This is a genomic window from Nonomuraea sp. NPDC050153, from assembly GCF_044460125.1.
Taxonomy (GTDB): Bacteria; Actinomycetota; Actinomycetes; order Streptosporangiales; family Streptosporangiaceae; genus Nonomuraea.
In genome coordinates this window covers 56,117-168,845 of sequence record NZ_JBITJQ010000005.1, presented here as the reverse complement: position 1 = coordinate 168,845, position 112,729 = coordinate 56,117, and the positions used below count along the sequence as shown (strand labels likewise).

104 protein-coding genes and 1 riboswitch (2 of these 105 cut by a window edge) are annotated in these 112,729 nt (G+C 72.4%); of the genes, 51 read left to right on the top strand and 53 right to left on the bottom strand.

Features of this window, described 5'->3' with window-relative positions; all coding sequences use genetic code 11:
• A protein-coding gene (locus ACIBQ1_RS15705; protein ID WP_397277950.1) for a serine/threonine protein kinase crosses the window boundary here: on the top strand, window positions 1–1,252 show its final stretch. It extends 1,283 nt beyond the left edge of the window; 1,252 of the gene's 2,535 nt are visible here — the last part of the coding sequence; the start codon falls outside the window, past its left edge; its stop codon occupies window positions 1,250–1,252.
• Here the strand turns inward: ACIBQ1_RS15705 and ACIBQ1_RS15700 are convergent.
• The 4 genes from ACIBQ1_RS15700 to ACIBQ1_RS15685 form a co-directional block, all read right to left on the bottom strand.
• Window positions 1,231–2,175, bottom strand: coding sequence for a pirin family protein (locus tag ACIBQ1_RS15700; RefSeq protein WP_397277948.1), 945 nt, complete (start codon window positions 2,173–2,175; stop codon window positions 1,231–1,233). The two genes, ACIBQ1_RS15705 and ACIBQ1_RS15700, sit on opposite strands and share 22 nt — an antisense overlap.
• Window positions 2,176–2,209: 34 nt before the next feature.
• Window positions 2,210–3,331 (bottom strand): MBL fold metallo-hydrolase, encoded by a 1,122-nt coding sequence (locus ACIBQ1_RS15695; RefSeq protein WP_397277947.1) that lies wholly within the window; start codon window positions 3,329–3,331, stop codon window positions 2,210–2,212.
• Window positions 3,332–3,590: 259 nt separating this feature from the next.
• Entirely contained in the window at window positions 3,591–4,286 is a 696-nt protein-coding gene (locus ACIBQ1_RS15690) for a DUF3152 domain-containing protein (protein ID WP_397277945.1), read from the bottom strand.
• A gap of 99 nt (window positions 4,287–4,385) precedes the next feature.
• Complete coding sequence (locus ACIBQ1_RS15685; protein WP_397277943.1) at window positions 4,386–5,615, bottom strand: NAD(P)/FAD-dependent oxidoreductase; 1,230 nt, start codon at window positions 5,613–5,615, stop codon at window positions 4,386–4,388.
• A gap of 254 nt (window positions 5,616–5,869) precedes the next feature.
• Here ACIBQ1_RS15685 and ACIBQ1_RS15680 point away from each other — a divergent pair, with 254 nt between their 5' ends.
• The 5 genes from ACIBQ1_RS15680 (at window position 5,870) to ACIBQ1_RS15660 (ending at window position 12,483) form a co-directional block, all read left to right on the top strand.
• The gene (locus ACIBQ1_RS15680; RefSeq protein ID WP_397277941.1) at window positions 5,870–6,691 is read left to right on the top strand and encodes a hypothetical protein; all 822 of its coding nucleotides are present in this window, start codon (window positions 5,870–5,872) and stop codon (window positions 6,689–6,691) included.
• Window positions 6,692–7,218: 527 nt separating this feature from the next.
• Window positions 7,219–8,217, top strand: a complete 999-nt coding sequence (locus ACIBQ1_RS15675) for a LacI family DNA-binding transcriptional regulator (RefSeq protein WP_397277940.1) — start codon at window positions 7,219–7,221, stop codon at window positions 8,215–8,217.
• Window positions 8,218–8,379: 162 nt separating this feature from the next.
• On the top strand, window positions 8,380–9,099 hold the full coding sequence (locus tag ACIBQ1_RS15670; RefSeq protein WP_397277938.1) for a TetR/AcrR family transcriptional regulator: 720 nt from the start codon (window positions 8,380–8,382) through the stop codon (window positions 9,097–9,099).
• A complete protein-coding gene (locus tag ACIBQ1_RS15665; protein WP_397277936.1) occupies window positions 9,096–11,618 on the top strand; it encodes a PEP/pyruvate-binding domain-containing protein in 2,523 nt (840 codons plus the stop codon). Before ACIBQ1_RS15670 ends, ACIBQ1_RS15665 begins: the two co-directional genes overlap by 4 nt.
• A 25-nt stretch (window positions 11,619–11,643) precedes the next feature.
• On the top strand, window positions 11,644–12,483 hold the full coding sequence (locus ACIBQ1_RS15660; protein WP_397277934.1) for an alpha/beta hydrolase: 840 nt from the start codon (window positions 11,644–11,646) through the stop codon (window positions 12,481–12,483).
• On the opposite strand, the gene ACIBQ1_RS15655 is transcribed toward ACIBQ1_RS15660, so the two are convergent.
• The 3 genes from ACIBQ1_RS15655 to ACIBQ1_RS15645 form a co-directional block, all read right to left on the bottom strand.
• Window positions 12,459–12,890: a type II toxin-antitoxin system PemK/MazF family toxin gene (locus ACIBQ1_RS15655; RefSeq protein ID WP_397277932.1), complete on the bottom strand. Its 432-nt coding sequence runs from the start codon at window positions 12,888–12,890 to the stop codon at window positions 12,459–12,461. The genes ACIBQ1_RS15660 and ACIBQ1_RS15655 overlap by 25 nt on opposite strands.
• Window positions 12,878–13,261: a glycosyltransferase gene (locus tag ACIBQ1_RS15650; RefSeq protein ID WP_397277930.1), complete on the bottom strand. Its 384-nt coding sequence runs from the start codon at window positions 13,259–13,261 to the stop codon at window positions 12,878–12,880. The genes ACIBQ1_RS15655 and ACIBQ1_RS15650 overlap by 13 nt, the downstream gene beginning before the upstream one ends.
• Window positions 13,262–13,447: 186 nt before the next feature.
• Window positions 13,448–14,524 carry an epoxide hydrolase family protein gene (locus ACIBQ1_RS15645; RefSeq protein WP_397277928.1) on the bottom strand — a complete coding sequence of 359 codons (1,077 nt, stop codon included), beginning with the start codon at window positions 14,522–14,524 and terminating at the stop codon, window positions 13,448–13,450.
• Between the two features lie 51 nt (window positions 14,525–14,575).
• Between ACIBQ1_RS15645 and ACIBQ1_RS15640 the strand changes: the two genes are divergently transcribed.
• The 3 genes from ACIBQ1_RS15640 (at window position 14,576) to ACIBQ1_RS15630 (ending at window position 16,716) form a co-directional block, all read left to right on the top strand.
• Window positions 14,576–15,520, top strand: a complete 945-nt coding sequence (locus ACIBQ1_RS15640) for a helix-turn-helix transcriptional regulator (RefSeq protein ID WP_397277926.1) — start codon at window positions 14,576–14,578, stop codon at window positions 15,518–15,520.
• A gap of 4 nt (window positions 15,521–15,524) precedes the next feature.
• On the top strand, window positions 15,525–16,298 hold the full coding sequence (locus tag ACIBQ1_RS15635; RefSeq protein WP_397277924.1) for an acyl-CoA thioesterase domain-containing protein: 774 nt from the start codon (window positions 15,525–15,527) through the stop codon (window positions 16,296–16,298).
• A gap of 67 nt (window positions 16,299–16,365) precedes the next feature.
• Window positions 16,366–16,716, top strand: coding sequence for a hypothetical protein (locus ACIBQ1_RS15630; RefSeq protein ID WP_397277922.1), 351 nt, complete (start codon window positions 16,366–16,368; stop codon window positions 16,714–16,716).
• On the opposite strand, the gene gndA is transcribed toward ACIBQ1_RS15630, so the two are convergent.
• Both gndA and ACIBQ1_RS15620 read right to left on the bottom strand, forming a co-directional pair.
• Window positions 16,644–18,068 carry an NADP-dependent phosphogluconate dehydrogenase gene (gene gndA, locus ACIBQ1_RS15625; RefSeq protein ID WP_397277920.1) on the bottom strand — a complete coding sequence of 475 codons (1,425 nt, stop codon included), beginning with the start codon at window positions 18,066–18,068 and terminating at the stop codon, window positions 16,644–16,646. The genes ACIBQ1_RS15630 and gndA overlap by 73 nt on opposite strands.
• A gap of 63 nt (window positions 18,069–18,131) precedes the next feature.
• Window positions 18,132–18,824, bottom strand: a complete 693-nt coding sequence (locus ACIBQ1_RS15620) for an HAD family hydrolase (RefSeq protein ID WP_397277918.1) — start codon at window positions 18,822–18,824, stop codon at window positions 18,132–18,134.
• A 73-nt stretch (window positions 18,825–18,897) separates the two neighbouring features.
• Between ACIBQ1_RS15620 and ACIBQ1_RS15615 the strand changes: the two genes are divergently transcribed.
• Together ACIBQ1_RS15615 and ACIBQ1_RS15610 are read left to right on the top strand one after the other, a co-directional pair.
• Window positions 18,898–19,932, top strand: coding sequence for an aldo/keto reductase (locus ACIBQ1_RS15615; protein WP_397277916.1), 1,035 nt, complete (start codon window positions 18,898–18,900; stop codon window positions 19,930–19,932).
• An 82-nt stretch (window positions 19,933–20,014) separates the two neighbouring features.
• Window positions 20,015–22,498, top strand: a complete 2,484-nt coding sequence (locus tag ACIBQ1_RS15610; protein ID WP_397277914.1) for an ATP-dependent Clp protease ATP-binding subunit — start codon at window positions 20,015–20,017, stop codon at window positions 22,496–22,498.
• A 42-nt stretch (window positions 22,499–22,540) separates the two neighbouring features.
• Here the strand turns inward: ACIBQ1_RS15610 and ptsP are convergent, their stop codons facing one another.
• The 8 genes from ptsP to ACIBQ1_RS15570 are packed head-to-tail and all read right to left on the bottom strand — an operon-like array spanning window position 22,541 to window position 29,077.
• A complete protein-coding gene (ptsP, locus tag ACIBQ1_RS15605; RefSeq protein ID WP_397277912.1) occupies window positions 22,541–24,166 on the bottom strand; it encodes a phosphoenolpyruvate--protein phosphotransferase in 1,626 nt (541 codons plus the stop codon).
• The gene (locus tag ACIBQ1_RS15600; protein ID WP_397277909.1) at window positions 24,159–24,440 is read right to left on the bottom strand and encodes an HPr family phosphocarrier protein; all 282 of its coding nucleotides are present in this window, start codon (window positions 24,438–24,440) and stop codon (window positions 24,159–24,161) included. The genes ptsP and ACIBQ1_RS15600 overlap by 8 nt, the downstream gene beginning before the upstream one ends.
• A 10-nt stretch (window positions 24,441–24,450) precedes the next feature.
• Window positions 24,451–25,455 (bottom strand): zinc-dependent dehydrogenase, encoded by a 1,005-nt coding sequence (locus ACIBQ1_RS15595; RefSeq protein WP_397277907.1) that lies wholly within the window; start codon window positions 25,453–25,455, stop codon window positions 24,451–24,453.
• Complete coding sequence (locus ACIBQ1_RS15590) at window positions 25,452–25,880, bottom strand: PTS sugar transporter subunit IIA (RefSeq protein WP_397277906.1); 429 nt, start codon at window positions 25,878–25,880, stop codon at window positions 25,452–25,454. Before ACIBQ1_RS15590 ends, ACIBQ1_RS15595 begins: the two co-directional genes overlap by 4 nt.
• Window positions 25,873–26,181 carry a PTS lactose transporter subunit IIB gene (locus ACIBQ1_RS15585; protein WP_397277904.1) on the bottom strand — a complete coding sequence of 103 codons (309 nt, stop codon included), beginning with the start codon at window positions 26,179–26,181 and terminating at the stop codon, window positions 25,873–25,875. The genes ACIBQ1_RS15590 and ACIBQ1_RS15585 overlap by 8 nt, the downstream gene beginning before the upstream one ends.
• Before the next feature lie 3 nt (window positions 26,182–26,184).
• The gene (gene mtlA / locus ACIBQ1_RS15580) at window positions 26,185–27,330 is read right to left on the bottom strand and encodes a mannitol-specific PTS transporter subunit IIC (protein WP_397277903.1); all 1,146 of its coding nucleotides are present in this window, start codon (window positions 27,328–27,330) and stop codon (window positions 26,185–26,187) included.
• Between the two features lie 32 nt (window positions 27,331–27,362).
• Window positions 27,363–28,319 (bottom strand): 1-phosphofructokinase, encoded by a 957-nt coding sequence (gene pfkB / locus ACIBQ1_RS15575; RefSeq protein ID WP_397277901.1) that lies wholly within the window; start codon window positions 28,317–28,319, stop codon window positions 27,363–27,365.
• Window positions 28,316–29,077, bottom strand: a complete 762-nt coding sequence (locus tag ACIBQ1_RS15570) for a DeoR/GlpR family DNA-binding transcription regulator (RefSeq protein WP_397277899.1) — start codon at window positions 29,075–29,077, stop codon at window positions 28,316–28,318. The genes pfkB and ACIBQ1_RS15570 overlap by 4 nt, the downstream gene beginning before the upstream one ends.
• 88 nt (window positions 29,078–29,165) lie before the next feature.
• Between ACIBQ1_RS15570 and ACIBQ1_RS15565 the strand changes: the two genes are divergently transcribed.
• A complete protein-coding gene (locus tag ACIBQ1_RS15565; RefSeq protein WP_397277897.1) occupies window positions 29,166–30,020 on the top strand; it encodes a hypothetical protein in 855 nt (284 codons plus the stop codon).
• 50 nt (window positions 30,021–30,070) lie between these two features.
• The gene (locus ACIBQ1_RS15560; protein WP_397277896.1) at window positions 30,071–30,958 is read left to right on the top strand and encodes an aminoglycoside phosphotransferase family protein; all 888 of its coding nucleotides are present in this window, start codon (window positions 30,071–30,073) and stop codon (window positions 30,956–30,958) included.
• A gap of 98 nt (window positions 30,959–31,056) precedes the next feature.
• Here ACIBQ1_RS15560 and ACIBQ1_RS15555 read toward each other — a convergent pair whose 3' ends face one another.
• The 5 genes from ACIBQ1_RS15555 to def form a co-directional block, all read right to left on the bottom strand.
• Window positions 31,057–31,404, bottom strand: a complete 348-nt coding sequence (locus tag ACIBQ1_RS15555; RefSeq protein ID WP_364241605.1) for an MmcQ/YjbR family DNA-binding protein — start codon at window positions 31,402–31,404, stop codon at window positions 31,057–31,059.
• A gap of 10 nt (window positions 31,405–31,414) precedes the next feature.
• Window positions 31,415–31,831 (bottom strand): CBS domain-containing protein, encoded by a 417-nt coding sequence (locus ACIBQ1_RS15550; protein ID WP_397277894.1) that lies wholly within the window; start codon window positions 31,829–31,831, stop codon window positions 31,415–31,417.
• A 120-nt stretch (window positions 31,832–31,951) separates the two neighbouring features.
• Window positions 31,952–33,373 carry a pyridoxal phosphate-dependent decarboxylase family protein gene (locus ACIBQ1_RS15545; RefSeq protein WP_397277892.1) on the bottom strand — a complete coding sequence of 474 codons (1,422 nt, stop codon included), beginning with the start codon at window positions 33,371–33,373 and terminating at the stop codon, window positions 31,952–31,954.
• On the bottom strand, window positions 33,366–33,986 hold the full coding sequence (locus tag ACIBQ1_RS15540; protein ID WP_397277890.1) for a helix-turn-helix domain-containing protein: 621 nt from the start codon (window positions 33,984–33,986) through the stop codon (window positions 33,366–33,368). The genes ACIBQ1_RS15545 and ACIBQ1_RS15540 overlap by 8 nt, the downstream gene beginning before the upstream one ends.
• A 7-nt stretch (window positions 33,987–33,993) precedes the next feature.
• On the bottom strand, window positions 33,994–34,533 hold the full coding sequence (gene def / locus ACIBQ1_RS15535) for a peptide deformylase (protein ID WP_397277888.1): 540 nt from the start codon (window positions 34,531–34,533) through the stop codon (window positions 33,994–33,996).
• 147 nt (window positions 34,534–34,680) lie between these two features.
• On the opposite strand from def, the gene ACIBQ1_RS15530 reads away from it, so the two are divergent.
• Window positions 34,681–35,475: a class I SAM-dependent methyltransferase gene (locus ACIBQ1_RS15530; RefSeq protein WP_397277886.1), complete on the top strand. Its 795-nt coding sequence runs from the start codon at window positions 34,681–34,683 to the stop codon at window positions 35,473–35,475.
• A 60-nt stretch (window positions 35,476–35,535) separates the two neighbouring features.
• On the opposite strand, the gene ACIBQ1_RS15525 is transcribed toward ACIBQ1_RS15530, so the two are convergent.
• Window positions 35,536–36,051, bottom strand: a complete 516-nt coding sequence (locus ACIBQ1_RS15525; RefSeq protein WP_397277885.1) for a hypothetical protein — start codon at window positions 36,049–36,051, stop codon at window positions 35,536–35,538.
• Between the two features lie 79 nt (window positions 36,052–36,130).
• Window positions 36,131–37,060, bottom strand: a complete 930-nt coding sequence (locus ACIBQ1_RS15520) for a hypothetical protein (RefSeq protein WP_397277883.1) — start codon at window positions 37,058–37,060, stop codon at window positions 36,131–36,133.
• Window positions 37,061–37,190: 130 nt separating this feature from the next.
• Between ACIBQ1_RS15520 and ACIBQ1_RS15515 the strand changes: the two genes are divergently transcribed.
• Window positions 37,191–38,126, top strand: a complete 936-nt coding sequence (locus tag ACIBQ1_RS15515; protein ID WP_397277881.1) for a GNAT family N-acetyltransferase — start codon at window positions 37,191–37,193, stop codon at window positions 38,124–38,126.
• 173 nt (window positions 38,127–38,299) lie between these two features.
• Here the strand turns inward: ACIBQ1_RS15515 and ACIBQ1_RS15510 are convergent, their stop codons facing one another.
• On the bottom strand, window positions 38,300–39,043 hold the full coding sequence (locus ACIBQ1_RS15510; protein ID WP_397277879.1) for a DNA polymerase beta superfamily protein: 744 nt from the start codon (window positions 39,041–39,043) through the stop codon (window positions 38,300–38,302).
• Window positions 39,040–39,678, bottom strand: coding sequence for a DNA polymerase beta superfamily protein (locus ACIBQ1_RS15505; protein ID WP_397277878.1), 639 nt, complete (start codon window positions 39,676–39,678; stop codon window positions 39,040–39,042). Before ACIBQ1_RS15505 ends, ACIBQ1_RS15510 begins: the two co-directional genes overlap by 4 nt.
• Before the next feature lie 45 nt (window positions 39,679–39,723).
• Here ACIBQ1_RS15505 and ACIBQ1_RS15500 point away from each other — a divergent pair, with 45 nt between their 5' ends.
• On the top strand, window positions 39,724–41,589 hold the full coding sequence (locus ACIBQ1_RS15500; protein WP_397277876.1) for a propionyl-CoA synthetase: 1,866 nt from the start codon (window positions 39,724–39,726) through the stop codon (window positions 41,587–41,589).
• Between the two features lie 74 nt (window positions 41,590–41,663).
• Window positions 41,664–44,489, top strand: coding sequence for an NACHT domain-containing protein (locus ACIBQ1_RS15495; RefSeq protein ID WP_397277874.1), 2,826 nt, complete (start codon window positions 41,664–41,666; stop codon window positions 44,487–44,489).
• Between the two features lie 42 nt (window positions 44,490–44,531).
• On the opposite strand, the gene ACIBQ1_RS15490 is transcribed toward ACIBQ1_RS15495, so the two are convergent.
• The gene (locus tag ACIBQ1_RS15490) at window positions 44,532–45,698 is read right to left on the bottom strand and encodes a sensor histidine kinase (protein ID WP_397277873.1); all 1,167 of its coding nucleotides are present in this window, start codon (window positions 45,696–45,698) and stop codon (window positions 44,532–44,534) included.
• Entirely contained in the window at window positions 45,695–46,351 is a 657-nt protein-coding gene (locus tag ACIBQ1_RS15485; RefSeq protein WP_397277871.1) for a response regulator transcription factor, read from the bottom strand. The genes ACIBQ1_RS15490 and ACIBQ1_RS15485 overlap by 4 nt, the downstream gene beginning before the upstream one ends.
• A 154-nt stretch (window positions 46,352–46,505) precedes the next feature.
• Between ACIBQ1_RS15485 and ACIBQ1_RS15480 the strand changes: the two genes are divergently transcribed.
• The 4 genes from ACIBQ1_RS15480 to ACIBQ1_RS15465 all read left to right on the top strand — a co-directional run bounded on the left by ACIBQ1_RS15480 (window position 46,506) and on the right by ACIBQ1_RS15465 (window position 50,849).
• On the top strand, window positions 46,506–47,921 hold the full coding sequence (locus ACIBQ1_RS15480; protein WP_397277869.1) for a hypothetical protein: 1,416 nt from the start codon (window positions 46,506–46,508) through the stop codon (window positions 47,919–47,921).
• Window positions 47,922–48,120: 199 nt separating this feature from the next.
• Window positions 48,121–49,008 carry a hypothetical protein gene (locus ACIBQ1_RS15475; RefSeq protein ID WP_397277867.1) on the top strand — a complete coding sequence of 296 codons (888 nt, stop codon included), beginning with the start codon at window positions 48,121–48,123 and terminating at the stop codon, window positions 49,006–49,008.
• A 23-nt stretch (window positions 49,009–49,031) separates the two neighbouring features.
• Window positions 49,032–49,940, top strand: coding sequence for a hypothetical protein (locus ACIBQ1_RS15470; protein ID WP_397277865.1), 909 nt, complete (start codon window positions 49,032–49,034; stop codon window positions 49,938–49,940).
• Window positions 49,941–49,961: 21 nt separating this feature from the next.
• The gene (locus tag ACIBQ1_RS15465) at window positions 49,962–50,849 is read left to right on the top strand and encodes a hypothetical protein (RefSeq protein ID WP_397277864.1); all 888 of its coding nucleotides are present in this window, start codon (window positions 49,962–49,964) and stop codon (window positions 50,847–50,849) included.
• A 4-nt stretch (window positions 50,850–50,853) separates the two neighbouring features.
• Here ACIBQ1_RS15465 and ACIBQ1_RS15460 read toward each other — a convergent pair whose 3' ends face one another.
• The 3 genes from ACIBQ1_RS15460 to ACIBQ1_RS15450 all read right to left on the bottom strand — a co-directional run bounded on the left by ACIBQ1_RS15460 (window position 50,854) and on the right by ACIBQ1_RS15450 (window position 55,760).
• The gene (locus ACIBQ1_RS15460; protein WP_397277862.1) at window positions 50,854–53,595 is read right to left on the bottom strand and encodes a SpoIIE family protein phosphatase; all 2,742 of its coding nucleotides are present in this window, start codon (window positions 53,593–53,595) and stop codon (window positions 50,854–50,856) included.
• 214 nt (window positions 53,596–53,809) lie between these two features.
• Window positions 53,810–54,940, bottom strand: a complete 1,131-nt coding sequence (locus ACIBQ1_RS15455; RefSeq protein WP_397277860.1) for a UDP-N-acetylglucosamine--N-acetylmuramyl-(pentapeptide) pyrophosphoryl-undecaprenol N-acetylglucosamine transferase — start codon at window positions 54,938–54,940, stop codon at window positions 53,810–53,812.
• A 4-nt stretch (window positions 54,941–54,944) separates the two neighbouring features.
• Window positions 54,945–55,760, bottom strand: coding sequence for a formylglycine-generating enzyme family protein (locus tag ACIBQ1_RS15450; protein ID WP_397278432.1), 816 nt, complete (start codon window positions 55,758–55,760; stop codon window positions 54,945–54,947).
• A 145-nt stretch (window positions 55,761–55,905) separates the two neighbouring features.
• On the opposite strand from ACIBQ1_RS15450, the gene ACIBQ1_RS15445 reads away from it, so the two are divergent.
• Together ACIBQ1_RS15445 and ACIBQ1_RS15440 are read left to right on the top strand one after the other, a co-directional pair.
• Window positions 55,906–57,114: a cytochrome P450 gene (locus ACIBQ1_RS15445; protein WP_397277858.1), complete on the top strand. Its 1,209-nt coding sequence runs from the start codon at window positions 55,906–55,908 to the stop codon at window positions 57,112–57,114.
• Between the two features lie 15 nt (window positions 57,115–57,129).
• Window positions 57,130–58,095, top strand: a complete 966-nt coding sequence (locus ACIBQ1_RS15440) for a Ppx/GppA family phosphatase (protein ID WP_397277856.1) — start codon at window positions 57,130–57,132, stop codon at window positions 58,093–58,095.
• A 119-nt stretch (window positions 58,096–58,214) separates the two neighbouring features.
• Here ACIBQ1_RS15440 and ACIBQ1_RS15435 read toward each other — a convergent pair whose 3' ends face one another.
• Entirely contained in the window at window positions 58,215–58,646 is a 432-nt protein-coding gene (locus tag ACIBQ1_RS15435; RefSeq protein ID WP_397277854.1) for an ATP-binding protein, read from the bottom strand.
• A gap of 90 nt (window positions 58,647–58,736) precedes the next feature.
• A complete protein-coding gene (locus ACIBQ1_RS15430) occupies window positions 58,737–59,282 on the bottom strand; it encodes a TetR/AcrR family transcriptional regulator (protein WP_397277852.1) in 546 nt (181 codons plus the stop codon).
• 103 nt (window positions 59,283–59,385) lie between these two features.
• Between ACIBQ1_RS15430 and ACIBQ1_RS15425 the strand changes: the two genes are divergently transcribed.
• Complete coding sequence (locus ACIBQ1_RS15425) at window positions 59,386–60,957, top strand: MDR family MFS transporter (protein ID WP_397277850.1); 1,572 nt, start codon at window positions 59,386–59,388, stop codon at window positions 60,955–60,957.
• Window positions 60,958–61,035: 78 nt separating this feature from the next.
• A complete protein-coding gene (locus ACIBQ1_RS15420) occupies window positions 61,036–61,980 on the top strand; it encodes a GNAT family N-acetyltransferase (RefSeq protein ID WP_397277849.1) in 945 nt (314 codons plus the stop codon).
• A gap of 51 nt (window positions 61,981–62,031) precedes the next feature.
• Here ACIBQ1_RS15420 and ACIBQ1_RS15415 read toward each other — a convergent pair whose 3' ends face one another.
• From ACIBQ1_RS15415 to ACIBQ1_RS15400, 4 genes are read right to left on the bottom strand one after another with little or no spacing between them, the layout of a single operon-like run.
• Entirely contained in the window at window positions 62,032–63,309 is a 1,278-nt protein-coding gene (locus tag ACIBQ1_RS15415) for an AAA family ATPase (RefSeq protein WP_397277847.1), read from the bottom strand.
• The gene (locus ACIBQ1_RS15410; RefSeq protein ID WP_397278430.1) at window positions 63,306–64,727 is read right to left on the bottom strand and encodes a hypothetical protein; all 1,422 of its coding nucleotides are present in this window, start codon (window positions 64,725–64,727) and stop codon (window positions 63,306–63,308) included. Before ACIBQ1_RS15410 ends, ACIBQ1_RS15415 begins: the two co-directional genes overlap by 4 nt.
• Window positions 64,728–64,729: 2 nt before the next feature.
• Complete coding sequence (locus tag ACIBQ1_RS15405) at window positions 64,730–65,860, bottom strand: hypothetical protein (RefSeq protein WP_397277845.1); 1,131 nt, start codon at window positions 65,858–65,860, stop codon at window positions 64,730–64,732.
• Window positions 65,857–66,627: a hypothetical protein gene (locus ACIBQ1_RS15400; protein ID WP_397277843.1), complete on the bottom strand. Its 771-nt coding sequence runs from the start codon at window positions 66,625–66,627 to the stop codon at window positions 65,857–65,859. Before ACIBQ1_RS15400 ends, ACIBQ1_RS15405 begins: the two co-directional genes overlap by 4 nt.
• Window positions 66,628–66,833: 206 nt before the next feature.
• On the opposite strand from ACIBQ1_RS15400, the gene ACIBQ1_RS15395 reads away from it, so the two are divergent.
• Together ACIBQ1_RS15395 and ACIBQ1_RS15390 are read left to right on the top strand one after the other, a co-directional pair.
• Complete coding sequence (locus tag ACIBQ1_RS15395) at window positions 66,834–67,292, top strand: hypothetical protein (RefSeq protein ID WP_397277841.1); 459 nt, start codon at window positions 66,834–66,836, stop codon at window positions 67,290–67,292.
• 33 nt (window positions 67,293–67,325) lie between these two features.
• The gene (locus tag ACIBQ1_RS15390) at window positions 67,326–67,961 is read left to right on the top strand and encodes a TetR/AcrR family transcriptional regulator (RefSeq protein WP_397277839.1); all 636 of its coding nucleotides are present in this window, start codon (window positions 67,326–67,328) and stop codon (window positions 67,959–67,961) included.
• A 28-nt stretch (window positions 67,962–67,989) separates the two neighbouring features.
• Here ACIBQ1_RS15390 and ACIBQ1_RS15385 read toward each other — a convergent pair whose 3' ends face one another.
• The 3 genes from ACIBQ1_RS15385 to ACIBQ1_RS15375 are packed head-to-tail and all read right to left on the bottom strand — an operon-like array spanning window position 67,990 to window position 70,978.
• The gene (locus ACIBQ1_RS15385; RefSeq protein ID WP_397277837.1) at window positions 67,990–68,955 is read right to left on the bottom strand and encodes a phosphotransferase family protein; all 966 of its coding nucleotides are present in this window, start codon (window positions 68,953–68,955) and stop codon (window positions 67,990–67,992) included.
• Window positions 68,952–70,142: an acyl-CoA dehydrogenase family protein gene (locus ACIBQ1_RS15380; RefSeq protein ID WP_397277835.1), complete on the bottom strand. Its 1,191-nt coding sequence runs from the start codon at window positions 70,140–70,142 to the stop codon at window positions 68,952–68,954. The genes ACIBQ1_RS15385 and ACIBQ1_RS15380 overlap by 4 nt, the downstream gene beginning before the upstream one ends.
• A gap of 41 nt (window positions 70,143–70,183) precedes the next feature.
• Window positions 70,184–70,978 (bottom strand): CPBP family intramembrane glutamic endopeptidase, encoded by a 795-nt coding sequence (locus ACIBQ1_RS15375; protein ID WP_397277834.1) that lies wholly within the window; start codon window positions 70,976–70,978, stop codon window positions 70,184–70,186.
• 61 nt (window positions 70,979–71,039) lie between these two features.
• Between ACIBQ1_RS15375 and ACIBQ1_RS15370 the strand changes: the two genes are divergently transcribed.
• A complete protein-coding gene (locus ACIBQ1_RS15370; RefSeq protein WP_397277832.1) occupies window positions 71,040–71,384 on the top strand; it encodes a DUF6285 domain-containing protein in 345 nt (114 codons plus the stop codon).
• 83 nt (window positions 71,385–71,467) lie between these two features.
• Here the strand turns inward: ACIBQ1_RS15370 and mctP are convergent, their stop codons facing one another.
• The 3 genes from mctP to ACIBQ1_RS15355 all read right to left on the bottom strand — a co-directional run bounded on the left by mctP (window position 71,468) and on the right by ACIBQ1_RS15355 (window position 74,152).
• Window positions 71,468–73,078 (bottom strand): monocarboxylate uptake permease MctP, encoded by a 1,611-nt coding sequence (mctP, locus tag ACIBQ1_RS15365; protein ID WP_397277831.1) that lies wholly within the window; start codon window positions 73,076–73,078, stop codon window positions 71,468–71,470.
• A complete protein-coding gene (locus ACIBQ1_RS15360) occupies window positions 73,075–73,284 on the bottom strand; it encodes a DUF3311 domain-containing protein (protein ID WP_397277829.1) in 210 nt (69 codons plus the stop codon). Before ACIBQ1_RS15360 ends, mctP begins: the two co-directional genes overlap by 4 nt.
• A gap of 319 nt (window positions 73,285–73,603) precedes the next feature.
• Window positions 73,604–74,152, bottom strand: a complete 549-nt coding sequence (locus tag ACIBQ1_RS15355; protein ID WP_397277827.1) for a VOC family protein — start codon at window positions 74,150–74,152, stop codon at window positions 73,604–73,606.
• Window positions 74,153–74,230: 78 nt separating this feature from the next.
• On the opposite strand from ACIBQ1_RS15355, the gene ACIBQ1_RS15350 reads away from it, so the two are divergent.
• Window positions 74,231–75,121: an SDR family oxidoreductase gene (locus tag ACIBQ1_RS15350; RefSeq protein WP_397277825.1), complete on the top strand. Its 891-nt coding sequence runs from the start codon at window positions 74,231–74,233 to the stop codon at window positions 75,119–75,121.
• A 6-nt stretch (window positions 75,122–75,127) separates the two neighbouring features.
• Here the strand turns inward: ACIBQ1_RS15350 and ACIBQ1_RS15345 are convergent, their stop codons facing one another.
• The 7 genes from ACIBQ1_RS15345 to ACIBQ1_RS15315 all read right to left on the bottom strand — a co-directional run bounded on the left by ACIBQ1_RS15345 (window position 75,128) and on the right by ACIBQ1_RS15315 (window position 84,406).
• The gene (locus ACIBQ1_RS15345; protein ID WP_397277823.1) at window positions 75,128–76,072 is read right to left on the bottom strand and encodes a helix-turn-helix transcriptional regulator; all 945 of its coding nucleotides are present in this window, start codon (window positions 76,070–76,072) and stop codon (window positions 75,128–75,130) included.
• Window positions 76,054–77,652, bottom strand: coding sequence for a CocE/NonD family hydrolase (locus ACIBQ1_RS15340; protein ID WP_397277821.1), 1,599 nt, complete (start codon window positions 77,650–77,652; stop codon window positions 76,054–76,056). The genes ACIBQ1_RS15345 and ACIBQ1_RS15340 overlap by 19 nt, the downstream gene beginning before the upstream one ends.
• A 60-nt stretch (window positions 77,653–77,712) precedes the next feature.
• On the bottom strand, window positions 77,713–78,585 hold the full coding sequence (locus ACIBQ1_RS15335; RefSeq protein ID WP_397277819.1) for a DUF4394 domain-containing protein: 873 nt from the start codon (window positions 78,583–78,585) through the stop codon (window positions 77,713–77,715).
• Between the two features lie 105 nt (window positions 78,586–78,690).
• Window positions 78,691–82,185: a S8 family serine peptidase gene (locus ACIBQ1_RS15330; protein WP_397277817.1), complete on the bottom strand. Its 3,495-nt coding sequence runs from the start codon at window positions 82,183–82,185 to the stop codon at window positions 78,691–78,693.
• Window positions 82,186–82,351: 166 nt separating this feature from the next.
• Entirely contained in the window at window positions 82,352–82,966 is a 615-nt protein-coding gene (locus tag ACIBQ1_RS15325; RefSeq protein WP_397277815.1) for a TetR/AcrR family transcriptional regulator, read from the bottom strand.
• Complete coding sequence (locus tag ACIBQ1_RS15320) at window positions 82,963–83,166, bottom strand: hypothetical protein (protein ID WP_397277813.1); 204 nt, start codon at window positions 83,164–83,166, stop codon at window positions 82,963–82,965. Before ACIBQ1_RS15320 ends, ACIBQ1_RS15325 begins: the two co-directional genes overlap by 4 nt.
• Before the next feature lie 49 nt (window positions 83,167–83,215).
• Complete coding sequence (locus tag ACIBQ1_RS15315) at window positions 83,216–84,406, bottom strand: cytochrome P450 (protein ID WP_397277812.1); 1,191 nt, start codon at window positions 84,404–84,406, stop codon at window positions 83,216–83,218.
• Between the two features lie 263 nt (window positions 84,407–84,669).
• Here ACIBQ1_RS15315 and ACIBQ1_RS15310 point away from each other — a divergent pair, with 263 nt between their 5' ends.
• From ACIBQ1_RS15310 to ACIBQ1_RS15290, 5 genes are all read left to right on the top strand, one after another.
• A complete protein-coding gene (locus tag ACIBQ1_RS15310) occupies window positions 84,670–86,808 on the top strand; it encodes an anthranilate synthase component I (protein ID WP_397277810.1) in 2,139 nt (712 codons plus the stop codon).
• 63 nt (window positions 86,809–86,871) lie between these two features.
• Window positions 86,872–88,077, top strand: a complete 1,206-nt coding sequence (locus tag ACIBQ1_RS15305; RefSeq protein ID WP_397277807.1) for an amidohydrolase family protein — start codon at window positions 86,872–86,874, stop codon at window positions 88,075–88,077.
• Window positions 88,078–88,208: 131 nt separating this feature from the next.
• The gene (gene thyX, locus ACIBQ1_RS15300) at window positions 88,209–88,898 is read left to right on the top strand and encodes an FAD-dependent thymidylate synthase (RefSeq protein WP_397277806.1); all 690 of its coding nucleotides are present in this window, start codon (window positions 88,209–88,211) and stop codon (window positions 88,896–88,898) included.
• A gap of 626 nt (window positions 88,899–89,524) precedes the next feature.
• The gene (locus ACIBQ1_RS15295) at window positions 89,525–90,643 is read left to right on the top strand and encodes a globin domain-containing protein (RefSeq protein ID WP_397277804.1); all 1,119 of its coding nucleotides are present in this window, start codon (window positions 89,525–89,527) and stop codon (window positions 90,641–90,643) included.
• 66 nt (window positions 90,644–90,709) lie between these two features.
• Window positions 90,710–92,212: a sialidase family protein gene (locus ACIBQ1_RS15290; RefSeq protein WP_397277803.1), complete on the top strand. Its 1,503-nt coding sequence runs from the start codon at window positions 90,710–90,712 to the stop codon at window positions 92,210–92,212.
• On the opposite strand, the gene ACIBQ1_RS15285 is transcribed toward ACIBQ1_RS15290, so the two are convergent.
• Window positions 92,209–93,015, bottom strand: a complete 807-nt coding sequence (locus ACIBQ1_RS15285) for a helix-turn-helix domain-containing protein (protein ID WP_397277801.1) — start codon at window positions 93,013–93,015, stop codon at window positions 92,209–92,211. The genes ACIBQ1_RS15290 and ACIBQ1_RS15285 overlap by 4 nt on opposite strands.
• A gap of 139 nt (window positions 93,016–93,154) precedes the next feature.
• Here ACIBQ1_RS15285 and ACIBQ1_RS15280 point away from each other — a divergent pair, with 139 nt between their 5' ends.
• The 5 genes from ACIBQ1_RS15280 to ACIBQ1_RS15260 all read left to right on the top strand — a co-directional run bounded on the left by ACIBQ1_RS15280 (window position 93,155) and on the right by ACIBQ1_RS15260 (window position 97,328).
• Entirely contained in the window at window positions 93,155–94,234 is a 1,080-nt protein-coding gene (locus tag ACIBQ1_RS15280) for a WD40/YVTN/BNR-like repeat-containing protein (RefSeq protein ID WP_397277799.1), read from the top strand.
• 3 nt (window positions 94,235–94,237) lie between these two features.
• Complete coding sequence (locus ACIBQ1_RS15275) at window positions 94,238–94,537, top strand: hypothetical protein (RefSeq protein WP_397277797.1); 300 nt, start codon at window positions 94,238–94,240, stop codon at window positions 94,535–94,537.
• 404 nt (window positions 94,538–94,941) lie between these two features.
• On the top strand, window positions 94,942–95,625 hold the full coding sequence (locus tag ACIBQ1_RS15270) for a gamma-glutamyl-gamma-aminobutyrate hydrolase family protein (RefSeq protein ID WP_397277795.1): 684 nt from the start codon (window positions 94,942–94,944) through the stop codon (window positions 95,623–95,625).
• Between the two features lie 9 nt (window positions 95,626–95,634).
• Window positions 95,635–96,552 (top strand): alpha/beta hydrolase, encoded by a 918-nt coding sequence (locus tag ACIBQ1_RS15265; RefSeq protein WP_397277793.1) that lies wholly within the window; start codon window positions 95,635–95,637, stop codon window positions 96,550–96,552.
• Window positions 96,549–97,328, top strand: coding sequence for an enoyl-CoA hydratase/isomerase family protein (locus ACIBQ1_RS15260; protein ID WP_397277791.1), 780 nt, complete (start codon window positions 96,549–96,551; stop codon window positions 97,326–97,328). Before ACIBQ1_RS15265 ends, ACIBQ1_RS15260 begins: the two co-directional genes overlap by 4 nt.
• Window positions 97,329–97,539: 211 nt before the next feature.
• Here ACIBQ1_RS15260 and ACIBQ1_RS15255 read toward each other — a convergent pair whose 3' ends face one another.
• Window positions 97,540–98,130 (bottom strand): class I SAM-dependent methyltransferase, encoded by a 591-nt coding sequence (locus tag ACIBQ1_RS15255; RefSeq protein ID WP_397277790.1) that lies wholly within the window; start codon window positions 98,128–98,130, stop codon window positions 97,540–97,542.
• A 128-nt stretch (window positions 98,131–98,258) separates the two neighbouring features.
• Between ACIBQ1_RS15255 and ACIBQ1_RS15250 the strand changes: the two genes are divergently transcribed.
• From ACIBQ1_RS15250 to ACIBQ1_RS15195, 12 genes are all read left to right on the top strand, one after another.
• Window positions 98,259–99,851 carry a sensor histidine kinase gene (locus ACIBQ1_RS15250; protein ID WP_397277789.1) on the top strand — a complete coding sequence of 531 codons (1,593 nt, stop codon included), beginning with the start codon at window positions 98,259–98,261 and terminating at the stop codon, window positions 99,849–99,851.
• Window positions 99,848–100,522 carry a response regulator gene (locus tag ACIBQ1_RS15245; protein ID WP_397277787.1) on the top strand — a complete coding sequence of 225 codons (675 nt, stop codon included), beginning with the start codon at window positions 99,848–99,850 and terminating at the stop codon, window positions 100,520–100,522. The genes ACIBQ1_RS15250 and ACIBQ1_RS15245 overlap by 4 nt, the downstream gene beginning before the upstream one ends.
• Before the next feature lie 103 nt (window positions 100,523–100,625).
• Entirely contained in the window at window positions 100,626–101,222 is a 597-nt protein-coding gene (locus ACIBQ1_RS15240; RefSeq protein ID WP_397277785.1) for a phosphoribosylanthranilate isomerase, read from the top strand.
• The gene (locus ACIBQ1_RS15235; RefSeq protein ID WP_397277783.1) at window positions 101,212–102,039 is read left to right on the top strand and encodes a GNAT family N-acetyltransferase; all 828 of its coding nucleotides are present in this window, start codon (window positions 101,212–101,214) and stop codon (window positions 102,037–102,039) included. The genes ACIBQ1_RS15240 and ACIBQ1_RS15235 overlap by 11 nt, the downstream gene beginning before the upstream one ends.
• Before the next feature lie 252 nt (window positions 102,040–102,291).
• Complete coding sequence (locus ACIBQ1_RS15230; RefSeq protein ID WP_397277782.1) at window positions 102,292–102,873, top strand: CDP-alcohol phosphatidyltransferase family protein; 582 nt, start codon at window positions 102,292–102,294, stop codon at window positions 102,871–102,873.
• Between the two features lie 4 nt (window positions 102,874–102,877).
• A complete protein-coding gene (locus tag ACIBQ1_RS15225) occupies window positions 102,878–105,382 on the top strand; it encodes a sugar phosphate nucleotidyltransferase (protein ID WP_397277780.1) in 2,505 nt (834 codons plus the stop codon).
• 270 nt (window positions 105,383–105,652) lie between these two features.
• Window positions 105,653–106,165, top strand: a complete 513-nt coding sequence (locus tag ACIBQ1_RS15220) for an FHA domain-containing protein (protein ID WP_397277778.1) — start codon at window positions 105,653–105,655, stop codon at window positions 106,163–106,165.
• 73 nt (window positions 106,166–106,238) lie between these two features.
• Complete coding sequence (locus tag ACIBQ1_RS15215; RefSeq protein ID WP_397277776.1) at window positions 106,239–106,865, top strand: MerR family transcriptional regulator; 627 nt, start codon at window positions 106,239–106,241, stop codon at window positions 106,863–106,865.
• A 132-nt stretch (window positions 106,866–106,997) separates the two neighbouring features.
• Window positions 106,998–107,468 carry a bifunctional nuclease family protein gene (locus ACIBQ1_RS15210; protein WP_090771501.1) on the top strand — a complete coding sequence of 157 codons (471 nt, stop codon included), beginning with the start codon at window positions 106,998–107,000 and terminating at the stop codon, window positions 107,466–107,468.
• A gap of 147 nt (window positions 107,469–107,615) precedes the next feature.
• Window positions 107,616–108,236 carry a MerR family transcriptional regulator gene (locus tag ACIBQ1_RS15205; protein WP_397277774.1) on the top strand — a complete coding sequence of 207 codons (621 nt, stop codon included), beginning with the start codon at window positions 107,616–107,618 and terminating at the stop codon, window positions 108,234–108,236.
• Window positions 108,237–108,356: 120 nt separating this feature from the next.
• A riboswitch (glycine riboswitch) is annotated at window positions 108,357–108,456 on the top strand.
• Window positions 108,457–108,625: 169 nt separating this feature from the next.
• Window positions 108,626–111,451: an aminomethyl-transferring glycine dehydrogenase gene (gcvP, locus tag ACIBQ1_RS15200; protein ID WP_397277772.1), complete on the top strand. Its 2,826-nt coding sequence runs from the start codon at window positions 108,626–108,628 to the stop codon at window positions 111,449–111,451.
• Between the two features lie 157 nt (window positions 111,452–111,608).
• Window positions 111,609–112,406: a tetratricopeptide repeat protein gene (locus ACIBQ1_RS15195; protein ID WP_397277770.1), complete on the top strand. Its 798-nt coding sequence runs from the start codon at window positions 111,609–111,611 to the stop codon at window positions 112,404–112,406.
• Window positions 112,407–112,512: 106 nt separating this feature from the next.
• Here ACIBQ1_RS15195 and ACIBQ1_RS15190 read toward each other — a convergent pair whose 3' ends face one another.
• Window positions 112,513–112,729 carry the 3' portion of a hypothetical protein gene (locus tag ACIBQ1_RS15190; RefSeq protein WP_397277768.1) on the bottom strand. Its footprint extends 137 nt past the window's final position, so only the last 217 of its 354 coding nucleotides appear in the window; its start codon lies off the right edge, out of view; its stop codon occupies window positions 112,513–112,515.

The window sequence follows — 112,729 nt, the reverse complement described above, 5'->3', positions numbered from 1 at the left end:
CTCGTCGTATCCACCCCCGTCGTACCCTCCGCCGCCGCAGGGCCGGTACCGGCCGTTGGGTGGTGAGCAGCCGCCCCCGCCCGGCGGGCGGCCGGGGTTCGAGCCGCCCGTCCCGTTCCAGCAGCCGGGGACGCCGCCCAGGGGCATCCCGTACGGCGGCGGTCCGCCCCCGTCCAACCGGAGGAACTGGTTGATCGGCGGGGCCATCGCGGGCGTGGCGCTGGTGGCGGCCATCGCGATCGTCGTGGTGACCGTCATCAACCTGCCCCCCAAGCCGCAGGCGTTCCCCACACCCGCCACCGCCACCGCCACGGCGTCCCCGAGCCCCACCGCGTCCCCGGTCCCGACCGCGAACCTCACCCCGGTCCGGCTCCCCGACACCGACGCCACCGTCTACGAGAGCCCGGACGATCCGGTCAGGCTGACGACCTACATGGTGAAAGACCCCAAGTCCAAGAACTGGGTGTACCACGCCCGCGACTCCCTCACGGGAGGCTTCACGAAATATCAGGACCAATGGGAGGCCACGCTCTCCCCGGACGGCCGCTACCTCGCCAAGCGCGGCAAGAACTTCGTCGACAACTACGACGCCGTGGAGATCACCGACAAGACGACGGGCGAGCGGTTCTCGGTCAAGACCTCGCGGCAGCCGCTCAGCGCGTACATCCAGGGCTGGTCCCGCGACAGCACCCGCGTGCTGCTCAACGTCGGCAACCCGGTCAAGGACACCTGGCAGTCGACCGGCTTCGCCATCGTGGACGTGACCACCAGGAAGGCCACGGTCGCCTCGCTCAGGGAGAGCTCGCTGAAGAACATCAGGTACGGCTTCGACGACACCGACACCGGCGTGGTCGCCATGTCGATCGGGGCCGGGCAGCAGGCGCTGCGCTTCTTCGACGCCGGCGGCCTGCGCGTCCGCCGCATCCCGAACGTCGGCGCCGGCATCGCCGACGAGCTGTTCTCACCGTCGGGCAGGCTCTTCGTCACCAACTGCCCGGGCCTGGGCAGCGGCAACAACTGCGTGTACGACAGCCGGACCGGCGCCGAGGTGAAGCGGATCGAGACGGCCTGCGGCGGCCTGGCCGCCTGGTTCGACGACGATCACCTGCTCTGCTGGGTACGCCCGGACGCCACCGCCGACAAGCAGCAGATCCAGGTGATCGACTTCACCGGGAAGATGGTGCGCCTGCTGGCCGAGGTCCCGGCCAAGGGCGAGGACCTCGAGGTCGTCTACACGGTCCGGAAGGGCTGACGCACCCGCCCGCGCGGCTTCAGCTGGACGGCGGGCAGGACGGGCGCGGGGAGCGGCGCCCCGTCGAACCCCTCGACGGCGCCGAACCCCTCGCCCTCCATCCAGTCCTTCCGGAAGGCGGCGATCTCGTCGTGGGTGCGGCCGACGAAGTTCCACCACATGACGATCTCCTCGGCGAAGGGCTCGCCGCCGATCAGCAGCACCCGGCCGCGCCCCGACAGCCGCAGCGCGGACCGCCCCGGCGGCAGATAGACCATCGGCCCCGCCTCCAGCTGCTCGACCGCTCCGTCCAGCAGCAGCACGCCGTGCTCGAAACCGGGCGAGAGCGGCACCTCGCACGTGCCGTCCACCGCGATCTGGGCCCCCACCAGCGGGCTGAACGCGGTGGCGGGCGACTCGACCCCGCCGAGCGACCCCATGACGACGATCGCCTCGAAGCCGGGCCCCGAGAGCACGGGCAGCGCCGGATGGTGTTCGAACGCCGGCCCGGTGTGCCGGTGCTCGCCGGGCAGCGCCACCCACAGCTGCACCCCGTGGAGCACCGTCTCCGGCGACTCCTCCGAGTGGGAGATGCCGCGGCCGGCGGTCATCAGGTTCAGCTGGCCGGGGCGGACCTCCTGGAGGGTGCCCAGGCTGTCGCGGTGCAGCACCTCGCCCTCGACCAGCCAGCTCACCGTCTGCAGGCCGGTGTGCGGGTGCGGCGGCACCCGCATCGTCGCGCGCTGGGGCCCGTAGGCGTCCACGAAGCACCACGCGCCGATCATGCGCCGGTGCACGCCCGGCAGCGTCCTGCTCACCAGCATCGCGCGCGGCCCGCCCAGCGGCACCTCGCGCCCCATCAGCACCTCGCCGCCGCCGCCCGCTTCCGGGCCCGCGTCGGCGCCGCAGCGGATCTCCGGCGGGTCAAGCTCCAGGTTGCTCACTCCACGACTGTACGGGGCCGCGGGCGGGCGGGGGTCAGGCGAGGGTCTCCCACCAGCCCTCCACCACCTGGGCGTCGGAGGTGTCCACGGCCTCGCCGGGGCGGGGCACGACGATCTTGACGTCCCGTGCCTTGGACTCGCGCCACAGCCGTTCCACCGGCTCGGACCACGGGTGCAGGGCCAGCGTGAAGGTCGCCCAGTGGACGGGGAGCAGCAGCGAGCCGCCCAGGTCGAGGTGGGCGTTGACGGCCTCCTCGGGGTTCATGTGGATGTCGGGCCAGGCCGGGCTGTAGGCGCCGATCGGCATCAGCGTCAGGTCGAACGGCCCGTGCGCCGACCCGATGCCCCGGTAGCCCTCGAAGTATCCGGAGTCGCCCGCGTAGAAGACCCGCTTGTTCGCCCCGGCCACCACCCAGGACCCCCACAACGTGTCATTACGGGTGAAGGCCCGGCCGGAGAAGTGCCGGGCCGCCGTGGCGACGAAGCTCAGCCCCGCCACCTCGGCCCCCTCCTCCCAGTCGAGCTCGATGATCCGGTACGACGGCACGCCCCACCGCTCCAGGTGCGCCCCGATGCCCAGCGGCACCAGGAACGGTGCCGTCTGCGTCCTGATCAGCGAGCGCACGGTCGCCAGGTCGAGGTGGTCGTAGTGGTCGTGCGAGATCACGACGGCGTCGATCGCCGGCAGCTCGCCCAGCTCGACCGGCACCGGGTGGTGCCGCTTGGGGCCGACGAGCTGCGAGGGGGAGGGCCGCTTGCTCCACACCGGGTCGAACAGCACCCGCCTGCCCTCGATCTCCACCAGCGTGGAGGCGTGGCCGTACCAGATCGCGCGCAGGCCGTCGGCGGGCGCCGGGTCGGTCGGCGGGACGCGCAGCGGGATCGGGCCCGCGGGGCGGCGCTGCTCCTTGTTCTTGGTCAGCTCGCCGAGCAGGCCGGCGGGCGGGGCCGTCATCATGTGGGTCGGCTCGGGCATCGGGTTGAAGAACGTGCCGTCCCTGAACTGCGGCGAGCGCCGCATCCTCGCCGCCCGGTCCGGCCCCGATGTCAGAGGCCGTACGCCCAGCTCGGCGGGGATCTCGCGCAACACCCAGCCCGCGGCCGCCAGGGCCACGCCACCCGCGAGGACCCGCCGTGCCGTCCGTATTCCTGCCATGTGCCACACTCCCCTGGAAATCTATGCATCCGGCTCAACCGAGCGGGATTCCCCGGTGTTCCCGTTCTACGATATATCGCGATAGGTTCAGACCGCATCGATCATTTGGCCGCCGGTGTCGCCGACACTCCCCAGCGCGGCGACGCCCGCCACGTCCCCACCGCGGCGACCCCATCGGCTCGAAGAACCTACCGGTCGCCATCCTCCCGCCGCACGGCAGCCCCTGCCATGAACGGGTGGGGTGTCGCGACATGTGGGTTCACGGTCCGCGGTCCTCGCTCGGTCCGCGGTCGGGGTGGGGCCACGGGTTGGGGCGGCAGCGGTCCAGCGACTTCGACTGCTGGGTCATGACCGGGGCGAGCCGCCCGGGCCCGGGACAGGGCTCGTGGCCGTGCCCCAGGCTGTGCCCGACCTCGTGGCTGATCACATAGGCCCGGTACGCGGCCAGGTCGCCGCGGTACTGCGGGACGCCCTTCGCCCAGCGCAGGGCGTTGATGACCGAGCGGGTGCCGTTCCAGCAGGACAGCTCGCCCCCGGTGCGGAGGGGCCGGCACTGGAGAGTGGTGAGCAAGGGACTGGACAGGGCGACGCGGACCTGCGCCGGGCCGTGGTCGACGCGTTCGAAGCGCGCCCACCCGCGTACGTCGTTGAGCACCCGATGCACGTCGGCGGCGAACACGGCCGGGTCGAACGGCAGGCCGGCCTCCACCTCCACCACGTACCGCACCACCTCCCCTGACCCCGGCCGGGCCGGCGCGCCGCCGGGCACGACCGTGTACCGGCCGGAGGCGGAGTACGGGACCCACACCTCCTCGGCGGGGCGCTTCCTCGGAGCGGGGGGAGGCTGGGGCCGGCTCGGAGAAGGCGAGGGCGTGGGCGTGGGGGAAGGCGCGGGCGGCGCGGAGGCGCAGGAGGTCACCAGCAGGACCAGCATCAAGAGCGCGAGCAGCGGCAACGCGGCCTCCCCACAGCGTCATGGCGGGGAGGAAACCGATGTTACGTGAGTGCCTGTCGTGATGATCCGGCAGGGGCCCGGACGAGGATCTCCATCCGGCTATCCGACGCTGGGCGCGTAGGGCGCGATGTCGATGGGCGGCTCCTCGCCGAGGGCGAGCGCGGCGGCGATCTCGCCGGTGAACGGGCCCGCCGTCAGGCCGTACGCGCTCAGGCCCGTCGCCACCACCACGCGCCCCGTCACCGGCCCGATGAGAGGGGAGCCGGGCGCGTACACGGGGCGCAGGCCCACCCTGGTCTCCGCGACGGTCGCGTTGAACAGCCCGGGCGCCACCCGCAGCCCCGCCGCGATCACCTCGTCCAGCCCGCCCAGCGTGACCCGCGGGGCGAACCCCACGTCCTCCACGGTCGCCCCGATCACGACGCGGGAGTCGGGGAAGCCCAGCAGGTACGGGCCGACCCGCGGCAGCACGATCGGCCACCACGCGGTGTCGACGCCCTCCAGGGTCACGTGCATGATCTGCCCCCGACGCGGGAACACCGGCAGCTCCACGCCCAAGGGCCGGCACACCTCGCCCGTCCAGGCCCCGGCGGCCACGATCACCATGTCGGCGTCGAGCGGCTCGCCCTGACCCGCGAACCGGCGCGCCCCCACGGGCGCGGGCGGCGCGGCCGAGGACACGAGCGGCGCGCCCTGCCGCCAGGACCCGCTCTGATCGGCGGGCTCGGCGGTCTCATCTCGGGCGGGGCTCCACGGCTCGCCCTCGGCGTGCGCCTCGCCGGCCACGGCGTGCACGAACACCTCGCCGCCGGGGGTGAGCCGCGCGGCGCCCGCGCGTACCTCCGCCCCCTGGGCCACGGCGGCGCGCAGGAGCGCGTCGCGGACCGAGCAGCCGTCCACGCGCGCCGCGCCCGGCACCAGGAGGGCGCTCAGATCGTCGGACAGCGGCGGGAACAGCTCGGACGGGGTCGGCACGTCGGTGACGTCGCCCATCTCGGGCGCGCCGGCGTGCCTGCGGCGCAGCAGGGCGCGCACCGGCTCCAGGTCGGCCGGGTCCTCGGCGACCAGCAGCGCGCCCACCTTGGCGTAGCCGATGTCCTCGCCCAGCGCCTCCACCAGCCCCGGGTAGCGGCGGGTGCCCTCACGGGTCAGCCGGTACCAGTCGTCGTCCTCCGGGTGGTCCACCCACGGGCACACGATGCCCGCCCCCGCCTGGGTGGCCTCGCCCGGATAGCCGCCGTCGACCACGGTCACCGCCGCGCCGCGCCCGCTCAGGTAATAAGCCGCGCCCGCTCCGACGATGCCGCTCCCGATCACCACAACACGCATGCGTCCCATGATCCCAGCCCGCCCGACCTCGGCTGATACGGGGATCGCCCCCTTACCTACGGCATACCCCGGCGCGACCCTCTCAGTGCTCGAACAGGGCCCGCTCAGTGCCCGCCCAGTGCCCGCCCACGCCGTCCCCGGCGGGTACTGGCGCGGGGTCCAGGCGGCTATGGTCAGCGCATGGACGTCGCCGTCACGAGGATCGACCTGCCGTGGCCCGCCCGGGTCGCCGCGTCCGACGGGACCACGGTCTGGTGCGCGGCGTCCGGCCGGTTGCGGGTCTACACCGCCCCGGCGAACCGCTGGACGGCGGCGAGTCCGTACGGGTGCCGGAGCTGCGCTCCCTGGCGGCGGTGCCGGGGACCGTGCCGGGCACGGCGGGCGTGCCGGGCACGCTGGCCGAGACCGTGGTCGTGCCCAGGACGTTCGCGGGGCCGCCGCACCTCGGCTCGTTGTCCGAGAGCCCGCTGCGGGGAACGCTGGCGGGGACCGCGGAGGGCCGGGTGCACTGGCTCGACCCCACCGGCGCCCCGCTGGCCGACGAGCCCTTCGACGGCCGCGTGCTCGCGGGCGGCGGCGAGATCTGGGCCGTCGGGTCGGAGCGGGCGCGCCGGCTGACCGGGCCCGGCGACTTCGGCGAGCCGGTGGAGTTACCCGGCCTCGACCGGTGCGCGGTCGAGGGCGAACGTTTGTGGTGGACGTCGAAACGGGACACCTGGCTGCGCGGCGGCCCGAGGGAGGTGGACCTCTGCACCCGTGAGCGCGGCGGCATGACCGTGTGCGCGGGCTCCCTGTGGATCAGCGTGGCGGGCGGCCTGGAGCGGGTGTCGGCCTGGTCGGGGGAGCCGCGCCGGTTCTTACGGGCGCCGGAGGGGCCGGTGCCGTTCCTGGTCTGCGCGAACGGGGTGCTGGCGGGCGGCGGGCGCGACCTGTTCACGCTCGCCCCGGCCGCCGGGGCCGCCGTCCGCGTGACGCGGCCGGGCCTGAAGGCCCGGCTCGGGCTGGTGGTCGCGGCCGGCAAGCACATCTGGGCCTTCCCCGCCGACCGCCCCCAGGCTCTGATCGTGCCGCTGTGAGAACGCCGACGAAATCGGCCCGCGCGGTGCCGGATCCGTGGTCGCAGCGCCTGCTTTCCGTCTGCTCACGCCGCTGTCGTCACCCTCGGCCGGGCGCCGAGGTCCGCGAGGCGGATGGCCAGGGTCCGCCCGAAGTCGCGGCCGGCGGCCGTGATGACGACGCGGTGGTTGTCCCATCTCATGGTGTCGCTCCTGGTTCGTGGATCGGTTGGTGCGGCGCATTGCGGCAGGTGACATCGGGCCCGTGCCGCTCGCCGGCGAGGGGACGGCGATCAGCGGGCCGGCCGGTCGTGGACGCCGACATCGTGCTCTGGCACACCGTCGGCACCACCCGTTTCTGCCGTTCCGAGGACTCCCGATGATGCCCGTGGAGTGCACCGGCTGCACGCTGAGGCCCGCCGGTTTCTTCGACCGCAACCCCGCGGCCGACCTGGCGCCGGCCTCGGACGGAGGTTGTCACACGTAGTGTCGAATCCCTGGTCGAAGGCGTTATGATCAAAGCGACGACACGCCTGCGACGAGGAACGATGTCGAGCATCAAAGAGGTTGCCCAGCTCGCCGGGGTCTCCGTCGGCACGGTGAGCAATGTGCTCAACCGGCCCGACATGGTGGCCCCCGACACCCGGCTGCGGGTGCGGGCCGCGATCGCCCGTCTCGGTTACGTCCGCAACGGCTCGGCCCGGCAGTTGCGGGCCGGACGCAGCCGGACCATCGGCGTGGTCGCGCTCGACCTGTCCAACCCGTTCTTCATCGACGTGCTGCGCGGCGTCGAGACGGCCGCGCAGCGGGCCGAGCTCACCGTGATGGTCTTCAACAGCAACAAGGACGCCGACCGCGAGGCGGGGCTGCTGGAGACGTTCGAGGAGCAGCGCCCGCTGGGCGTCCTGATCACGCCGGTCAACGACAGCGCCGAGGAGGAGCGGCTGAGCCGGCTCATCTCGCGCGGCATCCCGGTGGTGCGCTTCGACAGCTCGGCCCCGCACAGCCACGGCTGCGCGGTCGCGGTCGACGACGTGCTCGGCGGGCGGATGGCGGGTCGCCACCTGCGCGAGCGGGGCCATCGCCACATCGCCTTCGCCGGCGGGCCGTTCACCGTCCGCCAGGTGCGGGAGCGGCACGACGGCCTGACCGCCGTGCTCGCGCCGGACGACCGGCTGACCGTCATCCCCCTGCCCGACCTCACCATCGCCACCGGGCGGCTGGCCGGCGAGGAGATCGCGGGCCTGCCGCCGTCCGAGCGGCCCACCGCGGTCTTCTGCGCCAACGACCTGGTGGCCATCGGGGTGCTGCAGGAGATGACGCAGCGCGGGCTGCGGGTCCCGGCCGACCTGGCCATCCTCGGCTACGACGACATCGACTTCGCGGCGGCGGCGGCCGTGCCGCTGTCGTCCATCCGGCAGCCGCGCGAGCAGTTGGGGCACACGGCGGCCCTGATGCTGCTGGAGGAGGCCAACCGGCCCGCCGGCCACGAGCACCGCCAGGTGATCTTCCAGCCCGACCTGGTCGAACGCGCCTCCACCCGATAACCCCCCGCCGGTCGGAGCCCCCGTGCGCGCGTGATCGGCGCTGCCGCCTGCCCGCCGTCTCCGGGCGCCGTTGGAGTGCGCTCCGGCGGCGCCGTGCCTTTCGCGATCGGCGAGCCATCGTTTGACAAATTCTCAAAAAATGTCAAAGTGACAATCGTGAGCGTGAACGAGCAAGACCGCGAGCAGGCGATCCTGGACGCCGCGGCCGGCCTGCTGATCCGGATCGGCTACAACAAGCTGACGATGGGCGACGTGGCGGAGGCGGTCGCACTCCACCGAGGGCTGGTCTACCTGCACTTCAAGTCCAAGGACGAGCTGGTCGAGGCGGCGCTGCGCCGCGAGGGCGGCCGCTACGCGAGCGCGTGGCGCGAGCAGCTGGAGGCCGACCCGCGCGGCGGCGACGTCGCCAGCGTCTACCGGCTGATGGTGCGCGTGCTGAAGGAGCGTCCCCTGACCGCCGCCATCGCCGCGCGCGATCCGGAGGTCTTCGGCAAGTACCTGCGCAAGCCCGGCAACCTCTTCGAGCGGCTGCCCCGCACCTTCGGCATGCGTGAGTTCCTGGAGGTGATGCGGCAGGCGGGCACCGTGCGCCACGACGTCGACACCCGTGCCGTGGCGTACATCCTCGACGCCCTCACCCCGGCCCTGCGGCGCACGTTCGCGGCCGACAGGGCGGGGTCGCCGGACCCGGATCAGCCGACGTCGGACGAGCTGCTGGAGGCGCTCGCGGACATGCTCGATCGCGCCCTGGCCCCCGCCGGCGGCGCGGACCTCGCGAAGGGCAAGGCGGTGCTGCTCGGCGGCCTGAGACAGGTCCGGGCCGAGCTCGCCACCGAACTGGGCCCAGAAGAAGGCATGAAGGAAGAAGGAGAGCAATCATGACGGACGACGACCCACTTGTCCTGGCTCTGGACGACGAGCGCGCCGATCTGGAGCGGGCCGGGGGCAAGGGCGCCTCGCTGGCCCGCCTGGCCGCGGCCGGGCTGCCCGTGCCGCCGGGCTTCCACGTGACGACGGCCGCCTACCGCCGCTTCGTCGCGGCGCACGGCCTGCAGGAGCGCATCGTCGAACTCGCCGCCGCGGCGTCCCCCGACCGGCCGGAGACCTGCGACGCCGCGGCCGAGAAGATCTCCGCGCTCTTCGCCGGGCAGCCGATGCCGGCGGAGGTGGCCGAGGCCGTCGCCGCCGCGTACCGCGCCGTGGGGGAGAACGACCCGGCGGTGGCCGTACGGTCGTCGGCGACCGCGGAGGACCTGCCCGAGATGTCGTTCGCCGGGCAGCAGGAGACCTATCTCAACATCCACGGCACCCCTGAGGTCCTGGACGCGGTCAAGCGCTGCTGGGCGTCGTTGTGGACGGCCCGCGCCATCGGCTACCGCGCCCGCCAGGGCATCGACTCGGGCGACGTCAGCCTGGCGGTGGTCGTCCAGGAGCTCGTGCCGGCGGACGCGGCCGGCGTGCTGTTCACGGCCGACCCGCTGACCGGCGCCCGCGACCGGGTGATGGTCAACGCGGCCTGGGGGCTCGGCGAAGCGGTCGTCAGCGGCCAGGTCAGCCCCGACACGCTCGTCGTCGCCAAGGCCGGCGGCTCGATCCTGCGCCAGGACGTCAGCGTCAAGGAGGTCATGACCGTCCGCACGGCCGACGGGACCCACGAGCAGCCGGTGCCCGCCGACCTGCGCGAACGGCCGGTGCTCGACAGCGGGCAGGCGGCCGGGCTGGCCCGCCTGGCCGTCGAGATCGAGGAGCTGTACGGGCAGCCGATGGACATCGAGTGGGCCCGCCACGACGGCCGCCTCCACATCCTGCAGGCCCGCCCCATCACCGCGCTGCCCGAGGCCCGCGAGGTGGACTGGGAGCTGCCCGACCCGAAGGGCAAGTACGTGCGGGGCAGCGTCACGGAGCTGCTGCCCGAGCCGCTGTCCCCGCTCTTCGCCACGCTCGGCCTCGACGCCTGGAAGCAGGCCACGCTGGAGCACTACCGGAGCGTCGGGCTGCCGTACTTCGACGAGCCCTTCGCCGTCATCGGCGGATACGCCTACTACAACGTCGCCTACACGGCCGGGATGATGGCCCGGATGATGGTGGCGCAGCCGCTGTTCCTGGCGTCCACCCTGCCCAAGGCTCTGCGGACGGCGCCGGAGCGCTTCCGCGAGGCGCACGCGGATTACGCCGCCGTGGCCGCCCGGTGGCACGCCGCCGACGTGGGGGCCGCGCCGGCGGGCGAGCTGCTGTCAGGGGTACGCGAGATCGTCGAGGCCGCGGCGCACTACTACGGGGCCATCCAGAGCGGCGTGCTGCCGGCCGCGTACATCAGCGAGTCGATGTTCACCGCGGCGTACAAGCTCGTCAAACGGCCGGGCGACCCGCTGCCGGTGGCGTTCCTGCTGGGGTTCGAGCACAAGCCGCTGCGGGCGGAGAAGGCCCTCTACGACCTGGCGTGCTGGGGGCGCGAGCACCCCGGGCAGGACATCTCCGATCGGTTCGCCGCCTATCTGGCCGAGTTCGGCGACACGGTCTATGACCTCGACTTCGCCAAGCCCCTGCCGGCGGAGGACCCGGAGCCGTTGCTGCAGACGCTGCGCTTCTTCCAGACCGGCGAGACGCCCGGCCCGCACGAGCGGCAGCGCGCCGCCGTGGAGGCCCGGGAGCAGGCCGTGCGGCGGCTCCAGGCCCGGCGCGGCCCGCGGGCGGCGTTCGCGCGGCGGATGCTGCGCTGGGCGCAGAAGATCGCCCCGCTGCGTGAGGACGGCCTGGCCGACGTGGGGCTGGGCTGGCCGGCGGCACGCCGCGCGCTGCGCGAGCTCGGCCGCCGCCTCGTCGCAGCCGGGGCGCTGGCCGCCCAGGACGACGTGTTCTGGCTGCGCCTGGACGAGCTGGCGGCGGCCGTGGGCGCGCTGGACTCCGGGCACGGGTCCCCGGCCGACTCGCGCGAAGCCGTGGCCGAACGCCGGGCCGCGTGGCAGGCGCAGAAGGCGGTCGCGCCACCGCACGCGCTCCCGGCCGAGGGCGGCACGAAGGTCCTGGGCATCGACTTCTCCCGCCTGCTGCCCGGGCACCGCAACGACGGCGACTCCGACGTCATCAAGGGCGTGCCCGGCAGCCCGGGGCGGGTGACCGCGCCCGCGCGGATCATCCACGGCCCCGACGAGTTCGACCGGATGCGCCCGGGCGACGTCCTGGTCGCGCGGATCACGACCCCCGCGTGGACCTCGCTGTTCGCGCTCGCCTCCGCCGTGGTCACCGACGTCGGGGGCCCGCTCAGCCACAGCTCCATCGTCGCCCGCGAATACCGCATCCCGGCCGTCCTCGGCACCGGCGCGGCGACCGGGCGCCTGGTCGACGGCCGGCCGGTCGTCGTCGACGGCGACGCCGGAACGGTCACCCCCGTCCACTCCTGATCATCGAACGAGAGCAGGAACCGCCATGGAACTCATCCCCTTGTGGGAGGGCGCCTCGCAGGAGGCGCTGCTCGGCCACGAGACCTTCCTCCCCGAGATCACGACGACCGGGAAACTCCGGCTGATCCGCAACGTCCGAGCTCCTTCGCTGACCGTCCACACCCCGGATCCGTCCGTGGCGACGGGGACCGGCGTGATCCTCTGCCCCGGCGGCAGCTTCGCCACCCTTCCCCACTGGGACGACCCCGAGATCGACGGCATCGTGCGCCGGCTCACCGAGCCGGGCCTGACCGTGTTCCTCCTCAGATACCACCTGATGCCGACGCCGCGCGACGACGGGGAGTTCGTGCGGGCGATCATGAGCGGCACCATGGACCCCATCAAGGCGCATGCCCGCGTGGCCGAGAACGACGCCTTCCTGGCCATGCGCGTCGTCCGGGAGCGGGCCGCGAGCTGGGCTGTCGACCCGTGGCGCGTCGGCATCATGGGATTCTCCGCGGGCGGCCTGCTCACGATCGTCGCCGCGACGGGCTACGACGCGGACACGCGGCCCGACTTCGCCGCGCCGATCTACGGCACCTGCTTCGACCCGTACACCGTGCCGCCGGACGCGCCGCCGCTGTTCGTCTCCTTCGCCGGCGACGATGTGGGCGAGGGGGTCGTGTCGTCCGGCCTCGCGCTGTACACGGCCTGGCACGAGGCCGGCCGCCCGGCCGAGCTGCACGCCTACGCCGAGGGCGGCCACCGGTTCGCCTCGGCTCCGCCCGGCCTGCCGAGCAGCGCGTGGACGGACCGCTTTCTCGACTGGCTCGGTCACGCGGGCTTCCTGGGCCGACGCGGCTACCGGGCGGCGTCCCATCCGTAGGTCTTCATGAGCCGGGCCGCCACCCGTGCGAAGCGGTCGCCGTCGAGCACCGCGCCCTCGCGCCGGATGTCGTCCTCGTCCAGCACGAAGACCCGGTCCAGCCGCACGTACGACACCCGCTCGTCCCGCCCCCAGGCGCCCAGCTCCAGCCAGTCGGGCCCGTCCTCGCCCTTGCTGGACAGCATCACGCCGATGAGCCTGCGCCCGGTCCGGCCCACGACCAGCAGGGGGCGGTCCTTGCCGCGGGACGGGTCCTCCTCGTAGGGGACCCAGGCCCAGACGATCTCCCCAGGGTCGGCCAGGCCGTCGAGGTCGGGGGAGTAGGCCAGGGTGGCGGAGTCGCCGAGGGAATGGATCTCGCGTACCGCGCCCCGGGCCGGCCGGGGGTCCTCACCTAGATCGCGCATTGGGGGAGCCTACGGCGGCGCGCCGCCGAAATCCAGTCAGGCTGTCCGTCCGCGGGGACACCGGCTCGCCTGCCACGACGCCCTGATAGTGGCCGACGAGGTCCTCGCACATCGGGGGCCAGCTCGTCCAGGAGGCGCCGCAGCGTGCCGCGGGCGGTGATGCCCCGGTAGCCGCCGAGGCCGGGGACCACCGGGCCGGGCAGGGTGATGACCCGCCCGGCCGGGGTCCGCTCGTCGCGGGCCGTCGCGCCGGGGACGACCAGGACGGGCTCGTGTCCCGCCGCCGCGTATCCGGCGCCGAGCTCGTGAAGGGCGGTCCGCAGCCCGCCTGACGTGGGAGTGACGAAGTTCGCTAACCGAACGATACGCACGTCTGGATGATGGCCGCAGATCTCTCCTAATCGGCTAATTCACCATGAACCATTCCATAACCTTCGTTGGCTGGCCTTTGGCGGTGTGGCGGGTAGGGATTGATCGTCCCGCAGTTCCACTGAGCCCGGGGTCGTCTCAGAGGCCCCGGAGTCTCAGAGGCCCCGGAGTCTCAGAGGCCCGGGATCTCAGAGGCCCGCGAAGAAGGCCGTGATGTCGGCGGCCAGCAACCCGGGGGCCTCCAGGGCGGCGTAGTGGCCGCCGGACGGGAACTCCGACCAGTGCACCACGTTGTGCGCCCGCTCGGCGTACCGCCGCACCGTGCTGTCCCCGGGGAAGACCGCCACGCCCGTCGGCGTCCTGCCCGGCGCGTCCGGCACCGCCCAGTCACCGCCGCTCTCCCGGTAGATGCGGGTGGACGACCCGGCCGTGCCGGTGAGCCAGAGGATCGTGACGTCGGTGAGGACGTCGTCGGCGGGCACCCCGCCCACGTCCCGCCCCCACGAGGCGAACGCGTCGAGGGTCCAGCCGAGCAGCCCGGCGGGCGAGTCCGCCAGGGCGTACGCGAGCGTCTGCGGCCTGGTGCCCTGGACGGCGGCGTACCCGGAGAACTCCCGCCGCCACCGCTCCACCCCGCGGGCCCGCTCCACCTCGGCCTCGGTCAGGCCCGCCAGGTCGTCGGTGACGAACACGGTGAGCGCGTTCACGTGCACGCCGGCCACGCGTTCCGGGGCCAGCCGCGCCACGGTGGGGGAGACCAGGGCGCCGAAGTCGCCGCCGTGGGCGCCGTACCGCTCGTAGCCGAGCCGCGACATGAGCTCCACCCAGGCGGCGGCCACCCGCCGCACGCCCCAGCCCGGCTCCGTCGCCGGGCCCGAGAATGCGAACCCCGGGATGGACGGGATGACCAGGTGGAAGTCCCGGCTGAGCGGCCCGGCGACGCGCGAGAAGTCCGCGAACGTGCTGGGCCAGCCGTGTGTCAGCAGCAGCGGCAGCGCGTCGCGCCGGGGCGAGCGCACGTGTGCGAAGTGCACGCGCTGCCCGTCGATCACGGTCGTGTACTGCGGGAACGCGTTGAGCCTGGCCTCGTGCGCGCGCCAGGAGTAGCCGTCGAGCCAGTGGCCGGCCAGTTCGCGCACCGCCTCGGGCGGCACCCCGTACGACCAGCCGACCCCGTCGAGGGCGTCGGGCCAGCGGGTGCGCTCCAGCCGCTCGCGCAGGTCGTCGAGCCGGTCCTGGGATATGTCGATGACGAATTCGTCCATGACGGCGACGCTAGGGATCAATGCGGTCAGATTCGGGCCACAATGGTGAGTGTGCTGGACACCTCGGCGAGACTGTTGCGCCTGCTGGCCCTCCTCCAGACCCGGCGCGAGTGGTCCGGGGCCGACCTGGCGGAGCGGCTCGGCATCGCCCCCCGGACCGTGCGCCGCGACGTCGACCGGCTGCGCAGCCTCGGCTACCCGGTCCGTTCGGCGCCCGGGGTCTCCGGCGGCTACCGGCTGGGCGCGGGCGCGGAGCTGCCGCCGCTGCTGCTCGACGACGAGGAGGCCGTGGCGGTCGCGGTCGGCCTGCGCACCGCCGCGAACGGCACCGTGACCGGCATCGAGGAGACCTCCCTGCGCGCCCTGGCCAAGCTCGAACAGGTCCTGCCCGCCCGCCTGCGCCACCGGGTCAACACCCTGCAGCGGCACACCGTGCGCATCAACCGCGAGGGCCCCACCGTGGACGCGGACGTGCTCTCCCGCGTCGCCGCCGCCTGCCGCGACCGCGAACAGCTCCGCTTCGACTACACCGGGCACCGGGGCGAGAGCGCGCTCAGAAGGGCCGAGCCGCACAGCCTCGTCACCAAGGGCAACCGCTGGTACCTGGTCGGCTGGGACGCCGAGCGCGGCGACTGGCGCACGTACCGGGCCGACCGGATGCGCCTGCGGACCCCCAACGGCCCCCGCTTCGCGCCGCGCGAGCCGCCCGAACCCGACGTGGCCGCCTGGGTGCAGCGCCGCCTGGCGCACGAGATGTGGCCGTACGAGAGCCGCTTCCTGCTGCGCGCCCCCGCCGGGCGGATCGAGGGCAGGACGGCGGGCACGGTCGAGCCGGTGGACGAGCACACGTGCCTGCTCACCCTGCGCGGCGACGACCTGCGGCTGATGGCCGTCGTGGTGGCCTTCCTGGACGTGGACTTCGAAGTGCTGGAGCCCCTGGAGCTGAAGGAGCACCTGAGGGCTCTCGGTGAACGGCTGCTCTCCTCTAGAATCTGATTCTGTGTCAGCGTTCTTCACCCAGAAGAAGGGCGAGCTGGTGCCCGCACCGCACGCCCGAGGTCCCTGGTCCCCCGACATGCTCCACGGCCGCCTGCTCGGCGGGCTCGCCGCCCGGGCCATCGAGCGGCGCTACGCCCAGCCGGGGCTGCACTTCGCCCGCCTGACGGTCGACCTGTTCCGCAACAGCCCGATGGTGCCGGTCACGGTGGAGACCTCGCTGGTCAGGGCCGGGCGCAGGATCCTCGTGGCCGACGCGGTGATCACCACCGAGCAGGGGGTGATCGGGCGGGCCGGCGCGGTGCTGCTGCGGCAGGGGGAGCAGCCGGACGGGGAGCAGACGTTCGTCACGCCCCCGTGGGACACGCCCGCGCCCGCCGGGCCGCCGGTGGACGCGCGGGCCACGTGGACCCCGCCGTTCGACCTGTGGCGCGTGACGGAGTGGGCCGCGCCCGGGCCGGGGCGGGTGTGGCTGCGGGAGTCGTACCCGCTGGTGGACGAGGAGCCGCTGACGCCGTTCGTACGCACGGCGCTGGCCGCCGACTTCGCCAGCCCGCTGAGCAACTCGGGGGTGGAGGGGCTGCGCTTCATCAACGCCGACTACACCCTGACGCTCGCCCGGCTGCCGTCCGCGGAGCTGATCGGGGTCGAGGCCACCGGCCACCTCTCCGCCGACGGGGTCGCCACGGGGCAGGTCACCATGCACGACGCGGGTGGGCCGTTCGGGTTCTGCGTGGTCACGGCGATCGCCAACACGGTCGGCATCGGCGGCCGTTAGCGGGCCCGCGCGGTCGAGGAAGATCGGCCGCGGGAGATTGTCGTACCTGTGGCGTAACGTGCTGCGGGTGCGTTCAGCTGTGCGTGTCGCCGCCGGGGACGGCTTCCACCTCGACGCCGTGACCTGCGTCGATGACCATCGCGGGTGGTCGGCGGCGCAGGTGGGCCCCGGGCACCGCCTGGTGCTGGTGCGCCGCGGCCGGTTCCGGCGCATGGCCGACGGGCGGGCCGTCCCGCCGTCCGGCCGGCCGCCGCCCGTCCGCCGCCTGCCCGGCCGTCCGGTGCCGCCGTTCGACGGGCCGGAGCGGGTGCTCCGTCGGCCGTACGGCGGCGGCCGGGACGCGGGTCAGGCCGGGTGCTCGGCGCGGTCGCCGGACCAGTCCGTGTGGAAGGAGCCCTCCTTGTCAACCCGGAGGTAGGTGTGCGCGCCGAAGTAGTCGCGCAGCCCCTGGATCAGCGCGGCCGGGAGGCGGTCGCGGCGCAGGCCGTCGTAGTAGGCCAGCGCCGAGGAGAAGCCGGGCGTGGGCACGCCGATCTGCACCGCCGTCGTCACCACGCGCCGCCACGCCTCCTGCGCCGCGTCCAGGGCGGCCGCGAACGTCGGGTCGGCCAGCAGCGTCGGCAGCGCCGGGTTGGCGTCGTACGCGGCCCGGATCCGGTCCAGGAACTTGGCCCGGATGATGCACCCGCCGCGCCAGATCGTGGCCATGGCCCCCAGTTCGAGGTCCCAGCCGTACTCACGGGAGGCGGCGGCCATCTGGTCGAAGCCCTGCGCGTACGCGACGATCTTGGACGCGTACAGGGCCTGCCGCACGTCCTCCACCAGTTCGCGCCCCCCGACCCCGGACAGGCGGGGCCCCTCCAGGGACGCGGCGGCGGCGCGCTGCTCCGGGTGGCCGGACAGGGCGCGGGCGAAGGTCGCCTCAGCGATGCCCGTCACCGGCACGCCCAGGTCGAGGGCGCTCTGCACGGTCCACCGGCCGGTGCCCTTCTGCTCGGCCTGGTCCACCACGACGTCCACGAACGGCTTGCCCGTCTCGGCGTCCACCTGGTCGAGCACCTCGGCGGTGATCTCGATCAGGTACGAGTCCAGCTCACCCCGGTTCCACTCGCGGAACACCGAGGCCAGCTCGGCCGGGGTCGCGCCCAGGGCCTGGCGCAGCAGGTCGTACGACTCGGCGATGAGCTGCATGTCCGAGTACTCGATGCCGTTGTGAACCATCTTCACGAAATGTCCGGCACCGTCGGGGCCGACGTGGACGCAGCACGGCACCTCGTCCACCTTGGCCGAGATGTCCTGCAGGATCGGGCCGAGCGCCTCCCACGACTCCTTCGAGCCGCCCGGCATGATGCTGGGCCCGAGCAGCGCGCCTTCCTCGCCGCCCGAGATGCCGGTGCCGACGAAGTGCAGGCCGCGCTCGCGCAGCGCCGCCTCGCGCCGCCGGGTGTCGTCGAAGTGGGCGTTGCCGCCGTCGACGATCATGTCGCCCGGCTCCATCAGGTCGGCGAGCTGGTCGATCACCGCGTCGGTGCCCGCCCCCGCCTTCACCATGATGATCGCCCGCCGTGGCCGCTTCAGCGAGGCCACGAAGGCGGCCAGGTCTTCGGACGGGACGAACGTGCCCTCCCCGCCGAACTCCTTGACCAACTGCTGGGTACGCCCAGACGTGCGGTTGTGCACGGCCACCGCGTATCCGTGCCTGGCCAGGTTCCGGGCCAGGTTGCGCCCCATCGTGGCCAGGCCGGTGACGCCGATGTCTGCCAAGTCCATCTCAAGCTCCTTTGTGGGGGATACGCATGATCCAGCTCGGTGGTTCCGAGGGATATTCCAACATCAGTCGGACTGCCGTACGCCGAGCTCATCGAGCCTGTCCAGCATCTCAGCCGGATCGGTGTAGACCCTGAAGGCGCCGGCGCGTTCGAGCTCGTCCCTGCCGTACCCGCCGGACTGCAACCCGATGCCCAGCGCGCCGGCCCGGCGGGCGGCGAGCAGGTCCCAGACGCTGTCGCCCACCACCATGGCATGCGCCGGATCCACCCGGACCAGCGCCGCCCCGGCCAGGAACAGGTCGGGGTCCGGCTTCGCCCTGCGCACCATGTCACGCGTGATCATCGGGGTGTCCTCCGGCAGGCCCAGCATTCCCAGAGCCAGCCGCGCCGTGCGGGCGTACCCGCTGGTGGCGATCGCCCACGGCACGCCGCGCGAGGACAGCTCCGACAGCAGCTCCGCCGCGCCCGGCAGCGGCCGGACGGAGTGGACCTGCTGCTCGTACGCCTCCATGTGCGTGGTCTGCAACCGGTCGATCTGCTCCGGCGTCAGCTTCAGCCCGGTCTCGCGCAGCAGCGCGCTGACGAACAGCCCGCCGCTCATGCCGATGCGGCGGTGGATCCGCCACACCGACAGGTCGATCCCCATGCCGGCCAGCGCCTGCCGCCACGCGATCACGTGCTGGTAGACGCTGTCGATCAGGGTGCCGTCCAGGTCGAAGAGGAACGCGGGCGTCGGGGTCTCCGGAAACTCGCTCATGGGTCCATGACACCATGAGGGAATATGTCGATCATCATCGCGGGTGGACCCTCGTTGGGACAGAGTGATTTCCGTGACTGAATATCGCGTACTTGGACGTACTGGACTTAAGGTCAGCCCGCTCTGCCTGGGGGCGATGATGTTCGGCGGGTGGGGTGAGTCCGACCCCGGCGAGTCCGCCAAGATCATCGACCGGGCGCTCGACGCGGGGATCAACTTCATCGACACCGCCGACGTCTACTCGCAGGGCCAGTCGGAGGAGTTCGTCGGCCAGGCGCTCGCCAAGTCGGGCAAACGCGACGACGTGGTGCTGGCCACCAAGGTCCACGGCGTCATGGGCGAGGGCCCCAACCAGCGGGGCAACTCGCGCCGCTGGATCATCCAGGAGGTCGAGAACAGCCTGCGCCGCCTCGGCACCGACTGGATCGACCTCTACCAGATCCACCGTCCCGACCCCGCCACCGACGTCGAGGAGACCCTCGGCGCGCTCACGGACCTCGTACGGCAGGGCAAGGTCCGCTACATCGGCAGCTCCACCTTCCCCGCGCACCAGATCGTCGAGGCGCAGTGGGCGTCGGAGCGGCGCTCGCTCGAACGGTTCGTGTGCGAGCAGCCGCCGTACTCGCTGCTCGCCCGCGGCATCGAGGCCGACGTGCTGCCCGTGACCGAGAAGTACGGCATGGGCGTCATCGTGTGGAGCCCGCTGGCCGGCGGCTGGCTGAGCGGCCGCTACCGCAAGGGGCAGGGCCAGCCGCAGACGCGCAGGGCGGAGCGGCTGCCCGACCGGTACGACCTGACGAAGGAGGTCAACCAGCGCAAGCTGGACGCCGTCGAGCAGCTCGCCGTGCTGGCGGAGCAGGCGGGCGTCACGCTGATCGAGCTGGCACTGGCCTTCACGATCAGGCACCCGGCGGTGACCTCGGCCATCATCGGCCCGCGCACCCTGGAACATCTGGAGGGCCAGCTCACGGCCACCGAGGTCCGCCTGACGGACGACGTGCTCGACCGGATCGACGAGATCGTCCCGCCCGGCGTCACGCTCAACCCCGCCGACCGGGGCTGGCAGCCGCCGGAGCTGGGTGACGCGAGCCTGCGCCGGCGCCCCTGACCGGACCTCAGGTTTTGCCGATAGCTGGGTATGAGGTCCGGCCTGGGCGGTAGGTGTTCCCCGAGTTGAGGGGGGACATGCGATGTCGTTTTTCGGCGGGGACCCGTTCAGAGGGTTCGAAGAGCTCACGGGCCGGGTTTTCGGCGGCATGGAGTCGTGGCCGCCGACCCGGCCCAGCGTGCAGCGGGTGGACGTGGGCAGGCTGCTGTCCGCCTCGGCTCGGGAGGTCCTGGCGCGGGCCGTGGACGCCGCCGGTCAGCGCGGCGCGCCCGACCTGGACGTTCTCGACATCCTCGACGCCCTGACGGAGGACGACGGCATCCGCAACATGCTGCGCACGGCCGGCGTGGACGTGGGCCGGATGCGTGACCGCATCGACGAGGTGGCCGGGCCGGGCGAGGCCGGCGAGCCGCCCACCACGCTCTCACCGGCCGCCAAGCGGGCCATCCTCGACGCCCAGCGGATCTCGCGCGCCCTGCGGTCGTCGTACATCGGGCCCGAGCACCTGCTGCTCGCGCTCGCCGCGCGCCCCGACTCCGGCGCCGCCCGCATCCTCCAGGACCAGGGCGTCTCCGCGAACGAGTTGCAGGAGGCCATGACGGCCGCCCCGCGCCGGGGCGACGGCGAAATGCGCCGCCAGAGCGACACGCCGACGCTCGACGAGTACGGCAGGGACATCACCGAGGAGGCCAGGCAGGGCAGGCTCGACCCGGTCGTCGGCCGCGAGGAGGAGATCGAGCAGGCCATCGAGGTGCTGTCGCGCCGCACCAAGAACAACCCGTGCCTGATCGGCGAGCCGGGCGTCGGCAAGACCGCGATCGTCGAGGGCATCGCCCAGCGCATCGTGAACAACAGCGTCCCGGACACGCTCAAGGACCGGCGCGTCGTCGGCCTCGACCTGACCGGCATGGTGGCCGGGACGAAGTACCGCGGCGAGTTCGAGGAGCGCATCAAGAAGGTCATCGACGAGGTGCGCGCGCACTCCGACGAGACCATCGTCTTCATCGACGAGGTGCACAACCTGGTCGGCGCGGGCGCCGCCGAGGGCGCCATGGACGCGGCCAACATCCTCAAGCCCGCCCTGTCCCGTGGCGAGTTGCACGTCATCGCCGCCACCACCATCGACGAGTACCGCAAGAACATCGAGAAGGACGCCGCGCTCGAACGCCGCTTCCAGCCCATCCTGGTCTCCGAGCCGTCCGTGGAGGAGACGGTCGAGATCCTGGCCGGGCTGCGGGACGCGTACGAGGCCCACCACCAGGTCCGCATCACCGACGAGGCCCTCGACGCGGCCGCGAACCTGTCCGCCCGCTACATCTCCGACCGGTTCCTGCCCGACAAGGCCATCGACCTCATGGACCAGGCCTCCGCCCGGGTACGGCTGCGCTCGCGCACGCCCGGCGCCGACGTGCGGGAGCTGGAGGAGCGGCTCGACGCGCTGCGCCGCGACAAGGACCAGGCGGTCTCCGCCGAGGACTTCGACCGCGCCAAGGACCTCTCCACGCAGATCGACAAGATCAGGCCGGAGGTCGAACGCGCCCGGCACGGCACGGACAGCGTGCCCCTGGTCGTGGTCGAGGACATCGCCGAGATCGTCTCCCGCCGCACCGGCATCCCGGTCACGCAGCTCACCCAGCAGGAGCGCGAGCGCCTCATGCGGCTGGAGGAGCACCTGCACGAGCGCGTGATCGGCCAGGACGAGGCCGTGACCGCCATCGCGGAGGCCGTACGCCGGGCGCGGGCGGGCCTGAAGGACCCCAACCGCCCGATCGGCAGCTTCCTGTTCCTCGGCCCGACGGGCGTCGGCAAGACGGAGCTGGCCAGGGCGCTCGCCGCGGCGCTGTTCGGCGGCGAGGACCACATGGTCCGCATCGACATGAGCGAGTTCCAGGAGCGGCACACGGTCTCCCGCCTCATCGGCGCGCCGCCCGGATACGTCGGGTACGAGGAGGCCGGCCAGCTCACCGAGGCCGTCCGCCGCCGCCCGCACGGCGTCATCCTGCTGGACGAGGTCGAGAAGGCCCACCCGGACGTCATGAACATCCTGCTGCAGATGCTCGACGACGGCCGCCTCACCGACGGCCAGGGCCGCACGGTGGACTTCACCAACACGATCGTCATCATGACCAGCAACATCGGCGCCCAGCTCATCCTGGACTCGCGGGGCGACGTCAAGGAACTCGAAGACCGGCTCATGGACCTGCTGCGGCACTCGATCCGGCCGGAGCTGCTCAACCGCATCGACGAGACGATCATCTTCAAGCGGCTGGAGAAGGAGCAGCTGCGCCAGATCGTGGAGCTGATGCTGCAGCGCACCCGGCAGCGCCTGCGCGGGCAGGACGTCACGCTGGAGGTCACGGACCCGGCCAAGGACTGGCTGGCGGAACGCGGCTACCAGCCCGAGTTCGGCGCCCGGCCGCTGCGCCGCACGGTGCAGCGGGAGGTGGACAACCGGCTGGCCACGATGCTGCTGACCGGCGAGGTGGAGGAGGGGGGCGGGGTGATGGTGGACGTCGAGGGCGACCGCCTCACGTTCCGCGCCACCGCCCCCCAGCCCACCACCTGACCAACGCGCGCGGCCGGTCGCGCGCGATCGGGCCGGGGACGGTCAGGCGAGGGCCGCCATGGCGCGTTCCCGGCATTCGGCCAGCGTGAGAGCCGCCAGGGCCTCGCGTACGGACGGCACGCACACCGGGGCCATCGACAGGCTCGTCACGCCGAGCCCCACCAGCAGGGGCGCGAGCACCGGGTCACCGGCCGCCTCCCCGCACACCCCGACCGGCTTGCCCGCCTCCCGTCCCGCCTCGGCGCACATGGCGATCAGCTCCAGCAGCGCGGGCTGGCGCGGGTCGAGCAGGTCGGCGAGGGCGGGGTGCTGGCGGTCGGCGGCGAAGGTGTACTGGGCCAGGTCGTTGGTGCCGATGCTGAGGAAGTCCACCTCCCGCAGCAGCCGCCCGGCCCGCAGCGCCGCCGCCGGGACCTCGATCATCGCGCCCACCCTGGCGATGCCCCTGGCGCGGGCGCGCCGCGCGAACCCGCCGGCCTCCGCCGCCGTGGTGACCATGGGCGCCATCACCCACGCCTCGGCGCCCGTCTTGCGGGCCGCCTCGGCGATGGCGTCGAGCTGGGTGTCCAGGACGTCCGGCAGCAGCCGGTCCACGCGCAGGCCGCGCACGCCGAGGGCCGGGTTCGGCTCGCCGGGCAGGCCGAGGAAGGGCAGCGGCTTGTCGGTGCCCGCGTCGAGCGTCCGCACGATCACGTTCTCCGCCTGGGCGAACACCTCGGCGTACGCGGCCACCTGCTCCTCGAACGACGGCGCCGTCGCGCGGTCCAGGAACAGGAACTCCGTCCTGAACAGCCCGACCCCCTCCGCGCCGGGGCGCAGGTCCGCGGCCGAGCCGATGTTGAGCAGCAGCTTCACCGGGTGGCCGTCCGCCGTGCGGCCCGGGCCCCGGCCGGCCGCCAGCCTGGCCCGCTCCGCGCGGTCGGCCTCCCTGATCTCGGCCGCCTCCTCCTCGGTGAGGCCGACGGCCAGCTCGCCGGTGGCGCCGTCGACGCCGACCACGGTGCCGTCGGGGACGTCCATGATCCCCGCGCAGGCCACCACGGCGGGCAGGCCCCTGCCGCGGGCCAGGATCGCGGTGTGGCTCGTCGGCCCGCCCCGCTCGGTCACCAGCGCCAGCACGTCCGGGCCCAGGCCCGCGGTGTCGGCGGGGGAGAGGTCCTCGGCCACCAGCACGTACGGGTGGCCGGGGGAGGGGAGCCCCGGCATGGGCAGGCCCAGCGCGAACGCCACGGCCCGGTGCTTGAGGTCGTCGAGGTCGGCGGCCCGCTCGGCCAGGTATCCGCCGAGCGCGGCCAGCGCGTCCCGGTGTTGCGCGAAGGCCGCGTCCAGGGCGTGGGCGGCGTCCGTGCCCTCCCGGGCGCGGCCTTCGGCATCCTCCAGCAACATCGGGTCGTCGGCGATCATGGCCAGCGCCTCGAGGATGTCCGCCGCCTCCCCTGAGGCGCCGGCGGCTCGCCGGGTGAGGTCGGCGGCGACCGCCGCCAGGGCCCCGGCGACGGCGGACGCCTCGGCGGCGGGGTCGGCGACCGGGCGCGGCGGGGGCAGCGTCGGAGGGGCGGCCATCCGCACGGCCGGCCCCGCCGCACGGCCCTGGCTGACCCCGAGACCGGCCAGCCGCCCACCGGCCCCCGACCACGGACCGCCGCCGGGGGCGGGCCGGTCAGGCATCGAGGGCCTCTTCCGCGTCCAGGTCGCGCGAGAGCAGCGCCACCAGCGAGTCCAGCGCCTCCTCCGCCCCCGGCCCGTCCGCCTCCAGCGTCACCTCCGTGCCGCGCACGGCCCCCAGCGACAGCACGCCGAGCATGCTCTTCGCCGGCACCGCCTTCTCCCCGAGCCGCACCGTCACCGGCACCCCCAGCCGCGCCGCCGCCTGCACGAACAGCTTGGCGGGCCGGGCGTGCAAGCCGCTGGCAGAGGCCACGACGACCGTTCGCTGTGCCATGCCGAACCTCCTAGGGCTCAATGGTGACCTTGATGGCCGCGCCCCGGCTGACGAGGTCGATCCCGTCGAGCACCCGGGGCAGCGGCAGCCGGTGGGTGATGAGGTCGGACACCACCACGTCCCCCGAGGCTACGAGGCGCAGCGCCTCCGCGTTGTGGGCGGGGCTGGAGCCGTTCGCGCCGACGATGGTCAGCTCGCGGTAGTGCACGAGGTTGGAGTCCAGGGTGACGAGCGGGTCGTCCTTGGGCAGGCCGCCGAAGAAGCTGACGCGCCCCTGCCGGGCCGCCATCCGCACCGCCTGCTCCTGTGCCGCGCCCGAGGCCGCCGCCGTGATCACCACGTCGGCGCCCCGCCCGCCGGTCAGCTTGAGCACCTGCTCGACGGGGTCCGCGTCGATCGCCGCGTCCGGGCGTACCAGCTCGGCGGCCATCGCCAGGCGCTGCGGGTTGACGTCCACGAGGAAGACCCGGGCCGCGCCGCGCGCCCGCGCGAGGCGTACGTGCAGGCAGCCGATCGGGCCCGCGCCCATCACCACCACGTCGTCCCCGGCCCCCACGCGCGCCAGCGACTGGCCGTTGAGCACGCAGGCGAGCGGTTCGGCCACCGACGCCTCGGCGAAGCCGACGCCGGGCGGGATGGCGTTGACGCCGTTCACGGCCAGCACCTTGGCCGGGATCACCATGTACTCGGCGAAGCCGCCGTCGTAGTGGTAGCCCATCGACTCCTGGTTCGGGCAGACGGTCAGGCGGCCGCGCAGGCACTCCGGGCACGTGCCGCACGGGATCGCGGCGATCACCTGCACCCGTTCGCCCGTGTCCACGACCTCGCCGGCGATCTCGTGGCCCATCACCCGCGGCGGCCTGATGTGGTGGTGCCCGAACTTGAGGATCTTGGCGTCCGTGCCGCACGTCGAGCAGTTCCGCACGCGGATCTTCAGCTCGCCGGGCCCGGCGACGGGCTCGGGCGCGTCCTCGATCCTGATGTCGCCGGGAGCGTGGAATCTGGCGACTTTCACGCTGTGAGCTCCTTCATGACTTGTGAGATTTCGTTGGCCTCGCGCAGCGTCCTGGCGCGGTCGGGGTCGAGCAGGATCTCGGCCAGCGCCGCCAGCAGCGGCACGTGCCCGTCGTCCTTGGCCGCGATGCCGACGCAGAGCGTGACCTGCTCGCCGTCCCAGTCGATGCCGCCGGGGAAGCGCACCACGCAGATGGCGTCGCGCTGGACGTCCTCCTTGGAGGCGTTCGTCCCGTGGGGGATGGCCACGCCCTCGCCGACGTACGTGGATATCGTCCGCTCCCGTTCGAGCATCGCCTCGATGTACGGCTCCGCGACCGCGCCCACGTCGACCAGCGCCTGCCCGCACCGGCGGATGGCCGCGGCGCGGTCGGGGGCGCTCTCGTGCAGCAGCACGGCCCGCGGGTCGAGCAGGCCGTCACGCATCGACCGTGCCGCCGCTCTTGATGGTGTTCACCAGCCTGGTCACCGCCGGGTCGCCGAGGAAGATCTGGAAGGGCACCAGGACCTTCCCGGGGGCGGCGGCCCTGGCGCGGGCGGCCAGCCCGGCGTGGCACAGGACCACGTCGGCGTCGTCGGGGATGGAGTTGACCGGGGTGTGCTCGACGGTGACGCCGGTGTCCTTGAGCTGCTTGCGCAGCGTGGAGGCGAGCATCACGCTGCTGCCCATCCCCGCGTCGCAGGCCACGATGATCTTGTGGATGTCCTTGCTGTCGATGCCGGCCATGGCTCAGGCCTCCTTGTTGGCAGGTTCGGTGGCAGGTTCGGTGACGGGTTCGGTGGCGGGTTCGGTGACGGTTTCCTGCGGGTCCTCGGACCCGCCCTTCTTCTCGCCCCGGCCGAAGCCGAGCAGGAGCGCGGCGACGGCGAACGAGACGCCCGCGGCCACGAGGATCCCCAGGCTGGAACCGAGCCAGCCGCCCTTCGGGGTGACCGCGATGTAGGCGAAGATGCTGCCGGGCGACGGCGTGGCGACCAGGCCCGCCCCGGTGATCATGAACGTGAACACGCCGGCCGCGCCGCCCGCGATGACCGCGAGGATGAGGCGGGGCTTCATGAGCACGTACGGGAAGTAGATCTCGTGGATGCCGCCGAAGAAGTGGATGATCATGGCGGCGGGGGTGCTCGGGCGCAGCTCGCGCGGGCCGAACAGCAGGTACGCCAGCAGCAGCCCGAGGCCGGGCCCCGGGTTCGACTCCAGCATGAACAGGATCGACTTGCCCGTCTCCGCCGCCTGGGCGACGCCGAGCGGGCCGAGCACGCCGTGGTTGATGGCGTTGTTCAGGAACAGGACCTTGGCCGGCTCGATCAGCACGGAGGCGACGGGGAGCAGGTTGTGGCCGATGAGCCAGCTCACCGCGTTGCCCGCGGCCGTGGTGACCGTCTGGACGATCGGGCCGATGCCGAACATCCCGACCACGGCCATCGCGCCGCCCACGATGCCGGCGGAGAAGTTGTCCACGAGCATCTCGAAGCCGGCCTTGGTCCGCTGCTCCGTGAACTTGTCCACATATTTCAGGATCAAGGCGGTGAGCGGACCGATGATCATGGCGCCGAGGAACATCGGAGAGTCCGTGCCCACCACGACGCCCATCACCGCCACCGCGCCCACGACCGCGCCGCGCTGCCCGTGCACCATCCGGCCGCCGGTGTAGGCGATGAGGACGGGCAGCAGGGTCGAGATGATCGGGCCGACCATCTTCGCGAGCGTCTCGTTGGGCAGCCAGCCGGTCGGGATGAACAGCGCGGTGATCAGGCCCCAGGCGATGAACGCGCCGATGTTCGGCATGATCATGCCGGCCAGATGGCCGCCGATGCGCTGGATGGTGGCCTTGACACCGGTTCCGGTGACCGGGGGAGTGTAACTGTCGGCCATGGACTTGCTCCTTCGGGGGGATGAGCAGTTGATCAGCCGCTGTGCGGGACAAGGGGGGTGGTGAGGGGGCGGGACGGGTCGGGCGGGTGGACGGCGACGGTGATGAGGTCGATGTCGGCGGGGCCGGGCATGCGGCTGCCGGGCAGGCGGACCGCCGCGGCGCCCCAGGCCAGCGCGCGTGCCAGCGCGTCCGGGCCGTGCCCGCCGCCGGCGAGGAAACCGGCCAGCATGGCGTCGCCGGCGCCGACGGAGCTGCGCGGCTCGGTGACGGCGGCCTCGCCGTACCAGATGCCCTGCTCCTCGACGAGGAGCGCGCCGTCGGCGCCCAGGCTGGCCAGCACGCTGCGGGCGCCGGCGGCGCGCAGCTTGCCCGCGGCCTCGACCACGTCGCGCAGGCAGCGGATGGGCATGCCGGTGGCGGCCGACAGCTCCTCGAGGTTCGGCTTGACCAGGGCGGGGGCGGCGCCGAGCGCGCTGGTCAGCGCGGGGCCGCTGGTGTCGATCGCCATGTGGATGCCCGCCCCGGCGAACCTGCGGCACAGCCGGGCGTAGACGTCGGCCGGGACCTCCGGTGGCAGGCTGCCCGAGGCGACCACCCAGTCCGCCTCGTGGGCGGCGTCGAGCACGGCGTCGGCGATCGTGTCGAGCTCCTCGGCCGACAGCGCCGTGCCCGGCTCGTTGATCTTGGTGATGGTGCCGTCGGGCTCGGCCAGCGTGACGTTCGACCTGGTCGGGCCGGCCACCGGGACGGTGACCATGTCGAGCCCCTCGGCCGCGAGGAGCCGTACGAGCTGCCTGCCCTCGTCGCCGCCGAACGGCACCACCGCCCGGCTGGCCACGGCGTTGGCCAGCAGGGCGCGCGAGACGTTCACGCCCTTGCCGCCCGGGTCGAGGTGGGCGGCGGCGGCGCGGATGACGGCGCCCCGGTCGAGCGCGGCGACCTCGATGGTGCGGTCGAGGCTGGGGTTCAGCGTCAGGGTGAGGATCATGCCCTGATCACCTCCGGGCCCGCCGCCGCCAGGTCGGCGGCGAGCGCGACGTCCAGTCCGGTGTCGGTGATCAGCACGTCGATCTCGTCGAGGCCGGCGAACCTGGCCAGGTACGTGTTCGTGAACTTCGTGTGATCGGCCAGCAGCACGCTGCGCTGCGCGGCCTTGACCATGGCCCGCTTGATCGCCGCCTCCGCCGGGTCGGGTGTGGTCAGGCCCCTGGCGGGCGAGCAGCCGTTGGCCGCCATGAAGGCCACGTCCACGTTGAGGTCGGCCAGCGGGCGCAGCGCCCAGTCGTCGACCGTGGCGAGCGTCTTGCCGCGCACCCGGCCGCCCAGCATGATCACGTGCAGGTTGGCGCGGGCGGCCAGGGCGGTGGCCAGCGGCGGCGAGTTCACCACGACGGTGAGCTCGCGGTCGGCGGGCAGCACGTTGACCAGCCGGCCCGTCGTGGTGCCCGCGTCGATGATCACGGAACCGTCCTCGGGCAACTCGGCCAGCGCGGCCTTGGCGATGCGCTCCTTCTCGGCCGTCATCACCTCGTCACGGGTGGCCAGCGCGGGCTCGAACCCCAGGCGCTCGACGGGGATCGCGCCCCCGTGCACCCGGCGCAGCACGCCCGCCCGCTCCAGCGACGTCAGGTCGCGGCGGATCGTCTCGGTGGTCACGTCGAGCTCGGCGGCCAGCGTCACCACGTCGACGCGGCCCGCGGCGCGGGCCCTGCGCAGGATCTCCTGCTGCCGCTCCTCGGCGTACATGATGTTGATTCACCGCCGTTTCGGGTTGGTTTCATCTTTGTTTATACCCGCTTTGTTGGCTGGGTCAAGGCTTGGTAGGTATAGGCGAATGCGAAGGAAGCCCCTGGCCGCCGCAGTGACGGCCGTACCCCTTGTCGTCGGGCTCGCCACGCCCGCTCAGGCCGCTCCGCGGGTGCCCGCGGGCACGACGGCGTCGTGGGTGGTGTTCGACCGGCAGGCGGGCAAGTTCGTGGCCGCGCGCAACGCGCACCGGAAGTTCCGCTCGGCCTCGGTCGTGAAGATCCTCATCGCGATCGACTACCTGGAGCGGCGCAAGAGCGTGCCCGCCGCCGACGCCCGGCTGCTGAAGGTCATGCTGCGCTCCAGCGACGACGACGCGGCCTCGGCGTTCTGGGACCGAGCCGGCAAGGGTCAGATCGTCGTGCGGATGGCGCGCAAGCTCGGCCTGGCCGACACCGCGCCGCCGCCCGCCTCCAAGCCCGGCTTCTGGGGCTACACCTCGCTGAGCGCGTACGACATCGTGCGCACCTACCGCTACCTGCTCGACAGGGCCGAGCCCCGGGTCCGCGACACGATCCTGGGGCACCTGCGGCAGTCCACACCGTGCGGGACCGACGGCTTCGACCAGACGTTCGGCATCCCCGACGCGGTGGCGCGGCCGTGGGCGGTCAAGCAGGGCTGGTCGGGGTTCGGCAACACGCCGCCCACGCGGTGCTCGGACGCCCGGGCGGTCGGGGCGCCCATCTCGTGGATCGCCCAGCGCGCCACCGGCTCGGGCGTGCCCGACTACGGCCGCCCGGTGCTGCACACCACCGGACTCGTGGGCAAGAACGAGCGGTACGTCATGGCGCTGCTGACGGCGCACCCGGCGGGCGGCACGTGGGCCTCCTCCGTCGCCCGCGTCACCAAGCTGACGGGCGACCTCTACCGCGGCCTCTCCTGACGCAGGGCCTGCCGCCCGCGACCGGAAGCCGGCGCATCGCCTGGGCCGCGGTGCCCGCCGAGGTGCGGGCGGCGATCGAGAAGCTGCTCGGGAGCCGGGTGGTCGGCGCGGCCGGCCAGCCGGGCGGCTTCTCCGAGGGCGTGGCCGCCCGGCTGCGCCTGGCCGACGGCGGACGCGCGTTCGTCAAGGCGGTGAGCTCACGCGTGGCGCCCGGGGTGGCGCGGTTCCACCGCCGGGAGATCGAGGTCTCCCGGCGGCTCCCCGGCGACGTCCCGGCGCCGCGGCTGCTCGACGCCTACGACGACGGCACGTGGGTGGCCCTGGTGTTCGAGGACGTCGAGGGCCGGCTGCCGGCCCAGCCGTGGCGGCGGGACGAGCTCGACCGGGTGCTCGCGGCCGCGACCGGGCTGGCGCGCGTGCTGACCCCGTCGCCGATCGACCCGGCCGCTCTGGCCCGGCCGCGGCTCGGCGGGTGGCGCGCGCTGGCGGACGAGGGCGGCGCCGGGCGGCTCGCCTCTGTGTCGCCGTGGGCGGGCGATCATCTCGACGAGCTGGTCACGCTGGAGGAGGCGGCGCCTGCGGCTCTGGCGGGTGAGACGCTGCTGCACGGAGACCTCTACCCGTTCAACATCATGCTCACCCCGGAGCGCGTTCTGGTCATCGACTGGCCGCACGCGTGGGTCGGGGCCGCGCACTGCGACGTGCTCACCCTGCTGTCGAGCGCCTCGCTGAGCGGGGTGGACCCGCAGCCGCCGGCCCAGGAGCATCCGCTGACCCGGGACCTCGGCCCGGAGACGATCAACGCCTTCCTCGCCGCGCACTCCGGCTTCCTGCTGCGGCTGGCGGCGAACGCCGGGCCTGGCGTCGATCGCCGTCTGATCGACATGGCCACCGCGCTCGGCACGGCGTCGCTGCACTGGCTGCGGCAGCGGCTCTGAGGTCGCGCCCGGGGTGCGCGGCGAGCACCGGCAGCAGGTCGCGGCCCTGGCCCGCGCACAGAACGTCTCGTACGCGCAAGGGCGCGGGGCCGGGGTCCCTACCGAGCCTGGGCCTGCTGTTCCAGGCGCACCTTCTTCGGCACGCACATCCGCCACGCCTCCAGGACCAGCTCCCGCATCTCGGCCGGGTCCAGGGCGTCCATGCGCGCCACCACCCAGTTGAAGCGCAGGTCGGACTCCCCGGGCATGAGGAACTTGTCCGGCTCGGCCGCCACCAGCGCCGCGCGTTCCTCCTTCGGGAACCCGAAGCCCATCAGCGTCTCGTCGCGCGAGAACGCCACGTAGACGATCTTGCCCACGCGGAACTTGACCCGGTCCCGGATGAGGTGCTCCGACGAGCGGGGGAGCGTGCGGGCGAACTGCCGTACATCGTCGACTGTGAACACCCGGCAAACGTTACTGGTTGCCCTCCGCGGCCGAAATGTCGGCGAGCGCCGAGTGCGGGTCGCGCTCCAGGGCCAGGTCGCCGAGGCTCACGATGCCGACCGCGCGGCCGTCCTCGAGCACCGGCAGGCGGCGGACGGCGTGCGTGCGCATGATCCGCACCGCCTGGTCGATGGTGGTGTCGGGGTCGATGGCCTCGACGTACGGGCTGCACGCCTCGCGTACCGGCGTCTGCGGGGACTTCTCGGCGGCGACGACGCGCACGGCGATGTCGCGGTCGGTGATGATGCCCTGGATCCGCCCGTTCTCGTTGACGATCACGGCGCCCGTGTCGCGGTCGCGCATCAGCGCGGCCGCGACGGACACCGGCTGGTCGGCCTCGACCGCCGCCGGGTGGGACGTCATGACCTCTGCCACGGTGTCCGCCATGGGAATCCTCCTGCCTGATCGCTCCGGCCGACCCCTACCCGGGCGGAGGCGCGGCTCACCGGCCTTTGCCGGGTCTCTGCGTCCGGCTGGAGCGTCTTGGCCGGGCCCCGCGTCGGAGGGTTAGAGCGTCTTGGCCGCCAGGCGGATCTCCTCCAGCAGGACGGCCAGATCCCGCTCGGTGGTGCCGGGGTGCAGGAAGCAGGCGCGCAGCGCATCGCGGCCGCCCAGCCGGGTGCCGGTGATGAACGCATTCCCGCGCGCCTGCACCGCGCCCGGGATCGCCCGGTTGAGCGCGTCGAGACCATCGGCGTCCGACCTGTCCGGGCGGGGCCGGTGGCGGAAGGCGGTGATCGAGGTGGTGACGGGCGCAAGCAGCTCGAAGTCGTCGGCCTCCCCGACCATGGCGGCGAGCGTGCGGGCCAGCCCGGTCGTGTGGTTGACCAGGCGCTCGACGCCGGAGCGGCCCAGGTGCGACAGCGTGGCCCAGGTCTTCAGCGCGCGGAACGGGCGGGTCTGCTCGGGCCCGTACTCGGAGAACCACCCCAGATCGCCCGCGTTGTCGTCGATCAGGTACGACGGCACCAGGCTGAACGCCGCCCGCGCCGCCGCCGGGTCGCGCAGCAGGGCGCAGCCGCAGCCCACCGGCACGCCGAGCCACTTGTGCGGGTCGAGGGCCAGCGAGTCGGCCCGGTCCAGGCCCGCGTAGTGCGGCGCGGCGCCGTCGGCCAGGACGCCGAGCGCGCCGTACGCGCCGTCCACGTGGAACCAGAGCCCGTGCTCGGCGGCCACGTCGGCGATCTCGTCGAGCGGGTCGATCGCGCCGGAGTTGACGGTGCCCGCGCTGCCCGCCACGCAGAACGGCCGCAGGCCACTCCGCAGGTCCTCCTCGATCATGGTACGGAGCGCGCCCACGTCCATCCGGTAGGCGCCGTCCACCGGGACCACGCGGACCTGGCGCGATCCGAGGCCGAGCAGCTGGGCGGCCTTGTACAGGCAGCTGTGGCCCTCCTCGGTGACGTACATGACCATGGGCGGCCGCCCGGACAGGCCCTCCTCGCGGGCGTCCCAGCCGTCGGCGAGCGCGGCCCGCTGGCGGGCGGTGGCCAGGCAGATCACGGTGGCCATGGAGGCCCCGCTGGTCAGCAGCCCGCCGCCGGGCGGGTGCGGGAACCCGACCAGCTCGGCCAGCCACCGCACCACCGCGCGCTCCAGGTGCGGGCCCGCGTGGTCGCCGCCGGCGCAGCTCGGGTTGAGGGCGGCGGCCAGCGGCTCGACGAGCACGCCCGCGGGGTTGGGCGGGGAGTTCACCCAGCCGAAGAAGCGGGGGTGGCCGTTGCCCATCGGGTACGGCAGCACGCGCGTACGGACGTCGTCGAGCAACTCGTCGAGAGGCCGCCCGCGCTCGGGCAGCTCCTGACCGCTCAGCCAGGCCCGCTCGGCCTCCGGGACGGGCCGCCACACGGGCCGTTCACCGAGACCCGCCAGGTGCCCGGCCGCGATCACCGCCGCCGTGGCCGCGTCGGTGGGGCTGAGGTCAGCCATCGGATGGCTCCTTCCAGGGTTCGTGCTGTCCGGCGCCGCCCAGCTCCATGGCGAGGTAGTAGACACAGTCGGCGGCGCCGTCGTTGGCGAAGGCGTGGCGGCAGTCGCCCGGGTAGTAGGCCGAGTCGCCGGCCGCCAGCTCGTACGGCCTGCCGTTGATCGTCAGCCGCAGGCTGCCGCGCTCGACCGCGAGGTATTCCCGAGACCCCGGCGCGTGCGGCGCGAACTCGCCCGCGTCCACGCCCGGCCCGAGGGTCGTGCGCATGAACTCGAACTCCACGTCCCCCAGCACCGGCGACAGCACGCGGCGCTCCCAGCCGGACGGGTCGCGCAGGACCCGCTGCTCGTCGTGGCGCAGCACCCGCATCGCCGAGTGCGCCGGCTCGTCGAGCAGCCGGGCGATCGACGTGCCGAGCGCCGTGGCCAGCCGGTCGAGCACCAGCACCGTCGGCGTCTTGGCGCCCCGCTCGACCTCCGAGACCATGCTCCGGCTGATGCCGCTCAGCGCGGCCAGCCGCTCGACGGTCAGCCCGCGCGCCCGCCGCTCCGTGCGGATCCGCAGCCCGAGCTCGGCCATCGACAGGCCGCTCGACAGGACCCCTTCGCCTTCCATTCCTCCACTATAGCGGTGATTTGTCCGCGATAGTGGAATGGGCCTCCTGGTAGGCGGCCAGCACCTGCTTGCGGCGCTTGGCCGGGAGGCGGTCGATGTACAGGTAGCCGTCGAGGTGGTCGGTCTCGTGCTGGAGGCAGCGGGCCAGCAGCCCCGTGCCCTCGACCGTGACGGGCTCCCCGGCGGCGTCGAACCCGTGCACGGCGGCGTGGTCGGGGCGGGGCAGCGGCGCGTACTGGCCGGGCACCGACAGGCAGCCCTCGTCGTCCGCGTCGAGGTGGCGCTCGCCCACCCCGGGGAGCTCCAGCGTGGGGTTGACGACGACGCCCTTGTGGTGCTCTCCGTCGGCGTCCGGACAGTCGTAGACGAACACGCGCAGGGCCACGCCGATCTGGTTGGCGGCCAGGCCCACGCCCTCCGCCGCGTACATGCTCGCGAACATGTCCTCCACCAGCGCCGCGAGCGCGTCGTCGAACCGGGTGACCGGCTCGCACGGGTGATGCAGCACCGGGTCACCGACGTGCACGATCGGCCGGACCTCTCCCACGACCAACGCCTCTCTCCGAAAATTCGCGAACGTTCCGCCACGAAGTTTACGGGTTCTTTCGGTCTCACTATTCAAGACGTTTCTTCTTGGATGGTGAGACCAAGGCTAGAGTGATCGATGTCGGAGCGGAACCGAAGGAGTTTGCCGATGAACGCCGTTTACACGCATGGCCACCACGAGTCCGTGCTGCGCTCGCACCGCTGGCGCACCGCCGCGAACTCGGCCGCGTACCTGCTGCCGCACCTCAAGCCGCACATGAAGGTGCTGGACGTGGGCAGCGGCCCCGGCACGATCGCCGCCGACCTGGCGGGCCTGGTCGGCCACCTGACGGCGTCGGAGGTGACCGAGGAGGCGCTCGACCTGGCCAGGGCCGAGATCACCGGCAGGGGGCTGGACAACGTCGACTTCGCCGTCGCGGACGTGCACGCCCTGGACTTCCCCGACGACACGTTCTGCGTGGTCCACGCGCACCAGGTGCTGCAGCACGTCGGCGACCCGGTGCGGGCGCTGCGGGAGATGCGCAGGGTGACCAGGCCGACCGGGTACGTGGCGGCGCGCGACAGCGACTACGCGGCGTTCGCGTGGTATCCGCTGCTGCCGGAGCTGGAGGAGTGGATGGCGCTGTACCAGAAGGTCGCGCGGGCGAACGGCGGCGAGCCGGACGCGGGGCGGCGGCTGCTGTCGTGGGCCCGGGCGGCGGGCTTCACCGACGTGACCGCCACCTCGTCGACGTGGTGCTTCGCCACACCCGAGGACCGGGCCTGGTGGGGCGGGATGTGGGCCGAACGCGTCCTGCAATCGGCGGTGGCCGAGCAGGCACTGTCGACGGGGGCCGCCACGGAGGCCGGGTTGCGGCGAATCTCGGAGGGGTGGCTGAAGTGGGCCGAGGCGGAGGACGGCTGGCTGTCGATCACCCACGGGGAGATCATCTGCCGCGCCTGACGACGCCCGCCGCCGCGGGGGACGCGGGCCGGGCGGCGGGTCACACGGTGGCGGCCGGGGTCACAGGCCCAGGGTGCGGGCGCGTTGCCACTGGGGGTCGCGGTAGAGGACCATGTCCGAGCCGATCATCTCGTCCGGCGCCGACAGCATGGTGATCTCGCCCGCGGCCTGCATTTCCAGCAGCAGGTCGCGCACCCGCGGCCCGACCGGCAGCCGCCCGGCGGGCAGGCCCATCCCGGCCCGCACCGCGTCGGCGGCCTCCGACAGGTGGAACGGCCCGTCGAAGTTCGCCACGATCCCGCGCACGACGGCGATCGTGATGAGGTGCTCGGCCTCGGCGTAGGCGAGCTGCCAGATGACCTGCTCCTTGCGGCCCCCGGTGGCCGCGCACGCCGTGCAGGCGTGCGTCAGGCCGGGCGCCATCTCCTCCTGGCCGGACCCGAGGCAGACCGAGCACAGGCCGTTCTCGGCGGCGTGCAGCTCGGCCGTCATCCGCCCGGCGAGCACGGCGCCGCACTCGCAGGCGAACGCGTCACCCAGGATGCCGGTCTGCGGGGAGATCGCATGCGTCGTCACCGGGCCGACTCTACCGCCGCCCGCCGCGGTGCCGGGCACCCGCGCGCCCGCGCCGCCCCCCGGCAAGGGTCACCCAGGGTCAGCCGCGCATGTCCGCGAGCCCGTGCAGCCGTCGCAGGGCCTTGCGGGCCGCGGCGGCGACGCGCTCGTCGGGGTGGTGCTCGATGAGCACCCGGAGCACCTGCCCCGTCCACGGATGGTCCCCGAACGCCAGGATCGCGATCGTCCCCGCCTGCTCCTCCGCGTCCATCCCCATGGAGATCGACTCGATCACCTCGCCCGCCTCGCCCCCGAACTCCAGCAGCGCCGCCGCCATGTCCACGAACACCCAGGCGATCTCCTCCGGGGCGGTCGCGCGGTCCTCGCGCTCGGTCCTGGTGGCGATCACCGCCCCGAGCCCGGGCTCCTCCAGCAGCCCGGCCAGCGCCCGCTTCCCCTCCTCGCCGAAGTCCGACGACAGCACCTCGACGCCGACCGCCCGGCTGAGCGGGCTCACGGTGGCCAGCACCGAGGCGACCTCGGCCGCCGCCGCGTCCGGGTCGCGGTCCTTGAGCCACCCGGTCAGCTCCTCGCCGCGTTCCGCCTCCGGGTAGGAGCGCAGGCCGTGCAGCAGCGCCGCGGCGTCGGCGTCCGCGAGCGACCCCATGACCGGGACCTCCTGCCCGGTCGTCTCCGCGATGATCAGCCGCGCCGTCCACAGGCCGAGCCAGCCCAGCGTGTACGGCTCCGCCTGGCGTACCAGCCCCAGGCTGGTCAGCTCCTCGGGAACCTCGCCCGGATGCGGCTCGCGCGACAGGAACATCCTGATGAGCTCCAGCAGCAGCCCCTCGTCGGCCGCCAGCCGTTCGCGGGCGTGGTCCGCCCAGAAGGCCAGCACCTCCGCGTCGGAGCCCTCCGGCTTCAGCTCCTCTGCCAGGGGGGCGGCGCGTACGGCCGCCGCGAGCGTGGCGTCCTCGGGCAGCCGGATCGGGGGCTGCAGGGGCAGGGTGTCGTCGTCGTAGGACCTCACGAGCCCATCCTGTCGCGATATTTCGGTTACAGTGCCCTGTGACGCCGAAAAGTCGGAAGAAAGGAGGCGCTGAGATGTTCGGCACTGCTTCGGGCGCTCACCGCGCCCGCTTCTACTTCTCGGAGGAAATGTGCTTTTCCGTCCCGCGGTCGAGGATGATCTAGACCGCCTGCTCGGCTGCGTCGTCGACGAGTCCATCAGCTGGGCGCATCCCGATCGCCTGCTCTCGTTCCTGGAGAGCGGCAACTACCGGTTCGACCGCGTCTGGCTCGCCGTCGCCGACGACGGCGAGATCCTGGCCCGCGCCGTCTGGTGGAGCTTCCCCGGCGGCGACAGGCCCCTCGCGCTCGACTGCGTGTACGTCCATCCCTCGGTGGACGATCGGGTGGGCCTGGCCGCCGAGCTGCTGCGGCGCGCGCACGACGCGTACGGGCGGGCGCCCGAGTACCACGTGTTCGTCGGCAACGGCTGGCGCGACCACCCGAAGGCCGCGGCGGCCGTCGCCTGGCGCCGGGAGGCGGCCGGCCGCGCCGGGCTGACCGAGGAGCTGGAACGGCTCCGGTACGAGTGGACGGCCGGGCCCGTCCCCGAGCCCTCCGACCGGCTCGTCTTCCGCGGCGAGGACGACGACGAGGTGTTCGTGGAGGCGTTCCGCCGGGTGGCCGCCGGGACGCTCGACTTCCACACCCGGCAGGCCCTGCTCACGACGGACCCTCTCGAACAGGCCCGCGGGGACGTCCGCGACTACCGGTCCATGCGGGGCGACCGGTCGTGGTGGCGGCTCGCGTACGACAAGAGCGGCGACCTCGTCGGGATCGCCCTGCCGTCGGCCAACGACGGCGGGCCCGTGGTCGCTTATCTCGGCGTGGTGCCCGAGCACCGGGGCCGCGGCTACGTGGACGACCTGCTCGGCGAGATCACCCGCGTCCACGCCGGGCGCGGGGCCCAGCGGATCCTGGCGGACACGGACTCCGGCAACGTGCCGATGGCCAGGGCGTTCGAACGCGCCGGGTACCACAACTTCGCCATCAGGCTCGTCCTTTCGGCGGATCCCGCGAACACGTGATGCGCGCGGGGCATCGCGAGGGTGCCCGGCGGGTCGTCCGGTGAGGTGTCCCCAGGAGCGCCCGCACGTCCCACCACGCAGCCCGACCCGGCGGCCAGGACCCCGCCCACTACCCGCCCACGACCCCGAGCGCGTCCCGCCTGCCCACCGGCTCCCGGCCCGCCGACGTCACGTCAGGAGCCCCACCCGCGCACCCGCGCCCGCACCACCAGGTCGTGCAGCGCCGCCTCGGCCGTGGCCCGCTCGGGCAGCCCGGAGGAGTCGCGCGCCTCCTCCAGCACCGCCGTCATCCGCGCCACGTCCGCCTCCACCCCGGGCGTGGCGGGCGCGCCCGAGTGCTCGGCCTCCCACTTGGCGGCGACCAGCTCCGGCAGGTACGCGGGCGCGTACGCGTACAGGCGCGTCAGGTCGGCCTCCAGCTCGCCGGTGCGCATGAGGTGCGTCCCGGTGGCCAGCACGCGGAAGGTGTAGAGCAGCGGCTTCAGCTCGCCGCCCTTCTCGAACAGCCCCCACTGCGTCCGCGCGAACCCCAGGTAATGGTGGGCGTGGTGCCGCGTCAGGCAGCCCGGGGCCAGCGCCACCAGCTCCTCGTGTACCGGCGACGAGGCCACGATCAGCGGCGACAGCACCTGCTCCAGCACGTAGCCGTTGCGGCCCAGCAGTAACCGGCAGAACTTGGCCAGGTCGTGCGTGACCAGGTCCACCTCGACGCCGTCGCGCGTCCACATCCGCTCCACCGTCTCGGGCCCGTGCCGCAGCCCGGCCACCTCCGCCACCGGCAGCACGTGGGCGCCCCGCAGGTCCACGTCCGAATCCACCGAGGGGAACCCGTACAGGTGCGCCCCGCTCACCGTCGCGAACACCAGCGGGTACGGCTGCTCGCCGGGGATCTCGCCCAGCCATCCGGGCAGCTTCACAGGTGCTCCTTTCGCACGCCGATCAGGAAGTCCTCCACCCGCTCCCGGTCCGGCCGCTCCGGCAGCGCGCTGCCGGCCGCGGCCACCTGGGCGGCCAGCTCCGCCCGCCAGGCGTCCACCTCCGCCCACGGCACCTCGCCGCGCCGGATCGCCAGCAGCCGCTCCCGGAGCGGCCCCACCTGGACGAGCGGCTCACCGTGGCGGACCAGGTGCAGGCCGCTGAGCAGCAGCCGGATCATGTGCATGGCCTGCTTCCACTTGGGCGCGGCCGGGTCGAGCCGGCGGAACTGAGAGTCGGCGTACCCGACGAACGTCTGCCGGGCCCGTTCCGACAGGAAGGCCCCGCGCAGCTCGCGCAGCCGCCGCCCGGCGGGCGTGATCACCTCCACGATGGGGGACCACAGGCACTCCAGGACGGTGGGGTTCGCCTCCAGGGCGAGGACGCAGAAGCGCTCGACCTCCCACGACAACTGCTCGGGCAGCGGCCCGTCCCGGTGCGTCGCCGGTTTCTCCAGCCGCCAGAACGCGGCCGTCGGCGCCACGAAGACGCCCCGCCGGTCGGTGTCGGAGGCGTCGGTTTCGAGCCCGTACGCCCTCGATCCCACGACGACGGTAAGGATCATGTCATCGGTCACCCGGATATCTTGCGCCATGGGGCCGCGGACTGGTCTGATCGATAAGTGGGCGGTTATGACGAGGCTTACCGGCGCAGCATCCTTCAACCCGACGAGTTCTGGTCCGAGGCGGCCCTCGGGATCGCCTGGGACGTGGCGCCGGCGACTGTGACGGCCGGCGGCCGGTGGTTCCCCGACGGGCGGCTCAACACCTGCTTCAACGCGGTCGACCGGCACGTGGCGGCCGGGCGCGGCGACCAGGCGGCGCTGATCTACGACAGCCCGGTCACCGGGACCGCCCGCACGTTCACCTACGCCGAGCTGCTCGACCAGGTGGCCAGGACGGCGGGCATGCTGCGCGGCCTCGGCGTGACGGCCGGCGACACCGTGGTGATCTACATGCCCATGGTGCCGGAGGCCGTGGTCGCGATGCTGGCCTGCGCGCGGCTCGGGGCGGTGCACTCGGTGGTGTTCGGCGGGTTCGCGGCCAGGGAGCTGGCCGTGCGGATCGACCACGCCCGGCCCAAGGTGGTGCTCTCGGCCTCCTGCGGCATCGAGCCGGCCCGGGTGGTGGCGTACAAACCGCTGCTGGACGCCGCGCTGGAGCAGGCCGGGCATCGGCCTGACAGGTGCGTGATCCTCCAGCGGCCCCAGGCCGTGGCCGAGCTCGTGGAGGGCCGCGACCTCGACTGGGCGCGGGCGGTGCGCGAGGCCGAGCCGGCCGGGTGCGTCAGCGTGGCCGCCACCGACCCGCTCTACATCCTCTACACCTCGGGCACCACCGGCGCGCCCAAGGGCGTGGTCCGCGACAACGGCGGGCACGCGGTCGCGCTGCACTGGAGCATGTCCCACGTGTACGGCGCCGCCCCGGGCGAGGTCTACTGGGCGGCCTCCGACGTGGGCTGGGTGGTCGGGCACTCCTACATCGTGTACGCGCCGCTGCTGGCCGGCTGCACGACCGTGCTGTATGAGGGCAAACCGGTCGGCACCCCCGACCCTGGGGCGTTCTGGCGGGTGGTGGCCACGTACGGGGTGCGCACGCTGTTCACCGCGCCGACAGCGATCAGGGCCATCAAGAAAGAGGACCCATCCGGAGTTTTCGCGAAAAAGTGGGACCTGTCCGGGCTGCGGTACCTCTTCCTGGCCGGCGAACGCCTCGACCCCGACACCTACCACTGGGCCTGCGACCTGCTCGGCATCCCCGTCATCGACCACTGGTGGCAGACCGAGACCGGCTGGCCCATCGCCGCCGACTGCGTCGGCATCGAGCCGCTGCCGCTCAAGCCCGGCTCGCCCACCAAGCCCGTCCCCGGCTGGGACGTGCGCATCCTCGACCCCGACGGCGACGAGTGCCCGCCGGGCGTGGACGGCGCCGTCACCGTCAAGCTGCCGCTCCCGCCCGGCGCGCTGCCCACCCTCTACCGCGACGAGGCCCGCTTCGCCCGCTCCTACCTGGAGCGCTACCCCGGCCACTACCTCACCGGCGACGGCGGCCACGTGGACGCCGACGGCTACCTCTACGTCATGGGCCGCATCGACGACGTGATCAACGTCGCCGGCCACCGCCTGTCGACCGGCTCGATGGAGGAGGTCATCGCCTCCCACCCCGACGTGGCCGAATGCGCGGTGATCGGCGTGGCCGACGAGCTGAAGGGCCAGCTCCCCGTCGGGTTCGTGGTGCTCAAGGCGGGCGCGGAACGCGACCCGGCGGACATGGAGCGCGAGCTGATCGCCCTGGTACGCGAGCGCATCGGCCCCGTGGCCGCCTTCCGCCGCGCCGTCGTGGTGGCCCGCCTGCCGAAGACGCGTTCGGGCAAGATCCTGCGCGCGACCATGCGGGACATCGCCGACGGCCACCCGTACGCCATGCCTTCCACGATCGAGGATCCCGCGGCGCTGCCGGAGATCGAGGAGGCCGTGAAGCGAACATGACGGCCCGGTAACTTCCGCCAAAAGGCCCGGCCGTCCAGCGCATGATGGGACATCCAGTCCCCGGGAGAAGGCACATGATCGAGACCCCGAGCTACGCCGATGCCCTGAGGATCCTCGGGTGCAAGGACGCCCGGCTCGTCAAGGTGGTCGGGTTCGCCGCGGCGGCGGCGCGTACCGGCTGGGCGCTGGCCGGGGCCGGGCAGCTCACGACGGGTCTGGCCGACATGCGCAGCGGCATCGTCGGCTACGGCGAGGAGGTCGTGCGGCGCATGCCCGAGCCGAAGGGCGGCGTAGACCGGTTCACCCGCACGCAGCGGCTGGCCGCCGCGCACGCGGTGATCGTCGTCTCGGCCTACTTCGAGGCGCTCGGCGAGGCGAAGCTGCCGTTCACGCTCGACCAGCTCGACCGCGGCGGCAAGATCTCGCGCGGCGTGCCGACCGCCGAGCGCTTCGCCCGGCTGGTGGCGGGCCTGCTGCTGGAGCGCCTGCCCACGCCCGAGCCGCACGTGCCCTACTCCGAGACCCGCCTGGCCGTGGAACGTGCCTACCAGCGCATGTCGGAGGCCATGGCCGGATACGTGGGCGGGCTGAGCGTCTGGGACGAGCTGCCGGTCGACGACCAGCTCCTGCTGCCCCGCATGCTCGCCGAGGGCCCGCCCGCCCGCGCGCTGCGGATCTACGACGAGGACTACCGGTCGCTGGCGCTGGACAGCCACGAGTTCGGGGTGCGCAGCCTCGTCACCGAGAAGCCGCAGCCGGCCACGGCGCTGTCGCGGGTGGCCTGGCTGCTGGCCGAGCTGGCCCCGCCCCGGGTGGGCGACCGCCCCCTGATCCACCGGGCCAGGATGGCCGCCAACGCGCTCGACCAGCCCCTCCTGCACGCCGGCAAGCTGCCCGAGGACGTCTGGCTCCCGCTGCTCGGCGAGGGCTACCTCAGCCCCCGCTTCCGGGTCGCCGAGCTGACCCAGGACACCACGCCCGCGCTGCTGAGCTGGTGGGACGACCAGCGGTCGCTGCCCGACCCCGAGGCGTTCCTGGTGGGCCACCTGACCTCGCTGCGCGCCACCCAGGCGCCGCTGCTCGTGCTGGGCGAGCCCGGCTCGGGCAAGACCAAGCTCACCGAGGTGCTCGCCGCGCGGCTGGCCAGGTCGGAGTTCCTGCCGATCCGGGTCGAGCTGGAGAGCGTGGCGGTGCGGGCGGACGTCACCGGGCAGATCGAGCAGGCCCTCGGCGCGGTGCTGGGGGAGGAGACGGACTACGCCGAGCTGGTCACGGCCGCCGACGGGGCGATGCCGGTGATCCTCCTCGACGGGTTCGACGAGCTGGTCCAGGGCGGGGTCAACCGCTACGACTACCTCGAACGGGTGCAGGAGTTCCAGGACAGGGAGGCGGGCCTGGGCCGTCCGGTGGCGGTGATCGTGACCAGCCGCACGGTGGTGGCCGACCGCATCAGGTTCCCCAAGGGGCTGCTGGGGCTGCAGCTCCAGCCGTTCGACGACGACCAGGTGCGGCAGTGGCTCACCATCTGGGACCGGCGCAACCGCGGCCTGCTCGCCCGCCGCGACCTGAAGCCCCTGCCCGCCGAGGCGGCGCTCACCCACGGCGAGATGGCCAGGCAGCCGCTGCTCCTGCTGCTGCTGGCCCTCTACGACGCGGGCAGCAACGCCCTCCAGCACGACCACGGCCCGCTCGGGCGCGCCCGCCTGTATGAGGTGCTGCTGCGCGACTACACCGAACGCGAGACCGGCGGCGTGCGGCGGGTGGCCATCGACCAGGAGCTCGTCCTGCTCGGCGCGGTCGCCCTGTCCATGCTGGCCCGCGGCCGGCACATCATCACCGACGAGGCGCTCAACCGCGACCTGCCCGCCCTCTGCCAGGGCGGCGAGGACGATCCCGGCGACCCCGATCAGCCAGGGGACGCTCGCGCCGACTGGGCGCGCAAGGCCACCGAGCGCTTCTTCTTCGTGCGCAGGAACGGGCACGCCTTCCTGCACGCCACGTTCGGCGAGTTCCTGGTGGCCTGGCTGGCCATGTACGCGCTGCGCGACCTCGACCGGCGCCGCCGCCTGGCCGGGGACGAGCCGCTCGCGCTGGTCCAGGCCATCGACGACGACCTGCTGTACGCGGTCACGTCCCACTCGTGCCTGGCCGAGCGCGGGCCGACGGTCGGGTTCATCCTGGAGCTGCTGGACGAGGTGCCCTCCGCCGTGCGCGAGCGCTGCGTGGAGCTGCTGGCCGGGCTGCTGCGCCGGTCGCTGCACGAGCGGCCCCGCCGCCACTTCACCGGGTTCCGGCCGGTACGCCACACGATGACCCGCCGCCTGGCCGCCTACTCGGCGAACCTCACCCTGCTCATCGTCTGCGCCTCCGAGGAGCCGGTCCGCGTCTCGTCGATCCTGGCCGGGCCCGACCACCTGGAGCAGTGGTCCTCGCTCAGCCACCTGTGGAAGGGACAGCTCGGGCAGGAGGGCTGGACCGGGCTGGTGACCGCCCTGTCGGCGCACCGCGTGGTCGAGGACGGCAAGGAGGACGTCGTGCTCGGCGGCGCGGAGAGCGGCGGCATGGGCGACGTCGTCGTCGCGGTCGCCACCGGCCACACGGCCCAGCACCGGCGGCTGCTCGACCTGCTGGTCGAAGCGCTGGGGGAGGGCCGCTTCCTGCCGTACCGGGACCGCCTGGCCATCCTCGACGAGCTGGTGCGGACCGTGGCCGTCCGCTCGCCGGCCATGCACCGGGCCCTGGGCGCGATGTGGACGGAGGACGGCGCCGACCACGCGGAGCTGCGGCCGCTGCTGCGCGCCATGCTCGCCGACCCGGCCGACCGGGTGGGCACCTGGGAGCAGCTGGTCAAGGCGGGCGTCCCGGAGACGGCGCTCTGGGAGATCCAGGGCCTGGACTGACGCGGTCCCAACCGGATCAGCCCGCCCGATCAGCCCGCCCGATCAGGACGTCTCGGCGTCCACGGGCAGCTCCACGCTGATCGTCAGGCCGCCCTCGTCCCGGGGCGTGGCCGTCACCGACCCGCCGTGCGCCTCGGTGATCACCCGTACGATCGACAACCCCAGCCCGCTGCCCCGGTCCGAGCGCAGCCGGTCGCCGTGCAGCCGCCGGAACGGCTCGAAGATCGTCTCTATCTCGTACGACGGCACCTGCAGCCCGGTGTTGGCCACGACCACCTCGACCCGGTCGGCCCGCCGCCGCGTCGTCACCCACACCTCGCCCTTCGGGTGGTTGTGCCGGATGGCGTTCTCCACGAGGTTCTGCACCAGCCGCTCCACCAGCACCGCCTCGCCCGCCGTCGGCGCGGGGTCGAGCAGCCGGTGCATGCTCACCTCGCGCTCCCGGGCCTCGTCGGCCGCCTGGTCGAGCACGTGCTCGGCCACGTCCGCCAGGTCGAACGGCCGCCGGTCCAGCACCGCCTGCTCGCCCTCGGTCAGCGCCAGCAGGCCGTCGATGAGGCGCTCGTGCCGGGCGTTGACCAGCAGCAGCGACTCGCCGAGCCGCTTGACGTCCTCGGTCGCGTCCGGCCGCCGCACGGCCACGTCCACGAGCGTCCTGTTGATCGTGAGCGGGGTGCGCAGCTCGTGGGAGGCGTTGGCGACGAATCGGCGCTGGCCGTCGAACGAGCGCGCCAGCCGGCCCAGCATGGTGTCGTAGACGTCGGTCAGCTCCTTGAGCTCGTCGCGCGGACCTTCGTAGCCGATCCGGTCGCTCAGGTCGTGGCTCTGGGCCACCCGCAGGGCGGTGTCGGTGACGTTCCTGAGCGGGCGCAGCACCATGCCCGCCGTCCGCCAGCCGATCCCGAACGCCGCCCCGGTGCCGGCCAGCACCGCGATCCCGCCGACGGTGCGCAGGTTGGCCAGGACGCTGCTCTGGTAGGTGAGGTGCGTCTTGAGCGCGAACCCCCTGGCTATCTCATACCCGTCCTGGTACCGCGAGGCGTAGAGGCTGTAGCCGTCCCGCTCCACCCGGATCTCGCCGGGGGTGAAGACGGAGGCTCGATACTGGAGGCTCGTCTGGACGACGAAGTAGACGACGACCAGCGCGAGGGTGGTGACCACGAAGAACACGCCCGCGCAGACCAGGGCGAACCGCAGGCGCATGCTCATGGGATGCGATACCCCGATCCCGGCACGGTCTCGATGACCTGTGGCTCGCCGAGTTTCCTGCGCAGCTTCATCATCGTGGTGCGGACCGTGTTGGTGAACGGGTCGATGTGCTCGTCCCACACCTTCTCCAGCAGCGTCTCCGCCGAGACCACCGCGCCCTGGGCCCGCAGCAGCTCGGCCAGCACGCCGAACTCCTTGCGGGCCAGCGGCACGTACCGGCCCTCCCTGAACACCTGCCGGTGCGCCCAGTCCAGCCGCACCCCGGCCCGCTCCAGCATCGGCGGGTCGGCCCGCCTGGCCCGCCGCCCGAGCGCGTGCACCCGGGCCACCAGCTCCTCGAACGCGAACGGCTTGGGCAGGTAGTCGTCGGCCCCCAGCGACAACCCCGCCACCCGCGAGCGCACGTCGCTCGCGGCGGTCAGCATGAGCACCCGCACCAGCCAGCCGCCCTCGACCACGGCCCTGCACACCTCGTCCCCGTGCACCAGCGGCAGGTCCCGGTCGAGGATCAGCACGTCGTAGTCGTGCACGCCGAGCCGTTCGAGCGCGGCGTCCCCGTCATAGGCGACGTCGACCGCCAGCGCCTCCCCGCGTAACCCCTCGGCGATCGAGTCGGCGAGCATCCGCTCGTCCTCGGCGACCAAAACGCGCACTGCGTCCCCCAAAAAGATCTTAAATGCCCGCCAGTTTGCTCCGGCCCACATAACGCGCGCATAACCAGAATTGGTGACGTTCAGGTTATAGGCGGAGCGCTGGACTGACGCCCCTGAAGCCGGGATCCACCCGGCTGTCCCGGGGGAGAAGACCATGGCGCCCACACTCGCGGGGCCACGCGACCATGGGCTGTTCGGGTGCGTGCTCGTGCTCGCCGCCGCGCTGCGCGTGCTGGTCATGCTGGGGTACGACACGGCGCGGCTCTATTGGTACGACTCGTTCACGTACCTGGACACGGCGGTGCACGTGCGCCCGCAGGGAGCGTTCCACCCGGCGGGCTATTCGTGGTTCCTGTGGGCGCTGCGGCCCTTCCGGAGCGTGGAGCTCGTGGTGGGGGTCCAGCACGCGATGGGGCTGGCCGTCGGCGTGCTGATCTACCTGCTGCTGCGCCGCCGGTCGGTGCCCGGCTGGGGTGCTGCGCTCGCGGCGGCGCCGGTGCTGTTCGACCCGGCGTTCGTGCGCCTGGAGCACGCCGTGCTGTCGGACACGCAGGTGATCTTCCTCGTCATGGCCGCGCTGCTGGCGCTGATGTGGCGGCGCGAGGTGTCGACGCGGGCGGCGGCGCTGGCGGGGGTGCTCCTCGCGCTCGCCGGTCTGACCCGTACCGCCACCGTGCCGCTGCTCGGCCTGGCCGCCCTCTACCTCCTGCTGCGGCGGGTGCCGTGGCGGGCCTGCCTCGCGCTGGTGGTGGCGGGGGCGCTGCCGCTGGCCGCCTACGCCGGCTGGTACGCCCAGCACCACGGCAGGTTCGCGCTGAGCGGCTCGGACGGCGTCGCCCTGTGGGCCCGCACCATGACCTTCGCCGACTGCTCGATCATCGAGCCGCCCCCGGACCAGGCCGCGCTCTGCCCGAACGGCACCGTCCTGGACGCCGCCTCCGAGTACGTCTGGGACCCGCGGGCCTCGCTCAACCGCCTGCCCGGCGACCGGTTCGCCCACAACGACCTGGCCAGGGCGTTCGCGCTCAGGGCCATCGCCGCGCAGCCCCTGGACTACCTGCGCGAGGTCGTCCGCGACACCTCGCTCGCCTTCACCTGGGAGCCCGTCGCCCACCCGAGGCGCATGAGCCCGACCACGGCCTTCCAGCGGGGCTTCTGGCCGCTCCCCTCGGGCCAGCCCCTCGTGGACCAGGTCAGGAACGCCTATGACCCGGACATCCGGGGCATGCGGTCCGTCGAGCCGTTCGCCTCGGTCCTGGCCGCCTACCCGTACCCGTGGTTCCTGCACGGCACGCTGTTCGGCCTCCTGCTGCTGGCCGGCGGGGCGGGCGCGGTGCTGCGCCCGCGCCCGGCGCCACTGCCGTGGTCGTTCGCGATGTTCCTGCTCGTGGCTCCGGTGGCCGCGCTCGACTTCGACCACCGCTACGTCCTGCCCGCCATCCCGGTCGCTTGCGTGGCCGCCGCCCTGGCCGTCCGGGGTCTGACGCCGGGCCGGGCGGGTGGTTACCCCCGTGGCTACGATCATGTTGCGCGCCCGAATGCAACGGCGAGCGGGTCCCGCGCGTCTTAGAAGGGTGGGGTGGCCGCCGCGGTGCTGGTGGAGGCCGCTGTGATGAGCCCGTGAGGAGCCCGGCCGGTCATGGACGCGTCCCCGCGATTGCCTCGGCGGGTCCCCCCGACTGACCTTTCCGAGGCTGACACTTCGGTGAAATGGCACGTAATATCCGAACATCGCGAGCGTTGGGGGCGCCAGGGTGCCAGGACAGAGCGTGGGTGTGGTCGTCGATCCCGGAGTGCCTCCGGAAGTAGCCGGACTGCTGCGTGCCAACGCCCCGCTGCTGTCCAGGGTCAGGTCCGGATGGGTGCCGCCCGCGGAGACGCCCTCGCCCCGCCGTAAGAGCCCGTCCAGCGCCATGCTCCTGGCCGCCACGCCCGTCGTGGTCGCGCTCATGGCCCTCCTGCTCGCCTCGCCGTTCGCGCCGGCCGGGTTCGTGCTGCTCGGCACGTACGTCTTCGTCGTCCTCGTCAAGATCGCCTCCATGAACGAGGTGCCCGAGGACGACCGGCCGCAGGAGCGCGGCATCTACGAGCAGGCCCGCTGGTACGACGGCCGCTACCTGCTGCCCGAGGACTTCGACCCGGAGGCCCGGGACGTCCTGGTCCGGGCGCAGCGGGCCATCGGATCCGTGCTGCGCTCCCACGTCAACGCCGAAGGACTGCTCGACGACGCCCGCAACGCCGTGATGCTGCCCACCCAGGAGTGGGAGATCGCCCGCCTGCTCGCCAAGCTGTCGGCGCTGCGCCTGGAACACAGGGAGCTGCTGGCCAGGGGCATCGCGCCCGAGGTCGTCGCGGTGATCGAGCCGCTCGAACGGGCCCTGGTCAACAGCGAGGCCGCCGTCGTCGCCCGAGTGGAGGCGCTGGAACGTTACGCCGGTCACGTCGCCGAGGCCGAGCGCGCCTACCACGCCCGCGGCCAGATCGAGGAATTGCGCGCCCGGCTGCCGCGCTACGAGGAACTGCTCGCGGAGTCGGGCGCGGACCAGCTCGCCGTGCCCGAGATCGAGCGCCTGGCCGAGGACGCCGACGTGCTCGAACGCACCTTACGGCGCAGCGTCCAGTCCGCCCACGAGGCGTTCCGCTATCTCGAAGGCTGACACGCGGACATAGGATCGATAACGTGCCCGGACGTCATGCGAAGGTGATAGTCGATCCGGCGGTGGCCGACGACGTCGCGGCCCTCTTACGTGACAACCGCAAACTCCTCGTACGCATCCACTCCGGCTGGGTGCCCGCGCACCGGCGCCGCCGCCCGCTGGCCGGCATCGTGACCAGGCTGGCGGCCACCGGGACCGCCGCGGTGGCGGCCGTCTACGGCCTGGCCCTGTTCGTCGCCGGACGCTACACTCCCTTCGCCGTCATCATGACCGGCGCCGCCCTGCTCGTCGTCAGCGTCCTGCTCAGGCCCAGGCCCGACGCCGAGGTGGAGCGCGCGCACGCGCTGGAGCGGGCCGTCTACGACAGCGCCCGCCGGCACGAGGGCCGCTACGTCATGCGCGAGCAGCTCGACGAGCCCGCCAGGGCCCTCATGATCCGCGCCCAGACCGCCATCGACCAGGTCATGTCCTCCGGCGTCAACGCCGAGGGCCTCCTGGACGACGTGCGCAACGCCGTGATGCTGCCCGCCCAGGAGTGGGAGATCGCCCGCCTGCTGGACAAGCTGTCGGAGCTGCGGGCCGAGCACGAGGAGGTCGTCGCGGAAGGGCTCACCCCCGAGGTCGCCGCCGTCGCCGGACCCCTCGCCCAGGCGCTCGACAGCAGCCAGCAGGCCGTGATCGCGCGCGTGGAGGCGCTGGAACGTTACGCCGGCCACGTCGGCGACGCCGAGCGCGCCTACCGCGCCCGGCACCAGATCGAACGCCTCAGCGCCAAGCTGCCCCGCTACGAGGAGCTCCTCGCCGAGTCGGGCGCCGACGGGTCGGGCGTGCCGGAGCTGAGCCGGTTGTCCGACGACGCCGACCGCCTCGAACAGGCCCTTCGTGACAGCGTCAGCTCCGCGCACGAAGCTTTTCGCCACCTGAGGGGGTGACTTCCCTTAGTATCCGGTTTTGTGGCGGATGTGGTGGTAGACCCCGAGGTGCCGCCGGATGACGCGCAGTTGCTCAGGGACAGCCGGCGGGTGCTGATCAAGATGCGCCAGGGCTGGGTCCCGGAGTCGAGGCGGGCCATATCGAGCGCGCAGTACCGTATAGTCGCGGCGTTCGGATCGGTGGCGCTGTTCGGCGTGATGGCCGGCAGCGGCCTGGTCGGCCGGGGCATCGGCCTGCTGATGCTCGTCCTCTTGGGCATCCCTCTGATGATCGTGCTGTTCATCCGCAACGACCTGCCCGACGACGACGAGGAGGAGTACGAGCGCGAGGTCTACGAGCAACTGTGCTGGTACGAAGGGCGCTTCGTGCTCATCGACGACCTCGACGAGTCCTCCGCCCGCCTGCTCGCCCGCGCCCAGCGCGCCGTCTCCACCGTGACCGAGTCCCGGGTCAACGCCGAGGGCCTGCTCGACGACGTGCGCAACGCGGTGATGCTGCCCGCCCAGGAGTGGGAGATCGCCCGCCTGCTGGCCAAACTGTCCGCGCTGCGCACCAAGCACAGGGAGACCGTCTCCAAAGGGCTCACGCCCGAGGTGGAGGCCGTGGCCGAACCCCTCGCGCGGGCGCTCGACAGCAGCGAGACGGCCGTGCTGGCCCGCGTCGAGTCGCTGGAACGTTACGCGTCCAACGTGGCGGACGCCGAGCGCGCGTACCAGGCCCGCCACCAGATCGAGGAGCTGCGGGGGCGGCTGCACCAGTACGAGGAGCTGGTGGCGGAGACGGGGGCCGACGGGTTCGCGGTGCCGGAGCTGGAACGGCTGGCGCAGGACGCGGACCGGCTGGAGCAGGCGCTCCGCCGAAGCGTCACCTCCGCCCACGAAGCCTTCCGCTACCTCGACCGTCCGTAGCGCCTCACTCGTCGTCCAGCAGGTCGTACAGGTCCAGGCCGGCCTGCTCGGGGAACAGGGTGGGTGCTTCGGGGTTCAACGGCTGTTCGGTCCAGATGGATTTGCCGGTGGCGGTGTAGCGGGTGCCCCAGCGCCGGGAGATCGCGGCGACCAGCTGGAGCCCGCGTCCGCCCTCGTCGGTGTCGGCGGCGCGGCGGATGCGGGGCGTGGTGAGGCTGCCGTCGGAGACCTCGCAGGTGAGCACGTTGCTGCGGAGCAGGCGCAGGTGGATGGGGCCCTTGGCGTGCCGGACGACGTTGCCGACCAGCTCGCTGGCCAGCAGTTCGGTGGTCATCGACAGGTCGTCCAGGTGCCAGGCGCTGAGCTGGGCGCGGATGTGTTCGCGGGCCTGGCCGGCGGCCTTGGGATGCTCGGGCAGTGACCAGGTGGCCATGTCGTCGCTCGGCAGCGCGTGGGTGCGGACGACCAGCAGCGCGGCGTCGTCGGTCGTCTTCCGCCCGCCGGGCAGCAGGGTGGCGGTGATGCTGTCGCACAGCGATTCGAGGCATTCGGCGCAGTGGAACCCCGTCGCGTCCGGCTCGGCGTGATCCACGTGACCGGCCGGCGCCCCGGAGATCGCATCGCTGAGCGCCCTGGCGAGCTGGGCCATGCCCCGGTCGATGTCGAGGGTGGAGGATTCGACCAGGCCGTCGGTGTACAGCACCAGCAGACTGCCTTCGGGCAGTTCCATCTCCACGGTGTCGAAGGGCGGGGTGGCGGCGCCGAGGGGTGAGTTCGGATCGGCCTCGGGGAAGAGCACGGTGCCGTCGGGGTGGACGACGGCGGGCGGGGGATGGCCGGCGCGGGTGACGACGCAGGAGCGGGTGGTGGCGTCGTAGACCAGGTACAGGCAGGTGGCGTAGAAGTCGTCGCCCAGGTCGCTGACCAGGTCGTTCAGGTGAGAGAGCAGCTCGTCGGGAGACAGCTCCAGATCGGCCAGGGTGTGCACCGCGGTGCGCAGGCGGGCCATGGTGACCGCCTCGGCCACGCCGTGCCCCATGACGTCGCCGATGACGATGGCGACCCGGTCCGCCGACAGCGGGATGATGTCGTACCAGTCGCCGCCCACCTCCATGTCCTTGCCGGCGGGCAGGTAGCGGGCCGCGGGCGTGACCGCGGGCAGAGTGGGCAGCTCGCGCGGGAGCAGCCCGCGCTGCAGCTCCCGGGCCCGCGTGTGCTCCTTGTCGTACAGGCGGGCCCGTTCCGTGGCCTGGGCGATCAGCCCGCTGAGCGTGGTGAGCAGGTTGCGCTCCACGCCGGTGAACTGGCGTGGATCGGTGAAGGCGACGACGCAGCTGCCGACGGGGCGTCCCGAGGCGATCAGCGGCAGGAAGGCCCACGCCTGCTTGCCTCCCACCGCCGGGATGTCGGCCGTCGCGGGGTAGCGTTCGATGTACTCCTCGGACGAGCTGATGAACATCGGGGTGCGCTCCCGGAGGACCACCGTGATCGGGAGCCCCCAGGAGACCGGCATCTGGGCTATCCGGTCGACGAACTCCTTGGGATACCCGGTGGACCCGACCGGCCGCAGGTGGTCGCCCTCCAGGAAGGCGAGCATCAGTCCGGAGGCGCCGAACGACGGCAGGATGTGATCGGCGGAGGCGGCCACGACGTCGCGGACGGTGACCGCCTCGGCCAGCGCGCCGGCCAGCCGCCTGATATGGGAGGCCCGCTCCGCGGAAGAGCTCTCGGCGTTGCGCGCCTGCGGTTCGGTGACCGCATCCAGGACGTCGTGGGTTCTGGTGACGTCCCACAGCGTGCCGATCATGCGTGCCGGTTCGCCGTTGTCGTCGAGCACCAGTCTGCCGCGGACCCGCACCCAGCCGGTCGTCCCGTCGGGACGGCAGACCCGGTACTCGGTGCTGTGCATCCTCCCCGTGTAGATCGCCTCGTCCATGTCGGACAGCACCCACGGCAGATCTTCGGGGTGGATGGTGCCCATCCAGGTGTCGATCCGGCCGTCGAAGGTGTCCGGATCGAGGCCGAGCACGGTGGGCATCGCGTCGTTCCAGATGATGTCACCGGTGCGGATGTCCCAGTCCCACGTGCCCACCGCCTGCAGCTCCTGTGGCAGATGCGAGCCGGTGGGCTGTTCCTGCTGCTCCGTGAGGGCCGGATCGGGCGGGGCAGCGGAGGACTTGCCCAGGCGCTCGCCTGCCCATCGGCCCAGGGTGTCGAGGAAGGCCCGTCGCCCGGCCGACGGCCTGTGCGTGGAGAGCGTCACGACCGACAGCGTGCCGACCGGCCCGCCGGGGCCCAGCAGCGGCACGGCCGCCATCGCCGTACCGGCCGGCCAGGATCCGGCCGTGGCCCAGTCCTGCCGCCCGTCCGGCCGCCCGTCCGCCGTCGCGCCGGGTTCGGGCATCCCATGGTCAATGTTCGCCAAAGATGCCTGTACGAACGCGCCATCCCGGAAGGCGCGTGCCGGGGCGAGTGGGCCGTTCCCGTCGATGCGCTCCCAAGCCTGGGTGAAGGCCGGGGGGAGCCCGCTGGTCACCGCCAGGCGCAGCCCGCCGCCGTAGCCGGGACTGCCGAGGTGCACCATGCCGCCCAGGCCGGCGAGTTCGGCGACCGCCTGCTGGATCGCGAACCGCAGGAGCTCGATTCCCCACAGGTCGTCACCGGCCAGCGCCAGGAGCCGTTTCCGCTTCTCGGAAACCTGGCCCGCCCCTCTGATCCGCAGACCTGGCGCACGCTGTTCGCCCATCCCCATCCCCTGCCCTTCACCGCGTCGCCTGCGGAGCCCAGGCTCTGGCACGCGTCTGCGGCACCGATCCGGGAGGAATCTGGTATTCAGCGATATTCCAGTATAGCTACCTAAACGCGCACTTCATGGCCCCCACAGCGCCGATCCCGCGGACGGTGTCACACCCGAAGGACCTCAAGCGCGGTGGGGCGGCTCACGAGAGGCGGGGAGCCCGTCAGACGGGCCGGGCGGTCTCCAGAAGGAGGTCGCACAGGGCGTCGGCGGCGTCCACGCGGCCGAGCTTGGCCGAGGCCTGGCCCATCGTCTGGCGCAGCCCCGGGTCGGCCAGCAGCGGCATCAGCTCGGCCAGCAGCTGCTCGGCCGACGGATGCGGCTCCAGCAGGGCCCGCGCCGCCCCCGCCTGGACCAGGTAGGCGGCGTTCTTGCGCTGCTCGTCACCCCCGGTGGGGATCAGGGGGACCAGCACGGCAGGCTTGCCGATGGCCGTCAGCTCCGACACCGTCCCCGCCCCGCTGCGGGAGATCACCACGTCCGCGGCGGCGAACAGGTCGGCCAGCTCCGCGCCGACATACGGCACCGGGTGGTAGCGGTCGGCCAGGTCCACGGGCAGCGCGACGGCCCGCATCTGGTCGATCCACGCGGGCCCGCACTGGTGCACGACCTGCGCGTGCGGCAGCAGCTGCGGCAGGATCTCCGCGATCAGCGTGTTGACCTGCTTGCTGCCCTGCGCGCCGCCCGTCACGTAGATCAGCGGCACCTCGAACGTCAGTCCGAACAGGTCGTACGCGGCCGCCCGGTTGCCCTGCAGCAGCTCGGGCCTGATCGGGTTTCCCGTCACCATGGCCTTCGGCCGCGCGGAGGCGGGCAGGTAGTCCATCGACGACTCGTGCGACAGCGCGATCCTGGTCGCCAGCCTGGCGAGGATGCGGTTGGCCAGCCCCACGACGGTCGTCTGCTCGTGCATCACCAGCGGCCGGCGGATCAGCTTGGCCGCGACCCCGATGGGCACCGCCACGTACCCTCCGGTCGACAGCACCACGTCCGGCAGGTAGCGGGCCGCGTGCCCCACCGCCTGCAGCACCCCGATCGGGATGCGGAAGACGTCGGCGATGTTGGTGCCCAGCTCCTTGAGGTTCGGACGGCGGCGCAGCTTTCCTGTGGTGATGGCCTTGAACGGGATGCCGTGCTCGGAGGTGATCCGCGCCTCCAGGCCGCTGGCCGTGCCCACCCAGAGCACGTCGTGGGGCACCTGGCGCCGCTGGACGGCCGACAGCGTGGTCAGAGCCGGATAGGTGTGACCACCGGTGCCGCCGCCGGTGATCAACAGTCGCAGGGTTCGTGACATGCGATCAGACTAGGGCCGCACAGCGGAAACCCGTGTGCCCGGTGGAGGAGTCAGGCGTGTTGGAGGTGCGGGCGGCCACGCGGTAACGGTTGCAGTAGGAGTCGTGGCACAGGTAGGAGCCGCCGCGGATCACCCTGGCCGTGCCCTGCGCGGGCCCGGCGGGGTTGTCGGCGAACGGCTCCCAGGCCGTGCCCCACCAGTCGGCCGTCCACTCCCAGACGTTGCCGGAGACGTTGTAGAGGCCGTACCCGTTGGGCTGGAACGACTTCACCGGCACCGTCCCCTTGCTCGGCGCCACGGGGAAGCGGCCCTGCCAGATGTTGCAGCGCTGCCGCCCCTTGGGCGCCAGCTCGTCGCCCCACGGGTAACGCCTGCGCTCAAGCCCGCCGCGGGCCGCCATCTCCCACTCCGCCTCCGTGGGCAGCCGCTTGCCCGCCCACGTCGCGTACGCGGTCGCGTCGTTCCAGGACACGTGCACGACGGGATGGTTCTGCCGGTCGCCGGCCGACGACCCCGGGCCCTCCGGCGAGCGCCACGAGGCGCCCTCGACGCCCGCCCACCAGGGCGCGCCGGGCACGGCGGCGTCCATCACCCCGCCCGTGGCGAACTGGGCGAACACGAACGACCAGCCGATCCGCTCCGCCTCGGTGACGTACCCGGTCTCCTTCACGAACGTGGCGAACTGCGCGTTCGTCACGCACGTCGGATCGATCATGAACGGCTCCAGCCGCACCTCGCGCACCGGCCCCTCGCCGTCCTCGGGCCGCCCGTCGGGGTCGTCGCCGCCCATGAGGAACATCCCGCCGGGCACGCGCACCATCCCGCGCGGCGCCTCCCGCCGCACGGCGATCACCGGCCGCGCGTCCGGCTCGGCGGCGGGGGCGCCGTCTCTGCCCGGGCCACAGCAAGCGCTCAAAAGTCCCCCAAACGTGTCCACGACATCAAGGAAGGGTAGTCCCTGGAGCATGTCCACGATCACGCGGCCGCCCCGGGTCACACCCGCGGAGGCCCTCGCGCTGGCCGCCACGGTGGCGCTGCCGTCCATCGCGCAGGGCCCCGTGGCCCGCCGCCCGTTCGCGGTGCGCCTGGCGGAGCTGGCCGACGCCGACGGCCGGGCGATCCGCCTGTTCGCGCGGCTGCGCGCCGGGCACGGCGACGGGCCGCTGCTGGTACGGGTGCCGGGCCGCGGCTGGGTGGTGCTGCCGCTGGCCTCGCGGGACGTGCGCGCGGTGCTGGAGGATCGGGCGTTCACCCCGGCGGCCAGGGGGAAACGCGGCGCGCTCGGCCACTTCCAGCCCGACGGCGTGCTGATCACCCGCGAACCCGGCCTGCGCGAGCGCCGGCGCGCCCTGAACGACCAGGTGCTCGGCTCCGGCTTCGGCCCCTTCGCCCGGGTCGTCGAGGAGGAGGCCGCCACGCTGCCCCGCCACGGGCTGCTGACCTGGCCGCGGTTCCACGCCATGCACTGGCGGATCGTGCGGCGCGTCGTGCTCGGCGACGGCGCGCGGGACGACGTGATCCTCACCCGGCAGCTCGACCGGCTGCGCGCCGACGCCAACTGGTCGGACCTGCGCGGGCACCGTACCGACGTGTTCAACGCCTTCCGGCGCCGGCTGGCCGGGCACCTGGCGCGGGCCGAGCCGGGCAGCCTGGCCGCCGCCCTGGCCCGCGCGCACGCCGCGCCGGACGTGCACCCCGAGGGGCAGGTGCCACAGTGGCTGTTCGCCTTCGACGGGGCCGCCACCGCCGCCTACCGGGCGCTCGCGCTGGCCGCCGCGCAGCGGGGGCCCGTCGATCCGCGGGCCACCGTGCTGGAGTCGGTGCGGCTCTGGCCCATCACGATCGCCATCGTGCGCGAGGTCGCCGGCCCGACCGAGTGGGACGTCCCCGAGGGCACGACCGTGGTCATCCACAGCCCGTACGTGAACAGGGCCGAGCCCGGCGACGCCTACCGGCCCGAGCTGTGGCGCGAGGGCGGCGGCGAGTGGGCGGGGGTGCCGTTCAGCGCCGGGTTCGCGCGCTGCGCGGGGGAGGACCTCGTGCTGTTCACCGCGGCCACGCTCCTGGAGGCCGTCCTGCGTGAGCGGTCAGTCAGGGCGTCCGTGAGCTTGACGGGCGCGCTGCCGGCCATGCTCAACCATTTCAGGCTCCGCTTCGCCCTAAAAGCCCCATAACGGTAGCGTTTTCCCATGCGACTCGGCGTGCTGGACATCGGTTCGAACACCGTCCATTTACTGGTCGTCGACGCCCACAGGGGCGCCCGGCCCATTCCCGCCTACTCCCACAAGGAGGGGCTCCGCCTGACGGAATACCTGGACGAGGACAACCGGCTGGCCGACGAGGGCATAGACCGGCTCGGCGCCTTCGTGGAGGGGGCCGTGCGCCTGGCGGAGGACAAGGGGGTGGAGGACCTGCTGGCCTTCGCCACCTCGGCCGTCCGCGAGGCGGCCAACGGCGAGGCGGTGCTGGCACAGGTCGAGGAGCGCAGCGGCGTGCACATCGAGGTGCTGTCCGGGCGCGACGAGGCCAGGCTGACGTTCCTGGCCGTGCGGCGGTGGCACGGGTGGTCGTCGGGGCGGCTGCTGGTCTTCGACATCGGCGGTGGCTCGCTGGAGATCGCCGCCGGGATGGACGAGGAGCCCGACGTGGCCGTCTCGCTGCCGCTGGGGGCCGGGCGGCTGACGCGTGACTGGTTCACCGACGACCCGCCCTCCGCCGAGGAGGTGCGCAAGCTGCGCAAGCACGTACGGACCGAGATCGCCCGCACGGTCGGCGACGTCGTCCGGTACGGCGAGGCCGACCGCGCGGTGGCCACGTCCAAGACGTTCAAGCAACTGGCCAGGATCGGCGGCGCCGCGCCCTCCAGCGACGGCCCCTACGTCTCGCGCCCGCTGTCCAGGCAGGCCATGGCCGACTGGGCGGTCAAGCTGACCACCATGGGGGCCGCCGATCGGGCCCAGCTGCCCGGCGTGTCCGAGGGACGGGCGGCGCAGCTCGCGGCCGGGGCGCTGGTCGCCGACGCGGCCATGGACCTGTTCGAGGTGGACCGGCTGGAGGTGTGCCCGTGGGCGTTGCGCGAGGGTGTGATACTGCGCCGGCTCGACATCCTGCCGGGACGTTTCGACCAGCGAAGCGGCGGCACGCCGGCAGAGTAAGGTCGATCTATCCCGGCCCGGGCCGCTCGGGCGCGGCCGGGGCCCGAGGCTGACGCTCGGGCGCGGCGGGGACGCCGCGCCCGCCCGGCTGCGGGCGGGGCTGGGACGGGCGGGCCGGATCACATGGCCATGAGGTACTGCCCGGCCGCCCCCGGCGCGTACCGCAGGCGTTTCTCCAGGCAGACCACCGCGCCGTGCTCCTGCCTGTTGACGAAACGGATGTCGTCGGCGAGCGCCCGCATGATCAGCAGCCCGCGTCCATGCTCGGCGCCGGGCGCGGGATCGATGATCGTGCTCGGGTCGAAACCGCCCCCGTTGTCGATCACCTTGATGATGCACCTGTCATCGAGGACGGACGCGCTGACCGTGTAGTCGTCGCTGGGATCCGCGTGCCTGATCACGTTGGAACACGCCTCGGTGAGCATGAGCTCGATGTCATCGCGTATCTGCGGCTCGACGCCGAGTGAACGCAGCGTGCCGTCCAGCATCTTCCTGATCAGGGGGACGCTCGCCGCATCCCTGGGCAGCCGGAGCGCTATCGTGGCCTCCACTGGGGCCTCCTTCTCCCATCTGGATGCGTGTGTCCCTCCTTCCCCCGTTCCGGCACGTCAATCGTCCCGTCAGCGCTTTGACGCCCGGAACTACGGCTCCAGCAGGCGCATGGCGACCTCCAGGGAGGCCTTGTTGACCTCGTCCTCGGAGAGGTCGCCCGACTCGATCATCCATTTCCCGGCGTGTATCGCGAACAGCGCCGTCGCGCGGCTGACGCGCTCGACGGGCGTGGCGCCGGGCTCGTTCAGCTCGGCCACGAGCTCCTTCATCCGCTCACGGGTCTTGATGAGCGTCGGATGGTCGCGCAGCGCGGTCTGGTTGCGCTCCAGGAACCTGGCCACCCCGATGTGCTGGGTCCGCCTGATCCCCTCGGCGTAGCGCTCGACCAGCTCGCGGCGCGTCTCCGGCGTCTTCGGCCGGCTCCGGACCCAGGCGAGGAGCTCCTCCAGATCCACCAGCCGGTCCTCGACCAGGCTGGTCACGATGTCGTCCTTCGTCTTGAAGTGGTAGTACAGGGCAGCCTTCGTCACCCCGAGCTCCTCGGCGATCTCACGCAGTGACGTCGCCTCGTAACCCTGCTCGGTGAACAATCTGAGCGCGATCTCCTGGATCCGGGTCCGCGTGTCTTCCCGCACTTCACACCTTTTCGACTTGACGGCCGACAAGTAAGTATCTAGCTTATTCTATGCTTGCCGGGCGGCAAGTAAGCAAGATCCAAAATGCAATGGGGGGTGTCTGGTGGCGGAGGCAGTCGGACGGCGCCGCGAGGTCATGGTCGTCCTGCCAGGACTGATGTTAGCCATGGTTCTGGCGATGCTCGACAACATGATCGTGGGCACGGCCATGCCGCGCATCGTCGGGGAGCTCGGCGGTCTGACGCATCTGTCCTGGGTCGTGACGGCGTACGTGCTGGGCACGACCGTCTCGACGCCGATCTGGGGCAAGATCGGTGACTTGTACGGACGTAAGACGATCTTCATCGTCTCGATCGTCATCTTCATGGCCGGCTCCGCGCTCTGCGGCATGGCGGGCTCGTCGCTGCTCGGCGGGCCGGACGGCGGCATGGCCGAGCTGATCGCGTTCCGCGCGATCCAGGGGCTCGGCGCGGGCGGCCTGATCGTGAACGTCATGGCCATCATCGGCGACCTGGTGCCGCCCCGCGAGCGCGGCGAGTACCAGGGCATCATGGCCGGCGTCATGTCGCTGGCGATGATCGCGGGCCCGCTGGTCGGCGGCTTCATCACCGACCATCTCGACTGGCGCTGGGCCTTCTACGTGAACCTGCCGATCGGCGCGATCGCACTGGCGCTGATTGTCACGCAGTTGCATTTGCCCAAGCTACGCAACAAGGTGCGCATCGACTGGGCGGGCGCGATCCTGCTGTCGGTCGGCATCACCGCTCTGGTGCTCATCACGACCTGGGGCGGCAACGAGTACGCCTGGGGCTCCTGGCAGATCCTCTCCCTCGTCGCGGTCGCCGTGGTCACGCTGGCGGCGTTCGTCGCGGTCGAGCGCAGGGTCGAGGAGCCGATCATGCCGTTGCAGCTCTTCGCCAACCGCAACTTCACGCTGATCTCGATCATCGGCTTCCTGCTGGGCTTCGCCATGTTCGGCGCGATCAACTTCCTGCCGCTGTTCCAGCAGATGGTGCAGGGCTCCACGGCCACCAACTCCGGCCTGCTGATGCTGCCGATGATGGGCGCCGCGATGGTCGTGTCGCTGTTCGTCGGCAAGGCCATCACCGTCACGGGCAAGTACAAGATCTACCCGGTGCTCGGCGGGATCGGCATGGCCGTGGGCATGTGGCTGCTGTCCACGATGGACGTCGCCACGCCGGCCTGGGTCACCGGGATCTACATCGCCGTGCTCGGCCTCGGCATGGGCTTCCTCATGCAGACCACGATGCTCATCGCGCAGAACAGCGTCGAGCAGAAGGACCTGGGCGTCTCCAGCAGCGCCACCACGTTCTTCAGGTCGATCGGGGGCTCGTTCGGCGTCTCGCTGTTCGGGGCGATCTTCAACAACCACTTCCTGTCGGAGCTGACCGCCCGCTTCGGCGAGCAGGCGGCGGACCGGGTGGCCAAGAGCGGCGGCCGGATGGACCCGAGCGCGGTCGCCCAGATGCCCGCGCAGATGCGCACCGGGCTGCTGGAGTCGCTGGCGATCTCGATCTCCGGCGTCTTCTGGTGGGCCATCGCGTTCGCGGTCGTCGTGCCCGTGCTGGCCGCGTTCGTCAAGGAGATCCCGCTGCGCGGCGGCGCCCCGGCGCCCGCCCCGGACGAGCAGGCCGTCGGCCAGGCGGCAGGCTGAGCAGCCGGCTGAGCGCGCCTCCTGCCCGGTGAGAAAAATGGGAGGCGCGCGGCCGGTGTTCTGTGGACAATCCCCGCTATGCACCACACTCTCGGCCGCCCGCGCGCAGAGGACGCCGCGGCCATCCACGAGCTGATCACGGCCTACGACACCGCGGTGATCGGCGGCCCGGACATGACGCTCGACGACGTCGCCGACGAGCTGGTCGAGCCCGGCTTCGACCGCGACAAGGACGGCTGGCTCGCCCGCGACGCCGGCGGCCGTCTCGACGGCTGGGCCTGGGCGTGCCGCGTGGGCGACAGCGACACGGTGGACGTCGAGGTGATCGTCCGGCCCGGCCCTGATCCGGGTCGGGCGGGCCTGGAGGACCGGCTCTGGCGCCTGGTGATCGGCCGGGCCCGCGAGCTGGCCGCCGAGGCCGGCCACGACGGCGTCACCCTGCACGTCGGCGTCTACCGCGCGGACGATGCCAAGCGGGCCGCCGCCGAGGAGCGCGGCTTCGCGCCCGGCACCAGCTTCCACCGCATGCGCATCGACCACGACGGGCCCGTGGAGCCGCTCGCCCCGCCCGCCGGGCTGACGCTGCACACGGGGGAGAGCGAGGACGCGCGGCGCGATGCCCACCGGGTGCACCAGGAGGGCTTCGCCGAGCACTTCGGGTTCGTGCCGGCCGACTACGACGCGTGGTACGCGCGCCGCCAGGCGCTGTCCACGACGGACTGGGCCCAGCTCACCCTCGCCCGCCTCGACGGCCGCCCCGCCGGGGTGCTGATCGCCAACAACCAGTTCGTCCCGGACGAGGGCTGCGGCTACGTGGCCACGCTCGCGGTCGTCCCGGAGTTCCGCGGCCGGGGTCTGGGGCGCTTCCTGCTCCGCCACGCCTTCGCCGCCGACGCGGCGCGGGGCCGCAAGGGCACGATCCTGCACGTCGACTCCAACAACACCACCCCGGCGCTGGGGCTGTACGAGTCGGCCGGCATGCGCCCCGTCCTGGTCATCGACGTGTGGCAGCAGCGGGTCTGAGCACGGCGTCCGAATACCGGGCCTGAAGACCGGGCCTGAAGACCGGCGGTCTCAGACTCGGTGGCGGGACAGGTGGTCGAGGATCGACTGGTTGGCCTCCCAGCCGTCGGGGAACTTGACCGGCACCCCCAGCTGCACCGGCTCCGCCGACGGGTGGGCGTCCAGGAGCTCGGCGATGCCCGCCCTGGCCACCACGACGCAGGCGTGCCGGTGCCGCGACGCCAGCACGCACAGCCGCCCCGACTCCAGGTGGAAGGCCGTGGCGTCCCGGCGGCCGGACAGCGGGTGCAGGACGATGGTCACGTCGTACTCGCGCCCCTGCAGGCGGTTGGCCGTGTCCACCGTGATCTCCGCCGGCACCCCGGCGGCCCGGATGGCGGCCACCTGGTCGCGGTGGGCGGCCCCGACCGCGATGCGGTCCGCCGTCACCGGCCGCTCGCCCTGCTCGGACGAGGCCACGGCGCCGCGCTGCAGCAGCCGCTCGGCCAGCAGGGCCACCGCCTGCACGGCCTCCCCGTCGGTACGCACGGTGTGCCGGTTCGGCAGCTCCAGCAGCGCCCACCCCGACCGGGCCGCCTCCTCCAGCGCCCGGTCGTGCACGGTCCCCATGCCGCCGGTCATCAGCTCCAGCCGCCGATCACCGTGCGAGGTCCCCGACCGGAACCCGGTGAACGGGTAGAACGCCTGCGACACCACCGGCGCGGCCGAGGCCGGCAGGCGCCACGACACCGGCAGCCGGTGCACCGGGATGTCCGGATTGTGGCGCAGCAGCACCGACACCGCGCTCTGCAGCGGATCCCACGACAGCCCCGACCACCGGTCACCGTCCACGATCGAGAACGGGTCGAGCTGCCCCGGATCGCCCACGAACAGCGCCCGCTCGAAGAGCCCCGCGATCCGCAGCAGCTTGTCCGAGCGCATCTGGTACGCCTCGTCCACGATCGCCCACGGCCACACCCGGTCGCCGATCCAGGCCCACTTGTCGGCGGTCGCGATGACGATGTCCGGATCGCCGAGATCCTGGATGCGGGTGCCGACCCGGACGCCGGGCAGCTCCAGCAGCCGCAGCGGCGGGATGTACCCGCCGGCCGACAGCCGCCCCACGGTCAGGTGGGGGTGCTTGTCGGAGATGCGGGTCACCAGGTCGTCGACCTGCTCGTTCGTCTGGGCGACGATCATCAGGGGCTCGCCGGTCGCCGCGATGTGCGCCGCCGCCCGCACCACCAGCGTGGACTTGCCCGCGCCCGGCGGGGAGTCGACCACGACGCCGCGGTGCCTGGGCAGGTCGGCGAGGACGTTCCTGATGACCTGCTCCGGGCTGTCGGTCACGACCACTCCTCCTGGGCGTCCTCGTCGTCGGGCACGTACTCATGCGGCGGCCCGCCGTGCGTCCACGGCGTGGCCTCGGAGTCGGGCAGGTTGGGGGAGCCCTGGAAGTCGTCGGTCAGCGAGGTGTAGCAGACGCGCTCGCCGATCTCGGGCACGGCTCCCGGCGCGGCCGTCTTTCCCCGGCCCATGCCCTTGGTGATCTTCAGGGTGACCAGGCCCTCGGCGGCCTCCACGAGCTCGGCGCCCTGGCCGCGGCGCTGCGGGGTGCCCAGGGAGGTGCCGGGCGCCAGGCGTACCGGGTCGTCGGTCTTGATCACCACCAGCGGGCGGAGCTTGCGCGAGCGGCCCTCGCCCTCGGTGTTGTCGGGGACGGTCTCGATCACCTCGCCCGCGAACGCCTCCCCGGTCAGCCGGTACTCGGCCATGACCAGGGGGTCGTCGTAGGCGCGCTGCACCTCGTACGCGGCCTGGGCCCGCTCCATGCGGGACAGCTTGGCCGCGGCGGCGACCGCCCCGTCGCGCCTGGCCTGCGGCGGCGCGCCCTCCGCGACGTGCACCGCCATGCCGCTGAACGACCCGCGGTCCTGCTCCCACCGCTGCGCGACGCCGGCGCCCGCCTCCAGCCCGGCCAGCAGGTCGACGGCCTGCCACATGAGCCGCCACGTGGGCTCCAGCTGGGTACGCAGCGCCTCGGTGATGCGCTCGGCCGACTCGCTGTCCATCGCCGGAGCCAGCACCTCCGCGTCGAACCCCGGGTCGGTCGCGGGCCCGGCGGGCGGCCAGATCAGCGGGTCCTCGGCCTCGTCGTCCGGCCCCCTGGTGATCCAGGCCAGCAGCGCGGCCAGATTGGCGTCCTCCAGGGAGCTCTGCCCGCTCGCCCAGTGCCGCCCCAGCTCCTCGGTCGCGGCCAGCGTCATCGACGAGCCGGGGTAGGCGGCCCGCTCCGCGAAGTACGTCAGCCACCGCCCCAGCAGCGGCACCGACTCGGGCACCGGATAGGGCCCGTCGGCGCGGCGGAACCGCGTGGAGCGGCCGAGCAGCCTGGTGAAGGCCACCCCGGTCTGGTTGGGCACGATGAGCTGCGGCGCGTCCAGCGCCCGCTCGTAGGGGTCGGCGTTCTTGCGCTCCACGGTCTCGGTGTCGGCCAGGAAGCCCTCGACGTACGGCAGCAGCACCCCGGCCAGCTCGGCGGCCCAGGCGAAGCGCAGGTCGCGGTTGCGCGGCTGGGTCACCACGAGCAGGCGCGGCCGCCGCCTGTCGGTGCCGAGCATGGCGGCCAGCGGGGCGGCGGCCTCGCCCGACAGCTTGAGCGGGATGAACACCATCGGCCGGTCCGACAGATGGCAGTGCCTGACGGTCGCGATCGGCTGCGCGATGCCCTCCTTCAGGGCCCGCAGCCGCGCGAGCGAGGTCAGCATGCTCACGTGAGGCACTCCCTGCGCAGGCGTTCGGCGTTGCGGAGCAGCCGGGCGATCTCCTCCTGGCCCTCGGCCGGGTCGCGGGCCCCGTCGGCCAGCCCGAGCGCCTCCGCCACCGAGGCCACCCCGCCCAGCTCGTCGCGCACCTGCCGGCCGAGCAGGTCGGAGGCGCCCTCCTGGCGGGCCTCGTCGCGGCAGAAGAAGCACAGGTCGCATGCGGACATGCAGTCGGGCGCGTAGCGGGCGGTCGCCCGGCGCAGCGCGTCGGCCAGCTCGGCGACGGGCCTGGTGGGCCGCCCGTCCTCGCCGGGCCGCAGGTCGAACGTCAGGTCCTCGGGCAGCCCGTCCAGCAGCCGGTCGAGCGAGGTCATCCGGGTGAGCTGGCGGCGCAGCACGGCCAGCTGCTTGCGCACGTCGACGAGGGTCGCCGCGGGCCGGTTGGCGAAGTTCTCCGGGCAGACCAGGACGACGTCGTGGGAGACTTTGCCCGGGTCGTGGCCCAGGTCCTCCAGGAGCGTGCGCAGCGCCAGCACGTACACCGCCGCCTGCCGGGCGGCCGCGGCGACCGCCGCCGGGTCGGCCTGCCCGTCGATCACCGCGAACGACTTGATCTCCACGATGTGGAAGCGGCCGCCGAGCTGGAAGGCCACGACGTCGGGCTCCAGGTAGGCGGTGTGGCCGGCGATCTCCAGGGTGAGCAGCGGGTGATCGTACAGGGTGCCCACGTCCTGGCCCTCGCGGGCCGCGCGGTCGATCAGCGCGCGGGTGTGGGCGTGGCGCAGGTGGGCGCCGACGTTCTCCACGTCGTGGTAGGCGACCTCGGCGACCGGCAGGCGCAGCAGCTCGCGCAGCATCCGCAGCAGCTCCGCGCAGCCGTCGGCCTTGACCAGCGCCTCGAACATGTTGCCGCGCGTGATCGCGAACGGCGACTGGCCGAACGGCGCCGGGAAGCCGAGGTGGCGGGCGGCGGCGTCCTTGTCGATGCCGGCGCCGTCGAGCAGGGCCCGGCGGGTGCAGCCGGGGTTGGCGGCCAGGGCCGCGATGGCGCGGGCGTCGTGCGGGCGGGACGGCGTGGTGCCGCGCAACGCGTCGAGCTTTTTCACGTGGTCGCCTTCGCGCTTCAAGCCGCTCACTTCGCGTTCTCCTTCTTGATCGTGCTCAGCGTAGCGGCGCCGAACAGGCGGGCGGCGTCACCGAGCTGCGCCGCGGCGCGTTCTGCCAGCTCGGCGCGATCCCGCGTGTCGCGGTCGCCGTGCACGCGCAGCTCGGCGCGGGCCGCCTCGATCACCCGGTCCGGGTCGGGCGGGCCCAGCGTGCCGTCGGTGGCGCCGGGGATGTTCCTGGCCATCCGCAGGAGTAACCGGTCCGCCCGCCCGTCCGGCGACTCGTGCGAGGCGACCGCGACGGCGCAGGTCAGGAAGTCGACGCGGGGGCTGAGCGGGCCGACCACGCGCCGCTCCAGCGGCCAGGCGCTGAGCGTGAGCAGCCCGCGGGCGGGGGAGAGGCGGTCGGTCAGCGCGGCGCACAGGTAGTACGGCCGCCCGTGCGGCGACGACCGGAACGAGCGCTCCTCGTCCCTGCGCAGGCTGGTGAGCTGGGCGCTGCGGATCGTGCCGCCGAAGAACGCGTCGCTGACGGCCACGACCAGCCGCGGCTGGGCGGCGGCCCCGAGCAGCCGCAGCCCTTGGTGCACCTGCTCGCGCACCGTGACCAGGCGGGGCGGTTCCGGCTTGGGCTGGGCGGGCTCGCCGCTCACGAGGGCGTCCCAGGCGCGCTCCGCGGTACGCAGCTCGGCACGCAGGGCGCGGGCCGTGGCGCCGTCCCTGACCCGCATCGCCTTGCGCACACCCGCCCGGAGCTCGTCGATCCGCCGTTCGAGATCGTCCAGCCGGTCACTCATGGGCGCGAGCGTATCAACAGTCCCAGTATTTTCCAGTAATTTCGCGATTTCGAGGCGAACGTGTGATCTACGACGTAAAGGCGTCCGCGAGGGCCGCGCGGGGGCCCGTGATCGGCGCGGCCGGGCCGGAGAGACGGGCCGGACAGACGGCGGACCCCAGCGTTCTGACGTGCGTAATCGGTGCGGGAGGCGGGGACGAAGGCGGTGTGACCCGTGAGAATCTCCATCTGGTGGGAGCCGCCGCAGGCGTGGCCGCCCTCGTGCCCGTCTACTACCTGACCGAGGCGGCCGCGAGAGCCCTGCGTTCGAGCAACGCCACGTTCGGCCCGGCGCCCGCGGCGCTCGGCTATCTGGCCGCGGTGGCCGTCATCGTCACCCTCCTGACCGCCTGGCCCGCGGCGGCCCTCGGCTGCGGCATCCCGCTGGCGGCGGCGGGAGCCGTGTTCGCCCTCGACGTGAACGCCGCGCTCGGCGTGGCCGGCAGCCTGCCCTGGGCGCGGGAGGGCGGCCTGCCGTGGTCGCAGCCGAACGGCGCGCCCTGGGCCGAGCTGACCGAGCCGCCCGGCACCATGGCCGGGATGACCGGCCTCTACACGATCATCGGCGCGCTGCTGGTGCTCTCGGCGCTGCTGCCCGGCAGGTTGCGGTCGGCCCTGGGCAGGTGAAGGGCGAAATCCGGGGCGGCCTATCCTGGGCGGGTGAGTGGACGGGACCCCGACCGGCGCAGGGCGCTGCTCGACGCAGCCGACCGGGTCATCCTGGCCCAGGGCCCGGAGGTCTCGATGGTGGCCATCGCCGCCGAGGCCGGCATCACCAAGCCCATCCTCTACCGCCACTTCGGTGACAAGAGCGGCCTCTACCAGGCGCTGGCCGACCGCCACGTGCGCACGGTCATCGCCCAGCTCCGCCCCGGGCTCGTCGCTCCCGGGGCCGACCTGCGGGGCAGGGCCAGGGCGACCATCGGCGTCTACCTCGACCTGATCTCGGCCAACCGCAACCTCTACCGGTTCCTGTTTCACCGGGCCAGCGCCGAGGACTCCAGGATCCGCTCCCACATGACCGCGCTCGTGCGGGGCCTGGGCGAGGAGCTCGGCGGCCTGCTGGTCGGCGAGCGCGCGGTGCCCGACCCGGTGCGGGCGCAGGTGCTGGGGCACGCGTTCGTCGGCATGGTCCAGACGACCGGCGACTGGTGGCTGGAGCACCCTGAGGTGGACCGCGTGCAGGTGGTCGAGGGCCTGGTGGACGTGATCGCCGCCGCCCTCGTGCCACCGGTCGCCGTCGGCGCGGTCAGTCTCCGGAGCGGGAGAGCCTCCCGTGCCGCCGGGCCCGTCTGAGCGCCGTGCCCGCCAGGCAGGCCATCGGTCACGCCGGGGCGGCGGGTTCTCCCCGGAGCATGCGCAGCAGATCCCACTCGTTCTCGCACACGCGCCGGCCGATCGCGGCCAGCTCCACCGAACGGGCGCCGCCGCGCAGGTGCCGCATGGTCTGCATGACGCAGATGACCCCCCACTTGAGCACGCCGAACGTCTCCCACCAGCGCAGCGCGTCCCGGTCCACCGGGTGGCCGGCGGCGGCCTCGTACGCGCCGATCAGCTCGTCGTAGGCGCCGAAGCCGCCCACCGGCAGCGGCGAGCCGAACCGCCACGCCTTCACGCAGAGCCACCCGAGGTCTTCGAGGGGGTCGCCGAGGTGGGCGAGCTCCCAGTCGAGCACCGCCCTGATCCCGTCGGGGCCGACGATGAGGTTGCCGTTGCGGAAGTCGCCGTGCACGACCGTGCGCCGTGTGCCGGTGGGACGGTCGGCGGCCAGCCGGCGCAGCGCCAGCTCGAACACCGGGTGCGGCTCGCCCAGCAGGTCGAGCACGTCCCGCCAGCGTCGCAACGGATCCTCGGCCCCCTCTTCCGGCGCGTCCCGCGCGAGGCAGGAGGGCGGCATGCGGTGGATCGCGGCGAGGGCCTGCCCGCACTGCGCGGCCAGCCGGGGCCGGGCGGCGGCGTAGGCGTCGTCGCGCAGGATCTTGCGCGGGATGGTCTCGCCGGCCACGCGGGTCATGAGGATGTAGGACTCGCCGGCGGCGACGATCGCGGGCACCGGCACCCCGGCGGCGTGCGCGGCCCGCATCAGCGTGGCCTCCGAGGCCAGGCTGCCGCCCGCCTCCAGCGCGGCTCCGGGGGAGTCGAGCCGCAGGACGAGCTCGTGCCGCTCGCCGCCCGCGACGACGTCGAGGGCCCAGGTCTCGCGGGAGGCCCCGCCGGGCAGCCGGGCGCTGAAGGGCACCGACGCGCCGGCCCCGAACACCTCGCCGACGATCTCGTGGAGGCGGGTCATCGCAGGCCGAACTCCCAGTTGCCGCCCGCCGCGTACTCGCCCAGGATGCGCCGCCCCACCGCGTCGATGTGCACCTCGTCGGGCCCGTCGTAGATCCGCCCGGCCCGCGCGTGCCGGTACATCCGCTCCAGCGGCGTGTCCGGGGTGAGCCCGGCGGCGCCGTACACCTGGATGGCCCGGTCGATCACGTTGTGCAGCGTGCGCGCCCCCACCACCTTGATCGCGCCGATCTCCACGCGGGCCTGCGAGCCCGCGTCGACGGCTTCGGCGGCGTGGAGCGTGAGCAGCCGGGCGGCCTGGATCTCGGCGTAGGAGTCGAACACGTGCTGGCGCATGAGCTGCTTCCTGGCGAGGGGCTCGCCGAACGCGGTCCGCTCCTGCAGCCTGCGGCACATCAGGTCGAACGCCCGCTGCGCCTGCCCGAGCCAGCGCATGCAGTGGAAGATCCGGCCGGGCCCGAGCCTTCGCTGCGCGATGACGAACCCGTGGCCGCGCGGGCCGAGCAGGTTGGCGGCCGGCACGCGGACGTCCTCGTACCGGACCTCGCAGTGGGCCCCGTCGAGTCCCAGCACGGGCGTCTCGCGGACGATGCGGTAGCCGGGCGTGTCCGTCGGCACGAGGATCATGGAGAAGGCCAGGTGGGGCGGCGCGTCCTGCTCGGTCCGGCACATGACGGTCGTGTACGCCGCCCGCGACGCGCCGGTCGTGAACCACTTGTGCCCGTTGATCACCCATTCGTCCCCGTCGAGCACCGCGGACGTCCTGATCTGGGTGGGGTCGCTGCTGGAGATCGCCGGCTCGGTCATGGCGAAGCTGGGCCAGATGTCGCCCCGCACCAGCGGCTCCAGGTAGCGCTCGCGCTGCTCGGGGGAGGCGTGCTCGTGCAGCATCAGCGAGTCCTGCAGCGTGAACGTGCCCAGCGCGAGCTGCCCGAACTCGCTGCGCCCCTGCACCTCGTTGACGTAGACGTAGTCGAGGAACGGCAGGCCGGCGCCGCCCAGCTCACGCGGGTGGCCGAGCGCCCACAGGCCCTCCTTCCTGGCCTCGGCCCGCAGCTCGTCCAGGGCCGCCGCGGCCTCGGGCCCGCCCGCGTGCAGCACCGGCTCGGCCGGCTCCACCCGCCCGGTCATGAACGCGTGGACGGCGTCGCGGATCGGCCGGACACCGTCAGGTACGGCGAAGCTCATGTTCCGGATCTCACCCGAAGACAGTTGTCAGGTCAACGGTTTCAGGGCAGCCAGCTCACGCGCCCGTGCAGGAAGGCGTACCCGACGAAGGCGACGGCGTCGATCAGCGTGTGCGCCACCACCAGCGGCATCGCGCGTCCCCAGCGCTGGTAGAGGCGCCCGAACACTACGCCCATCACGACGTTCCCGATGAATCCCCCGAACCCCTGATACAGGTGGTACGACCCCCGCAGCAGCGCCGACACCGCGACGGCCTTCCACGGCGTCCACCCGGCCTGCCCGAGCCGGTGCAGCAGGTATCCGGCGACGAGCACCTCCTCCAGCACCCCGTTCTGCGCCGCCGCGAGCAGCAGCACCGGCACCTGCCACCACACCTGGGGGAGCTGGCCGGCGACGACGGTCAGGTTCACGCCCGCCGCCCACACCGCGAGGTAGAACGCCAGCCCGGTGCCGCCGATCGCGGCCGCCAGCAGCGCCCCGCGCACCGTGTCGCGGCCCTTCTCCCGGAGGTCCGCGCCGATCGTGCCCAGCGACTCCCCGGAGCGCACCATCAGGTACGCCACCAGCGCGACCGGCGCCACGCTGACCGCGATGTCGGCGAGCTGCAGCGCCAGGTCCAGCCACGGCCGCCCGGGCGCCATCGACCTGACCAGCACGGCCTGCTGGCCCTTCAGCTGCTGCGGTGCCGTGAGCGCGCCGATCAGGCGGATGAGCGCCAGGAGGCCGCTGGCGCCGAGCGAGACCGCGAACACGACGAACAACTCGGCCCGGATCAGCCGGGGCGTGAGCGCCGGGGGCGGTCCCGGAGGAGACGCGGTGGGAGACTCTGTGCGCATGGCCGCAGGTTAGCCGTTCATTGATCGGATGCGAGTAAATAGCGACTCAAGGAGAAATCGGATGACATCTGGTCCGCACGACGTGCCCACGGCGGCCCAGCTCGTGGCCGCCGTCCGCGACTTCCTCCAGAGCGACGTGCTCCCGGCCGTGGAGGGGCGGGTGCGCTTCCACACGCGGGTGGCGGTCAACGTGCTCGGCATGGTGGAGCGGGAGATCACGCTCGGCCCGGAGCAGGCGCGCGAGCACGAGGCCCGGCTGGCCGGGCTGGGGGTGGCCGACGACGCCGAGCTGGCCGCCGCCATCCGCGAGGGCCGCGTCGAGGACGACCACGCCCTCGTCGCAGCCCTTGAGCAGGCCGTACGGGCGAAGCTGGAGGTCGCCAACCCCGCCTACCCGGAGGACTGACGATCACGTGGAGGACCGGCGGCCACGTGGAAGACCGGCGGCCCGCCCCGCGCGTGGCGGGACGGGCCGTCAGCCCGGGGGGATCAGTGCGAACCGGTCAGGTCCAGGTCCTTGACCTTGGGGTCGCCCTCGTCGGCGAAGTAGTCGTCGCGGGCCGTCGCGTCCTCGCCGTCGGCCACCTTGATCGCCCGGAACAGCAGCGTGCCCAGAGCCGCCACCACCAGGTTCACGGCCAGCGCCAGGAACCCGGTGTAGATCGTCATCTTGGTGTCGAAGCCCAGGTTCGACAGCGCGAACGCCGAGCCGCCGAAGTGCTCCTGGTGCTTGGCCGGGTTCGGGGTGAGGTACAGCATCCACATGCCCGCCGCCAGGCCGGCCGCCCAGCCCGCGATCAGGCCGCCCTTGTGGAACCAGCGCGTGTACAGGCCCAGCGCCACCGACGGCAGCGTCTGCAGGATGATCACACCGCCGATGAGCTGCAGGTCGATCGAGAACTGCGGGTCGAGCAGCAGGATGCACAGCACCGCGCCCACCTTGACGACCAGCGACACGATCTTGGAGACGCCGGCCTCCTGGGCGTCGCTGGCGTTCTTGTTGAAGTACTCGCGGTAGACGTTGCGGGTGAACAGGTTCGCCGCCGCGATCGACATGATCGCCGCCGGGACGAGCGCGCCGATGCCGATGGCCGCGTACGCGACGCCCGTGAACCAGTCGGGGAACATCTTGTCGAACAGCAGGGGCACGATCGTGTTGGTGTCGGCCGTGCCCGCCTCGTTCACCACCGGCTTGATGCCGGCCGAGATGGCCATGAAGCCGAGCAGCGCGATCAGGCCGAGCACGAAGCTGTAGGCGGGCAGCGCGGACATGTTCCGCTTGATGACGTTGCGGTTCTTCGAGGCCAGCACGCCGGTGAGGCTGTGCGGGTAGAGGAACAGCGCCAGCGCCGAGCCGAAGGCCAGCGTCACGTACTGGAGCTGGTTGTTGGCGTTCAGGAGGATGCCGTCGCCTGGTACCGGGGTGGCGTCGAACTTGGCCTTGGCCGCGTCGAAGATCGAGTCCCAGCCGCCCAGCTTGGCCGGGATGTAGATGACGGCCGCCAGGATCACGATGTAGATCAGCGCGTCCTTCACGAACGCGATCAGCGCGGGCGCCCGCAGGCCCGACTGGTAGGTGTACGCGGCCAGGATCGCGAACGCGATGACGATCGGCAGGTGCCCGGTGATGCCCATCGCCTTCAGCACCGCCTCGATGCCGATGAGCTGGAGCGCGATGTACGGCATCGTCGCCACCAGCCCGGTGATCGCGATCACCAGCGCCAGCGTCGGCGACCCGAAGCGGGCCCGGACGAAGTCGGCGGGGGTGACGAACCCGTGCACGTGCGACACCGACCACATCCGCGCCAGCACCAGGAACACCAGCGGGTACACCACGACCGTGTACGGCAGCGCGTAGAACCCGATCGCGCCGGAGCCGAACACCAGCGCCGGCACCGCCACGAAGGTGTAGGCGGTGTAGAGGTCGCCGCCCACCAGGAACCACGTGATCCAGGACCCGAAGCTGCGCCCGCCGAGCCCCCACTCGTTGAGGCTGGCCAGGTCGTTCGGCCGCCGCCACCGCGCGGCCACGAACCCCATGACGGTGACCAGGAGGAACAGCAGCACGAAGACGACCAGCTCGGTCGTGTGCCCGCTCACTTGGTCATCCTGTAGACGATGGTCGTGGACGCGACGCCCACCACGATGAAGGCGAGCTGGAGCCAGTAGAAGAGCGGGAAGCCGAGCAGGCGGGGCTCGTCGGCGTTGAACAGGAACGTCAGCAGCGGCAGCACGATGGGCAGGATCAGCAGCCAGTTCCAGGGGCTGCGGTCGGTGCGTGGCTGCCCGGGTTCCCCGGTAGTCATCAACCCTCCGATGGGTGGATCTTGAGCCGGTTGTGACCGGTTCCTGACGGGTAGTCAATGGAGGGAGAGTAGCTTTGCGGTGGTATTAATCCAAATGTCGGCAATGTTACGGTTTGGCCTAAAATCGTGAAGCATTCATGGCCCGCCACACGCGCCACCACGGCAACCATAAGCACCAGCCCGTCACACCCCCTGCCCCCTGATCGGTGAACGGTCCCTTCCCCGCGCCGAACGGTCCCACCATCATCACCACCGCATTTCTCGCATCACACCGCCCGTACTCGGGAGCACCGCGTCGACCGGGGGCGCGGGCGGGGTGTCAGATGGTGCGGTCGGCGGCGGTCTTGGGGGTGTGGTGGACGTCCCCCGGCCGCCCCACCGCCCGTGTCCAGGCCGCGAACTCCACCAGCACCCCATCGGGATCCTTGAAGTAGATCGACCTGACGAACACCCCGTCGTGCATCTCCGGCGCCACCCCGAACTCGCTGTCGTCGTGGTTGAGCAGCACCCCCACGTCGATCCCCTTGGCCACGAGCCGTTCCCGGTACTCCTCGATCCGCTCGGGCGGCACGTCGAAGGCGATGTGGTTCATCGACCCGACCGCCGACAGCAGTTCCCCCCGATCCGGCAGGTTCTTCGGCGCCGACACCCCCGGCACGGCCTCGGGCGCGTCCGGGAACCAGAAGAACGCCAGCGCGTTCCCGCCCCCGCAGTCGAAGAAGAAGTGCTGGCCCCAGCCCATGGGCAGCTCGATCGTCTTGATCAGCGGCATGCCCAGCACGCCCGAGTAGAAGTCGACGGTCTGCTTCATGTCCGAGCAGACCAGTGCGACGTGGTTGACCCCGCGCAGCTCGAATTCGCTGTTCATAGTAACTCCGTACTTATCACAGGGTTGTATGAAAAAACATGACACGAGGTGTCGGGTATCCGGGGAACGATCAGGCCCATGATTGCTTTGGTGGCGGGGGCGACCCGCGGAACGGGACGGGGCATAGCGGTCGCGCTGGGCGCGGCCGGCGCGACGGTCTACTGCACGGGCAGGAGCACGCGGGAGCGGCGCTCGGAGATGAACCGGCCGGAGACCATCGAGGAGACGGCGGAGCTGGTGACCGCGGCCGGCGGGACGGGCATCGCGGTGCAGGTCGACCACCTGGACTCCGGCCAGGTCGCGGCGCTGGCCGAGCGGGTGGAGCGCGAGCAGGGCCGGCTCGACGTGCTGGTCAACGACGTGTGGGGCGGCGACCACCTCTGGGAGTGGGACACCCCGGTCTGGAAGCACGACATGGACAAGGGGTTCCGGCTGCTCAGGCTGGCGATCGACACGCACATCATCAGCAGCCGCCACCTGCTCCCGCTGCTGATCAGGAACGAGGGCGGTCTGGTCGTCGAGGTCACCGACGGCACCTGGGCCTTCAACGAGACCCGCTACCGCGAGAACGTCTACTACGACCTGGCCAAGGTGTCGGTGAACCGGCTGGCCTTCGCCTGGTCGCGCGAGCTGCGCCCGTACGGGGGGACCGCGGTGGCGGTGACGCCGGGCTTCCTGCGCTCCGAGGCCATGCTGGACAACTTCGGCGTCACCGAGGACAACTGGCGCGAGGCGAAGGTGGACATCAGCTGGATGGTCTCCGAGACCCCCGCGTACGTCGGCAGGGGCGTCGCCGCCCTCGCCGCCGACCCCGACCGGCGGCGCTGGTCGGGCAGGTCGGTCTCCAGCGAGGACCTGGCCGGGGAGTACGGCTTCACGGACGTGGACGGCAGCCGCCCGCGGGTGTGGAGCTTCATCACGGAGGTACGGGAGCCGGGCAAGGACACCGACCCGGCCGAATACCGGTGAAAGGCGTCAGGGCCGGTAGAGGGCCGACATGCGGGCGGCGGCGTCGGCGACCAGCTCCCGCAGCTCGGGCGGGTCCAGCACCTCCGCCTCCGGCCCGAACCGCAGCACCTGCGAGAACGCCACCGGCACCGACTCCACGGCCAGCCGCACCGTCCCGTCCGGCTGGAGCGAGGCGAGTGCGTCGTCGAGCGCGGCCGGGTCGGCGACGTGCCGCAGCAGCCGCACCCCCCGCTCGCTGAGCCGCAGCGTGATCACGTCCCGCAGCAACGACCGGGTGAACTGCGCCGACTGCTCCGCCCAGAAGGCGGCCAGGTCGAAGGAGGGCTCCCGGTCGAACGGCTCGGCGAGCACGGACACCGCCCCGAACCGGTGCACCCGGAAGATCAGGAACCGGGCCCCGAGCCGCGCGGCCAGGTACCAGGCGCCCGCCTTGAGCACCAGCCCGTACGGCTCCAGCGTGCGCGCGTTCCCCTTGTAGACGGCCGACACGCGGCGGTCGTTCCACACGGCCCTGGCCAGCGGCGCGAGCGCCTCCGGCGGCGGATCGCCGCCGACGAACCAGCCGGGCGCGTCCAGATGGAAGCGCTGGGCAGCCAGGGCGGGCGCGTCCCGCAGCGCGGGCGAGAGCGCGGCCGCGGCCTTCAGCCGGGCCGTGGCCGCCACCTCCTCCAGCCCCATCTCCCGCAGCGCGGCCGGCACCCCCGACAGGAACAGCGCCTCCGCCTCGGCCCGGTCCAGCCCGGTCAGCCGCGTCCGGTACCCGTCCAGCAGCCGGTAGCCGCCGCCGCGCCCCCGGTCGGCGTACACGGGCACGCCCGCCTCCGACAGCGCGAGCACGTCCCGGTGCACGGTCCGCTCGGAGACCTCCAGCTCCTTGGCCAGCTCGGCCGCCGTCATCCCGCCCCGGCCCTGCAGCAGCAGGACCAGCGACATCAACCGCGAGGCGCGCACAGCGGCAGCACCACGGCGGAGGGCAGGCCGGGGGAGTGGAAGACCTCGACGTCGGCGGGCACCATCGCGCCGTCGCCCCCGCCGAGGGGGTCGCCGGTGCCGGGGTTGCGGGCGATCGTCGGGTACGCCCCCGCCGCCACGTGCACCCTGATCCGGTGGTCGCGCCCGAACCGGTGCGCGGTCGGCCACAGGTCCACGCGGACCCGCCGGATCCCATCATGGGCCCCGTCGAGGGCGTCGGAGGCGGAAAGGCGGCGCACGCCCTCGCACACGTTGAACGAGCGCCCGTCCGGGTGCACGTCGCACACCCGCACCACCACGTCCACGTACGGCGTGCTCGACCGCACGAACAGCTCGCCCCGCACCGGCCCGATCATCTCCACGTCCGACTCCAGTGCCGCCGAACTGTACACCAGCACGTCGCGCCGCTGCTCCAGCCGCCGCTGATCACGCGGCCGGGAGTCGCCGAGCAGGACCGGCCCGCCGATCACGGGCGTCGGATGGGAGGGGTGGTACCGGAAGCGGTCGGGCGGGGCGTCCAGGGGCCCGTCGAGCCCCAGCCCGGACCCGTGCTGCAGCTGCCAGCGCTGCTCCCGCATCCCCGGCACCGGCCAGTCGGAATAGTCGCGCCACTCCTCGGCCCCCGTCACGTACAGGCGCACGGGGTCGGGCCGCAGCCCGGAGGGGTCGCCCAGCAGGTGCGCGCGGAACCAGGCCAGCGCCTCGGCCATGGAGGGCCGTCCGTGCCGGGTGTCGATGTGGTACCAGGGCCCGATCGTCAGGTACGGCCGGCGCCCCGCGGCCCGCATCGCCGTGTAGTCCTTGAGCTGCCACGGCAGGAAGACGTCGTACCAGCCGCCCAGCATGGTGACGGCCGCCTCCACCTCGCCCGCCCCCGGCGAGAAGTCGCGCTGCCTCCAGTAGGCGACGTCCGGGTCGGCGTGGTGCGTGAGCAGGTCCTGGTAGAACCGCAGCGGCCGCCCGGCCGAGGCCAGGTCCAGCTCGGCCACGGGACGGCCCGACAGGACCGCCCTGCGGGTCAGCCGGGGCGCGGTCAGCACGGCGGCCCCGCCGAACCGGCGCGACATGCCGTCGGTGAGCGTGGTCCAGCTCAGCACCGACTCCAGCGCGAACGCGCCGCCCACGTACGCCGCGTCCCTGAACTGGGAGGCGGTGATCTGCGTGGCCATGGCCTTCAGCTCGGGCCCGGCGTAGGGCGCGACGGCCCACTGCGTGTAGCCGAGGTAGGAGGGGCCGAACATCGCGAACGAGCCGCCGTACCAGGGCTGCTTGCGCAGCCAGGCGATGGTGGCCAGGCCGTCGTCGTGCTCGTCGCCGAGCGGGTCGAGCAGGCCGCCGGAGCCGAAGCCGCCGCGGCAGCTCTGGATGACGACGTGGAAGCCGTGCCGGGCGAAGCCGCGGCCGTAGTACCAGCCGAACAGGCCGCGCCGGCCGTACGGGGAGCGCATCAGCACGACGGGGGCCCGCCCGCCTGCGGGCGGGGCGTAGTGGTCGGCCAGCAGCGTCACGCCGTCGGGCATCGGAACGGGAAGATCCCGCTGGAGATGCACGCGTCTCATGTACTAACCAGTAACAGATGCCGCCCGGGGTGCGGTAGCCCGGGGGCATCCGTTGCGGATTCAGCCCAGTTGAATAGCGATGTCACGCACCTGGCGGTTCATCGGGAACGTTCCCACGAGGGCGGCGTTGCCGGTCAGCGCGTTCACCGTGTAGAAGCGGTAGGCGCCGCGCACCTTGAGCGCGGCGTAGGCGGTGTTCGACACCGTCACGCCCCCGCGTAGCCGGCTGAAGACGTCGAACCCGGCGCCGGTCGCCGCGTCCACGCCCAGCTTGCCCGCCGGGGCCAGGTTGCCGGCGTTGGCGGGTGACTGCACGGAGATCTGGTCGCCCGTGGTGTCCACGTCGAACAGCGTCGTCGCGGTGGCCGGGTCCAGGTCGTTGTTGGTGTAGCCGGCGCCGGTCACGCCGGTCGCGGTCGCCCCGGCCGTGGCGGGCGGGACGGGCGGATTGGTGAGGGCGCCGTCACGGGCGGTCGTGCCCGCGGCGGGGGCGCCGTTCGGGTCGTCGAGGTTGTGGCGCAGGTTCTGGCCGGTGTCGCTGATGACGCGAAGCCGGTTCGCGGCGGGGTTGAAGTCGACGCCGAACGCCGCGCCGTTCAGCGGGACGGTCAGCTGGGACACCTTGGTGGCCCTGGCCCGGTTGTCCAGGGTGTAGATGCCGCCCTTGTCGCCGACGGCGTACAGTCTGCGGTTCTGGACCCGGTAGTCGATGCCGACGACCTTCATGTCGCCCCTGAGTCCGCTGATTCTGCCGACCCGGCTGACGTCGCGCGGGTTGCCCGCGTCGAAGAGGACCAGGTCGCCCATGGTGGTCAGGCCCGCGACGCGGGGGCCGTCGAAGCGGTGCCGGGCCTGCGCGGGCGAGGCCAGGCCGGCGCCCAGGACAGTGCCCGCGCCGAGCACGACGACGGCGAGCGCCAGTTGCTTGCGCATCAGATCTCCTTGTGTGGGTGTTGCCTTGCCCCTTTCTTCGCTGACCCGCCGCCTTTGGATGGGTAAGGGCACCCATTGACGAAGGGTGCCCTTACCCGAGGGTCGCTACGGGGTCGCCCGGTCGGGGCGCTCCGAGATGCGGACGGCGTTCACGATCGTGTCGCCCTGCCGGGTGGCGAAGCGCACGTTGAGCTGGCCGTCGGTGACCTTCACCGTGTACTGCCTGCTCACCGCCGTGTACGTGCCCGCCTCCAGGGCCAGGTCGAGCGCCGGGATCGCCAGCTGCCCCTCGACGAGGACGTCGAAGACCCGCTTGCCCGGCTTGGTGCTCTTCAGATCGGCGAAGTCCAGCTCGACGGTGTACGTGCCGGCGGGCACGTTGTCGAACCGGTACTCCAGCATCTTCTCCCTGGCGGTCTTGAACAGCGCCTGGTCGGCGGTGCCCGCGATGGCCTTGGACGTGCTCGACGTGCCGGTCGAGGTGGCCACGTAGCCGTAGCCGCCCGCGGCGTACTTCTTGTCCGGCGTCCAGGTGTCACCGGCGCTGTCGACCACGTTCTTGGAGGCGCCGGTGTCGATGGCGACCTGGAGCTTCGGCACCACGACCGACACCTTGATCTCGATGGTCGGCTGCCGGCCGCTGGCCGAGCGGACCAGGAGCTTGCCCGTCTTCACCGTGCCGGGCGCGACGCCCGCGCTGGAGAGCGTGGCCTTCAGCGTCGCCTTCTGCCCCTTGGCCAGCTCGCCCGAGGCCGGGGTCGTGGCGAACCACGGCTCGGACACCACCGTGTAGGGCGTCGGCGAGCCCAGGTTCGTCAGCTCCAGCGTCCTGGTGCGGGTGGACTCGGCCGGCATCACCACGGTCAGCTCGCCCGCCGACGCGCTCACCTGGCCGGTGACCAGCGCCGTGTCGATCCGGGTCACCGTCGTGGGCGCGATCGTGACCGCCTTGGTGAAGGTGCCGTAGTGCTCCTTGGACACCACGACCTCGTAGTCGCCGGCCAGCACCTGCCCGTAGAACGAGCCGTCCTCGCCGGTCGTGAACGTGACCACGTCGCCCACCTTGACCGTCGCCCCGGCCAGCGGCTTGCCGTCGTTGGCGTCGGTGACCGCGCCGGTGACCAGGCCGTGCCGGCTGGCCGTGAACGTCAGGCCCTGCCCCGAGGACAGCGCCGGCTCCTCGTAGGAGTACTGCATGGCGTCGGTGCCGCCCGCGTTCTCGATGCCGACGGTGGCGCTGGAGCCCTGCTCGCGCTCGCTCTCGATGTCCTTGTACCGGAAGCCGACCGAGCCGTCCTCGCCCAGCAGCGCCGAGAACGACACCCGCTGGTCGGCGTCGTTGTAGAAGCCGGCGTTACGCCACTCCACGACGAACGTCCGGTGCGGTGCCGTGCCCGTCACGCCGGTGTAGACCCCGGCCTGGGCGTCCACGATGAGGTCGTCCCAGTACGGGTAGACCGCGTTGTTGGGCGTGGTCGTGGTCGGCAGGCGGCCGTTGCTGCCGGTGGTGACCCGGTCGGTGGCGAAGGAGACGTACCCGTTCGTGCCGATCCACGCCTTGCCGTTGCCCGTGCCGTAGAACGGGACCGGGAACGGCAGCGTCACCTGCACGGCCTCGTCGTCGCCGGACAGCGCCAGCTTCTCGGTGCCCGCCACGTACGCCTGGGCGCCGCTGCGGCAGGTGTAGCCGAAGTTGTCGCCGCGCAGCGGCAGCTCGATGTCCTTGGCCACGTCACCGGCCACCGAGACGGACGCCGTCGTGCCGCTGGAGCAGCGGGACACCGGCGTGATCTTCAGCTCGTAGTCGCCGTGCGGCAGCGTCAGGCTGTAGCGGCCCGAGGCGTCGGTCACGGCGCTCACCGGCGTGCCGGTCGCCTCCACCGTCGCGCCCGCCTCCGGCGTGCCCGCGGTGCTGACCGTGCCGGACACCACGCCGGACTGCTGCCTGGCCATGCTCACGTCCGCGGTCGTGGCCTGCCCGGCCGTGATCACGGCCGTCGCGGTGGCCTTCGCGTAGCCGAACTTCTCCGCGCTGACCTGGTACTCGCCCGGCAGCAGGCGCGGCACGGCGTACGTGCCGTCCTCGCCGGTCGTCACCGTACGGCTCAGCGGCCCCGAGAGCGTGACCGTCACGCCCGCCACGGGCGCGCCGTCCGAGGTGACGGTGCCGCGCAGGTCGCCGAGGCCCTCGTGCGGCGCGGCCTGCACGGCGGCGTACGTGTCGAGCCGGCCCTCGCCCCAGACGTTGTTGTCGGTCGCGGTGCCGCCGCAGCTGGTGTCGCTGACGTCCAGGGCCGTGCTGTCGAGCAGCGGCCGGGTGGCCGCCACCTTGCCCTGCAGGCCGGGCGAGCCGGACCAGATCAGCGCGACCGTGGCCGCCACGTGCGGCGAGGCCATCGAGGTGCCGGTGAAGCTGCTGTAGGTGTTGCCCGGGGTCGAGGAGCGCACGTTGACGGCCGGGGCCGCGATGTTCGGCTTGATCTCGCCGTTCTCGCCCTCGCCCTTGCTGGAGCGGTTGTACAGCGCGTTGTTGATGTCGAAGCCGCCCGCGCTGTAGCTCTCCACGTACTGGCCGGGCGAGCCGCTGGTGCGGCAGGCCGGGCCCTCGTTGCCGTTGGCGAAGGCCGGGAAGATCCCGGCCGCGACCCACGCCTCGACGGTCTCCTTGTACCAGGGGTCGTACCCGTCGCCGCCCCAGGAGTTGTTGACGATGTCGGGGGCCAGGTCGGGGCGCGGGTTCTGGCCGTTCAGGTCGGTCGGCGCCAGGACCCACTGCCCGGCCGCCAGCAGCGAGGCGTCGGTGCAGGTGTTGAGCTCGCAGCCCTTGGCGGCGATCCACTTGGCGCCGGGCGCGACGCCGATGCCGTTCGCGCCGACCATCGTGCCCATGGTGTGGGTGCCGTGGCCGTTGTTGTCGCACGGCGCGGCGCTCGGGCAGACGCGCGCCGGGTCGAACCAGTTGTAGTCGTGCGTGAACGTGCCGTCCTGGTTCCTGCCGCGGTAGCTCTGGACCAGCTCGGGGTGGTCGAACTGGGCGCCGGAGTCGATGTGGGCGATCACGATGCCCTCGCCGCGGTTGCCCAGCTCGCTCCAGACGCGCGGGGCGTTGACCCGGTCGACGTTCCACTCGACCGCGTTCACCTTGACCTCGGCCTTGCCGGGCGTGGGGTCGGGCAGCTTGACGGTGCGGACCGGCTGGATGCTCTCGACCTCGGGCAGCTTGGCGATCTCGCCCGCGAGCTTCTCGTCGGCGGTCACCCGTACGGCGTTGACGATCCAGTACGGGGTGTAGTCGGTGTGGCGGGCGTCAAGCAGCTTGCGCAGGCCCGCCTGGGAGGCGGTGGCCCGCTCGGTCTTGGCCTCGAAGACCAGCTCGGCCTTCGTGTCCTTGGCGATCGCCCGGCGGGCGCCGCTCAGGTCGGCCGCCCCTTTCATCCGGACCCAGAAAGTGGCCTTGTCGTCCTTGTCGAGCTGCGCCTGGACGGCGGCGTCGATCTTCGCCGGCTCCGGCGCGGCCTGCGCCGGGGCCTGCGGGACGCATAAGCCTGCGGTGACGGCGATCCCGACCAGGACCGCACGCCAGCGGGGGGTGTTGAGCACGCGACTCTCCTTCGAGTCCCTCGAGACAAGAGGTGATCTTTACGCTTCTGTCGAGAAGCGTGGAGAGATCTTGTCGGGAAAGCAAGAGGTGTCGCGAAATGTAACGTGACTGCCTGAAATGTAATCTGGTCAGTGGAAATGTCGCCGTATCATCCGGCGATCCTCGTCACGGCCGGTAGCCGAGTTGCCGCATGATCGCCAGGAAGTACGCCTTGATCTGCTCGGCGTCCTCGTCGTCGGGATGGCCGGCGACATGGCCCGTCACCGCGCTGCTCAGCAGCTCCTGCACCACGTCCACGTCGAGGTCCGCCGGGAGCTCGCCGCGTTCGCGGGCCGCGGCCAGCGCGTCGCGCACCACCGCCGCCCGCCGCCCGCCGTTGCTCTCCCGGTAGGTCCGCAGCAGATCGGGATAGTCGTCGACCGTCCCGAAGACCCGCCGGAGCAGGATCCGGTTGCGCGGATCGGCCAGATGCAGCGCCCATTCGGCGAACATGTGGTCGAGGTCGCGCCAGCCGGTGAACGCGGGGTCGAAGTCGTGCATGGCCCACTGCAGGGTGCGCACCAGCAGTGCGGTCTTGTCGGTGTACCTGCGGTAGACCGTCGCCCTCGTCACGCCGGCCCGCTTGGCGACCTGCTCGATGCTGGTCTGCTGGGCGCCGTACTCGATGAGCAGGTCGAGCGCGGCCGCCAGGATGGCCGTGTCGGCCTCCTGGCTGCGCGGCCGTCCGGCGGGTCGCGCTGCTCGCGTGCCGGTCGTGCCGAGGTCGTCGGTGGTCATCATGCGCGGCGGGTCACCATCTTGTCGTAGAGGCGGTCCGGCAGGAGTCTATTGACCCGCAGCGGCAGACCGGCCAGGTAGCCGGCGGCGTAGCGGGGCTTCGGGCCGCGCGCGGCCACGATCCGCGCGACGGCCCGGCCGACCACGCGCGGGTCCGACGCCCTGCTGCCGGGCCCGAACCCCTTCTCGGCCCCGGCCGCCATCCACGGCCGATGCCGGACGACGCGCCCGTGACGACGCAGACCCGGCCGCTCACTCCTGGACGTCCCAGGTGACCGGGAGGCTGTGCACCCCGTAGATGAGCATGTCGGTGCGGAGCGGCACCTGGTCCGGCTCGACCGCCAGCCGCAGCGACGGGAACCGCCTGAACAGGGCCGGATAGCCGGCCTGCATCTCCACCCTGGCCAGCTGCTGGCCCAGGCACTGGTGCACGCCGTGGCCGAAGGCCACGTGCCCGCCGGTGTCCCGGCGCAGGTCGAGGGCGTCGGGGTCGGGGAACCGTTTCGGGTCGCGGTTGGCGGCCGGGACCGAGATCGTGACCGTCTCACCGGCCCTGACCAGCTCGCCGCCCAGCTCGACGTCCTCCAGCGCCGTACGGACGAGGAAGGGGATGATCGTGAGGTAGCGCAGCAGCTCCTCCACCACCTGCTCCACCCTGCCGGGCTCGTCGCGCAGGACGGCAGGCCGGCCGGGGTGGCACAGCAGCGCGAACGTGCCCAGGGCGAGCATGTTGGCGGTGGTGTCGAGCCCGGCGCCCAGGAGCATGAAGCCGATGTTGGCCAGCTCCTCGTCGGTGAGGTCGCTTCTGGTGAGGCCGCTGAGCAGGTCGTCGGTGGGTTCGGCCCGCTTGGCCACGACCAGGTCGCGCATGCGCGCCTGCATCGTCAGGAAGGCAGAGATCTTCTGCTCCTGCGTGGCGTCCGGTCGCACCAGCTCGGTGGCCTCGGTCATGAAGCCCGCCCGCTCCTCCTCGGGCACGCCGAGCAGCTCGCAGATCACCACCGCCGGGACCGGAGCCGCGAACGCCGTGACCAGGTCGGCGGGCGGGCCCTGCCGTTCCATGAGGTCCAGCCGGTGCTCGGTGATCTCCTCGATGCGCTCGGTGAGCAGGCGCATCCTGCGCACGGTGAACTCGCCGGTGAGCAGGTGGCGGTAGCGGGTCTGCTCGGGCGGGTCCATCCCGATGAACATCCCGGGAGGGCTCGGCCGGGCCGTGCTCGTGCTCTCGACGGGGATGTGCCGCAGCTCGGAGCGGGCGCTGAAGCGGCGGTCGGCCAGCACCTCGCGCGCCAGCGCGTGACTGGTGACCAGCCGGCCCAGGTGGCCGTCGGGGTAGGCCAGGCGGGTGATGGGGGTGTGCTCGCGCAGCTCGGCCAGGCCGTCGGGAGGGTCGAACGGGTTCGGGCGCGCGGTGGGGAGGGTGATCGCCTCGGTCTCGGACATCTCAGGTCTCCTCTCGATCACATGAATACAGTACAGCTCTGTATTCAAAGTCGCGCACCCGGGGCGGGCGGGCGGGTCGGCGTTGCGCGATCATGGTGCGCCGGTTAACCTGTTCCCATGCGAAGTCACGCCCAGCTCCAGTGGTGGCGCCGCTCCTAGGCGGCGCGTGTTTCGCATTCCTCAACGGACGGCCGCCCCGGATGGCGGCCTTTCGCGTGTCCGCCCCCGGGGCTCGATCATTTGACGTGGTAAAGGGGCAGGAATTGGAGACGAGCGGATATACCACCGCCGGGGGCATCGGTGTCGAGCGCGAGGCGCGCGAGGTGGACGAAGCCGCCCTCGAAGAGATCGTGACCGCGCTCGGGCAGAGGCGCGGCGGCGCGTTCTCCTCGGGCATGGACTACCCGGGCCGCTACAGCCGATGGGCCTTCGGCTACGTCGACCCGTGCCTGGAGCTGGTCGCCAAGGGCCGCACCATCTCGGCGACCGCGCTCAACGAGCGCGGCAGGGTCGTGCTGCCCGCCGTCGCCTCCTGCCTGCTGGCCGCCGGCAAGCCGGTCGCCGAGCCGACGCCGGACCACGTCGAGGTGTACGTCCCCGAGCCCGGCAATGATCCAGGGGACCTGCTGCCGGAGGAGATGCGCAGCCGCCGGCCCACCGTGTTCACCGCGATCCGCGAGGTCATCGCCGCCTTCAAGGGCGAGGACCCGCACCTCGGCCTGTACGGCGCGTTCGGCTACGACCTGGCCTTCCAGTTCGAGCCCATCAGGCAGGAGCTCGTCCGCCCCGACGACCAGCGAGACCTCGTCCTCCAGCTGCCCGACCGCATCATCGTGATCGACCGGCAGCGCGAGTCCAGCATCGAATACCGCTACGAGTTCACCGTCGACGGCGCCACCACCCGCGGCCTGGAGCGCACCGGCGCCACCGCCGAGCCGGTCACCCCCGGCGAGCTGCCCAAGAACCCCGAGAAGGGCGAATACGCCAAGGTCGTGGCGGCCGCGAAGGAGAAGTTCAAGCGCGGCGACCTGTTCGAGGTCGTGCCCGGGCAGGTCTTCCACGCCGCCTGCACCGACCCGTCGGCCTTCTACCGCGGCCTGCGGCACAGCAACCCGGCGCCGTACGAGTTCATCATCAGCCTCGGCCAGGGCGAGCACCTGGTCGGCGCCTCGCCCGAGATGTACGTCCGGGTCAGCGGCGACCGCGTCGAGACCTGCCCCATCTCCGGCACCATCGCCCGCGGCAGCAACCCGGTCGAGGACGCCGAGGCCATCCGCACCCTCCTGTCCAGCGTCAAGGAGGAGTCGGAGCTGACCATGTGCACCGACGTCGACCGCAACGACAAGTCGCGCATCTGCGTGCCCGGCACGGTCAAGGTCATCGGGCGCCGCCAGATCGAGCTCTACTCCCGCCTGATCCACACGGTCGACCACATCGAGGGGCGGCTGCGGCCGGAGTTCGACGCGTTGGACGCGTTCCTCACCCACATGTGGGCCGTGACGGTCACCGGCGCGCCCAAGACGTGGGCCATGCAGTTCATCGAGGACCACGAGGCCACGACCCGCAGGTGGTACGGCGGCGCCATCGGCTTCATCGGCTTCGACGGCTCCATGAACACCGGCCTGACCCTGCGTACCGCCCAGATCAAGAACGGCGTGGCGACGGTCAGGGCCGGGGCGACGCTGCTGTTCGACTCCGACCCCGAGTCGGAGGAGCGCGAGACCGAGCTCAAGGCCAGCGCCCTGCTCGGCGCCCTGGCCGCGGTGAACCGGCCCGGCACCGTCCCGGTCCCCGAGCCCAGGCCGCAGCCGGGCCAGGGCATGAAGGTGCTGCTCGTCGACCACGAGGACTCCTTCGTCAACACGCTGGCCGACTACTTCCGCCAGGAAGGCGCCGACGTGGTGACGCTGCGCCACGGCTTCCCGATCCACATGGTCGACGAGATCGCGCCCGACCTGGTGGTGCTCTCGCCGGGGCCCGGCTGGCCGTCCGACTTCGGCATGGCGGCGCTGCTCGACCAGATCTACGCCCGCGACCTGCCGGTGTTCGGCGTCTGCCTCGGCCTGCAGGCCATGGTCGAGCAGGCCGGGGGCACGCTGGAGCTGCTCGGCTACCCCGAGCACGGCAAGCGCGGGCAGGTCTCGCGGATCGCCGACAGCGCGCTGCTGGAGGGGCTGCCCGACGAGTTCACCGCGGCCCGCTACCACTCGCTGCACGCCAAGCAGCCCGGCGTCGTCGGCTTCGCCGCGACCGCGCTCACGCCCGACGGCAACGTCATGGCGATCGAGGACGTCGAGCGGCGGCGCTTCGCCGTGCAGTTCCATCCCGAGTCGATCCTCACGCAGGAGGGCGGCGCGGGCGCCAAGGTCATCGCCAACGTGCTGCGCCTGTCGCGCAGATAACGCCTGCGGATTGCGTAGGTAAAACGGCCGCGGGGGCGTGCGGAGCTCCCCTAGAGTCTCCGCATGCTCCCCGTAGACCTGCCCGGCACGGTGCGTGACGCGCTGCTCGCCCCGCTCGTCGACCACCACTGTCACGGGGTGCGGCGGGACGACCTGAGCAGAGCCGCGTTCGAGCTGCTCATCAACGAGGGCGGGTGCCCGGCTCCGCCCGGCACCACCCATTTCGACACGCCGCTCGGGGCGGCCGTGCGCCGCTGGTGCGCGCCGCTGCTCGACCTGGAGCCGCACGCCCCACCGGCCGTCTACGTCTCGCGCCGCGAGGAGCTGGGCGCGGCCGAGGTCAACCGGCGGCTGCTGGCCGGGGCCGGAGTGGTGGCGTTCCTGGTGGACACCGCACCCGCGGAGATCGGCCCGAGGGAGATCGGCCCGAGGGAGATCGGCCCGAGGGAGATCGGCGCAGGGGACATCGACCTGCTGACGGCCACCGAGATGGGCCGCCACGGCGGGGCCGCCGCCGACGAGCTCGTACGGATCGAGCAGGTCGAGCGGGAGGTGGCCGAGGACGCGCCGCTGGCCGTGGACTACCTGGACGGACTCGGCGACGAGCTGACCGCCAGGGCCGCCAGGGCGGTCGGGCTGAAGACCGTCATGGCCTCGCTCCACGGCCTCGACTTCGACCCGGCCAGGCCCACCAGAGGGGCGGTGATCGCGGCGGCCAACCGGCGCCTGTCGGATCCGAAGCAGCCGCTGACGGACGAGGTCCTGCTGCGCCACCTGCTCTGGAGCGCGGTCGACGTGGCCAGGGAGCGCGGGCTGCCGGTGCAGTTCCATACCGGCTTCGGCGGCTCGGGGCTCGACCTGCACCGCACCGACCCGGGCCGGCTGGGCGTGTTCGCCAGGCTCCTGCAGCCGGTCGGCGTGCCGCTCATCCTGCTGCACTGCTACCCGTACCATCGCCAGGCCGCCTTCCTCGCCGGCCGCCACCCGCACGTCTACGTGGACGTCGGGCTGGCGCTGCCGCACACCGCCGCCGCCTCGGCCAGGGTCGTGGACGAGCTGCTGGAGCTGGCGCCGTTCCACAAGCTGCTGTTCAGCTCCGGCTGCCACGGCGTGGCCGAGACGTGCTACCTGGGCGCGCTCTACTACCGGCAGGCGCTCGGCGCGGCGCTCGGGTCGCGGCTGTCGGCGGGGGAGTGGAGCGCCGCGGACGCCGCCCGGATCGCCCACATGATCGGCTCGGGCAACGCCCGCCGCGTCTACCGCCTGTGAGCCCCGGGGGCGCCGACTCGCGCCGAGCGGCCCGACCTGGTTTGCTGGGGGCCGTCACAACACCCGACCTGAGCAGGGGGCTCTCTGTGGGCACTGTCGAACCCGAGGACGAGATCACGTTCCGCAGTGACGTGGACGTGGAGCTGGTGAAGGCCGCCGCGTCGGACGCCGACGTGTTGTGGGCCGCGCGCGTCTCCACGAAGGGTGAGAGCTCTCTGGAAGAGATCGAAGCCGATCCCCAGCGTTCCAAGGGCCTCATCAACTTCCTGATGCGCGACAGGCACGGCACGCCGTTCGAGCACTCTTCCATGACCTTCTACGTCAGGGCGCCGATCTTCGTTTTCCGGGAATTCATGAGACACCGCACGTTTTCCTATAACGAGGAGTCCGGCAGGTATCGGAAGTTGACGCCGGTTTTCTATGTGCCCGGCCCCGACCGGAAGCTGGTGCAGGAGGGAAAGCCCGGCAAGTACGTGTTCCTGGACGGCACCGCCGAGCAGCACAAGCTGGTGACCGAGGCGACCCAGGAAAGCTACCGGCAGTCCTATCAGGCCTATCTGGAAATGCTCGAGGCCGGGGTGGCGCGCGAGGTGGCCCGCACGGTGCTGCCGGTCGGCCTCTACTCCTCGATGTACGCCACCTGCAACGCCCGCGCCTTGATGAACTTCCTGTCGCTCCGGGTCAAGCGCGAGGACTCCACGTTCCCGTCGTTCCCGCAGCGTGAGATCGAGATGGTCGCCGAGAGGATGGAGGCGCTGTGGGCCGAGCTCATGCCGCTGACGCACGAGGCGTTCGAGGCCAACGGGCGGGTCTGCCCCTGAATCCGGCTCAGGGCAGGCGGGACATGGTCTCGCTGATCAGCTGAGTGAGGATCGACGCGGTCGCGGGGCGGGCGTCGAGGAGTTGGTCCAGGCGGGCCCGCCACGCGCCCGCCTCCTTGTAGATCGCGTCCGCGTCCGCCCGCAGTCGCAGCCGCGTCTCGCTGAGCCGCGTCTGGTGGACGATCCCCCAGCTGGTGGCCGACCGCGTCGCTGAGCCACCAGTAGGCGTCCGTGTCCGCCGCGGAGACGAAGATCCGGGCGCCTTCCCAGGCCACGCGCCTGGGATGGAGGACTGCCATGGCCGGATGTTACGCCCCTCGCGCCGGGAGGGGAAAGGGACCGGTCACCGCGCAGGCGCCCCGGGAGTGAACCCCGCCGGGTGAATACGATTTTTTCTCGCGTTTTCCGTCCGAAATTCGCCTGCGAAGCATAACGAGGTAACTACAGATGGTTCGCTTCGCACCGTATTGAGGAGAAACGGTTGTGACGCGTCATCAGTGGTGTAAGACTCAATTTTGAGCGCATCGGCTGTGCCGGGGTGGGGCCGCGCGCTCAAGACCCGGAGCCGTCAGGGAGGTGAACGACACGACCGGAACCCGATTCCGGTCCAAAGGTGGGGTTGATAAATGTCGTTGAATCCGCGCCTGGTAAAAGAGAGTTTCTCCGTCATCGAGCCGGTGGCCGACAAGGCGACGGCCTACTTCTACGGCCGGCTGTTCACCGAGAGTCCGCATCTGCGGGGCATGTTCCCGCCCGCGATGGACGTTCAGCGGGACCGCCTGTTCAGCGCGTTGACCCGGATCGTCTGGAGCCTGGACAGCCCGGACAGCCTCGCGGCGTACCTGGGCCAGCTGGGGAGGGACCACCGCAAGTACGGCGTGATCGCCGAGCACTACACCGCCGTCGGCAACGCCCTGCTCGCCACCGTCCGCCGCTTCGCCGCCGAGATCTGGAACGGTGAGATCGAGGCCGCCTGGGTCGCCGCCTACACGGCGGCCGCCAACCTCATGATCGCGTCGGCCGAGTCCGACGCCGGGGTCTCGCCCGCCTGGTGGCCGGCCGAGGTGATCGACCACGAGCTGCGCCACCCCGACATCGCCGTCCTCACGCTGCGGCCGGTCGAGCGGCTGCCGTACACGCCGGGCCAGTACGTCAACGTGCAGACCGCGCGCTGGCCGCGCGTCTGGCGGACGTTCTCCATCGCGAACGCGCCGCGCGCCGACAACACGCTCAGGCTGCACGTCCGCTCGGTCCCGGGGGGCTGGGTGTCCACCACGCTCATCAGGCACACCCGGATCGGTGACACGATCCTGCTGGGCCCCCCGATGGGCACGATGGCGCCGTGCGAGCACAGCATGCGCGACGTGCTGTGCGTGGCGGGCGGCACCGGTCTGGCTCCGCTGAAGGCGATCATCGAGCACATCATCGTCTCGGGGCGGCGGCCCAACATCCACCTGTTGTTCGGCGCGCGCACGGTCGGGGAGCTCTACGACATGCCCGACCTGATCAGGATGGAGTCGTCGTTCCCCTGGCTGCGGGTGCTGCCCGTGGTGTCGGACCAGCCCGGGTACGACGGGATGCGCGGCCACCTGCCCGAGGTCACACAGCGCTTCCACTCCTGGGCGGAGCACGACGTGTACGTGTGCGGCCCGCCCGGCATGGTCAACGAGACCGTACGCCGCCTCCAGATCGACGGGGTGCCCCTGTCGCGTATCCACCGGGACATCATCCATAGCGAACGCTGACAGATCTTGACACTTCGGGTCGAAAGGTGCGAGGTGGAGGATGACACGCCAACGTGGAGGTGGACTGTGCCATCCCCCGCCAGGCGCCGACGAATCGGCGGGCTGCTGACCGTACTGCTCCTCCTGATCCCCCTTCCCGCCCAGGCGTCATCGGAGGCCATCCCGCTGACGGAGCTGGGGACCGGCGCGTACGCGAACGCCACCGGCCAGCCTGGCGCCGAGGCCGGCACCCAAACTGGGCCCGACACTTTCCAGGCGGGCACGACCATCGTGACCGCCCACCAGGTGGGCCGGTTCTTCGACGGCGGGGCGTCCGGCATCGCCTTCGCGACCTCGACCGACAGCGGCGCCACGTGGACGAAGGGCGCGCTGCCGGGCATCACCACGTCCGGCGGCGGGTCCTACCAGCGGGTGAGCGACCCGTCGGTGGCCTACGACGCCCGGCACGGCGTCTGGCTGATCTCCTCGCTGGCGCTCACCGACGCGCCCACCGACGCGCCCACCGACGCGCCCACCGACGCGCCCACCGACAGGGGCGGGGTCATCGGGGCGGCGGTGCTCACCAGCCGCTCCGCCGACGGCGGCCTGACCTGGGACGCCCCCGTCACGACGGCCGTCGCGGGCGGCGGCGACCTGGACAAGAGCTGGGTCGTCTGCGACAACGGCTCCCGCAGCCCGTACTACGGCCGCTGCTACGTCGTCTTCGACGACATTGCCTCGGGCCTCGCGATCAAGGTGGCCCGCTCCGCCGACGGCGGCCTGACCTGGGCCGAGACCGGCACGTCCGCGACCGGGCTCGGCGGGCAGCCGGTCGTGCGGCCGAACGGCGCCGTCGTCGTGCCGTACCTGAGCGACGAGGGCCAGATCCGCGCCCTGCGCTCCCGCGACGGCGGCACGAGCTGGGGCCGCGGCGCGCTCGTCTCCACCGTGCAGCGGCACGTGGTCGCGGGCGGGCTGCGGGCCGCGCCGCTCCCGTCGGCGGAGGTGGACGCGGCCGGCACCGTGTACGTCGCCTGGCCCGACTGCCGCTTCCAGCTCAGCTGCGGCGGCAACGACATCGTCATGAGCACCTCGGCCACCGGCGCGGAGTGGAGCCACGTCCTGCGCGTCACCGACGACGGCGGCGACCACTTCATCCCCGGTCTCGGCGTCGACCCCGGCAGCGCGGGCGAGACGGCCCGGCTGGCGCTGGTCTACTACCGCTACCCGTCCGCCGGCTGCACGGCCGCCACCTGCCGCCTCACGGTCGGCTACACCTCCTCCGCCAACGGCGGCGCGACCTGGTCCGCCCCCGTCGAGCTGCACGGGCCGATGGAGCTCGGCCGGCTCGCCGACTCCGCGCAGGGCCGCATGGTGGGCGACTACCTCTCCACCTCGGTCGTGCCCGGCGGCAACGCGTACGTGGCCTTCACCGCCGCCGGGGCGCCCGCGGGCGCGGCGCTGGACATGCGGACCTACACCGTCACGGGCGGGCTGCCGATCATCGGCGGCGGCCGTCCCACGATCGCCATCGAGGCGCCCGTCGCCGCCGGCGAGGAGGTGCCCGGCCCGCCCGCCCCCGCCCGCTAACCCAGCAGGCCCTGGTGGAACGCGGCGGCGGTCTCCTCGTCGTTCGGCCAGAACGTCTCGATGGCCAGCTCGGAGACCGTCACGTCCACCGGCGTCCCGAACGTCGCGATCGTCGTGAACATCGACAGCACCCGGTCGCCGGCCGCGATCCGCAGCGGCACCAGGATGTCGGCGGGGCCCGGCACGTGCGCCACGTTCAGGTCCACCCCCGGGTAGGTGTACGAGGCCAGCTCGTCGTGCAGCTCGGCCAGCCGCCCGTCGCCCGAGCCCTCGGCCTGCCGGCGCAGCTGGTAGAGCAGGTGCGCCCGGACCTCGGCCAGGTTCAGCAGCCGGCCGCCCATCGCGTCGGGGTGCAGCGAGAGCCGCATCACGTTGATCGGCTCCTTCAGCAGCTCGGCGGGCACCCCGTCCATGAACATCGCGGCCGCGGAGTTGGCCGCCACCAGGTTCCACACCGCGTCCACCACGACCGCCGGGTACGGCTCGTGCCCGGCCAGGATCTTGTCCAGCGCCTGGCGCACGACCTCCATCTCCGGGGCACGGACCTCGCGTTCCGGATATACCGGGGCGAACCCGGCGGACACCAGCAGCCTGTTGCGGTGCCGCAGCGGCACTCCCAGCTCCTCGGCCAGTTTCATCACCATCTCGCGGCTCGGCCGGGCGCGCCCGGTCTCCATGAAGCTGATGTGGCGGGCCGAAACGCCGGCCTCGATGGCCAGGTCCAGCTGGCTCACCCGCCGCCGCTGCCGCCACGAGCGCAACAACTCACCAAATGTCTCTTCATTTACGGCCACTGCTCCCATATCCGGCACAGTAGCGACTGGAGGGAAGCGTCACGATTACCTCCCGGGTAATGCGGCTTCGTGGACGGAAAACTCCCAGTCCTCTGAGACTGTCGTCCCTGCGTGGCACGATGGCCGCAGACCAACAAGGGAGCTTGCCATGAGTGACACACTGCTCGCGATCGGCACCCGCAAGGGCCTCTTCCTCGCCCGCTCCACCGGCGGCGGCCCGTTCGACGTCGAGCCGATCCAGTTCTCGACGGTCGGGGTGTCCGCGGTGGCGATCGACCCGCGAGGCCCCTCGCCGCGGCTCCTCGCGGGCATCGAATACGGTCATTTCGGTCCGTCCGTCATGTATTCGGATGACCTCGGGAAGACGTGGAAGGAGGCGGAGCAGCCGCCCATCGCCTTCCCGGACAAGACCGGGGCGACCCTGACGAGGGTGTGGCAGCTCGCGCCCTCGCCGTCCGAGCCCGGCGTGGTCTGGGCCGGCGTCGAGCCGGGCGCGCTGTTCCGCTCGGAGGACGGCGGCGTCACCTACCGGCTCGTCGAGGGCCTGTGGGAGCACCCGCACCGGTCGCAGTGGCAGCCGGGCGGCGGCGGCCTGTGCCTGCACACCATCGTCCTGCACCCGGCCGACCCGCGGATCATGGGCGTCGCGATCTCCACCGGCGGCTTCTACCGCTCCTTCGACGGCGGGTTGTCGTGGGAGGCCGCCAACCGCGACATCCGGGCCCCGTTCCTGCCCGAGGGGGCGCAATATCCGGAGTTCGGGCAGTGCGTGCACAAGGTCGCCATGCATCCCTCCCGGCCCGAGCGCCTCTACCTCCAGCACCACTTCGGCGTCTACCGCAGCGACGACTTCGGCGGAGTCTGGCACGACATCGGCGCCGCGCTGCCCTCCGACTTCGGCTTCCCGATCGCGGTGCACCCCTCGCGGCCCGACACGGTCTTCGTGCTGCCGCTGACGGCCGACGTCGACCGCACCCCGGTCGGCCACCGCTATCGCGTCTTCCGCAGCGACGACGCGGGCGGCACGTGGCAGCCGTTCGGCTCGGGCCTGCCCGATGGGCCCGTGCACGCGGCCGTGCTGCGCGACGCGCTGACGGCCTCGGAGGCCGGGATCTTCTTCGGCACGCGCGACGGCGAGGTCCATGGCTCGCGCGACGGCGGCGAGACCTGGTCGCGGGTCGCCCGCCACCTGCCCGACGTCCTCACCGTGCGTGCGGCGGTGCTGTAGCCGATGGTCACGATGGTGGTCTTCGTGCTCCCGGGCATGCTGCGGCGATGGGTGAGCGGTCGGTCGGAGGTCAAGGTCTTCGCCGTCGCCTCCGACCGCGACTCGCCGCCCACCCTGGGAGCGGCACTCGACACGCTCCGGCGTACGCATCCGCTGCTGGAGGAGCGGCTGCGCGACGAGTACGGGCTGATCCGGCGGCACATCAACATGATCGTGTGCGGCGAGAACGCCCGAGGACTCGGCGACCTCGACTGCGCCCTCCCACCGGGCGCCGAGATCTACGTAACCCCCGCCCTCACCTGACCCCACCCCCAAACTGGGGCCACCGCCCATACTGGGACGACCTCCAGGCTGGGGCCACACTCGGTGCTGGGGGCTGCCCGCCTGGACCGCCCCAGCCGCCCACCGCGCCGCCCCGCCCCGTGCCGCTGTGGGGCCGGGAGCACACGGGCCTGCGCATCGTGCGTCGCCCGTCCCGTGAAGCCCCGTCCCCGAGGGATCGCGCCCCGAGAGGGCCGAAGGCGTGGGTGTTCGGCTTGGGCGGGAGCCCCGATGGAGGGGGGTGCGTGGTTCCAGGTGCGGACAGAAGTGGTAGATCTTTGGGAGACCTGACATATCGGAAAGACCTTGCGCCATGATGGGGCGTGCGGCCGTCATCTTGACAGGCTGATGGCGGCACGGACTCCACCTTGCCCCCTGGAGATCGCATGTCCCGACCGCTGATCGGTATCACCGCCTACTTCGAAGCCGCCCGCTGGAGCGACTACGTACGCGAGGCCGTACTGTCGCCTCCCACCTACGCCAGGGCGGTCGGGCGGGCCGGAGGCGCTCCCGTGGTGCTCCCGCCGATCGGCACCCCCGCCATCGAGGACTACGTCAGCGGCCTACAGGGCATCGTCCTGGCCGGAGGCGTGGAGCTGGGCGCGGGCGCCTACGGCGGCGAGCCCGACGAGCGGGTGGCCGAGCCGCAGCAGCACCGCGACCGGTTCGAGCTGGCCCTGGCCAGGGCCGCCGTACGGGCCGACCTGCCGATCCTGGCCATCGCCAGGGGCATGCACGTGCTCAACGTCGCCCAGGGCGGCACGCTGATCCCCTGGCTGCCCGAGGTGCTCGACAACGACCGGCACAGCGAGCCGGGCACCCACACCATCCAGGTCAGCGTCTCCAGCAAGCTCGGCAAGGCCGTGGGGGACCGGATCGAGGTCACCGCCCCCCACCACCAGTCCGTACGCCGTCTCGGCAGCGGCCTGCTGGCCGTGGCCTGGGCCGAGGACCAGATCGTCGAGGGGATCGAGCTGCAGGGGCACAGGTTCGGCGTGGGTGTTCAATGGCATCCGGAGCGTGACGGAGATACGCGGATCTTCGATGCGTTCATCGAGGCGGCCCGCTAGGCTGCGATCATGCCGCTGCACCCTCAGGCGCGGGATTATCTCGCCCGATACGTGCCGGACGCGGTCACCGACTACGACGCGTTCGGCCCGGCAGAGATCCAGGAGACGCGCGCGCAGCCCGACCGGTTGGCGATCCACCGGGGCCCGCTCACCAAGCTCCCCTTCGTCCGCGACGAGCAGGCAGAGGGCGTGCCCATCAGGATCTACCGCGCCGACCCGGGCGACGGCGCGCTGCCCGTCGCGGTCTTCTTCCACGGCGGCGGCTGGGTCTACGGCGGCGTCAAACGGAGCGACCGGCTCTGCCGCGACCTGGCGATCCGCACGGGCGCGGTGGTGGTGTCCGTGGACTACCGGCTCGCTCCCGAGCACCCGTTCCCGGCCGCCGCCGACGACGCGTGGACCGTGGTGCGCGACCTGTTCGCCAGGCCCGCCTTCTATCAGGGCAACGGCGGTGTGGCGGTCGTCGGCGAGGGCGCGGGCGGCCACCTGGCCGCCGTCGCCGCCTGGCAGGCCCGCGACGCCGGGCTGGGCCTCACGCACCAGGCGCTCCTCTGCCCGGTGCTCGACCTGGCCATGGACACGCCCAGCTACCGCGAACACGCCAAGGGCTACGCGCTGACGGCCGCCGAGATGGCCTGGTTCGCCCGGCAGTACGCCGGTGACGCCGACCCCGCCGACCCGAGGTTGTCCCCGCTGCGGCTGCCCGACGTCGCCGGCCTGGCGCCCGCGACCGTGGTGACGGCCGAGTACGACGTGCTGAGAGACGAGGGCGAGCAGTACGCCCGGCGCCTGGCCGAAGCGGGTGTGCCCGCGCGCAGCCGCAGGTGGGACGGCGCCGTGCACGGCTTCTTCGGCCTGCCCGGCCTGTTCGACCAGGCCCTTGAGGCCCGTGACTACGTCGCGGAGCGGCTGCGGGAGTCGTGGTGACGTACGACAAGCTCAAGATCGACACCCCGGCCGACGGCGTCCTGCGAGTGACGATCAGCGAGCCGGGCCGGCTCAACGCCGTGGACGCGACCGCCCACCGCGAGCTGGGCGAGATCTGGCGCGACGCCGACCGGGACGACAGCGTCCGGGCCGTCGTCGTCAGGGGACAGGACGGGGCGTTCTCGGCGGGCGGCGACCTGTCCATGATCGAGGACATGACCCGCGACCACGCCACCAGACTGCGCGTGTTCGCCGAGGCCCGCGACATCGTTTACAACGTGCTCAACTGCTCCAAGCCGATCGTCTCGGCGATCCAGGGCCCGGCGGTCGGCGCGGGGCTGGCCGTGGCCCTGCTGGCCGACATCTCCGTCGCGGGCCGTACGGCGCGGATCATCGACGGGCACACCCGGCTCGGCGTCGCGGCCGGCGACCACGCGGCCATCGTGTGGCCGCTGCTGTGCGGGCTGGCCAAGGCGAAATACCACCTGCTGCTCTGCGAGCCCGTCACGGGCGAGCAGGCCGAGCGGATGGGGCTGGTCAGCCTGTGCGTGGACGACGACCAGGTGCACGACAAGGCCATGGAGATCGCGGTCAGGCTCGCCTCCGGCGCCCAGGAGGCGATCAGGCTGACCAAATACTCGCTCAACAACTGGCTGCGCCTGGCGGGGCCCTCGTTCGACGCCTCGCTCGCCATGGAGTTCCTCGGCTTCACCGGCCCCGACGTGGTCGAGGGCGTGCGCGCGGTGCGGGAGAAGCGGCCGCCGTCGTTCGGCTGACCTGCGGGTGTGCTTCCCCCGCACTCGGGTAGCGGGAGGTGGACGGGGCGGCCTGGTAGCCGCGCGGATGTCGAGGGCCAGTTCACCGAGGCCGAGAACGTTGCTCCGGGGACGAGGCAGAGGCTCACCCCGGCCTGCGCGCACCACGGCCGCTTCCGCCGCATTCTTTATGACACTTTTACGAGCCCTTTGCTGCCCTCTACGGGCCCTTCTACGGGCGGGGCCGGCGCGCGTTGAACACGAAGGCGGGAGGAGTGTTGCGCCACACCGTACGCCCCGGCACGACCTCCTCGAACCGCTCGGCCAGCAGCGCCCGGAACCGGCGGGCCGAGCTCAGCGGGATGGCGTGAATATAGGAGAACGTCGTGAACGCCGCCCCCGGGCTCATCACCGACGTCACCGCACTCAGCAGCGAATGCTGCAACTCCTCGGGGAACGCCGCCCACGGCAACCCGCTCACCACCACGTCCGCCTGCTGCAACCCGCGCTCGGCCAGCAACTCACCCAGCCGCGCCGCATCCGCGTTCACCACGTCCACCGCCGGGAACCGGGCCGCCAGGAGCCGCGCCATGGGTTCGTTGAGCTCCACCGCCAGGTGGTGGCCACGCCCGCCCAGCCGCTGCTGGATCTCCTCCGTGAACGGACCCGTGCCGGGGCCGAGCTCGACCACCGTAGGCTCGCCGCGCTCCGGGATCGGGGCGCAGACGGCCGAGGCCAAACGCCGCGAGCTGGGCGCCACCGCTCCGATCGTGGTCGGCGCCCGGAGGAACTGGCCGAGAAAAAGTGCGGTGTCATTGGGCATGCCCCGAACCTAAGGCAAGATCCCGTGTGGCCGCTCCGCCCTCCGGACGGACCTCCGGCCACTTGGAGGAGGCGGGGTCCTCCGCGAGGAGGACTTCCGCCGAGAAGGCCGGCGGATACCGTGGGTCCATGCGTTGGCGTGGTTTGCCGCTGGATGTCCTGCTGGCGGTCTCGGGTGTGGGCCTGGACCTGTTGACGACGGCACACGCGGGCGACACCAGATACCTGCCCGCCGAGATGAACATCCCCATGGCGCTGCTGGTGGGCCTGCCCATGGGGCTCGTCCGCCGCCGCCCGGTGCCCGTCGCGCTCTACCTGGCCGGGCTCCTGGTGGTGACCGACCAGCTGGAGTCGTTCACGTCCAACACGGCGCAGATCCTGGTCTGCGTGGCGCTCGGAGTCGTGGGATACCGCTCGGGCTGGCGGGCCACGGTGGCCGCCGTGGCCGCCGGGATCGTCGCCACCGCGATGAACATCGTCGACCCCGGCATCCCGGTCGTCACGAACACCTGGGTGTACGCGGTCTTCCTGGCGATCTTCCCGGCCGTGCTCGGGGCGTACCTGCGCGGCTCGGCGGGGCCGCTGGAGGAACGCGACGTCACCCCCGACGCGCTGCTGGCGGCCGGCGGGGTGGCGATCACCGTGCTCAGCACCTGGACCTCCTGGCACTCGGGCAGCCAGCCCGTCTGGGTGGTCGGCCTGCTCGCCGTGGTCGGAGGCTTGTCGCTGGGCATCGCCAGACGGCTGCCCGGGGTGGTCTTCCTGCTGCAGGGCGCGCTGCTCGTCTCCGCCGACACCTACCTGACCCAGGTCGTCAACACCTGCGTGATCCTCACGCTCATCGCGATCGGCGTGTTCGCCATGCGGGTGACCTCCTGGGCGTGGACGATCGTCGCGTACGCCACCGGCTGCCTGCTGACCGCGATCGCCGTCGTCGGCCAGGAGACCCAGACCACGCCGTTCCGCGTCGGGATCCTCATGACGCTGGTGGCCACGCCGATCGCGATCGGCCGCTACCTCGGCATGCGGCAGTCCGCGGCGGCCGCCGAGCGGCTGCGCGCCGAGGAGGCGGCCCGCGCGGCCGTCGCCCAGGTGCGCGCCGACCAGCTCGCCGAACGCGAGCGCATCGCCCGCGACGTGCACGACATCGTGGCCCACCACGTGGGCGCCATGGTCCTGCGGGCCAGCGCCGCCCGCTACACCGCCCCCGACGGGCCCGTCGCCGACGCGCTCACCGACATCCGCGAGACGGGCCACCAGGTGCTGCAGGACCTGCGTGACCTGCTCGACCTGCTGCGCGACCCCGAACGCCAGCCCGACCTGCTGGCCAATCCCGCCGACGTGGTCCGCGAGTCCGCCGAGCGCATGGCCGCCGCCGGCCTCGTCGTGGACCTCGACCTCGACCCCGCCACCGACCAGGCGCCCCTCATCGCCCGGGCCTCCGCCGCCCGCATCGTCCAGGAAGGACTCACGAACGTGCTCAAACACGCCGGCCCCGGCACCCGGGTCCGGGTCACCGTCACCCCCTCGGCGGAGGGGTTGTCCGTACGGGTCAGCAACGGCCGCCCGCCCACCGTCGTCGAACGCCTGCCCTCGTCCGGGCGCGGCCTGGCCGGCATGCGCGAACGCGTCCGCACCCTCGGCGGCACCCTCACCGCCGGGCCCGACGGCGAGGGCGGCTGGCTCCTGTCCGCCAGCCTCCCGGCCAGGAACGCCGCGTGATCCGCGTGCTGGTGGCCGACGACCAGGCGCTCGTACGGGCGGGCGTACGGATGCTGCTGCAGGCCACGGGCGACATGGAGGTCGTGGGGGAGGCCGTGGACGGGGCCGAGGCGGTCCGCCTGGCCGAGCGCCACCTGCCCGACGTGATCCTCATGGACCTGCGCATGCCCCGGGTGGACGGGCTGGAGGCCATCAAACGCGTGCTCGCCGCCCGGCCGGGCACCCGGATCGTGGTGCTGACGACGTTCGCGGAGGACGCCAACGTGTACGCGGCGCTGCGGGCCGGCGCGGTCGGATTCCTGGTCAAGGACGACGAACCGGAGCGCATGGTGGACGCCGTGCGCCGGGCCGCGGCGGGGGAGCAGCTCCTGGCGCCGTCGGTGTTGCGGCGGGTCGTGGAGCGGTTCCTGGCCGCCGAGGAGCAGGCCGCCCCGCCCCCGCCCGCCGGGCTGACCGAACGCGAGCTGGAGGTGCTCGCCCTGGTCGGCACCGGGCTGTCCAACGCGGAGATCGCGGAGGAGCTGCACGTGGGAGTGACGACGGTCAAGACGCACATCGCGGCTGCCATGGAGAAGCTGGGGCTGCGCAACCGCATCCAGGCCGCCGTCGTGGCCCACCGCACCGGTCTCGTGGACGCCTCCTTCCGCCCGGTACGCCCGCCGCGCTCCTGACCTCGCCCCCGCCGGCCCGCCGGGCGGGGGCCGCCCGCTCAGCCTCCGGCGTACCGGCCCGGCATGGTCACCGGCGGCCCCCGCCGCCGCTAAGGTCAGGGGTGTGGTGTATGTGAAGATCTGCGGGCTGAGCGAGCCCGAGCACGTGAGCACCGCCGTCGAGGCGGGCGCGGACGCGATCGGGTTCGTCATGACCCGGAGTCCCCGCAGGATCGCGCCCGAGCGGGCGGCGGAGCTGGCCGCGCTGGTGCCCGGCCATGTGCTGACCGTCGGGGTGTTCCGCGGCGAGGACCCGGACACGGTGCGCGCGGCGGCGCTGGCGTCCGGCGTACGGGCGATCCAGCTGCACGGCCGGCACCCGCACGGCGACTTCACCGCGCTCAAGGACCTCGGGCTCCGGCTGATCAGGGCCGTCGACGCGGAGGCCGACCTGCGCTGCGGGGCCTACGACGAGGACCTGCTCCTCGTGGACGCGCCGCACGCCGGCTCCGGGCAGCCGTGGGACTGGGCGGCCGTGCGCGGCCGCCCGACCGGCCAGTGGCTGCTGGCCGGCGGGCTCAGCCCGTCGAACGTGACGGAGGCCATCGCGGCCGCCGGCCCGTGGGGCGTCGACGTGTCCAGCGGCCTGGAGACCTCGCCCGGGGTGAAGGACTCGGCGCTCATCCGGGCGTTCATCGAGGCGGTGCGCCATGTCGGCTGAGCTCGCCCCCGACCTGGACGCCGCCGCGGCGGACCTGGCTCGCGCGGTGGCCTTCCAGCACGCTTTCGCCCGCCGCAGGGCGCCGCGGGAGGCGGCCGTCCCGGGCGGGTTCGCGGTGCTGGACGACCGCTATCCCGGCTCGCACGACGACAACAAGCTCATCGTCGGCGCCGAGTTCGGGCCGGTCCCGGAGGCGTACGGGCAGGCCCGGGACGCGGCGGAGCGGCTGCTGCGGGCGGCCGACGAGGTGCTCGCGGCGCGGGGGCACCGGCTGGTGTGCGTGGACGACGACCGGCTCGGGGCGGTGCTCGCGCCCACGTTCGTCGCCGCGGGCTACGAGCACGAGACCAACCTGATCATGGCCTTCCGCGGCCCGGCCCCGTCCGGCCCGCCCGGCTCCGTGGCGGCTGAGCGGCTCTCCTTCGCCGAGCTGCTGCCCGTGCTGCGGCGCGACTGGCGCCACACGCTGCCGCAGGCGCCGGACGAGGTGATCGACCGGCTCGCCCGCCGCGTGGAGGGCCGGCTGCGCGGGGCCGACGCGGTGAGCTTCTGGGGGGTGCGCGCCTCCGACGGGGAGATCGCCGCCAGGGCCGACCTGTACGAGCACGCGGGCGTCGCCCAGATCGAGAGCGTCTTCACCGGCGCGGAGCATCGGGGGATGGGGCACGCGCGTGCCCTGATGACCGCGCTGCTCGCGCACTCGGCGCCGGCCGAGCTGATCTTCCTGGTGACCGACGCGGCCGACTGGCCGAAGGACTTCTACGCCAAGCTCGGCTTCGCGGAAGTGGGCCGCACCCACGCCTTCCTCCGCACCTGACCGCCTCCCGCCAGAGCGCTGGGCTCGGCTGCTCGGGCGGCGGCTCGGCACGAACCACCGCCCGCGGGGCCCGCGCCGCCTACGCGGGAGGGGCCGCGCGGGGGTGGGAGGCGTCCGAGAGGCTCCGAGTCCTGGATGTGGTCGGGGCGTCAGGGCGGTGGGAGGAGACGCCCGGTGCGGGTGGGGCCGGCGGTAACCGGAGCGCCACCGGCGGGGCCGCTGCGTTGGAGTTCCACGCAGTAGGGTCTGCTCGTGAGCGAAACTTCCGCCGAGGACCGGATCTGGACGGTTCCCAACCTGCTGAGCTTCCTGCGACTCCTCGGCGTCCCCGTGTTCCTCTGGCTGGTTCTCGGGCCCAAGGCGGACGGGTGGGCCATCGCGGTCCTGGCGGTGGCCGGATTCACGGACTGGCTCGACGGGAAGATCGCTCGCGCCTTCAACCAGACCAGCAGGCTCGGCCGGCTCATCGACCCCGCGGCCGACAAGCTCTACGTCTTCGCCACCATCGCCGGCCTGCTGCTACGCGACGTGATCCCGTGGTGGCTGGTCGCGGTCATCGTCGGACGCGAACTCTTCGTCGCCTGTTTCTTCCCCGTACTTCGCAAACACGGCTACAAGGCACTCCAGGTGCATTACCTGGGCAAGGCAGCCATGTTCAACCTCATGTACGCCTTCCCTCTCCTCTTCCTTGCCTCCCATACGGGGTGGTATGCCGAAATAGCACGAATTGTCGGGTGGGCATTCGCGCTCTGGGGAACAGGCCTGTACTGGTGGGCAGGTGTGCTGTATGCGGTACAGGTGCTCCAACTCGTAACCTCGGCCAAAAAGGAGTGATCGGGTGAAGGCGGTCGTCATGGCAGGCGGAGAGGGAACTCGGCTGCGTCCCATGACCGCCAACCAGCCCAAGCCCCTGCTGCCCGTGGTCAACCGCCCGATCATGGAGCACGTGCTGCGCCTGCTGAAGCGCCACGGCATCACCGAGACGGTGGTCACGCTCCAGTTCCTGGCGGCTCTGGTGCGCAACTACTTCGGTGACGGCGACGAACTGGGCATGAACCTCCAGTACGCCACCGAGGACCTGCCGCTAGGCACGGCGGGCAGCGTCAAGAACGCCGAGGACCGCCTCCGTGACGACCGTTTCCTGGTGATCTCCGGCGACGCCCTGACAGATATCGATTTAACCGACATGGTCCGGTTTCATCGTGAAAATTCGGCACTTGTGACAATCGGTCTGAAGCGGGTGCCGAACCCCCTCGAGTTCGGCATCATCATCGTGGACGACGGGGGCCGCGTTCAGCGGTTCCTCGAGAAGCCCACCTGGGGCCAGGTCTTCTCCGACACCGTCAACACCGGCATCTACATCATGGAGCCCGAGGTCCTCGACGCCGTCGCCTCGGGCGAGCCCGTCGACTGGTCCGCCGACGTCTTCCCCGCCCTCCTCGACCGCGGCGCCGCCATCTACGGCTACGTGGCCGACGGCTACTGGGAGGACGTCGGCACCCACGACAGCTACCTCAAGGCCCAGGCCGACGCCCTGTCCGGCAGGGTCAACCTGGAGATCGGGGGGTTCGAGCTCTCGCCGGGCGTCTGGGTCGCCGACTCGGCCTCGGTCGACCCCGACGCCGTGCTCAAGGGCCCGCTGCTCATCGGCGACTACGCCAAGGTCGAGGCCGGCGCCGAACTGCGCGAGTACACCGTGCTCGGCAACAACGCCGTCGTCCGCGAGGGCGCCTTCCTGCACCGCGCGGTCGTCCACGACAACGTCTACCTCGGCCCCGGTGCCCACCTGCGCGGCTGCGTCATCGGCAAGAGCACCGACGTCATGACCGGCGCCCGCATCGAGGAGAACGCCGTCATCGGCGACGAGTGCGTCATCGAGCCAGAGGCGTACGTCTCCAGCGGCGTCAAGGTCTACCCGTTCAAGACCATCGAGGCCGGCGCGGTCGTCAACACCAGCGTCATCTGGGAGTCGCGCGGCCAGCGCAACCTGTTCGGCCCCAGGGGCGTCAGCGGCCTGGTCAACGTCGAGATCACCGCCGAGCTGTGCGTCCGGCTGGCCAGCGCGTACGCCACCACCCTGAAGAAGGGCGAGTACGTCGTCACCTCCCGCGACTGCTCCCTGGCCGCCAGGGCGCTCAAGCGGGCCGTCATCGGCGCGCTCACCGCGGGCGCGATCAACGTCCTGGACCTGGAGGCCGCCCCGCTGCCCGTCACCCGCTTCCACACGGCCCGCGAGTCGGCCGCCGGCGGCATCACGCTGCGCACCACCCCGGGCGACCCGCAGAGCGTGGACATCGTGATCATGGACGGCCGCGGCGCCGACCTGCCCCCGGCCGCGCAGCGCAAGCTGGAGCGGGTCTTCTCCCGGCAGGAGTTCCGCCGGGCGTTCCCTGGCGAGATCGCCGAGCTGACCTATCCGGCCAGGGCCGTCGAGGACTACACCCAGGAGCTCCTGCGCCACGTGAACGTGGGCGACGTCAGGGACATGAAGGTCGTCGTGGACTGCGCGGGAGGCACCTCCTCGCTGGTGCTGCCCACGCTGCTCGGCCGCGTCGGGGTCGAGGTGCTCACCGTCAACGCCCGCCTCGACGACGTCTCGCCCACCGAGACGCTCGCCGAGCGCCGCCGCGACCTGCAGCGACTGTCGGAGCTGGTCAGCTCGTCGCGGGCGGCGTTCGGGGTCCGGTTCGACCCGGTCGGCGAGCGGATCGCCCTGGTGGACGAGATGGGCCAGCTCATCAACGACGAACGCTCCCTGCTCGTCGTGCTCGACCTGGTCGCCGCCGAGCGCAGGGGCGGCCAGGTGGCCCTGCCGGTCACCACGACCAGGGTCGCCGAGCAGGTCTGCCGCTTCCACGGCGTGCAGGTGCAGTGGACCTCCACCGCGCTCGACGCCCTCACCTCGGCCGCCGCCGGCCCCGACATGATCTTCGCGGCGGACGGGCGCGGCGGTTTCGTCGTGCCGGAGTTCAGCCCCGCCATCGACGGGCTGGCCTCGTTCATGCGCCTGCTCGGGCTGGTGGCCCGCACCCGCCTGTCGCTCAGCCAGATCGACGCCAGGATCCCCGAGGTGAAGATGCTCAAGCGCACCGTCCCCACGCCGTGGGCGGCCAAGGGCGCCGTCATGCGCTCGGTCATCGAGGCGGCGGAGGCGGAGCACGAGGGCCACCGCATCGACACCACCGACGGCGTGCGGGTGGCCCACGACGACGGGAGCTGGGTGCTCGTGCTGCCCGCCGCCACCGAGCCGGTGACCGACCTGTGGGCCGAGGCGGGCGACATGGACGGCGCCCAGGCTCTGCTCGAACGGTGGGCCCGCATCGTGGAGCAGGCCGCCATGTGAACAATGGTCGCGGAGAGTGACGAAAAAGCCTTTGCACTTGACGTGCCCAGACAGTGCCGCAAGATCGTAATGTAGAAACGCGCGGCGGCATGGACCACGGGGCGGAAGCGGCGGTAACTTTGTCTGCGTCCAAACCACAGTCCAGTGCCCCGCCTTGACCTTTGCCGCTGATCAGCGTATGTTGCGGCATTCGCAAACTTGAAAAAGCGAAGCGAGGCGCGTCTTTGAGCACCGTCGCCGCGTCTTCGCGGTAGGAGGCCGAGCCGATCGATGCCGAGCGTCTACTGCACGCAGTGCGGGCACGCCAACCCCGAGGATGCCCGTTTCTGTTCCCGCTGTGGGTCACCGCTGGCCAGACCCGAGGTCTCCGGGGACACCACGTCGACGATCTCCATCGCGGGAATCGAGGCATACGAGGCTGAGGCAGGCGACATGCTCCTGGCGGAGCGGGCTCTGGTCGAGCAGCTGCCGCCCGGCACGGCGCTGCTCACGGTGACCAGAGGCCCCAACCAGGGGAGCCGTTTCCGGCTGGACAAAAACCTCACCACGACCGGGCGCCATCCCGAGAGTGACATCTTCCTCGACGACATCACGGTCTCCCGCCGCCACGTGGAGTTCTACCGCCACCCCGGCGGCCAGTTCTCCGTGCGCGACGTGGGCAGCCTCAACGGCACCTACGTCAACAGGGAGCGCATCGAGGAGGTTCCCCTGCACTCCGGAGACGAGGTGCAGATCGGCAAGTTCCGCCTCGTCTTCCTGATGCGGGCCAACGCCGGCGTATGAGCGAGCCGAGAGAGCGACTCGTGGACGCACCTTCCCGGGAGGTCGCATGACCTCCCAGGCGGCACGCTCTCACATGAGCATCGGGGAAGTGCTCGCGCTCCTTCAGGGCGAGTTCCCCGATGTGACGATCTCCAAGATCCGCTTCCTCGAGGGCGAGGGGCTGATCGAGCCGGAGCGCAGCCCGTCCGGCTACCGCAAGTTCACCCATCTGCATGTGGAGCAGCTGCGCTTCATCCTGCGCGAGCAGCGTGACCATTACCTGCCGCTGCGGGTGATCAAGGACAGGATGGCCGAGAGCTTCGGCCGCCCGCGCGCCGTCCAGGAGAAGCAGGAGATCCGGCTCAGCCGGGCCGAGCTGATCGAGGCCGCGGGGATCGACGACGAGACGCTCACCGAGCTGGAGGACTACGGCCTGCTCGCCCCGGTGGCCAGGCGCTACGACGAAGAGGCGCTCAACGTGGCCCGCAGCGTCGGCGCGCTGGCCCGCTTCGGCCTGCGCGCCCGCCACCTGCGCGCGGTCAAGGCCGCGGCCGAGCGCGAGTGCGGGCTCGTCGAGCAGGCCGTCGCGCCCATACTCAAACGACGGGCCCCCGGTGCCATCGGGGAGGCCGATGAGGTCGCCAGGGAGCTTTCCACGCTCCTGCTCGACCTGCACGCATCCCTTGTACGGTCGGGGATCCGGTCCGTCCTGGGGCGTTGAGACCCTGGCGAGCTGGGAGGCGGAGGCGCATTCCACGCCCGCTGGGTGTTACGTTGAATTGCAGTAGCCAGTCAGCAGAAGCGACCAGCAAATAGCTGTGCCGGGTGACCGGTCAGGAATACGGAGCAGCCCGTGTTGCAGATGGAGGTCGTGGGCGTTCGAGTTGAAATGCCCACAAATCAGCCGATCGTCTTGCTCAAGGAGGCACACGGGGAGCGGTTCCTTCCTATATGGATTGGCATGACCGAGGCGACGGCCATCGCCCTGGCCCAGGCGGAGGAGCCACCACCGCGGCCGCTCACGCACGACCTCTTCCGGGACGTGCTGAGCGCTCTGGGCGTCGGCCTGCGAGCGGTCAACATCGTCGCCCTGCGTGACGGCATCTTCTTCGCCGACCTGGTGTTCTCCAACGGCGTGGAGGTGAGCGCGCGGCCGTCCGACTCGATCGCGCTCGCCCTGCGCACCGGAGCGCGCATCTTCGCCAGCGAGGAGGTCGTCCAGGAGGCCGGGGTGATCATCCCGGACGACCAGGAAGACGAGGTGGAGAAGTTCAGGGAGTTCCTTGACACGATCACTCCCGAAGACTTCGGCAGGGCGGGGTAGGTATTTCGGTGCATTTACGCTTCACGACGCGCCGAGCCGGATCGTTGACTGGGCATGGTCACGGTCCTACGGTGCAAGTGAAACCCGTGGTCGCCCTTTACGAACCCCCAGATCAGGCCGCGGGATGAGAGAAAGCCGGAGGTCCGCGTGGCGGTCAGCAGCGGCGAGGGAAAGACGGCCGGCCAGGAAGATCCGGTTCGGCGCGAGAGCGCGCGGCAGCGTGCCGGGGAGCAGGGCCTGCTCTTCGACGAGCAGCCGGCGTCGCTGCCGGCGGACATCGGATACCGCGGGCCGACGGCCTGCGCGGCGGCCGGCATCACCTACAGGCAGCTCGACTACTGGGCGCGCACGGGCCTCGTGGAGCCCACGATAAGAGCGGCGCAGGGCTCGGGCTCCCAGCGGCTCTACAGCTTCCGCGACATCCTGGTGCTCAAGGTCGTCAAGCGGCTCCTCGACACAGGGGTGTCGCTCCAGCAGATCCGCACGGCCGTGCAGCATCTGCGTGACCGCGGGGTCGCCGACCTCGCGCAGATCACGCTCATGAGCGACGGCGTCAGCGTCTACGAGTGCACCTCGGCCGACGAGGTGATCGACCTGCTCCAGGGCGGTCAGGGCGTGTTCGGCATCGCGCTCGGCCGGGTCTGGCGAGAGGTCGAGGGCTCCCTCGCGGAGCTGCCGGGGGAACGAGCGGCGGTCGAGGACACCGTCCCGGCCGACCATCCCGCTGACGAACTGGCCCGCCGCCGCCGCGCGCGGGGCCTCAGCTAGCGTAGAACCCCTTCTGCCATGGGCCGCGGGATGCGGCCCATCGGGCAATCCGCGCATAACGCGCCAACGGGGAAATTCTGGTGTAACGCGGATGGTTGTAATCTAGGACAGCAAGGCTGACGACCCCGTGCGGGAGAGTCCCTGAGGCCCTCGGGTCTCGGGGCGCCGAAGGAGCAACCCTCCCCGGAATCTCTCAGGCACCCTGTACCGCTCGGGTGAGGCAACTCTGGAAAGCAGGCGCACCTGCCAGGCGCGCCTCACCGACGGTGCAAGCCCCAGTCCCGGGGTGAAGCTCTCAGGTCGCGGCGCCGCCGCACTGACAGAGGGGGAGACCCGGCACTCGCCCGCGCCACGGCGCCGGTCTCCAAAAGCCTCGGGAGGCACTGTCCATGACCGACCTGTCAGCCCCGCCGTTCTCGTCCCGGCACATCGGCCCGTCTGAGTCCGAGCAGCAGCGCATGCTCGAGGCCGTGGGCTTCGCGTCCGTGGCGGATCTGGTGGCCGTGGCCGTCCCCGAGGCCATCAGGGCCAAGGACCGGCTCAAGCTGCCCGCCGCCGTCGGCGAGGCCGAGGCCATCGCCGAGTTGCGCGCCCTGGCCGGGCGCAACCGCGTGCTCACCTCCATGATCGGCCTGGGCTACCACGACACGATCACGCCCGCCGTCATCCGCCGCAACCTGCTGGAGAACCCGGGCTGGTACACCGCCTACACCCCGTACCAGCCGGAGATCTCGCAGGGGCGCCTGGAGGCGCTGCTGAACTTCCAGACCGTCGTCTCCGACCTGACGGGCCTGCCCGTCGCGGGCGCCTCCCTCCTCGACGAGGGCACGGCCGCCGCCGAGGCGATGACCCTGGCCCGCCGCGCGGGCAGGTCCAAGAGCAGCGTGTTCGTGGTGGACGCCGACGCGCTGCCGCAGACCAAGGCCGTGCTCGCCACCAGGGCCGAGCCCCTGGGCATCACGCTGGTGGAGCACTCCCTCGACGGCGAGCTGCCCGAGTGCTTCGGCGTGCTCGTCCAGTACCCGGGCGCGTCCGGGCGGCTGCGCGATTTCCGCGCCGTGGCCGCCGCCGCGCACGAGGCGGGCGCGCTCGTCGTGGCCGCCGCCGACCTGCTGGCCCTCACCCTCGTGGCCGCGCCCGGCGAGCTGGGCGCCGACATCGCGATCGGGTCCTCGCAGCGGTTCGGGGTGCCGTTCGGGTTCGGCGGGCCGCACGCCGCCTACATGTCCGTACGCGAGGGCCTGCAGCGCCAGATCCCGGGGCGCCTGGTCGGCGTGTCGGTGGACGCCGACGGCGACCCCGCCTACCGGCTGGCCCTGCAGACCCGCGAGCAGCACATCCGCCGCGAGAAGGCCACCAGCAACATCTGCACCGCGCAGGTCCTGCTCGCCGTCATCGCGAGCATGTACGCCGTCTACCACGGCCCCGAGGGCCTGCGCCGGATCGCCCACCGGGTGCACCGGCACGCCGTGGCCCTGGCCGGCGGGCTGCGCGAGGCGGGCCTGGAGGTCGTGCACGGCGACTTCTTCGACACCGTGCTCGTCCGCGTGCCCGGCCGGGCCGCCGAGGTGGTCGCCGCCGCCGCCGAGCGGGGCGTGAACCTCTGGCGGGCCGGCGACGACCACGTGTCGATCTCCTGCGACGAGAAGACCGGCGCCGCCGAGGTCGCCAAGGTGTGGGCCGCCTTCGGCGTCGACCGCACCGACGTGGCCCTGGACGCGGACGCGCTGCCCGCCTCGCTGGAGCGCGAGTCCGGCTACCTCACCCACCCGGTCTTCCACAGCCACCGCTCCGAGACCGCCATGCTGCGCTACCTGCGCAAGCTGCAGGACAAGGACATCGCGCTCGACCGCTCCATGATCCCGCTCGGCTCCTGCACGATGAAGCTGAACGCGACCACCGAGATGGAGCCGATCACCTGGCCCGAGTTCGCCGCGATCCACCCGTACGCGCCCGAGGACCAGGCCGAGGGCTACCGCGAGCTGATCGGCACGCTGGAGGACTGGCTGGCCGAGGTGACCGGCTACGACAGCGTCTCCATCCAGCCGAACGCCGGCTCGCAAGGAGAGTTCGCCGGACTGCTGGCCATCCGCGCCTACCACCGCGCGGCCGGCCACGGCGAGCGCGACGTCTGCCTCATCCCGTCCTCCGCCCACGGCACCAACGCCGCCAGCGCGGTCATGGCGGGCATGCGGGTCGTGGTCGTGGCCTGCGACGACGACGGCAACGTGGACCTGGCCGACCTCGACGCCAAGATCGACAAGCACCGCGACGCGCTGGCCGCGATCATGGTGACCTACCCCTCGACGCACGGCGTGTACGAGGAGACGATCACCGAGGTGTGCGCCAAGGTGCACGACGCCGGCGGCCAGGTCTACGTGGACGGGGCCAACCTCAACGCGCTGGTCGGGCTGGCCAAGCCGGGCGAGTTCGGGGCCGACGTGTCCCACCTCAACCTGCACAAGACGTTCTGCATCCCGCACGGGGGCGGCGGCCCGGGGGTCGGCCCGGTCGCGGTGCGCGGCCACCTGTCGGCGTTCCTGCCCGGCCACCCGCTGCACGACGGCACGCCGGTGGGGCCCGTCTCCGCGGCCCCGTACGGCTCGGCCGGGATCTTGCCGATCTCGTGGGCGTACATCAGGATGATGGGCTCCGAGGGGCTCACGGCGGCCACCGAGCAGGCCATCCTGTCGGCGAACTACCTGGCCAGGCGGCTCGCCCCGCACTACCCCGTGCTCTACACGGGGCGCGGCGGGCTGGTGGCCCACGAGTGCATCGTCGACCTGCGGCAGATCACCAAGGAGACCGGGGTCACCGTGGACGACGTGGCCAAGCGGCTCATCGACTACGGCTTCCACGCGCCGACCATGTCGTTCCCCGTGGCGGGGACGCTGATGATCGAGCCGACCGAGAGCGAGGACCTCGGGGAGCTCGACCGGTTCGTGGACGCGCTGATCGCCATCCGCGGCGAGATCGACAAGGTGGCGTCGGGGGCCTACGACCGGGTGGACAACCCGCTGCGGAACGCCCCCCACACGGCCGAGTCGGTCAGCGCCGACGAGTGGACCCACCCGTACCCGCGCAGCGAGGCCGCCTACCCGCTGGCGTCGCTGCGGGACGGCAAGTACTGGGTGCCGGTGCGCCGGATCGACCAGGCTTACGGAGACCGCAACCTGGTCTGCTCCTGCCCGCCGCTGGAGGCATACGAGGACTAGAAGCTCCCCGAGCGGGCGCGGGCGGTGGTGTGCGGGGGGCCGCCGCGCCCGCTGGTGCGCCGGGGTCCGAAGCCGGTCATTCCTTCCGCGTCAACTGAGCAGACATGATCGCCAGAAATGGTTAGGCTCGGTGCGACCGTCGCCAGAAGGAGCTCTCTTGACGTCCTCAGAGCTGGAGACCCCGCCCCTAGACGCCGCCCGCCGCCTGGCCGAACGCGGTGATCTCGACGGCGCCGCCGCCATCCTCGCCGAGCTGGTCGCCGACCCTCGCGACCCGGACCGGGCCCAGGCCGCGGTGGGGCTCGCCGTGGTGCTGGAGGAGCGCGGCGACGTGGAGGCCGCCAGGAACGCCGCCAGGACCGCGCTGGCCACCGGACACCCCGAGTACGCCGCCCAGGCCGCCTGCCACCTGGCTCAGGGCTTCGAGCGGGAGGGGCGCGCCGAGCAGGCCAGGGCCGCCTGGCAGGCCGTCCTGGGGGTCGGCACGGCCGCCTACGTGCCGCTGGCCCATCTCGCGCTGGCCCGGCTGGCGATGGGCGCCGGCGACCTGGACGAGACCGAGAAGGAGCTGCGCGCCGCGATGGAGAGCGGCGACCCGGGCGTCGGCGCGCATGCGGCCCAGCAGCTGGCCGACCTGCTGCTGGAGCACGGAGAGCCGGGGGCGGCGGCCGACGTGCTCCTGGACGCGCTGGAGATGGCCCCGGACGAGGAGGTGGCGGGGCTGCGGGTCCAGCTCGGGATCGCGCATCTGGAGCTGGCCTGCGCGGAGTTCGCCGAGAGCGTCGAGTACGGGATGGACCCGCAGACCAGCGCCCTGGCCATCGAGCTCCTGGCCAGGACGCTGCCGCTGCGCGGGCGCGCCGACGACGCTGGGCGGGTGTGGTCGTACGGGCTGGAGCACGAGAACGAGACCCTCGCCGCCGAGGTCCGCCTGCGCTACCACCGCGACGCCTGAAACACAGCGACGCCTGAAACACCACCGCGGCCCGGGAACGGGCAGCGGAAGGGGGCGGGGGCGCTCCCGTGGCCTCCGCCGGGTGCCTGCCGATCGCTCGCAGGGGTCAGTAGTTGCGGCGCATGATGGCCGCGGCCGAGGCCACGTTGATGACCACGATCGCGATCCACGTGATCGTCAGCCCCACCAGCCCCGCGTTGCCGGCCGCGATGGCCGTCAAGGGGATGCCGATGCCCATCGAGCCCAGCGCGATCGGGATCATCGCCGCGCCGGGAGGGCTCTTCTGGCGGTGCGGCGTGGCGCCGTGGTGGTCCAGCTCGGCC

What these genes read in the sequence shown, in the direction of transcription:
- ACIBQ1_RS15695 (WP_397277947.1), bottom strand. Translation starts at nt 3,331, where the DNA reads ATGGCAGGAATACGGACGGCACGGCGGGTCCTCGCGGGTGGCGTGGCC.
- ACIBQ1_RS15685 (WP_397277943.1), bottom strand. Translation starts at nt 5,615, where the DNA reads ATGCGTGTTGTGGTGATCGGGAGCGGCATCGTCGGAGCGGGCGCGGCT.
- ACIBQ1_RS15675 (WP_397277940.1), top strand. Translation starts at nt 7,219, where the DNA reads ATGTCGAGCATCAAAGAGGTTGCCCAGCTCGCCGGGGTCTCCGTCGGC.
- ACIBQ1_RS15665 (WP_397277936.1), top strand. Translation starts at nt 9,096, where the DNA reads ATGACGGACGACGACCCACTTGTCCTGGCTCTGGACGACGAGCGCGCC.
- ACIBQ1_RS15660 (WP_397277934.1), top strand. Translation starts at nt 11,644, where the DNA reads ATGGAACTCATCCCCTTGTGGGAGGGCGCCTCGCAGGAGGCGCTGCTC.
- ACIBQ1_RS15655 (WP_397277932.1), bottom strand. Translation starts at nt 12,890, where the DNA reads ATGCGCGATCTAGGTGAGGACCCCCGGCCGGCCCGGGGCGCGGTACGC.
- ACIBQ1_RS15645 (WP_397277928.1), bottom strand. Translation starts at nt 14,524, where the DNA reads ATGGACGAATTCGTCATCGACATATCCCAGGACCGGCTCGACGACCTG.
- gndA (WP_397277920.1), bottom strand. Translation starts at nt 18,068, where the DNA reads ATGGACTTGGCAGACATCGGCGTCACCGGCCTGGCCACGATGGGGCGC.
- ACIBQ1_RS15620 (WP_397277918.1), bottom strand. Translation starts at nt 18,824, where the DNA reads ATGAGCGAGTTTCCGGAGACCCCGACGCCCGCGTTCCTCTTCGACCTG.
- ACIBQ1_RS15610 (WP_397277914.1), top strand. Translation starts at nt 20,015, where the DNA reads ATGTCGTTTTTCGGCGGGGACCCGTTCAGAGGGTTCGAAGAGCTCACG.
- ptsP (WP_397277912.1), bottom strand. Translation starts at nt 24,166, where the DNA reads ATGCCTGACCGGCCCGCCCCCGGCGGCGGTCCGTGGTCGGGGGCCGGT.
- ACIBQ1_RS15600 (WP_397277909.1), bottom strand. Translation starts at nt 24,440, where the DNA reads ATGGCACAGCGAACGGTCGTCGTGGCCTCTGCCAGCGGCTTGCACGCC.
- ACIBQ1_RS15590 (WP_397277906.1), bottom strand. Translation starts at nt 25,880, where the DNA reads ATGCGTGACGGCCTGCTCGACCCGCGGGCCGTGCTGCTGCACGAGAGC.
- ACIBQ1_RS15585 (WP_397277904.1), bottom strand. Translation starts at nt 26,181, where the DNA reads ATGGCCGGCATCGACAGCAAGGACATCCACAAGATCATCGTGGCCTGC.
- mtlA (WP_397277903.1), bottom strand. Translation starts at nt 27,330, where the DNA reads ATGGCCGACAGTTACACTCCCCCGGTCACCGGAACCGGTGTCAAGGCC.
- pfkB (WP_397277901.1), bottom strand. Translation starts at nt 28,319, where the DNA reads ATGATCCTCACCCTGACGCTGAACCCCAGCCTCGACCGCACCATCGAG.
- ACIBQ1_RS15570 (WP_397277899.1), bottom strand. Translation starts at nt 29,077, where the DNA reads ATGTACGCCGAGGAGCGGCAGCAGGAGATCCTGCGCAGGGCCCGCGCC.
- ACIBQ1_RS15565 (WP_397277897.1), top strand. Translation starts at nt 29,166, where the DNA reads ATGCGAAGGAAGCCCCTGGCCGCCGCAGTGACGGCCGTACCCCTTGTC.
- ACIBQ1_RS15550 (WP_397277894.1), bottom strand. Translation starts at nt 31,831, where the DNA reads ATGGCGGACACCGTGGCAGAGGTCATGACGTCCCACCCGGCGGCGGTC.
- ACIBQ1_RS15545 (WP_397277892.1), bottom strand. Translation starts at nt 33,373, where the DNA reads ATGGCTGACCTCAGCCCCACCGACGCGGCCACGGCGGCGGTGATCGCG.
- ACIBQ1_RS15540 (WP_397277890.1), bottom strand. Translation starts at nt 33,986, where the DNA reads ATGGAAGGCGAAGGGGTCCTGTCGAGCGGCCTGTCGATGGCCGAGCTC.
- ACIBQ1_RS15530 (WP_397277886.1), top strand. Translation starts at nt 34,681, where the DNA reads ATGAACGCCGTTTACACGCATGGCCACCACGAGTCCGTGCTGCGCTCG.
- ACIBQ1_RS15495 (WP_397277874.1), top strand. Translation starts at nt 41,664, where the DNA reads ATGATCGAGACCCCGAGCTACGCCGATGCCCTGAGGATCCTCGGGTGC.
- ACIBQ1_RS15490 (WP_397277873.1), bottom strand. Translation starts at nt 45,698, where the DNA reads ATGAGCATGCGCCTGCGGTTCGCCCTGGTCTGCGCGGGCGTGTTCTTC.
- ACIBQ1_RS15480 (WP_397277869.1), top strand. Translation starts at nt 46,506, where the DNA reads ATGGCGCCCACACTCGCGGGGCCACGCGACCATGGGCTGTTCGGGTGC.
- ACIBQ1_RS15460 (WP_397277862.1), bottom strand. Translation starts at nt 53,595, where the DNA reads ATGGGCGAACAGCGTGCGCCAGGTCTGCGGATCAGAGGGGCGGGCCAG.
- ACIBQ1_RS15455 (WP_397277860.1), bottom strand. Translation starts at nt 54,940, where the DNA reads ATGTCACGAACCCTGCGACTGTTGATCACCGGCGGCGGCACCGGTGGT.
- ACIBQ1_RS15450 (WP_397278432.1), bottom strand. Translation starts at nt 55,760, where the DNA reads ATGGTGCGCGTGCCCGGCGGGATGTTCCTCATGGGCGGCGACGACCCC.
- ACIBQ1_RS15445 (WP_397277858.1), top strand. Translation starts at nt 55,906, where the DNA reads ATGTCCACGATCACGCGGCCGCCCCGGGTCACACCCGCGGAGGCCCTC.
- ACIBQ1_RS15440 (WP_397277856.1), top strand. Translation starts at nt 57,130, where the DNA reads ATGCGACTCGGCGTGCTGGACATCGGTTCGAACACCGTCCATTTACTG.
- ACIBQ1_RS15420 (WP_397277849.1), top strand. Translation starts at nt 61,036, where the DNA reads ATGCACCACACTCTCGGCCGCCCGCGCGCAGAGGACGCCGCGGCCATC.
- ACIBQ1_RS15410 (WP_397278430.1), bottom strand. Translation starts at nt 64,727, where the DNA reads ATGCTGACCTCGCTCGCGCGGCTGCGGGCCCTGAAGGAGGGCATCGCG.
- ACIBQ1_RS15400 (WP_397277843.1), bottom strand. Translation starts at nt 66,627, where the DNA reads ATGAGTGACCGGCTGGACGATCTCGAACGGCGGATCGACGAGCTCCGG.
- ACIBQ1_RS15385 (WP_397277837.1), bottom strand. Translation starts at nt 68,955, where the DNA reads ATGACCCGCCTCCACGAGATCGTCGGCGAGGTGTTCGGGGCCGGCGCG.
- ACIBQ1_RS15380 (WP_397277835.1), bottom strand. Translation starts at nt 70,142, where the DNA reads ATGAGCTTCGCCGTACCTGACGGTGTCCGGCCGATCCGCGACGCCGTC.
- ACIBQ1_RS15375 (WP_397277834.1), bottom strand. Translation starts at nt 70,978, where the DNA reads ATGCGCACAGAGTCTCCCACCGCGTCTCCTCCGGGACCGCCCCCGGCG.
- ACIBQ1_RS15370 (WP_397277832.1), top strand. Translation starts at nt 71,040, where the DNA reads ATGACATCTGGTCCGCACGACGTGCCCACGGCGGCCCAGCTCGTGGCC.
- ACIBQ1_RS15360 (WP_397277829.1), bottom strand. Translation starts at nt 73,284, where the DNA reads ATGACTACCGGGGAACCCGGGCAGCCACGCACCGACCGCAGCCCCTGG.
- ACIBQ1_RS15355 (WP_397277827.1), bottom strand. Translation starts at nt 74,152, where the DNA reads ATGAACAGCGAATTCGAGCTGCGCGGGGTCAACCACGTCGCACTGGTC.
- ACIBQ1_RS15350 (WP_397277825.1), top strand. Translation starts at nt 74,231, where the DNA reads ATGATTGCTTTGGTGGCGGGGGCGACCCGCGGAACGGGACGGGGCATA.
- ACIBQ1_RS15340 (WP_397277821.1), bottom strand. Translation starts at nt 77,652, where the DNA reads ATGAGACGCGTGCATCTCCAGCGGGATCTTCCCGTTCCGATGCCCGAC.
- ACIBQ1_RS15335 (WP_397277819.1), bottom strand. Translation starts at nt 78,585, where the DNA reads ATGCGCAAGCAACTGGCGCTCGCCGTCGTCGTGCTCGGCGCGGGCACT.
- ACIBQ1_RS15325 (WP_397277815.1), bottom strand. Translation starts at nt 82,966, where the DNA reads ATGATGACCACCGACGACCTCGGCACGACCGGCACGCGAGCAGCGCGA.
- ACIBQ1_RS15320 (WP_397277813.1), bottom strand. Translation starts at nt 83,166, where the DNA reads ATGGCGGCCGGGGCCGAGAAGGGGTTCGGGCCCGGCAGCAGGGCGTCG.
- ACIBQ1_RS15315 (WP_397277812.1), bottom strand. Translation starts at nt 84,406, where the DNA reads ATGTCCGAGACCGAGGCGATCACCCTCCCCACCGCGCGCCCGAACCCG.
- ACIBQ1_RS15305 (WP_397277807.1), top strand. Translation starts at nt 86,872, where the DNA reads ATGCTCCCCGTAGACCTGCCCGGCACGGTGCGTGACGCGCTGCTCGCC.
- ACIBQ1_RS15295 (WP_397277804.1), top strand. Translation starts at nt 89,525, where the DNA reads ATGTCGTTGAATCCGCGCCTGGTAAAAGAGAGTTTCTCCGTCATCGAG.
- ACIBQ1_RS15285 (WP_397277801.1), bottom strand. Translation starts at nt 93,015, where the DNA reads ATGGGAGCAGTGGCCGTAAATGAAGAGACATTTGGTGAGTTGTTGCGC.
- ACIBQ1_RS15280 (WP_397277799.1), top strand. Translation starts at nt 93,155, where the DNA reads ATGAGTGACACACTGCTCGCGATCGGCACCCGCAAGGGCCTCTTCCTC.
- ACIBQ1_RS15275 (WP_397277797.1), top strand. Translation starts at nt 94,238, where the DNA reads ATGGTCACGATGGTGGTCTTCGTGCTCCCGGGCATGCTGCGGCGATGG.
- ACIBQ1_RS15270 (WP_397277795.1), top strand. Translation starts at nt 94,942, where the DNA reads ATGTCCCGACCGCTGATCGGTATCACCGCCTACTTCGAAGCCGCCCGC.
- ACIBQ1_RS15265 (WP_397277793.1), top strand. Translation starts at nt 95,635, where the DNA reads ATGCCGCTGCACCCTCAGGCGCGGGATTATCTCGCCCGATACGTGCCG.
- ACIBQ1_RS15255 (WP_397277790.1), bottom strand. Translation starts at nt 98,130, where the DNA reads ATGCCCAATGACACCGCACTTTTTCTCGGCCAGTTCCTCCGGGCGCCG.
- ACIBQ1_RS15250 (WP_397277789.1), top strand. Translation starts at nt 98,259, where the DNA reads ATGCGTTGGCGTGGTTTGCCGCTGGATGTCCTGCTGGCGGTCTCGGGT.
- ACIBQ1_RS15235 (WP_397277783.1), top strand. Translation starts at nt 101,212, where the DNA reads ATGTCGGCTGAGCTCGCCCCCGACCTGGACGCCGCCGCGGCGGACCTG.
- ACIBQ1_RS15220 (WP_397277778.1), top strand. Translation starts at nt 105,653, where the DNA reads ATGCCGAGCGTCTACTGCACGCAGTGCGGGCACGCCAACCCCGAGGAT.
- ACIBQ1_RS15215 (WP_397277776.1), top strand. Translation starts at nt 106,239, where the DNA reads ATGAGCATCGGGGAAGTGCTCGCGCTCCTTCAGGGCGAGTTCCCCGAT.
- gcvP (WP_397277772.1), top strand. Translation starts at nt 108,626, where the DNA reads ATGACCGACCTGTCAGCCCCGCCGTTCTCGTCCCGGCACATCGGCCCG.